At 63.6% G+C, this 82,891-nt stretch carries 79 protein-coding genes, 4 tRNA genes and 2 pseudogenes (1 of these 85 running past the window's edge); 40 read left to right on the forward strand and 45 right to left on the reverse strand.

All coding sequences use genetic code 11. From position 1 onward, the window contains the following. Positions 1 to 242, reverse strand: partial view of a bile acid:sodium symporter family protein gene (locus tag UB43_RS20640; RefSeq protein ID WP_045214681.1) — the beginning only. Its footprint begins 670 nt before the window's first position; the window shows 242 of its 912 coding nt (coding positions 1-242); the start codon lies at positions 240 to 242; the stop codon falls past the left edge of the window. Between the two features lie 190 nt (positions 243 to 432). Between UB43_RS20640 and UB43_RS20645 the strand changes: the two genes are divergently transcribed. Beyond that, positions 433 to 1,389: an AraC family transcriptional regulator gene (locus tag UB43_RS20645; protein ID WP_045214683.1), complete on the forward strand. Its 957-nt coding sequence runs from the start codon at positions 433 to 435 to the stop codon at positions 1,387 to 1,389. 5 nt (positions 1,390 to 1,394) lie between these two features. On the opposite strand, the gene UB43_RS20650 is transcribed toward UB43_RS20645, so the two are convergent. Further along, positions 1,395 to 1,634, reverse strand: coding sequence for a hypothetical protein (locus UB43_RS20650; RefSeq protein WP_045214685.1), 240 nt, complete (start codon positions 1,632 to 1,634; stop codon positions 1,395 to 1,397). Between the two features lie 139 nt (positions 1,635 to 1,773). After that, entirely contained in the window at positions 1,774 to 2,925 is a 1,152-nt protein-coding gene (locus UB43_RS20655; protein WP_045214687.1) for a murein transglycosylase A, read from the reverse strand. Between the two features lie 151 nt (positions 2,926 to 3,076). Between UB43_RS20655 and UB43_RS20660 the strand changes: the two genes are divergently transcribed. Beyond that, positions 3,077 to 5,437 carry a DNA polymerase II gene (locus UB43_RS20660; protein WP_045214689.1) on the forward strand — a complete coding sequence of 787 codons (2,361 nt, stop codon included), beginning with the start codon at positions 3,077 to 3,079 and terminating at the stop codon, positions 5,435 to 5,437. A gap of 61 nt (positions 5,438 to 5,498) precedes the next feature. On the opposite strand, the gene queD is transcribed toward UB43_RS20660, so the two are convergent. After that, on the reverse strand, positions 5,499 to 5,855 hold the full coding sequence (queD, locus tag UB43_RS20665) for a 6-carboxytetrahydropterin synthase QueD (RefSeq protein ID WP_017516521.1): 357 nt from the start codon (positions 5,853 to 5,855) through the stop codon (positions 5,499 to 5,501). A gap of 337 nt (positions 5,856 to 6,192) precedes the next feature. Here queD and UB43_RS20670 point away from each other — a divergent pair, with 337 nt between their 5' ends. The 4 genes from UB43_RS20670 to UB43_RS20685 all read left to right on the forward strand — a co-directional run bounded on the left by UB43_RS20670 (position 6,193) and on the right by UB43_RS20685 (position 13,189). Further along, positions 6,193 to 8,055 carry an Ig-like domain-containing protein gene (locus UB43_RS20670; RefSeq protein WP_045214692.1) on the forward strand — a complete coding sequence of 621 codons (1,863 nt, stop codon included), beginning with the start codon at positions 6,193 to 6,195 and terminating at the stop codon, positions 8,053 to 8,055. Continuing rightward, a complete protein-coding gene (locus UB43_RS20675) occupies positions 8,055 to 8,825 on the forward strand; it encodes an Ig-like domain-containing protein (protein WP_256205203.1) in 771 nt (256 codons plus the stop codon). The genes UB43_RS20670 and UB43_RS20675 overlap by 1 nt, the downstream gene beginning before the upstream one ends. A 2-nt stretch (positions 8,826 to 8,827) precedes the next feature. Then, on the forward strand, positions 8,828 to 12,178 hold the full coding sequence (locus UB43_RS20680) for an Ig-like domain-containing protein (RefSeq protein ID WP_045214697.1): 3,351 nt from the start codon (positions 8,828 to 8,830) through the stop codon (positions 12,176 to 12,178). A 117-nt stretch (positions 12,179 to 12,295) separates the two neighbouring features. Then, a complete protein-coding gene (locus tag UB43_RS20685) occupies positions 12,296 to 13,189 on the forward strand; it encodes an OmpA family protein (protein WP_052969586.1) in 894 nt (297 codons plus the stop codon). 104 nt (positions 13,190 to 13,293) lie between these two features. Here UB43_RS20685 and norR read toward each other — a convergent pair whose 3' ends face one another. Next, entirely contained in the window at positions 13,294 to 14,853 is a 1,560-nt protein-coding gene (gene norR, locus UB43_RS20690) for a nitric oxide reductase transcriptional regulator NorR (RefSeq protein WP_045214700.1), read from the reverse strand. A 171-nt stretch (positions 14,854 to 15,024) separates the two neighbouring features. Between norR and hmpA the strand changes: the two genes are divergently transcribed. Genes hmpA through UB43_RS20705 form a run of 3 tightly spaced genes read left to right on the forward strand, consistent with a single transcriptional unit; the run spans position 15,025 to position 17,691 of the window. Next, a complete protein-coding gene (gene hmpA / locus UB43_RS20695; protein ID WP_045214702.1) occupies positions 15,025 to 16,206 on the forward strand; it encodes an NO-inducible flavohemoprotein in 1,182 nt (393 codons plus the stop codon). 50 nt (positions 16,207 to 16,256) lie between these two features. Next, entirely contained in the window at positions 16,257 to 16,514 is a 258-nt protein-coding gene (locus UB43_RS20700; RefSeq protein WP_045214704.1) for a hypothetical protein, read from the forward strand. Continuing rightward, positions 16,501 to 17,691, forward strand: a complete 1,191-nt coding sequence (locus UB43_RS20705; RefSeq protein ID WP_045214707.1) for an NnrS family protein — start codon at positions 16,501 to 16,503, stop codon at positions 17,689 to 17,691. The genes UB43_RS20700 and UB43_RS20705 overlap by 14 nt, the downstream gene beginning before the upstream one ends. 129 nt (positions 17,692 to 17,820) lie before the next feature. Here the strand turns inward: UB43_RS20705 and UB43_RS20710 are convergent, their stop codons facing one another. Both UB43_RS20710 and UB43_RS20715 read right to left on the reverse strand, forming a co-directional pair. Then, positions 17,821 to 18,201 (reverse strand): DUF5329 domain-containing protein, encoded by a 381-nt coding sequence (locus UB43_RS20710; RefSeq protein WP_045214709.1) that lies wholly within the window; start codon positions 18,199 to 18,201, stop codon positions 17,821 to 17,823. 33 nt (positions 18,202 to 18,234) lie between these two features. Beyond that, positions 18,235 to 19,317, reverse strand: coding sequence for a patatin-like phospholipase family protein (locus UB43_RS20715; RefSeq protein WP_045214711.1), 1,083 nt, complete (start codon positions 19,315 to 19,317; stop codon positions 18,235 to 18,237). Positions 19,318 to 19,465: 148 nt separating this feature from the next. On the opposite strand from UB43_RS20715, the gene UB43_RS20720 reads away from it, so the two are divergent. Genes UB43_RS20720 through UB43_RS20735 form a run of 4 tightly spaced genes read left to right on the forward strand, consistent with a single transcriptional unit; the run spans position 19,466 to position 22,078 of the window. Continuing rightward, positions 19,466 to 19,774 (forward strand): PepSY domain-containing protein, encoded by a 309-nt coding sequence (locus UB43_RS20720; protein WP_045214714.1) that lies wholly within the window; start codon positions 19,466 to 19,468, stop codon positions 19,772 to 19,774. After that, complete coding sequence (locus tag UB43_RS20725; RefSeq protein WP_045214717.1) at positions 19,774 to 20,088, forward strand: PepSY domain-containing protein; 315 nt, start codon at positions 19,774 to 19,776, stop codon at positions 20,086 to 20,088. Before UB43_RS20720 ends, UB43_RS20725 begins: the two co-directional genes overlap by 1 nt. Next, entirely contained in the window at positions 20,088 to 20,762 is a 675-nt protein-coding gene (locus UB43_RS20730; protein ID WP_045214720.1) for a response regulator transcription factor, read from the forward strand. The genes UB43_RS20725 and UB43_RS20730 overlap by 1 nt, the downstream gene beginning before the upstream one ends. Further along, entirely contained in the window at positions 20,759 to 22,078 is a 1,320-nt protein-coding gene (locus tag UB43_RS20735) for a sensor histidine kinase (RefSeq protein ID WP_045214723.1), read from the forward strand. Before UB43_RS20730 ends, UB43_RS20735 begins: the two co-directional genes overlap by 4 nt. A 142-nt stretch (positions 22,079 to 22,220) precedes the next feature. Here UB43_RS20735 and UB43_RS30365 read toward each other — a convergent pair whose 3' ends face one another. Together UB43_RS30365 and UB43_RS30370 are read right to left on the reverse strand one after the other, a co-directional pair. After that, positions 22,221 to 22,976, reverse strand: a complete 756-nt coding sequence (locus tag UB43_RS30365) for a methyl-accepting chemotaxis protein (RefSeq protein ID WP_371318985.1) — start codon at positions 22,974 to 22,976, stop codon at positions 22,221 to 22,223. Positions 22,977 to 23,078: 102 nt separating this feature from the next. Continuing rightward, positions 23,079 to 24,365: pseudogene (locus UB43_RS30370) on the reverse strand (HAMP domain-containing protein); the annotation flags it as partial. Positions 24,366 to 24,658: 293 nt separating this feature from the next. On the opposite strand from UB43_RS30370, the gene UB43_RS20745 reads away from it, so the two are divergent. Then, positions 24,659 to 25,978: a Na+/H+ antiporter family protein gene (locus tag UB43_RS20745; protein ID WP_045214728.1), complete on the forward strand. Its 1,320-nt coding sequence runs from the start codon at positions 24,659 to 24,661 to the stop codon at positions 25,976 to 25,978. A 106-nt stretch (positions 25,979 to 26,084) separates the two neighbouring features. Continuing rightward, positions 26,085 to 27,152 carry an AI-2E family transporter gene (locus UB43_RS20750; protein WP_045214910.1) on the forward strand — a complete coding sequence of 356 codons (1,068 nt, stop codon included), beginning with the start codon at positions 26,085 to 26,087 and terminating at the stop codon, positions 27,150 to 27,152. A gap of 164 nt (positions 27,153 to 27,316) precedes the next feature. Here the strand turns inward: UB43_RS20750 and nuoN are convergent, their stop codons facing one another. The 24 genes from nuoN to UB43_RS20870 all read right to left on the reverse strand — a co-directional run bounded on the left by nuoN (position 27,317) and on the right by UB43_RS20870 (position 54,601). Then, a complete protein-coding gene (gene nuoN, locus UB43_RS20755; RefSeq protein ID WP_045214731.1) occupies positions 27,317 to 28,780 on the reverse strand; it encodes an NADH-quinone oxidoreductase subunit NuoN in 1,464 nt (487 codons plus the stop codon). 7 nt (positions 28,781 to 28,787) lie between these two features. Further along, a complete protein-coding gene (gene nuoM / locus UB43_RS20760) occupies positions 28,788 to 30,317 on the reverse strand; it encodes an NADH-quinone oxidoreductase subunit M (protein ID WP_045214733.1) in 1,530 nt (509 codons plus the stop codon). A 28-nt stretch (positions 30,318 to 30,345) separates the two neighbouring features. After that, positions 30,346 to 32,193 (reverse strand): NADH-quinone oxidoreductase subunit L, encoded by a 1,848-nt coding sequence (nuoL, locus tag UB43_RS20765; protein WP_045214735.1) that lies wholly within the window; start codon positions 32,191 to 32,193, stop codon positions 30,346 to 30,348. After that, positions 32,190 to 32,498, reverse strand: coding sequence for an NADH-quinone oxidoreductase subunit NuoK (gene nuoK / locus UB43_RS20770; RefSeq protein WP_017517116.1), 309 nt, complete (start codon positions 32,496 to 32,498; stop codon positions 32,190 to 32,192). The genes nuoL and nuoK overlap by 4 nt, the downstream gene beginning before the upstream one ends. 4 nt (positions 32,499 to 32,502) lie before the next feature. Further along, complete coding sequence (gene nuoJ / locus UB43_RS20775) at positions 32,503 to 33,003, reverse strand: NADH-quinone oxidoreductase subunit J (protein ID WP_045214740.1); 501 nt, start codon at positions 33,001 to 33,003, stop codon at positions 32,503 to 32,505. Positions 33,004 to 33,014: 11 nt separating this feature from the next. Next, entirely contained in the window at positions 33,015 to 33,563 is a 549-nt protein-coding gene (gene nuoI, locus UB43_RS20780) for an NADH-quinone oxidoreductase subunit NuoI (RefSeq protein ID WP_045214743.1), read from the reverse strand. Between the two features lie 11 nt (positions 33,564 to 33,574). After that, positions 33,575 to 34,564 (reverse strand): NADH-quinone oxidoreductase subunit NuoH, encoded by a 990-nt coding sequence (gene nuoH / locus UB43_RS20785; protein ID WP_045214912.1) that lies wholly within the window; start codon positions 34,562 to 34,564, stop codon positions 33,575 to 33,577. An 11-nt stretch (positions 34,565 to 34,575) separates the two neighbouring features. After that, positions 34,576 to 37,290 carry an NADH-quinone oxidoreductase subunit NuoG gene (gene nuoG, locus UB43_RS20790; protein WP_045214745.1) on the reverse strand — a complete coding sequence of 905 codons (2,715 nt, stop codon included), beginning with the start codon at positions 37,288 to 37,290 and terminating at the stop codon, positions 34,576 to 34,578. Between the two features lie 130 nt (positions 37,291 to 37,420). Then, positions 37,421 to 38,770 (reverse strand): NADH-quinone oxidoreductase subunit NuoF, encoded by a 1,350-nt coding sequence (gene nuoF / locus UB43_RS20795; RefSeq protein ID WP_045214748.1) that lies wholly within the window; start codon positions 38,768 to 38,770, stop codon positions 37,421 to 37,423. Beyond that, positions 38,767 to 39,267 (reverse strand): NADH-quinone oxidoreductase subunit NuoE, encoded by a 501-nt coding sequence (gene nuoE, locus UB43_RS20800; RefSeq protein WP_169887231.1) that lies wholly within the window; start codon positions 39,265 to 39,267, stop codon positions 38,767 to 38,769. Before nuoE ends, nuoF begins: the two co-directional genes overlap by 4 nt. Next, positions 39,264 to 41,045: an NADH-quinone oxidoreductase subunit C/D gene (gene nuoC / locus UB43_RS20805; RefSeq protein WP_045214752.1), complete on the reverse strand. Its 1,782-nt coding sequence runs from the start codon at positions 41,043 to 41,045 to the stop codon at positions 39,264 to 39,266. The genes nuoE and nuoC overlap by 4 nt, the downstream gene beginning before the upstream one ends. A gap of 59 nt (positions 41,046 to 41,104) precedes the next feature. Beyond that, positions 41,105 to 41,782: an NADH-quinone oxidoreductase subunit B family protein gene (locus UB43_RS20810; RefSeq protein ID WP_045214755.1), complete on the reverse strand. Its 678-nt coding sequence runs from the start codon at positions 41,780 to 41,782 to the stop codon at positions 41,105 to 41,107. Between the two features lie 10 nt (positions 41,783 to 41,792). After that, positions 41,793 to 42,206, reverse strand: coding sequence for an NADH-quinone oxidoreductase subunit A (locus tag UB43_RS20815; protein ID WP_017517108.1), 414 nt, complete (start codon positions 42,204 to 42,206; stop codon positions 41,793 to 41,795). A gap of 441 nt (positions 42,207 to 42,647) precedes the next feature. Beyond that, the gene (locus UB43_RS20820; protein ID WP_052969587.1) at positions 42,648 to 43,139 is read right to left on the reverse strand and encodes a DUF4442 domain-containing protein; all 492 of its coding nucleotides are present in this window, start codon (positions 43,137 to 43,139) and stop codon (positions 42,648 to 42,650) included. 172 nt (positions 43,140 to 43,311) lie between these two features. After that, complete coding sequence (locus tag UB43_RS20825; protein WP_045214761.1) at positions 43,312 to 44,907, reverse strand: isocitrate lyase; 1,596 nt, start codon at positions 44,905 to 44,907, stop codon at positions 43,312 to 43,314. Between the two features lie 509 nt (positions 44,908 to 45,416). Next, entirely contained in the window at positions 45,417 to 46,208 is a 792-nt protein-coding gene (locus UB43_RS20830) for a secretin N-terminal domain-containing protein (protein ID WP_045214765.1), read from the reverse strand. 20 nt (positions 46,209 to 46,228) lie between these two features. Next, positions 46,229 to 46,855 carry a hypothetical protein gene (locus UB43_RS20835; protein ID WP_045214767.1) on the reverse strand — a complete coding sequence of 209 codons (627 nt, stop codon included), beginning with the start codon at positions 46,853 to 46,855 and terminating at the stop codon, positions 46,229 to 46,231. A 36-nt stretch (positions 46,856 to 46,891) separates the two neighbouring features. Then, positions 46,892 to 47,320, reverse strand: a complete 429-nt coding sequence (locus UB43_RS20840; protein ID WP_017517103.1) for a GNAT family N-acetyltransferase — start codon at positions 47,318 to 47,320, stop codon at positions 46,892 to 46,894. Then, positions 47,313 to 48,488, reverse strand: coding sequence for a cupin domain-containing protein (locus UB43_RS20845; protein ID WP_045214771.1), 1,176 nt, complete (start codon positions 48,486 to 48,488; stop codon positions 47,313 to 47,315). The genes UB43_RS20840 and UB43_RS20845 overlap by 8 nt, the downstream gene beginning before the upstream one ends. Positions 48,489 to 48,548: 60 nt before the next feature. After that, entirely contained in the window at positions 48,549 to 49,919 is a 1,371-nt protein-coding gene (gene purB / locus UB43_RS20850; RefSeq protein WP_045214774.1) for an adenylosuccinate lyase, read from the reverse strand. A 95-nt stretch (positions 49,920 to 50,014) separates the two neighbouring features. Next, on the reverse strand, positions 50,015 to 50,635 hold the full coding sequence (gene hflD, locus UB43_RS20855) for a high frequency lysogenization protein HflD (protein ID WP_045214777.1): 621 nt from the start codon (positions 50,633 to 50,635) through the stop codon (positions 50,015 to 50,017). After that, complete coding sequence (gene mnmA, locus UB43_RS20860) at positions 50,632 to 51,759, reverse strand: tRNA 2-thiouridine(34) synthase MnmA (protein ID WP_177329813.1); 1,128 nt, start codon at positions 51,757 to 51,759, stop codon at positions 50,632 to 50,634. The genes hflD and mnmA overlap by 4 nt, the downstream gene beginning before the upstream one ends. 72 nt (positions 51,760 to 51,831) lie before the next feature. Beyond that, a complete protein-coding gene (locus UB43_RS20865; RefSeq protein WP_045214780.1) occupies positions 51,832 to 52,275 on the reverse strand; it encodes an NUDIX hydrolase in 444 nt (147 codons plus the stop codon). A 103-nt stretch (positions 52,276 to 52,378) separates the two neighbouring features. After that, complete coding sequence (locus UB43_RS20870; protein WP_045214783.1) at positions 52,379 to 54,601, reverse strand: NADP-dependent isocitrate dehydrogenase; 2,223 nt, start codon at positions 54,599 to 54,601, stop codon at positions 52,379 to 52,381. Positions 54,602 to 54,958: 357 nt separating this feature from the next. On the opposite strand from UB43_RS20870, the gene icd reads away from it, so the two are divergent. Beyond that, entirely contained in the window at positions 54,959 to 56,212 is a 1,254-nt protein-coding gene (gene icd, locus UB43_RS20875) for an NADP-dependent isocitrate dehydrogenase (RefSeq protein WP_045214917.1), read from the forward strand. 73 nt (positions 56,213 to 56,285) lie between these two features. Here the strand turns inward: icd and cspD are convergent, their stop codons facing one another. Next, positions 56,286 to 56,561 carry a cold shock domain-containing protein CspD gene (cspD, locus tag UB43_RS20880; protein WP_045214920.1) on the reverse strand — a complete coding sequence of 92 codons (276 nt, stop codon included), beginning with the start codon at positions 56,559 to 56,561 and terminating at the stop codon, positions 56,286 to 56,288. A 228-nt stretch (positions 56,562 to 56,789) separates the two neighbouring features. On the opposite strand from cspD, the gene clpS reads away from it, so the two are divergent. Both clpS and clpA read left to right on the forward strand, forming a co-directional pair. Then, complete coding sequence (clpS, locus tag UB43_RS20885) at positions 56,790 to 57,152, forward strand: ATP-dependent Clp protease adapter ClpS (protein ID WP_045214785.1); 363 nt, start codon at positions 56,790 to 56,792, stop codon at positions 57,150 to 57,152. A gap of 28 nt (positions 57,153 to 57,180) precedes the next feature. After that, positions 57,181 to 59,454, forward strand: coding sequence for an ATP-dependent Clp protease ATP-binding subunit ClpA (gene clpA, locus UB43_RS20890; protein ID WP_045214788.1), 2,274 nt, complete (start codon positions 57,181 to 57,183; stop codon positions 59,452 to 59,454). A 95-nt stretch (positions 59,455 to 59,549) separates the two neighbouring features. On the opposite strand, the gene infA is transcribed toward clpA, so the two are convergent. The 4 genes from infA to trxB all read right to left on the reverse strand — a co-directional run bounded on the left by infA (position 59,550) and on the right by trxB (position 62,305). Continuing rightward, complete coding sequence (infA, locus tag UB43_RS20895) at positions 59,550 to 59,768, reverse strand: translation initiation factor IF-1 (RefSeq protein ID WP_002553999.1); 219 nt, start codon at positions 59,766 to 59,768, stop codon at positions 59,550 to 59,552. 106 nt (positions 59,769 to 59,874) lie between these two features. Next, positions 59,875 to 60,582 carry an arginyltransferase gene (locus tag UB43_RS20900; protein ID WP_045214791.1) on the reverse strand — a complete coding sequence of 236 codons (708 nt, stop codon included), beginning with the start codon at positions 60,580 to 60,582 and terminating at the stop codon, positions 59,875 to 59,877. Positions 60,583 to 60,613: 31 nt separating this feature from the next. Beyond that, on the reverse strand, positions 60,614 to 61,318 hold the full coding sequence (gene aat, locus UB43_RS20905) for a leucyl/phenylalanyl-tRNA--protein transferase (RefSeq protein WP_045214794.1): 705 nt from the start codon (positions 61,316 to 61,318) through the stop codon (positions 60,614 to 60,616). Positions 61,319 to 61,354: 36 nt separating this feature from the next. Further along, positions 61,355 to 62,305: a thioredoxin-disulfide reductase gene (gene trxB / locus UB43_RS20910; RefSeq protein WP_045214797.1), complete on the reverse strand. Its 951-nt coding sequence runs from the start codon at positions 62,303 to 62,305 to the stop codon at positions 61,355 to 61,357. Between the two features lie 221 nt (positions 62,306 to 62,526). On the opposite strand from trxB, the gene ftsK reads away from it, so the two are divergent. From ftsK to UB43_RS20940, 6 genes are read left to right on the forward strand one after another with little or no spacing between them, the layout of a single operon-like run. Beyond that, positions 62,527 to 64,938, forward strand: coding sequence for a DNA translocase FtsK (gene ftsK / locus UB43_RS20915; protein ID WP_052969588.1), 2,412 nt, complete (start codon positions 62,527 to 62,529; stop codon positions 64,936 to 64,938). Between the two features lie 19 nt (positions 64,939 to 64,957). Then, complete coding sequence (gene lolA, locus UB43_RS20920; protein WP_045214800.1) at positions 64,958 to 65,581, forward strand: outer membrane lipoprotein chaperone LolA; 624 nt, start codon at positions 64,958 to 64,960, stop codon at positions 65,579 to 65,581. A 38-nt stretch (positions 65,582 to 65,619) separates the two neighbouring features. Continuing rightward, positions 65,620 to 66,945, forward strand: a complete 1,326-nt coding sequence (locus UB43_RS20925) for a replication-associated recombination protein A (protein WP_045214802.1) — start codon at positions 65,620 to 65,622, stop codon at positions 66,943 to 66,945. Between the two features lie 46 nt (positions 66,946 to 66,991). Beyond that, positions 66,992 to 68,272, forward strand: coding sequence for a serine--tRNA ligase (gene serS, locus UB43_RS20930; RefSeq protein WP_045214805.1), 1,281 nt, complete (start codon positions 66,992 to 66,994; stop codon positions 68,270 to 68,272). A 1-nt stretch (position 68,273) separates the two neighbouring features. Beyond that, positions 68,274 to 69,659 carry a siroheme synthase CysG gene (cysG, locus tag UB43_RS20935; protein ID WP_045214808.1) on the forward strand — a complete coding sequence of 462 codons (1,386 nt, stop codon included), beginning with the start codon at positions 68,274 to 68,276 and terminating at the stop codon, positions 69,657 to 69,659. Continuing rightward, entirely contained in the window at positions 69,656 to 70,003 is a 348-nt protein-coding gene (locus UB43_RS20940; protein WP_082085885.1) for a lysozyme inhibitor LprI family protein, read from the forward strand. Before cysG ends, UB43_RS20940 begins: the two co-directional genes overlap by 4 nt. A 188-nt stretch (positions 70,004 to 70,191) precedes the next feature. On the opposite strand, the gene UB43_RS20945 is transcribed toward UB43_RS20940, so the two are convergent. The 7 genes from UB43_RS20945 to UB43_RS20975 form a co-directional block, all read right to left on the reverse strand. Further along, on the reverse strand, positions 70,192 to 71,193 hold the full coding sequence (locus UB43_RS20945; protein WP_045214810.1) for a glutathione S-transferase family protein: 1,002 nt from the start codon (positions 71,191 to 71,193) through the stop codon (positions 70,192 to 70,194). Positions 71,194 to 71,281: 88 nt separating this feature from the next. After that, entirely contained in the window at positions 71,282 to 72,280 is a 999-nt protein-coding gene (locus tag UB43_RS20950; RefSeq protein ID WP_045214813.1) for a glycosyl transferase family protein, read from the reverse strand. Then, complete coding sequence (locus tag UB43_RS20955; RefSeq protein ID WP_045214816.1) at positions 72,277 to 72,612, reverse strand: TusE/DsrC/DsvC family sulfur relay protein; 336 nt, start codon at positions 72,610 to 72,612, stop codon at positions 72,277 to 72,279. Before UB43_RS20955 ends, UB43_RS20950 begins: the two co-directional genes overlap by 4 nt. Beyond that, positions 72,609 to 72,911 (reverse strand): sulfurtransferase complex subunit TusB, encoded by a 303-nt coding sequence (gene tusB, locus UB43_RS20960; protein ID WP_045214818.1) that lies wholly within the window; start codon positions 72,909 to 72,911, stop codon positions 72,609 to 72,611. Before tusB ends, UB43_RS20955 begins: the two co-directional genes overlap by 4 nt. Next, a complete protein-coding gene (gene tusC / locus UB43_RS20965) occupies positions 72,911 to 73,270 on the reverse strand; it encodes a sulfurtransferase complex subunit TusC (protein ID WP_045214821.1) in 360 nt (119 codons plus the stop codon). Before tusC ends, tusB begins: the two co-directional genes overlap by 1 nt. Next, entirely contained in the window at positions 73,270 to 73,662 is a 393-nt protein-coding gene (gene tusD, locus UB43_RS20970) for a sulfurtransferase complex subunit TusD (protein ID WP_045214824.1), read from the reverse strand. The genes tusC and tusD overlap by 1 nt, the downstream gene beginning before the upstream one ends. Positions 73,663 to 73,777: 115 nt before the next feature. Continuing rightward, the gene (locus UB43_RS20975) at positions 73,778 to 74,443 is read right to left on the reverse strand and encodes a Bax inhibitor-1/YccA family protein (RefSeq protein WP_045214826.1); all 666 of its coding nucleotides are present in this window, start codon (positions 74,441 to 74,443) and stop codon (positions 73,778 to 73,780) included. Positions 74,444 to 74,577: 134 nt separating this feature from the next. Between UB43_RS20975 and UB43_RS20980 the strand changes: the two genes are divergently transcribed. The 16 genes and pseudogenes from UB43_RS20980 to UB43_RS21045 form a co-directional block, all read left to right on the forward strand. Next, positions 74,578 to 74,665 (forward strand) — tRNA-Ser (locus UB43_RS20980). A 201-nt stretch (positions 74,666 to 74,866) separates the two neighbouring features. Beyond that, the gene (locus UB43_RS20985) at positions 74,867 to 75,130 is read left to right on the forward strand and encodes a hypothetical protein (protein WP_256205199.1); all 264 of its coding nucleotides are present in this window, start codon (positions 74,867 to 74,869) and stop codon (positions 75,128 to 75,130) included. A 526-nt stretch (positions 75,131 to 75,656) separates the two neighbouring features. Then, positions 75,657 to 76,301, forward strand: coding sequence for a UvrY/SirA/GacA family response regulator transcription factor (gene uvrY / locus UB43_RS20990; RefSeq protein ID WP_017517075.1), 645 nt, complete (start codon positions 75,657 to 75,659; stop codon positions 76,299 to 76,301). A 2-nt stretch (positions 76,302 to 76,303) separates the two neighbouring features. Then, positions 76,304 to 78,130, forward strand: a complete 1,827-nt coding sequence (gene uvrC, locus UB43_RS20995; RefSeq protein WP_045214829.1) for an excinuclease ABC subunit UvrC — start codon at positions 76,304 to 76,306, stop codon at positions 78,128 to 78,130. Between the two features lie 33 nt (positions 78,131 to 78,163). Then, a complete protein-coding gene (gene pgsA / locus UB43_RS21000; RefSeq protein WP_045214832.1) occupies positions 78,164 to 78,724 on the forward strand; it encodes a CDP-diacylglycerol--glycerol-3-phosphate 3-phosphatidyltransferase in 561 nt (186 codons plus the stop codon). Positions 78,725 to 78,792: 68 nt separating this feature from the next. Further along, a tRNA-Gly gene (locus UB43_RS21005) sits at positions 78,793 to 78,868 on the forward strand. A 35-nt stretch (positions 78,869 to 78,903) separates the two neighbouring features. Further along, a tRNA-Cys gene (locus UB43_RS21010) sits at positions 78,904 to 78,977 on the forward strand. Positions 78,978 to 79,132: 155 nt separating this feature from the next. Continuing rightward, positions 79,133 to 79,218 (forward strand) — tRNA-Leu (locus UB43_RS21015). A 207-nt stretch (positions 79,219 to 79,425) separates the two neighbouring features. Next, the gene (locus UB43_RS21020; protein ID WP_045214834.1) at positions 79,426 to 80,631 is read left to right on the forward strand and encodes an integrase arm-type DNA-binding domain-containing protein; all 1,206 of its coding nucleotides are present in this window, start codon (positions 79,426 to 79,428) and stop codon (positions 80,629 to 80,631) included. 1 nt (position 80,632) lies between these two features. After that, positions 80,633 to 81,139, forward strand: a complete 507-nt coding sequence (locus UB43_RS29635) for a hypothetical protein (protein ID WP_156160464.1) — start codon at positions 80,633 to 80,635, stop codon at positions 81,137 to 81,139. Positions 81,140 to 81,218: 79 nt separating this feature from the next. Next, the gene (locus UB43_RS21025) at positions 81,219 to 81,434 is read left to right on the forward strand and encodes an AlpA family transcriptional regulator (protein WP_045214837.1); all 216 of its coding nucleotides are present in this window, start codon (positions 81,219 to 81,221) and stop codon (positions 81,432 to 81,434) included. Further along, positions 81,434 to 81,781 carry a hypothetical protein gene (locus tag UB43_RS21030; protein WP_045214840.1) on the forward strand — a complete coding sequence of 116 codons (348 nt, stop codon included), beginning with the start codon at positions 81,434 to 81,436 and terminating at the stop codon, positions 81,779 to 81,781. The genes UB43_RS21025 and UB43_RS21030 overlap by 1 nt, the downstream gene beginning before the upstream one ends. Continuing rightward, positions 81,778 to 82,227, forward strand: a complete 450-nt coding sequence (locus UB43_RS29640; RefSeq protein ID WP_156160465.1) for a hypothetical protein — start codon at positions 81,778 to 81,780, stop codon at positions 82,225 to 82,227. The genes UB43_RS21030 and UB43_RS29640 overlap by 4 nt, the downstream gene beginning before the upstream one ends. Beyond that, positions 82,220 to 82,423 carry a hypothetical protein gene (locus UB43_RS21035; protein WP_045214842.1) on the forward strand — a complete coding sequence of 68 codons (204 nt, stop codon included), beginning with the start codon at positions 82,220 to 82,222 and terminating at the stop codon, positions 82,421 to 82,423. Before UB43_RS29640 ends, UB43_RS21035 begins: the two co-directional genes overlap by 8 nt. Continuing rightward, a complete protein-coding gene (locus tag UB43_RS21040; RefSeq protein ID WP_045214844.1) occupies positions 82,420 to 82,677 on the forward strand; it encodes a hypothetical protein in 258 nt (85 codons plus the stop codon). Before UB43_RS21035 ends, UB43_RS21040 begins: the two co-directional genes overlap by 4 nt. After that, positions 82,674 to 82,891 (forward strand): annotated as a pseudogene (locus UB43_RS21045) (hypothetical protein); the annotation flags it as partial. The gene UB43_RS21040 and the pseudogene UB43_RS21045, both read left to right, overlap by 4 nt.

The following is an 82,891-nucleotide window of genomic DNA, read 5'->3' on the forward strand; positions in this document are numbered from 1 at the left end:
ACCAGGATCATCCCCAGCGCCAGTTCCGGCTCTATCGGCAGCAGGATGGTCAGCAGGCAGGTGGCGGCCGGCAGCAGCAGGAACTGCACCAGCATGCCGATCACCGGCGCCTTGGGCTGGCGCAGGATGCGGGCGAAGTCGTCGCGGCGCAGTTCCAGCGACACGCCGAACATCATCAGGGCGATGATGGCATTCAGCGCGATCATCGAACCGCCGGAGAACTCGAGATGGACTTCAGGCATCGCCGTTCTCCCGCAACCGGACAGTGGGGGATGGCGAACGAGCTGCAGCCGGCGGCACGGGCGCGGCTCCGGTGTGATTGGGCATGCAAGGCGACTCTTGTTTGTATTTATCGTTGTAATTGGCAAGCATAGGGGAGCGTTACCGCCCGGTAACGGCTCAATCGGGACCTTCACCGGTTAATTCGGGACCATGTCGCACACCATTACCGTCCATTACGCCCAGGGCATCCTGCAGGCCGCCCAGCGCCTGGGGCTGCCGGTGCCTGCCGATCTGCAGGCAGCCAGCCTCGAACCGCGCATCCCGTTGCAGCGCCAGGACGCCTTCTGGGAAACCCTCTGCGCCGCCTCGGGCGATCCCCTGCTGGGCCTGCGCCTGGGCAGCGCGCTGCAAGTCGGGCACCTGGACATGGTTGGCGCACTGCTGATGAGCTGTGACCACTATGGCGAGGCGCTGGACGCCTTGCTGGAGTATTACCCGATCATCGCCGAGGGCAGCGAGTTCCAGCGCGAGCAGGACGCAACGCAGGTGCGCCTGGTCTATCGGCCGAGCTACGTCGTGCGCCGCGAGGAGCGTGTGGAGGCCGCGCTGGCCAGCCTGGTGCACCTGACCCGCTGGATCACCGGCGATCGCGTCAAGCCGCAGCGCCTGGCCTTGAGCCATGCCGCACGGGGCGAGCCTTCACGTTATGCCGAGTTGCTGGAGTGCCCGACCGACTTCGCCTGCGCCGAGAACGCGTTGAGCTTTGCCGTGGCCGATCTCGACGTGCCGCTGATCCAGGCCAATGCGCTGATGCGCGAGCACCTGCGTGCGCTGGCCGATGCGCAGTTGGAACGCCTGGGCACACAGAGCCTCGCCGCGCGCGTGCAGCAACTGCTGCGGCAGAACCCGCGCTGGGGCAAGGAGAAGGTCGCCGATCAGCTGGAACTCAGCGGGCGCCATCTCAACCGTAAGCTGGCCGACGAGGGCACCAGCTTCAAGCTGCTGCGCGAGCAGGTGTTGCACGCCATGGCCGAGCAGCTGCTGCGCGAATCCCCGCGATTGAGCGAGGTGGCCGAGCGCCTGGGCTTCTCCGACGAGAGCGCGTTCGCCAAGGCCTTCCGTCGCTGGAGCGGGATGACGCCGGGGCAGTTCCGCCAGGGAAACTGAGCCCCCTACTGGCGGTTGTGGTTCAGCGCTGCCAGCGCCTGGGCGGCGGGCAGGTCCAGGCGCTGGGGAACGCTGCGCTGGTGCTCGATGACGCCAGTGCCCGGCAGCTTCGACACGAAGAACTGATCGACGCCGAAGAACAGCAGGATCAGGGCGATGGCACCGATCCAGCAGAGCACGTCGTAGTCCAGCGGCCAGCCACGGTGCTGGCGCTGTGGGCGGAGGGGAGACTGGTTGTTCTTCATGGGGGCACCGCATTCGGGTTCAGGGTCGGTGAAGCCAGGGGGCTGGATTCGCCGACCATTGTCCGAATGGCAGTGGTGCCGGTGATTCAGGGAGCTCTGCAGGATGAGTAGGAATTGCCTCTACTTTCCTACGCGCAGGTCAGACGCCCGGCAGCGCCTTGTCCTTCGGCCACAGCAGCCACAGCTGGCCGTCCTGCTTCATGTGCCCGGCCAGCTCGCCGGCCGCGTCACCGGTGCCCCAGAACAGGTCCGCGCGCACTTCGCCGACGATGGCGCCACCGGTGTCCTGGGCGGCTACCGGGCGCACTACCGGTGCGCCGTCCGGGCGGGTGGTGGAAAGCCACATCAGGCTGCCCAGCGGGATCACCTTGCGGTCAATGGCCACGCTGTAGCCCGGCGTCAACGGCACGTTCAGCGAGCCGCGCGGGCCTTCGTTGCTGTCCGGGCGCTGGCTGAAGAACACGTAGCTGGGGTTGCTCGCCAGCAGCTCGTCGACGCGCTGCGGGTGGGCGCGGGCCCAGTCGCGGATGCGCGCCATGCTGACTTCCTCCTTGCTCAGTTCACCCTGTTCCACCAGCCAGCGGCCCACCGGCTTGTAGGGGCGGCCGTTCTGCTCGGCGTAGCCCAGGCGCAATTGGCGGCCGGAGGCGAGCTCCACGCGGCCGGAGCCCTGGATCTGCAGGAACTGCAGGTCCATCGGGTCGGGCAGCCAGGCCAGCACGGGAGCATTGACCCCATCACGGCGGATGCCGGCGGCGTCGGCATAGGGCACCAGGGTGTTGCCTTCGAGCTTGCCGCGCAGGCGCTTGCCCTTGAGTTCCGGGTAGACGCTGTCCAGCGCCACGGTGATCAGGTCCTTCGGCACGCCGTAGACCGGCACGGTGTGCTTGGCGTCGCGCTGCTGGCTGCCGCGGTAGACAGGCTCGTAGTAGCCGGTGATCAGGCCGTTCCGGCTGCCTTCGGCGGAACGAAGCTGGTAGGGCTGCAGGTGCGCCTGCATGAACTGGCGGATCGCCGGGGCGGAAGCCGGCACGCTGGCGGCGTCAGCGCAGGTCGCAGCCCAGACGTCATCCTTCTTCAGGCGTACCGCGCAGGCCGAGCGCCAGGCGCTGAAACCTTGCAGCACATCGGTGTCGGCGGTCTGGGGCAGGTCCGACCAGTCGGCCTTGGAATAGGTGGGCGCCTGGGCTTCTTCGGGCTTTTTGCCGAACAGGCCGCAGCCTGAAAGCAGGGTAGCGAAACACAGGGTGGCGAGGAGAGGGCGGGTCCAGTGGCGGGACGAATCGGTCACGGGCGAGTCCTGGCAGGCAAACGAAAGCCCGCTAGCTTGGGCAGACGCGGGGCGTGCGTCAAACGCATCGGTCGGATTTACACGCCTTGCAACGAATCCGCGGGCGGACCGGTAGAATGACGTTCTGATTCGACAGACGGGTGGTTAGAGCGTGGAGGCAAGGCAGGGTTTCGTCCTGACCCGACATTGGCGGGATACGCCCGAAGGCACCGAGGTGGGCTTCTGGCTGGCCACCGACGAAGGGCCCCGGCATGTGCTGCTTCCGCCGCAGACCTCGGTGGCCTTCGTGCCGGCCGAGCAGCGCGCCCGCGCCGAGAAGCTGCTGGCCGGCGAGCGCGGCGCCGAACTGCGCCCGCTGGGCCTGCGCGACTTCCAGCAACGCCCGGTGCTGGGCCTCTACTGCCAGCAGCATCGCCAGCTGATGAACCTGGAAAAGCGCCTGCGCGAGGCTGGCGTAGAAGTGTTCGAGGCGGACATCCGCCCACCCGAGCGTTACCTGATGGAGCGCTTCATCACCGCCCCGGTCACCTTCAGCGGCGATCCGGGCGAGGGCTGCAGCGTCGTCGCGGCGCAACTGCGACCGGCGCCGGAGTACCGGCCGAAGCTGAAGCTGGCCTCGCTGGACATCGAAACCAACATCCGTGGCGACCTCTATTCCATCGCCCTGGAGGGCTGCGGCCAGCGCCAGGTGTACATGCTCGGCCCTGCCAATGGTATCGACGGCGAGCGTGATTTCGAGCTGGAGTACTGCGACAGCCGCGCGCAACTGCTGGAGCGTCTGAACCAGTGGCTGGCCGAGCACGATCCCGACGCCATCATCGGCTGGAACCTGGTGCAGTTCGACCTGCGTGTGCTGCAGGAACACGCCAAGCGCCTGGAGATTCCCCTGCGCCTGGGCCGTGGCGGAGACGAGATGGGCTGGCGGCAGCATGCCTCAAGCAACCACTACTTCGCCGCGGCGGCGGGGCGGCTGATCATCGACGGCATCGAGGCACTGCGCTCGGCGTTCTGGAGTTTCCCCTCGTTCAGCCTGGAAAGCGTCTCGCAGACTCTGCTGGGCGAGGGCAAATCCATCGACAACCCCTACGACCGCATGGCCGAGATCGACCGCCGTTTCGCCGAGGACAAGCCGGCGCTGGCGAAATACAACCTCAAGGACTGCGAGCTGGTCACGCGCATCTTCGAGAAGACCCGCATCCTCGACTTCCTGCTCGAGCGCGCCAGTGTCACCGGGTTGCCGGCCGATCGCAGCGGCGGCTCGGTGGCGGCCTTCACGCATTTGTACCTGCCGCCGATGCACCGGCTGGGCTATGTCGCGCCGAACCTCGGCGGCAAGGCGCCGGAGGCGAGCCCCGGTGGCTTCGTCATGGACTCGCGGCCGGGTCTCTATGAGTCGGTGCTGGTGCTGGACTACAAGAGCTTGTATCCGTCGATCATTCGCACCTTCCTGATCGACCCGGTGGGGTTGGTGGAAGGCTTGAGCGACCCGTCGGATGAGGCCTCGATCCCCGGTTTCCGTGGCGGGCGCTTTTCGCGTACGCAGCATTGCCTGCCGGCCATCGTCGAGCGCGTCTGGCAGGGTCGCGACGCCGCCAAGCGCGAGGGCAACGCGCCACTGTCCCAGGCGCTGAAGATCATCATGAACGCCTTCTATGGCGTGCTGGGCTCCAGTGGCTGCCGCTTCTTCGATCCGCGCCTGGCCTCATCGATCACCCTGCGCGGCCACGAAATCATGCGTCGTACCCGAGAATTGATCGAAGGTCAGGGGCACCGGGTGATCTACGGCGACACCGACTCCACCTTTGTCTGGCTCGGCCGTGCCCATGGCGAAGAAGAGGCAGCTCGGATCGGGCACGAGCTGGTGCAGCACGTCAACCAGTGGTGGGTGCAGCACCTGCGCGAGGAACATGGCCTGGAGTGCGCCCTGGAAATCCAGTTCGAGCGACACTTCCGGCGCTTCCTGATGCCAACCATCCGTGGCGCGGAAGAGGGCAGCAAGAAGCGCTATGCCGGCCTGGTTCGGCGTGAGGACGGCAGCGACGAAATGGTCTTCAAAGGCCTGGAAACCGTGCGCACGGATTGGTCGCCGCTGGCCCAGCAGTTCCAGCAGGAGCTCTATCTGCGCATCTTCCAGCGTCAGCCGTATCGCGATTACGTGCGCGATTACGTGAACCGCACCCTCGCCGGCGAGCAGGACGAGCTGCTGATTTTCCGCAAGCGCCTGCGCCGCCAGCTCGGTGACTACGAACGCAACGTGCCGCCCCACGTGCGCGCGGCGCGCATCGCCGACGACTACAACGAGCGCCAGGGCCGCCCGCGCCAGTACCAGCGCGGTGGCTGGATCAGCTACGTGATCACGGTCAACGGCCCGGAACCGCTGGAAACGCTCGGCTCCCCCATCGATTACGACCACTATGTCAGCCGGCAGCTGCAGCCCATCGCGGACGCCATCCTGCCCTTCGTGGACGATGACTTCAGTGCGCTGATCGACCGGCAGATGGGGTTGTTCTGAATCCTGGCGCCTGCATGAAAAAGGCCGGCATTTGCCGGCCTTTTTCATGGCTTGGAATGCCTCAGTCGCCGCGATACTCGCAGCCGCTGGTGCAGGTCTCGTGCACTCGCACCTTGGACAGCTCCGGCAGCAGCGGCTTGAGCTGTTGCCAGATCCAGCGGCAGAGGTTCTCGCTGGTGGGGTTTTCCAGGCCGGGGATGTCGTTCAGGTAGTTATGGTCAAGCTGGTCGTAGATCGGCTTGAAGATCTGCTTGATCTCGGCAAAATCGCGAATCCAGCCGGTATGCGGATCGACCTCGCCCTCGATGTAGATGGCGGCCCGGAAGGAGTGGCCATGCAGGCGTCCGCACTGGTGCCCGGCGGGAACATGGGGCAGGCGGTGGGCGGATTCGAAGGTGAACTCTTTGAACAATTCCAAGGTGGCGCGCTCTGTGACGATCGCCGGCCCTGGATCGGGCCGGCGGGAAAATGGGCATACAGTTTACCACCATCGCGTCATGGGGATCGTTCGATCCAGCCAGCGGCGTAAGTGATTGCTAGGCCCCGCTCAAGGCTGGCGTCGGCAACTTTCGTTCATCAACTGACTAGCTTTCAGGTAAATCAGACAGCCAGTTTCACTTGTCTACTATCGTCCTGCGTAGTTCATCGCCCTAGCTAATGGGCGGCATCCCGATGATCCTTGGGCCTTTCCTACGCACCAATTGCATAAGCTCGCGGCCACAGATTTTTGTCCTGAACGGAGCGAGGAAGTGCAAATGGATACGGAAAGTGTTGGCCTGATTGCCGTGAGCGAAAGCGAAGCCAAGCGTGTTGGCTTCAAGGGAGGTGGCAAAGTCAAGGCGCACGCTGGCACCAAGTACCTGCTTCAGATCGATGACACTACCTTCGCTCCCGGAAACGTCACCGTCAAACGCGACGGCAAAGACTTGCAGGTCTTCTTCGAAGGCAGCGACAAGCCTGACCTGACCATCACGGACTTCTTCGCCGAAGGCATGGATGCGCAGCTGTACGGTGCATCTGAAGGCAACGAGCTGTATGCCTACGTGCGTACTGACGGCGAAGGCTTCCACGGCCTGCTGACGATGGCTGACGGCGAAATGGCCCCCATCGCCCTGGGTGGCAACCCGTTGGGCGCGGCGCCGCTGGTTAATGGTGAGATCACCGAGTCCAGCGGTTTCCTACTGTGGCCGCTGCTGGCTGCTGTCGGCGCAGGCGGTGCCTATGCCGCCACCAAGGACGATGACAAGAAGCACACCAAGACCAGTGCCAGCGTCACCAACACCAGGGTCACCGACCATGTCGGCCCGATCCAGGGCGACCTGGCCAATGACGGAATCACCGACGATAACCGGCCGAGCATTTCCGGCGATGGCGTGCCGGGCGCGATCGTTCACATTCTCGACAACGGTGTGGAAATCGGCAGCACCACCGTCGGTCAGGATGGCAAGTGGAACTTCGTCCCCGCCAGCGATTTGAGTAATGGCGGCCACAGTATCGACATCACCCAGAACGAGTCGGGCAAGAAGCCCGGCACGCCGGTGCACGTGATCGACTTCTCTGTCGACACCGCTCCGCCCACCGCGCCCTTCGCAGAAATCGAAGGCGCGGTCATTCACGACGGCGAGCAGTATTCGCCGAACAACAAGCCGATCATCGATGGCAAGGGTGCGCCGGGCGATACCATCATCATCACCTATCCCACCGGCGAGACAGTCACCGTCGAGGTCAGGGACGATGGTACCTGGGTGGCACCGCCGCCCACGCAGCCTCTGCCTGAAGATGGTGCCGAGATCAAGGTGAAGGAGCGTGATCCGGCCGGTAACGAAACCGAGATCACCCTCGCGGTGATTATCGACACCATTGCCCCTGATGCGCCGAAAGCCTGGCTGGACCCGGCCTCCGATACCGGCATCAAGGACGATGGCATTACCAGCAATACCACCCCGACAATTGACGGCAAGACCGAGCCGGGCGCGGACGTCACCGTCACCTTCCCGACGGGCGAACTGATCCACACCACTGCCGACCAGCACGGTGATTGGTCGGTCACCCCGACCAAGCCGTTGCCCGACGGCAACAACGCCATCAAGGTCGAGGCCACGGACGCTGCTGGCAATACCAGCAAGCCGACCGTCATCACCATCGATATCGACACGCACAAGCCCAATGCACTGCAACTGGACAGCGTGATCGACGACATCGCGCCCATTACCGGCGAGATTCACAAGGGCGACTACACCAACGACTCGAAGCCGACCTTCAATGGCTCGGGCGCCGAAGCCAACACCCAGGTCAAGGTTTACGACAATGGCGTGCTGATTGGTTCCACCACCGCCAATGCTGACGGCAAATGGAGCTATGAGCCGGCCATCAAGCTCGAGGAGGGCGATCATAACTTCCAGTTCTCCGGCGTGGACGTGGCCGGTAACGAAGGCGCGAAGTCCGCGCCATTCGATTTCATCGTTGACAGCATTGCGCCGGATGCCCCGCACATCGACCACGTCATTGACCGTGTCGGCGATATCACCGGCGAGATCAGCAACGCAGTGCCGACCGACGATCGTCAGCCGGAAGTCAGCGGTAGTTCGATGGCTACACCAACGACAACACCGCACTGATCGGCGGCACGGCCGAAGCGAACGTCCACGTCAAAGTGTTCAACGGCGACACCCTGCTGGGCACGGTCGATGCTGACGCGAACGGCCAGTGGCACATCAACCTGCCGGCCGGCAGCGCCGATGGCCAGTACAAGATCTACGCCGTTGCCGTGAACGACGCGGGTATGCAGAGCACCAAAGCTGGCCCGTTCATCTTCAACGTCGACACCATCCCGCCGGAGCCGCTCAAGCCCGAACAATGGGAAATCATCGACGACGTTGGCAGTCACACCGGGCCGATCCAGGGCGGCGAAGTGACCGACGATGACCTGCCGACCGTGAAGAATACCGAGGGTCAGACCCTGCCCCCAGGCTTCATCGTCACCGTCTACGACGACGGCAGAGCCATTGGCAGCACCACTGTGAACCCGGACGGCACCTGGACGCTCAACGTCTCGGCGCCGCAGGGGCCGCATGACATCTCGATCACCGTGACCGACTTCGCCAAGAACGAAGGCGCGAAGAGCAACCACATCACCTTCTCCACGGACATCGACCCGAACGCGCCGAGCATTACTGGCGTGTTCAACGACGAAGGCACGGGCCTGGTACTGATCGATCGCTTCGGTTACACCAACGACGCCACCCCGGAAGTGCATGGCAAGGCCAAGGCCAATAGCCAGATCGAGGTGTACAGCGACCAGGATGCCCTGGTCGGCAGCACCGTCGCCGATGGCAATGGCGACTGGACGCTGGACGTCACCCCCTGGCTGACGGCGCTCACACCCTGACTGTGCGGGCCAAGGATCCGGCGGGCAACTGGAGCGACAAGGTCTCGCCGTACGTCCTCAACATCGACATTACCGCGCCGGATGCCCCGCACATCGACCACGTCATCGACAACGTTGGCGACTGGACCGGTGAAGTAACCAATGGCATGAGCACCGACGACAACAAGCCAGTGATCTCCGGTACCTCCGGCGAGGCTGGGCTGACCATCGTGGTCTACAACGTTGTCGATGGTGGCAAAGTCGAAGTAGGCCGCACCACGGGTGACAAGGATGGCAACTGGACGCTGAGCGGCGAGCAATACAAGTCACCGCTGGCGAGCGACGTCAAATTGATGGCTGAGGCCTTCGACCGTGCCGGCAACGAAAGTGGGCGCAGCAACGAGCGTGACTTCTATGTCGGGCACGGTGGTAAGCCGGACGCACCGGTAATCACCGGCGTACTGGACGATTACGGCCCCGTCACCGGCAACGTTCTGCCGAATGGCGTGACCGATGACAAGAAGCCGACGATCCAGGGTACGGCGGGTCTTGCCGACTGCACCGTGCATGTCTACGTCGATGGTGTGGGCGTCGGCACCACCACGGTCAATAGCCTTGGCGAATGGCACTACAGACTGGAAGCTGAACTCAGTGATGGTAACCACCTATTCAAGGCAACCCTTGTCAACGGCGCGGGCAATATCAGTGCTTACTCGAGCGACTACCCAATCGAGGTCAAGACTACGCCGCCCGATGGCGTGACCTTGCTCATCGACAAGTTGACAGGCGACGACGTTATCGATGCCACGGAAGCGGCGGGTAATGTCGATATCACCGGTACTTCCACCGGTACACGCGAGGGGGACATCGTCACCCTGACCATCAATGGCAAGGACTACACGGGCACGGTGGATGCCGCCGGCAACTGGACCGTGACCGGCGTAGCCGGCAGCGATCTGGTGGACGACAGCGACCACGTGGTGGATGGCAAGCTGCACGCCACTGATGCGGCGGGTAACTTCACCGATGTCACCACCACGCACGGCTACGAGGTGCGATTGGTTCCGACGGCTATCGCACAGATTTCCGCCATGGATAAGGACAGTGGTGTTAGTGCGGCTGACTGGCTGACCAATAACGGTGCTGCCGGTCGCTTGATCAGCGGCACCCTCAACGGCACGTTGAACGCAGGCGAGAAAGTGCAGGTCTCCACTGATAGTGGCAGCACGTGGACCGACGCCTACGTCTCGGGCAACAAGTGGGATGTGATGGACCCGAACGCCCACAGCGGCAACTGGACCATCCAGACTCGCGTGGTCAACTCCAGCGGCATGGCTGGGACGGTCAGCAGCCAGGCGGTCATTCTGGATCAGGTGGCTCCGAGTCACGCCACGGACCTGACTTACGCCAACAACGTTGCCACGGTGGCGTTTAACGGGGCGGATAAGGAGGTGGGTGATCTGGTTGACGTGATCGTGGCTGGCAAGCACTTCAGCCACGCCTTGACGGCGGCGGAGATCGCTGCAGGCAGCGCCAGCGTGGCGGTGAGCGGGGCGACCTTGGTAGGCGACATCCAGGCGGCGCTGGTGGATCGCGCGGGTAACGTGTCGGACTATCTGTCAATGAAATCGAGGGTGCTCAGGGAGAACTTCGAGGAGCAAACACTCGATGGCAACGGCTCCATGGGGACGGGGGGCACGGGAATGGCCGTTGGTACCACCCATGACCTCGGTAACATGATCATTACCTACATGAAGGCGGGCCCAGTTAATCGGACCGGCGTGGCAGATGCCTCTACGTATCCCAACTCCCAGTGGGGGAACGTCTCGAAGGTGCTGGAAGTCGGGGGAGTACTCAGAGTCGATCTGAAGGATGGTAATTCCGCCTGGAAGATTTCAGCGGATTTTTACGATATCCAGTCTGGAAGCTTCAAAGGCCAGTGCATCCGCTTCTACGACGACAGTACGCTGGTCGATACCTGGGATCTCCATCAATACGCGAATACCACCCAAGCCGGGTACTTTAACGGGAATTACCTGTACACCGTCCAGGCCGGTGCCACGTTCAACCGTTTCGAGATTGACTCTGGCAATGACTGGATCGCACTGGATAACCTGATCCTAAATCCCGATACACCTGATTATCGGGTCTATACAGCCGCCTCCGCCGTCCAAACGCTGATCGCGGGTTCCGCCGACTACTACGGCGACAACAGCAACAACACCTTCAACGTCGCCGACGTGGCGGCACTGAACAGTACTGGCGTTCATGGCAATGGCGGCCTCGATACGCTGAAACTGACCGGTGCCGGTCAACTCCTGGATGTATCGGTGTTGATCAAGGCCGGCAAGCTGGATGGCGTTGAGGTACTGGACATCACCGGCAGCGGCAACAACACCGTGAGCCTGGAACTGGGCGATGTGCTGCATCTGGGTGAGAAGAACGCCTTCATCACCGACGATCACCTGCAACTGATGGTCAAGGGTGACCTGGGCGACCAGGTTAGCCTGGGCGATGCGCTGCCTGATGGCGTCAGCTCTGGCCACTGGCTCGAGGGAACCTCCGAAACCATTGATGGGCTGATCTATAACACCTACCGCTTCGTCACCACGACTGGCACAGCCTTCAACAAGGTTGAGCTACTGATACAGCAGGATGTGAGTGTCGAGTTGGTACAGCATGATGTAAGCATCAGCCTGGTCGAGGGAGTCTCTGGCGTTCGGATGGCCCTGGCCGCGACCGCTGACGACGCATTCGGCTCCGAGTATCTGGCGCAACAGCCCGATATCGGCACGACCAACTCCCAGGCTTCGGACGATACGACGCAGCAGTCGGAAACGGTCACAGCACTGAATCTGCCGACCCAGATCCACGAGATCCAGGGTCTCTCGGACACCTTCTTCGGCGCACCGAGCGAGAGCAAGGTGGTGAGCCTGTGGGCCTCTGCTTCGGACTACCTGGCCAGCGACGCCAACCAGGGCATCCACGGCGGCAACGGAGTGGACGTGCTCAAGGTGGAAGGCCACGACCAGGTCCTGGACCTGACCAGCGCCCACGGCAAGATCACCGGCATGGAGGTCATCGACCTCAGCGGTGATGGCGCCAACACCCTGAAGCTGTCGCTCCAGGACGTGCTGGATAACGGTCAGGCCGACCTGTTCCACAGCACCGACAAGCACAGCGTGCAGATGATGGTGCAAGGCAACAGCGACGACGTGGTCAACCTCGATCACCAGTCCGCTGCCGGCAAGGATGGCACCTGGTCCGACAAGGGCACGATGGCGGTGGGCGAAGTCTCCTACCACGTCTACCAGAACTCCACTGGCGATGCCGAACTGCTGATCCAGCAGGGCGTGCAGGTGCACCTGGTCTAAGCCGCCTGGCAGTTGGGCCCGGCGCTCCGGCGCCGGGCCCGGCTCCCAGCCTTACCTCGACGAATTTCGATATGAGACCCCGCTGCCTGGCGGCGGGGATTTCGGAGAACTACCCCAATGAACATTTCCCTTTATCAGCCGCTGCGCACAGTCGCCGGCCTGAGCGCCCTGGTTGCAGCCATCGGCTTCGCCTCGGCCGCCTTCGCACAAAACGACTCCATCTACGGCGAGTCCTACACCAAGGTCCAGTCGGTGATCGGCAGCCAAACCCAGATCGTCATGTACCGTGGCCTGGACAATGGCAAGGAAGCCGCCCACGTCTACATCGACGGCGAGCTGCAAAGCGCGCTGATGCCCGGCGGCTACACCGCCTTCTGCGTCCCGGCGGGCGAGCATTCGGTGGAGTCCTATATTGGCGACGCGCCGCTGTACACCGGCAAGCGCAACCCCCAGGCCTTCGCCAAGTTCAGCGGCGGCCAGACCTACGTGCTGGAAGCCCCGGTCGCCGCCGGCCAGAGCACCCCCATCGTGCACACCGGCAAGGACGCCGACCAGAGCCTGCAAGGCCTGCGCAAGCAGATCCACGTGATCAGCCGTGCGTCCTCTGTGACCCCGTGCCAGACCGTCACCAGGCTGAGCCTGCGCAGCGACGTGCTGTTCCACTTTGGCAAGAGCGGCTATTCGGATATCACCTCGGCGGGCCACGAGGAGTTGCGCAAGGTCGCTGAGTCGATCAAGTCGCAACACGTCGACAGCGTGGAAGTGGCCGGCCATGCCGATCCGATCGGCAACGCCGAGTCCAACCAGCGCCTGTCCGAAGCCCGTGCGCAAACCGTGAAGAACGTACTGCTGCAACTGGGCATCGGCACCGAGTCCATCCGTGCCGTGGGCCATGGCAGCAGCGAGCCGGTAGTGCAGTGCGACAGCGGCACTCGCAAGCAGCGCATCGACTGTAACGCGCCGAACCGTCGGGTGGACCTGGTGATTCGCGGCCAGCATTCGGCCGACTGAGAACGGCCCGGCGCGGGTAAGCCACGGTCTTACCGCGCCGGGAAAGAATACCCTCCGAGCCGACCAGGGATTTTACCCACCTTGCCTTGGCGGCTCAGGAGCCTTCACTTGATGGCGAGGCGTCTGGCGAGGCGGTTGAGGTTGGCGCGGTCCAGGCCCATCTCGCGAGCGACAGCTGCCCAGTTGCCTTCGTGGCGTTCCAGGCTCTGGCTGATCATGCGGCGCTGGAAGGCATCCACCGCCGGGCGCAGTTCTCCCGCCAGATCAGCTTCCGCGATGCCATCGTCCTGGCTGGCTCCCGTATCGGTGGCGTTGCTGTGATGGGCGGAGAGTGCCAGGTCGTCGACCCCAAGACTGAGAATGCGTGAGCGCTGCGAATGGTTGGCCAGGGCCTTGAGCGAGGCGCGGCCGATCAGGTGCTCCAGCTCGCGCACGTTACCTGGCCAGGCGTAATCGACCAGCGAGGCCTGGGCCTCGCGGGTCAAACGCAGGCTGCGCAGGCCCAGGCGCGGGCGGTTCTGTTCGAGGAAGTATCCAGCCAGGAGCAACACGTCGTTGCCGCGCTCACGCAGGGGCGGAACACGCAGTGGGTAGACGCTCAGGCGGTGGTAGAGATCGGCGCGGAAGCGGCCGGCGCGGACTTCCTCGGCGAGGTCGCGGTTGGTGGCGGCGATCAGGCGCACATCCACATGGTGCTCGCGGTCCGATCCCAGGCGCTGCAACTGGCCGCTCTGCAGCACGCGCAGCAGCTTGGCCTGGATCGCCAGCGGCAACTCGCCCACTTCATCGAGGAACAGGGTGCCGCCGTCGGCCAGCTCGAACTTGCCGCGCCGCTCGCCCACGGCACCGGAGAAGGCGCCACGGACGTGGCCGAACAGTTCGCTTTCCACCAGCGTTTCCGGCAGCGCCGCACAGTTCAGGCTGATCAGCGGCTGGGTGCGCCGCAGGGAATTGGCGTGGATGGACTGGGCGACCAGCTCCTTGCCGACGCCGGTTTCACCGGTGATCAGCACGCTCAGGTCGCTGCCGGCCACCACCTGGATTTCATTCATCAGTGCCTGATGCGTCTTGCTCTGGCCGATCAACTCCTTGGGTTGGTCGCCTGAGGCTCGCTGGTAGGCGTCGGCGCGTTGCTGCTCGAGCTCGGCACGCTGGGCCAGGTCGGTCATGCGCTGGTTGGCCTTTACCGTGGCCGAGGCGAGGCTGGCGAAGGCTTCGAGGTTGTCCAGGTCGCCGGTGGAGAAACGCTCGGGATCCAGTGCGTCAAGGGTCAGCAAGCCCCAGGGCTGCTCGTCCACCAGCAGCGGGCAGCCCAGGCAATCGTGGACCTCCAGGTGGCCGTGCAAACCCTCCACCAGCCCGTCGTAGGGGTCTGGCAGGCCGCAATCGGCGGCGAAATGCGTCGGGCCGGGATGCTCGATGAGGGCGCGCAGGCGCGGATGCTCGCTGATCTTGAAACGGCGGCCGAGGGTGTCCTGGCTCAGGCCATCGACGGCCAGTGGCACCAGTTGATCGCCCTCCAGGCGCAGCAAGGCGGTGGCGTCGCACGGCAGCAGGCCGCGAAGGGCTTCCAGCAGGCGGCGATAGCGTTCGCTTTCCGGCAGTTCGCGGGACAGGTCGGCAACCAGTGGCAACAGCGTGGCAAGCAGGGGGTTTCGGGTCATTTTGACCTCTATGCAGTCATTATGACTTGGGGCGATTCAGGTCATTATGACTCAGTTTCTGGCGAGAGTCCCGTGAATACTGGGCTGCAGGGTTGGCACGCTTCCTGAAATACCTCTGGCAGAAAGCACAGGCGGCCCCACTCACTGCCTGGCCAACCCGAGGAGATCCCCATGCTGTCCAACGAACACCGTACCCTGGTCAAGGCCACTGTCCCGCTGCTGGAGACCGGCGGAGAGACCCTGACCCAGCACTTCTACAAGATGATGCTCAGCGAGTACCCGGAGGTTCGTCCGCTGTTCAACCAGGCGCATCAGGCTTCCGGCGACCAGCCTCGCGCGCTGGCCAACGGTGTGCTGATGTACGCCCGCCACATCGATGAGCTGGAGCAACTCGGCCCGCTGGTGGCGAAGATCGTCAACAAGCACGTTGCCCTGCAGATTCAGCCGGAACACTACCCGATCGTTGGCAGCTGCCTGCTGCGGGCGATCCGCGAGGTGCTGGGCGAGGAGATCGCCACTCAAGCGGTGATCGACGCCTGGGCCGCCGCCTATGGCCAACTGGCCGACATCCTGATCGGCGCCGAGGAGTCGGTGTATCAGCAGAATGCCGAGCAACGCGGCGGCTGGCGTGGTGCACGGCGCTTCCGTATCGCCCGCAAGGACATCGAGAGCGAGGAAATCACTTCGTTCTACTTCCAACCGCTGGATGGCGAACCGCTGCTGGACTTCCAGCCCGGCCAGTACATCGGCCTGTCCCTCGACATCGGTGGTGAGGAAGTGCGCCGCACCTACTCGCTGTCCGACGCGCCCAACGGCCGTGAGTACCGCATCAGCGTGAAACGCGAGCCCGAAGGCAAGGTTTCCAACTACCTGCACGATTGCCTGAATGTTGGCGATGAGCTGGACCTGTTCCCGCCGGCGGGCGATTTCGTCCTGCGCGGTGGCGACAAGCCCCTGGCCCTGATCACCGCCGGTGTGGGCATCACCCCGGCACTGGCCATGCTGAAGCCGGCGCTGGAATCCGGTCGCGAAGTGCACTTCATCCACTGCGCCCGCCACGGTGGCGTGCACGCGTTCCGCGAATGGGTCGAGGCGCAGTCCGATGCGCATCCGCAACTCAAGCATTACTTCTGCTACAGCGAACCGCGCGCGCAGGAGGCGTCCCACGTCGAAGGCTTCCTCAGCCGCGAGCTGCTGGCGGACTGGCTGCCGGAAGACCGTGACCTGGACGCCTATTTCCTCGGTCCCAAGCCGTTCATGGTCCAGGTGAAGCGCCACCTGCGCGAGATCGGCGTGCCCGAGCAGCAGTCCCACTACGAGTTCTTCGGCCCGGCCAGCGCGCTGGAGGCCTGAACCTGAGCGCCGGCCCGACGGCGGGCCGGCGCAACCCGAGGAGGTGTGTGATGGAAAGTCTTTTCGCCTGCCCGCAACGCAACCTGTCGATGTCCTGGTCACTGCTGACCGGCGGGCTCGTATTACTGCTGCTGGGCGTCGCGGGAGCCTATTTCGTCGATGGCCATCTGAACCTGCAAAGCATTGTCGCAGCGCATGCCTTCACTATCCTCGGCCCGACACTATTGAAGCTGGGCTACGTGCTGCGGTTGGTGGCCCAACATCAGATGCGCAAGGAAGGCTGGGAGGCTTGCTGTGTTACTGGTTGATCGAAAGGCTCTGCTGACCATACCCCCCCTGTGGCGCCTGGGATTCCGCCCGTTCTTTCTCGGTGGCGCAGTGTTCGCGCTGATCGCCATCGCGGCCTGGGCGGCGGTGCTGCTCGGCGTGCTGCCGGCCTGGCAACCGCTCGGCGGCTGGCTGGCCTGGCACCGCCATGAAATGCTCTTCGGCTTCGCGGCGGCGATCATCGCCGGCTTCCTGCTGACCGCCGTGCAGACCTGGACCGGTCGCCCCGGTGTCAGCGGCAAGCCGCTGATGGTGTTGTCGCTGGTCTGGCTGGCGGCGCGGGTGGGCTGGCTCGTGGGCGCGCCGCTGTGGCTGGTCACCGTGCTGGAGCTGGCGTTCATGCCGGCGCTGGCCTTCTTCATCGGTCGCAGCCTGTGGCTGGTCCGGCAGAAGCGCAACTACCCGATCATCGTGGTGCTGAGCCTGCTGACAGTCGCCGACGCGCTGGTGATGGTCGGTGTCTGGACCGGCAACGATGCCTGGCAACGCAGTGGCGCCCTGGGTGCGCTGTGGCTGGTGGCGGCGCTGATGGGCTTGATCGGCGGCCGCGTGATCCCCTTCTTCACCCAGCGCGGGCTGGGCCGCACCGCCCAGGTGCCGGCCTGGAACTGGCTGGACAATTCGCTGCTGGGCGGCACCCTGCTGGTGGCGGTGCTGAGCGCAGCCGGTATCGGCCTGACGCCGCACCCGTGGGTGGGCCTGCTGTTCGCTGCGCTGGCAGTGGGGCACTTGATCCGCCTGTGGCGCTGGTACGACAAGGACTACTGGGGCGTGCCGCTGCTCTGGTCGCTGCACCTGGCCTATCTGTGGATGCTGCTGGCCCCGGCGGGCATGGCGCTGTGGAACTTCTCGCCGACCTTCAACGTCAGCCTGGCGATCCACGCGCTCACCGTGGGCGGCGTTGGCGGGCTGATCCTGGCGATGATTGCGCGGGTGAGCCTCGGCCACACCGGCCGGCCGCTGCAACCGCCGAAGGTGATGTCCTGGGCCTTCGCGCTGCTCAACCTGGGTGTGGTCGCGCGGGTGCTGCTGGTGATCTGGTGGCCGCTGGAGGGGCTGAGCATCGCCGCAGTGTGCTGGGTGGTGGCCTTCCTGATGTTCGCCTGGCACTACGGCCCGATGTTCTGGAAACCGCGGCTGGATGGGCAGCCGGGCTGATCGGAGTATTGCGGTAACGCTCTCTTCGACGGCGGTTCGCGGGCATGGCCCGCTCCTACAGAGTCGCCCACCTGTAGGAGCGGGCCATGCCCGCGACCTTGTCGGTGCGCCGAACCATCACGGACGTGCTCAGTTGCCTTGCGGTGCCTGGCGCAGCCGCTTGAGTTCGTCGTTCAGCCAGGCGCTGGAGTCCTGCTTGCCGGCCGGGCAATCCACCTGGTAACGCTGGCCGCTCATGCTGCTCTTGGTCGCGGCGCGCTCGATGAAGTCTTCCGCGCTGCTCACCATGTCCTTGTTTTCCAGGTAGTCCAGCTTCTTCTGCAGGTGCGCACGCGCCTCGGCAGCGGGGTACTCGCTGCCGTTACGGATGAACTGGCAGCCGCTGTGTTCGACGAAGTCGAGCAATTGGGTGATTTCCTGCTGCGCCTTGGCATCGACGGCGGCCTGCGCGCCCGCGCAGACGAACAGCAGGGGTAGCAGGAGCGAGCGGGGCTTTCGAGAGTGAGACATAGCAATTCCTTGCCGTATGCGTGAAGCCGCCGATTATGTCAGCGGCAACAGGCGCTCGCCGAGGCGGCCGCTGTCTACCAGTTCAAGGAACTCGTCGCCCATCCGCCGGCTCTCGTCCATTGCCTTGCGCCAGTAACGCTCGCGTCCGGCGTCGTCGCCGAGGTAGCGGTGGAAGTCCTTGCGGTCCGGCAGCTTGTTGTGCGGCAGGAGTGCCAGGTAGTCCTTCGACGGAGCCAGCAGCAGCACGTCCTGCAGGCGGCCGGCGTCGCCACGGCGCCAGGGCAGGCCCTTGTCGAACCAGCCGGGGATGACCTTGTCGGTGAAGTGCGGGTAGAGCACCACGCCCTCGGGCTGGTAGGGCAGGTCGAGGTGGTAGTCCAGCAGGCCGCCGTCGCGGTAGGTGCCGGGGCCGGCGCCGGGAATATCGCGCACGCCTTCCATGACCATGGGGATGGAGCCGGAGGCGAGCAGGGCGTGGCGCAGGTTGGCCAGGTCCAGGTGCAGGTAGCGCGAGGGGAAGTCCGACAACGGCTCAAGCGGCGGTGCGCGGCGGGCGTCATGGATGATCAGCCGTTCGAAGTGCCGGTGCAGATGGCGGCGGCCGACCAGGTTGTCGCGGATCACCGCGCCCAGGCCCAGTCCGAGATTGGCCTTGCCGTCCTGCGCGAGGCGGCCGTGGCTCTTCACCACCACCACGTTGAGGCGGTACCAGGGGTTGTCCAGCACGCTGGCGTCGTGGCCATCGAGGAGGTCGTCGAGCATCTTCGCGCAGCTTTTCGACACGTCGCTGATGCTTGCGTTTCGGGCGAAGCGCTGCTGGGTGTAGAGCTCGCCCAGGCGGCGGATACCTTCGGCCGGGTCGGGCAGGCAAGCGCTGGCGAAGCGCCAGGAGCCGATGGACGCCCCGATCAGCGAGCGCTCACGTGGCGCTCGCGGCAACCATTCGCCGAACAGCGCGAGGTCCAGGCCCTGGATGCCCAGTGCCTTCGGACCGCCGGCGGCGCCGGGGAGGATGCCTACATCGGCAGGGGCCAGCCCCTGTTCGCGGATGCGCTGGAGCGCGCGGCTTCCGGCCTTGAGGGTGAGGGCGGGGGTCTTGATCTGGATGGCGGTCATGCGGGCCTCGCTGTGGCAGGCCGCGATTATAGAGCCTGCACGGGGAGAGCAAGGATACTTCACGGGGTGAATGTCCGTTGCCGATTCAGCTTGAATTAAGTCCATCGCCTTAGCCTGTCAGCAGTGAAACTCCCACGGAGGTATGCATATGAAATGGCTGCTGACCCTGACCACGCTCTGCGCATTGCTGCTGGGCGCCGGCGTCGCCACGGCCCACGACATCGGCCCCGATGAGGCGCTGCGCCTGCGCGATGCCGGCACCATCCGCAACTTCGAGGAGCTCAACCGCACCGCGCTGGCCAAGCATGCGGGCGGTTCGGTGTACGATAGCGAGCTCGAGCTGGAACATGGCCGCTATCTGTACAAGGTCGACATCAAGGACGCCCAGGGCGTGAAGTGGGATGTCGAACTGGATGCGGTCACCGGCGAAGTCCTCACCGATCACCAGGATGACTGATGAAGACCGTTCTGCCACGCGTGGCTTTGCTTGGCCTGGCGCTCGTTGCCCTGGTTGGCGTCGCGCAAGCCCATGACCTCAGCCAGGACGAAGCCTTGCGCCTGAGCAAGGAAGGAGTGATCCGCCCCTTCGAGGAAATCCTTCCCGCCGCGCTGAGTCGCTATCCCGGCTCGCGCCTGCTCGAAGCAGAGCTGGAGAGGGAGCACGGCAACTACATTTATGAAGTGGAACTGCTCACTGTCGACGGCGTGGTACGCGAACTGGAATTGGATGCCCGCGACGGCCGCATCCTCAAGGATAAGGAAGACGACTGATGCGCCTGCTGCTGGTGGAAGACCACGTACCCCTGGCCGATGAACTGCTGGCGACCTTGACCCGCCAGGGCTACGCGGTGGACTGGCTGGCCGACGGCCGCGACGCTGCCGTGCAGGGCGCCAGTGAGCCTTACGACCTGGTGATTCTCGATCTTGGCTTGCCGGGCCGCCCTGGTCTGGACGTGCTGCAGGAGTGGCGCGGCATGGGCCTGGCGACGCCGGTGCTGATTCTCACCGCGCGGGGCTCCTGGGCCGAACGTATCGATGGCCTGAAGGCCGGCGCCGACGACTACCTGACCAAGCCGTTTCATCCCGAGGAACTGCTGCTGCGCATCCAGGCGTTGCTGCGGCGTGCCCGCGGGCTGGCCAACCAGAGCCAGCTGGAAGTGGCAGGGCTGAGCCTGGACGAGTCGCGCCAGTGCGTGCAGCAGGGCGGCAAGGAGGTCGACCTGACGTCCGCCGAGTTCCGTCTGCTGCGTTACTTCATGCTGCACCCCGGCCAGCTGCTGTCGAAATCGCACCTGGCCGAGCACCTGTATGACGGCGAGACCGAGCGCGACTCCAACGTCATCGAGGTCCATATCAACCACCTGCGCCGCAAGCTCGGCCGCGAGATCATCGAGACCCGCCGCGGCCAGGGCTATCGCTTCACCGGCAACGGAGTTGGCCGTTGATGTCGATCCAGCGCCGGCTCGGCCTTGGGCTTGGCGTGGTGTTGGTGGTGATTGGTCTGGCACTGGCGCAGGCCGGCCTCTGGCTGTTCGACCAGGGCTTGCGCCGCTATCTGGTGAACGGCCTGCAGGACGAGGCGGAAAGCCTGCTGGTGGGCATCACTCGTGGCCCCGCGGGGTTGCAGCTTGACGGCCAGCGGGTCGATGCCGCCTATGAGCGGTTGTTCTCCGGGCGCTACTTCGTCATCCGCTTCGACGAGCAGACCTGGCGTTCGCGCTCTCTGTGGGACAACGAGCTGAGGCTGCCCTCGCACAAGGGGTTGGCCAAGGCGCTGGAGAAAGGTCCGGAAGGCCAACGCCTGCTGGTGTATCGCGGCGACTACAAGCGCTACGGCAAGAAGCTCAATATCGTCGTCGCGCAGGATTACACGCCCGTTCTCAAGAGCTTCAACCGCCTGCGCAACATCGGTCTGGGCGCTGGTGCACTGGCGTTGCTGCTGATCCTGGTGTTCCAGGGCTTCACCGTACGCCGCGCCCTGCGCCCGCTGGAGCGCGTTCGCCAGCAGATCGCGCAGTTGCAGGAAGGCCAGCGCAGCCAGCTGGACCGCCAGGTGCCGCGCGAACTGGAGCCATTGGTGGAGCAAACCAACCACCTGTTGCAGCACACCGAGGACACGCTTCGCCGCTCGCGCAATGCGCTGGGCAATCTCGGCCATGCGCTGAAGACGCCGCTGGCCGTGCTCATCAGCCTTGCCGACCGTGAGGAGTTGCGCGAGCACCCCGAACTACGGCGCGTACTGCAGGAACAGCTGGAGCAGGTCGAGCAGCGTCTGGCCCGCGAACTGGGGCGCGCGCGCCTGGTGGGCGAGGCATTGCCCGGGGCGCACTTCGATTGCGATGCGGAGCTGCCGAGCCTGTGCGACATGCTGGGGCTCATCCATGGCGACCACCTCGCCATCGACTGGCAGGCGCCGCCCGCCACACGCTTGCCGTATGACCGGGAAGACCTGCTGGAGATGCTCGGCAACCTCCTGGACAACGCCTGCAAATGGGCTGATGCCCAGGTGCGGTTGACGGTGGAGAAGGGCGCTGATGCCTACCGGCTGAGTGTGGACGACGATGGACCCGGCATCGCCGAGGACCAGCGTGACAGTGTGCTGGAGCGTGGTACACGGCTGGATGAACAGGTGGCCGGGCATGGTCTGGGGCTGGGCATCGCGCGGGATATCGCGGCGGCTTGCGGCGGCAGCCTGAAGCTGGAAAGCAGCGAGCTGGGTGGGTTGCGCGTGGTGGTGGCGTTGCCACGCCGGGCGGGGTGACCGGGACTGCCTGGAGCGCTTCGTGCCGTGCTGTTCGCGGGCATGGCCCGCTCCTACAAGAGCCGCATAGATACGGTGCTTACCTGTAGGAGCGGGCCATGCCCGCGATCTGGCCACCAGGCCGGCCAATGAGGGTGCCGGATCAGACGCGGAACTGATCCATCAACCCCTGCTGATGATTCGCCAGCTTGTTCAGCGACTGGCTGACCTGCGCCGACTCCTGCGCCTGGCTCGACAGCGATTCGGTCACGTCACGGATGCCGGCGACGTTGCGGTTGATCTCCTCGGCCACCGCACTCTGTTCCTCGGCGGCGCTGGCGATCTGCAGGTTCATGTCGGTGATCACGCCCACCGCATCGCCGATGCGCTTCAGCGCAGCCACGGCCTGTTCGACCTGGCTCACGCTGTCCTGCGCCTGGCGATGGCTGTTGCTCATCGCGCCGACCACGTCGCGGGTGCCGTTTTGCAGGCCTTCGATGACCTGGCGGATTTCCTCCACCGAATCCTGGGTGCGCTTGGCGAGGTTGCGCACCTCGTCGGCGACCACCGCGAAGCCGCGCCCGGCTTCACCGGCACGGGCCGCTTCGATAGCGGCGTTGAGCGCCAGCAGGTTGGTCTGCTCGGCGATGCCGCGGATCACTTCCAGCACCGAGCCGATCTGCTCGCTGCTCGCCGCCAAACCTTCCACCTGGCTCATGGCGCTGCTCATATCGCTGGCCAGTTCGTCGATCAGGCGGGTGGTGTTGTCGATGACGCTCAAGCCGTCGCGGGTCGCACCGTCGGCACCACGGGCGGCATCGGCGGCCATGGCGGCGCTGTTGGCGACGTCATGGGCAGTAGCGCTCATCTCCTGGGAGGCGGTGGCCACCTGGTCGACTTCGCGGAACTGCTGCTGCATGCCGGCACTGGTCTGGCTGGCGATTTCCGAGGACTGGTCGGCGGTGGCACGGGCGTCGTGCACCGAGGATTTCACGTCGCGGATGATCGGCTGCAGCTTGTCGAGGAAGCGGTTGAACCAGCCGGCCAGTTCGCCCAGTTCGTCCTTGCCGGCGTAGTCCAGGCGCTTGGTCAGGTCGCCTTCGCCGCTGGCGATGTTGCGCAGCATGGCGGCGACACCGAGGATCGGCCGGGTCACGCCGCGGGCGGTGAGCCACATGGCGAACAGGCCGATCAGGATGGCGATCAGGCCGAAGCCGAGTTGCGAGACGGTGCCTTGCACGCGCTGGTCGTCCAGCTCGTTCTGCAGCTCGATGGCCGGGCCGAGCAGGACGTTCTGCGGGACTTCCAGCAGCACGCCCCAGGGTTTGGAGCCGGGGATCGGCTGCAGCGGTTCGACTACGCGCAACTGGTCGTCCTGGCGGAACACCTGCTCATGGTTGGCGGCGATGGCCTGCAGCAGGTCGGCGCCCTGGTTGGGGTAGACCTCCTTGAGGTTCTTGCTCAGCTTGGAGGCATCCGCGCTGTGCCCGGCAAGCAGGCCGGCGGCGCTGACGATGCTGACGCGGCCCTGGCCGTCGTACAGTTCCTGGCTGCCCTCGACGCTGATTTCCTGCAGCTTCTCCATGCTGATGTCCAGGCCCATGACGCCGATGACCTTGCCGTCCAGTTCCAGCGGGAAGGCAATGCTGGTCATCAGCATCTTCTTGTTGCCCACATCGTCGAAATACGGGTCCAGCACGCAGGGCTGGCCGGTGGTCTTGGGGCAGGTGAACCAGGCGTTGTAGGCGCTGCCGCTCGGGCCTGGGCTGGTGTCCTGCAGCAGCGACTCGGCCATGGCTTCGGATTCCAGGTGGCCGGGAGTGGCCTGGGACCAGTAGATGGAGAAGCGACCGGCGTCGTTGCTGCCCAGCTCGCCCTGGCCAGCGAAGAGCTTGTCCTTGCCATCCAGTGCGTCGGGTTCGAAGGCGACGTAGAGGCCCAGCAGTTCCGGGTTGCCTTCCAGCGCAGTCTTCACCTGGCGGGTCAGGTCCTCGCGCAGGTCATAGGCGTCGAGGAAACGCTTCTGCGCCTGGTCGCGCAGGAACAGCACCTGCCGCGAGAAGCCCTTGCCGTACTGGTAGGCATCCATGATGTAGCGCTGGATGCGCATGGCCTGGACTTCGCCGCGTGATTGCAGGCGGGCCTTGGCCGCTTCATCGAGCATGGCGGTGCTCGATTGCTTGACCAGCGCGGTGCTGGTTTGCGTGCGGTAGACGGACAGGCCGGAAAGCAGAGAGACGACGCCGAGCAGACACAGCCCGGCAAGCAACGTGATCTTCCACTGGATGGAGAGACGGCGCAGCAGCATGGAGGGGAATCCTTGTTTGAACTAAGCGCTGGGATGCCCGATATATCGGCCTTTCCCGCATCTTCTTGACCCGTGACGGGACGAAACGCCAGAAAACAGGCGATTCTGGCGTGCCGTCGCGACGGGCGGCAGAAAGCCGGGCAAAAAGCGTGCGCAGCGTGGTGAAAATCCCGTTGACCGAATTCGGAAACGTCTTGATTCGACGCAGGTTTTGACACCCCGCCAGGGGTTTGGCAGAGTGCGCGCCTTTTGCCCGCGCCTCGGTGCGGCGATTCGTGAAAGGAGTGGTGAGGATGAATGCGGTGCTGATCGCCATTGGCCTGATGCTGGTGCTGAGCCTGTGTCGCGTGCATGTGGTGGTCGCACTGATCGCCGGCGCGGTTGCCGGTGGTCTGCTGGGCGGCCTGGGCATGGACGGCACGCTCAAGGCGTTCAACGAAGGCCTGGGTGCCGGTGCGACGGTGGCGCTGTCCTACGCGATGCTGGGTGCCTTCGCCGTGGCCATTGCGCGCTCCGGAATGGCGCACGCCCTGGCTGATCGCGCCCTGGCGATGCTCGGCCGCCACGAGGTGAACGGCTCCAACGGCTTCAAGTGGGTGATGGTCGGCCTGCTGCTGGTGGTGGCGATCTCCTCGCAGAACATCCTGCCGATCCACATCGCCTTCATCCCGCTGCTGGTGCCGCCGCTGCTCTATGTGCTCACGCGCCTGCAGATCGACCGCCGGCTCATCGCCTGCGTCATCACCTTCGGCCTGATTACGCCCTACATGTTCCTGCCGGTGGGCTTCGGCAACATCTTCCTGAACCAGATCCTGCTGGCCAACGTGCAACGCGCGGGCGTGGACGTCAGCGGCATCAATGTCACCCACGCCATGCTGATCCCGGCGCTGGGCATGGTCTGCGGGCTGCTGATCGCGGTGTGCTTCAGCTACCGGCGCAAGCGCGACTACGACCTGCAGCGCATCGAGCAGGCTGAGAGGGTCGACACGCCCTACAGCAAGATGAGCCTCGCCGTGGCCGGCGTCGCAGTGGCGGCGGCCTTCGCCGTGCAACTGCTGCTGGACTCGATGATCCTCGGTGCGCTGGCGGGCTTCCTGGTGTTCTCGCTGTCCGGCGTGGTGCGCTGGAAGGAGGCGGACGACCTGTTCACCGAGGGCATGAAGATGATGGCGATGATCGGCTTCATCATGATCGCCGCCCAGGGCTTTGCTGCCGTGATGACCGCCACCGGGCAGGTCGCCAGCCTGGTGGACAGCGCCGCCGGCTGGATTGGCAGCAGCAAGGCGCTGGGCGCCTTCATGATGCTTCTGGTGGGCCTGCTGGTGACCATGGGCATCGGCTCGTCGTTCTCTACGGTGCCGATCATTGCGGCGATCTTCGTGCCGCTGGCGGTGCACCTGGGCTTCAGTCCGCTGGCCATCGTCAGCATCGTGGGTACCGCAGGGGCGCTGGGCGATGCCGGCTCGCCGGCATCGGACTCCACCCTCGGCCCGACTTCCGGCCTGAACGTGGATGGCCAGCACAACCACATCTGGGACACCGTGGTGCCGACCTTCCTGCACTACAACCTGCCGCTGCTGGCGTTCGGCTGGGTGGCCGCCATGGTGCTCTGAAAGACGTACAGCAAGGCCCTGGCGCGCGGTAATCGCGCGCTGAAAGTTGCACTTGGCGGGTCAACTGCTGACTAATGAGCAGGTTTCTCCATCCATGGACCCGCTCATGTTCGAATCGAAACTGGAATACCGGACGTTCCTCGCCCTGCTGCTGGTGGTGACACTCGCCTTTGGCTGGATCCTGCTGCCGTTCTACGGGGCAGTCTTCTGGGGCACCATCCTGGCGATCATCTTCGCCCCGTTGCAGCGCCGCCTGCGGGTGAAACTCAACGGGCGCAACAACCTCGCCGCGCTGATTTCCCTCGCCGTCTGCTTCCTGATCGTGATCCTGCCGGTGACCTTCATTGCCGGCGCGCTGGTGCAGGAGGGCGCGACGGTTTACCAGCGACTGAAGTCGGGTGAACTGAACTTCATCGCCTATTACCAGCAGGCGGTCGCCGCGCTGCCGGGCTGGGCGCACCAGTTGCTGGAGCGCTTCGACCTCGCCGATCTGTCCAGCCTGCAGGAAAAACTCTCGGCGGGTGCGATGCAGGCCAGCCAGCTGGTGGCCACCAAGGCCTTCAGCATCGGCCAGAACACCTTCGAGTTCGTCATCAGCTTCGGCATCATGCTGTACCTGCTGTTCTTCCTCCTGCGCGATGGCCCGACGCTGGGCAAGCGGATCAAGCAGGCGGTGCCGTTGAGCGGCGAGCACAAGCAGCACCTGTTCACCAAGTTCACCACGGTGATCCGCGCCACGGTAAAGGGCAACATCGCCGTGGCCGCGACCCAGGGCGCGCTGGGCGGGCTGATCTTCTGGTTCCTCGGCATCCAGGGCTCGCTGCTCTGGGGCACGCTGATGGCCTTCCTCTCGCTGCTGCCGGCGATTGGCGCGGGGCTGATCTGGGTGCCGGTGGCGGCTTACTTCCTGCTCACCGGGGCGATCTGGCAGGGTGTGGTGCTGACGCTGTTCTGCGTGGTGGTGATCGGTCTGGTGGACAACATCCTGCGCCCGATCCTGGTGGGCAAGGACACCAAGATGCCCGACTACGTGGTGCTGATCTCCACCCTCGGCGGCATGTCGCTGTTCGGCCTCAATGGCTTCGTCATCGGTCCGCTGATCGCGGCGCTGTTCATGGCGTCGTGGGACCTGTTCACCGGGCGTGAAGGTGAAGTGACCAAGTCGGCGGAGTAGGGCGCCAGAACTGTAGGAGCGAGCTTGCTCGCGAACAGTGTCCTGCTCAGCACAGGGCGTCAGGCGGTTCGCGAGCAAGCTCGCTCCTACAAAAAAAGTACCGCGCATGAATTGCATCCAATAAAAAACCCCGCCGAAGCGGGGTTTTTTGTTGCCTGTCGACCTTAGCCGGCGATGGCTACCAGGCCGCTGTGCTGGAGGAGGTCCAGCAGCGGTTGCGGGTAGACGCCGAGGAAGAAGGCGAGCAGGGCGATGGCCACCAGCATGATGCCGCCGGCGCGCTGGGCCCAGTCCAGGGGCGCGTCGTGGCGCTTCATGTTCGGCTCGACCAGGAACATGGTCACCATCACACGCAGGTAGTAGAACAGGCCGATGGCGCTGCCCAGTACCAGGGCGCCGACCAGCCACCAGTGCTGCGACTCGACGCCGGTGGCGACGATGTAGAACTTGCCGATGAAGCCGGCGGTCAGCGGGATGCCGGCCAGGGACAGCATCATCACGGTCATCACCGCGGTCAGCACCGGACGGCGCCAGAACAGGCCGCGGTACTCGAACAGCGCGTCGGCGTCGCGGCCGCTGTACGGGGTGGACATCAGGGTGACCACGCCGAAGGCGCCCAGGGTGGTGACGACGTAGGTGGTCAGGTAGACGCCGACCGCTTCCACGGCCAGACCCTTGCTCGCCACCAGGGCGATCAGCAGGTAGCCGAAGTGGGCGATGGACGAGTAGCCGAGCAGGCGCTTGATGTTGCTCTGGGTCAGCGCCAGCAGGTTGCCGATCAGGATCGAGGCGATGGCAATGACCGCGATGGCGTCATGCAGCAGGCCGTTGTTCAGGGCTGCCGGAGCGATCTGGAACAGGCGCAGCAGCACGGCGAACACGGCGACCTTGGCGGTGGTGGCCAGGAAGGTGGCAACCGGGGCCGGAGCGCCTTCGTAGACGTCCGGGGTCCACAGGTGGAACGGCGCCAGGGACAGCTTGAAGCCCAGGCCGACGACCATCATGCCGACGCCGATGGCCAGCAGCGGGCCATGGCTGGTGCCTTCGGCCAGCGATGCCCCGATAGCCGAGAAGCCGAGGCTACCGGACTCGGCGTAGAGCAGGGCCATGCCGAACAGCAGGAAGGCGGAACCGGCAGCGGACAGTACGGTGTACTTGATGCCCGCTTCCAGGGTGCGCTTGTTGAAGAAGGCGTAGGCCACCATGCCGTAGACCGGCACCGACAGCAGTTCCAGGCCGATGAACAGGCCGGCCAGGTTCTGTGCGCTGACCAGCACCAGGCCGCCCGCGGTGGACAGCAGCAGGAGCAGGTACAGCTCCTCGCGGTTGCCCGGGAAGCTTTCCATGTAGGCATGGGCGAGGGTGGTGCAGGCCAGGGCGCCGATCAGGATCAGAGCCATGTAGAAGCAGGCGAAGTTGTCGATCACCAGCAGCGGGGTGACTTCGATCGGGGTGACTTTCAGCACCGGGATGATCGACAGCAGGGCCAGGTTCAGACCGATCACCGAGAGGGTGGCGGCCATCGAGTGGTTACGCTTCCAGGCTACCGCGAGCATCACCACCACCAGGGTGGCGCTGGTGATGAGCAGTGGCAGGAGCGCGATGAAGTGTTGAATCGTGAAGGTCATTTCGCGCTTACCGTGCTGCCAGAGTGGAGAGGGCGGAACCCAGCCATTGCTGGACGCCGTGCATGGTTGCCGCGGAGGTGTCGAGGACCGGCTGCGGGAAGACGCCGAGCACGATCAGCAGCACCGCCAGGCCGAGCACCATGGAGAGCTCGCGGAAGTTCAGGCCGGCGATGGCGGTGTCGGACTTGGCCGGGCCGAAGTACGCGCGGTGGATCATGATCAGCGAGTAGACCGAGCCGAACACCAGGCCGAAGGTGGCGATCACGGTGATCACCGGAACGACCTTGAAGCTGCCCAGCAGGATCAGGAATTCGCCGACGAAGTTGCCGGTGCCCGGCAGACCCAGCGAGGCGGTGGCGAAGAACAGCGCCACGGCCGGCAGGTACGGGATGCGCGACCACAGGCCGCCCATCTTGCGCATGTCACGGGTGTGCAGGCGCTCGTACAGCTGGCCACACAGGATGAACAGCGCGGCAGCGGAGAGGCCGTGGGCAATCATCTGCACCACTACACCCTGCAGCGCCTGGGGGCTGCCGGAGTAGATGCCGATCATCACGAAGCCCATGTGCGACACGGAGGAGTAGGCCACCAGGCGCTTGATGTCGGTCTGTGCGAACGACAGGAAGGCGCCGTAGAAGATGCCGATCAGGCCCAGGGTCATGGCGATCGGGGCGAACTCGGCCGAGGCGTTGGGGAACAGCGGCAGGGCGAAGCGGATCAGGCCGTAGGCGGCGGTCTTCAGCAGGATACCGGCCAGGTCGACGGAACCTGCGGTCGGCGCCTGGGCGTGGGCGTCCGGCAGCCAGGAGTGCACCGGTACCACCGGCATCTTCACCGCGAAGGCGACGAAGAAGCCGAGCATCAGGATCCACTCGGTGTGCGGCGGCAGCTGGGTCTTCAGCAGGTCGGCGTAGTTGAAGGTCAGCACGCCGGTGCTGTTGTAGTGCACGAACACCAGGCCGAGGATCGCCACCAGCATCACCAGGCCGCTGGCCTGGGTGAAGATGAAGAACTTGGTGGCGGCGTAGATGCGGGTCTTCTTGCCGTCGTCGGAGCTATGACCCCAGAGCGCGATGAGGAAGTACATCGGCACCAGCATCATTTCCCAGAAGAAGAAGAACAGGAACAGGTCGACGGCGAGGAACACGCCGATGACGCCGCCCAGGATCCACAGCAGGTTCAGGTGGAAGAAGCCGATGCGGCGCTGGATCTCGTTCCAGGAGCAGAGGACGGACAGCACGCCGAGCAGGCCGGTCAGCGCGACCATCAGCAGGGACAGGCCGTCCATTGCCAGGTGCACGCTGATGCCGAAGCGCTCGATCCAGGGTACCTGGAACTGCAGGGTCCACTGCGGCTCGCCACCCGGCGCCGGGGCCAGCTGGAAGTCGCCGGTGTGCCACACCCACAGGCTCAGGGCCAGGGTGAGGACCATCGATCCCAGGGCGACCCAGCGGGGCAGGGTCTTGCTGGTGTACTCGGCGATCCAGCAAAGGAAGCCGCCGATGAAGGGGATCAGGATTAGCCAGGGCAGAATCATGTCGGGCTCAATCTCTTTCGTGAATTCATTAAGCCAGCAGCAGCGCGCCGAGGAGCAGCGCGGCGCCACCCACCAGGGAAGCGGCGTACCAACGCAGGCGGCCGTTCTCGGTGAGGCTGAGGAGTTTGTTGCCACCACGGGCGGTGAGCGGGACCAGGACCAGGGTCTTGTCGATCGGGTCCGCGGCCAGCAGGCGGCAGATCAGCAGGTAGGGTTTCACGAACAGCTTGTCGTACAGCCAGTCGAAGCCCCAGGCGTGGTACCACCAGGTGCCGAAGAAGCGGCCCGGTGCGCTCTGGGCGACGGCGCTGACGAAGCGGCGCTTGCCGAGGAACAGCAGGCCCGCCAGCAGGATACCGGCGATGGCGATGGCGCCCGAGGCGATTTCAAGGCTGTGCTTGGCTTCACCACCGGCGTGACCGGCGCTTTCCGGCAGGACGCCGGCCAGCGGCGGAGTGATCAGCGCGCCGATGAAGGTGGAGAGCACGATCAGGACGCCCAGCGGCAGCCAGTGGCTGACGCCATGGCCGGCGTGCGCTTCGGTCTTCGCTTCGCCGTGGAAGGCGATGAAGATCAGGCGGAAGGTGTACAGCGAAGTCATGAACGCACCGACCAGACCGGCGATCAGCAGGTTCTGGTGACCGCTGGCGAAGGCTTCCCAGAGGATCTCGTCCTTGGAGTAGAAGCCGGCGGTCAGGAAGGGCAGGGCGGACAGCGCCGCGCCACCGACCACGAAGCTCGCGTAGGCCAGCGGCAGCTTCTTCCACAGGCCACCCATCTTGAAGATGTTCTGCTCGTGGTGGCAGGCGACGATCACCGCACCGGAAGCGAGGAACAGCAGGGCCTTGAAGAAGGCGTGGGTCATCAGGTGGAAGATCGCGCCACCCCAGGCGCCAACGCCCAGGGCCAGGAACATGTAGCCGATCTGGCTCATGGTCGAGTAGGCGAGGATGCGCTTGATGTCGGTCTGTACCAGCGCGGCGAAGCCGGCCAGGACCAGGGTCACGGCACCGATGATGCCGACCAGTTCCAGTACGTTCGGAGCCAGCTCGAACAGGCCGTGGCAGCGGGCGATCAGGTAGACGCCCGCGGTCACCATGGTGGCGGCGTGGATCAGTGCGGAGACCGGAGTCGGGCCGGCCATCGCGTCGGCCAGCCAGGTCTGCAGCGGCAGCTGGGCGGACTTGCCGACGGCACCGCCGAGCAGCATCAGGGTCGCCAGGTTGATCCACAGGTCGCCCTTGGCGAAGTGCTGCGGAGCCAGGACCAGCAGCTCCTGGATGTTCAGCGTGCCCAGGTGCTGGAACAGGATGAACATGCCGATGGCGAAGAACACGTCACCCACGCGGGTCACGATGAAGGCCTTCAGCGCCGCGTTGCCGTTCGGTACGTGGTTGTAATAGAAACCGATCAGCAGGTAGGAGCAGAGGCCTACGCCTTCCCAGCCGAAGTACATGAACAGCAGGTTATCGCCCAGCACCAGGAACAGCATGCTGGCGATGAACAGGTTGGTGTACGCGAAGAACCGGGAATAGCCGGTTTCACCGCGCATGTACCAGGAGGCGAACAGGTGGATCAGGAAGCCGACACCGGTGACCACGCCGAGCATGGTGACCGACAGGCCGTCCAGGTACAGGGTGAAGTTGGTCTTGAAGTCGCCAACGCTCATCCATTGCCACAGCACCAGGCTGTAGGCGCCACCTTCTGGCGGGTTGCTGTGGAAGCTCCAGATCGCCCAGAAGGCGGAGAGGGCCGCGAGGCCCACGGAGCCGACACCCACCAGTGCCGAGAGATTTTCCGACCACTTGCCACGGGAGAACGAGAGCAGCAGGAAGCCGACCAGGGGGAACAGGAAAGTAAGGGGCAGCAGGTTCATCCGCGCATCTCGCTGGCAGCGTCGATATCGAGGGTATGGAAGCGGCGATACAGCTGGAGCAGGATCGCCAGGCCGATGCTGGCCTCGGCGGCAGCCAGGCTGAGCACCAGGATGAACATCACCTGGCCGTCAGGCTGGCCCCAGCGGGCGCCACCGACCACGAAGGCCAGAGCGGCGGCGTTCATCATCACTTCCAGGCTCATCAGTACGAACAGGATGTTGCGTCGTACCATCAGGCCCACCAGGCCGAAGCAGAACAGCACACCGGCGAGCGCCAGTCCGTGTTCGAGAGGGATTGCATTCATGGTGTTAGTCCTTCGCTTCGTGGCGGCCGAGGTGGTAGGCGGCGACCAGTGCCGCCAGCAGCAGCATCGAGGCCAGTTCGACGACCAGCAGGTACGGGCCGAACAGGCTGATGCCCACGGCCTTGGCGTCCACGGTGGTGTGGCCGATGCCGATACCGCTCGGGGTGCGCGAGAGCATCCACAGCAGTTCGACCAGCAGCACGGCAGCCAGGGCGCCGGGGCCGATCCAGACGCCGGGCTTGAGCCACTTGCGCTCCTGTTCGGTGATTGCCGGACCGAGGTTCAGCATCATTACCACGAAGACGAACAGCACCATGATCGCGCCGGCGTAGACGATGATTTCCAGGGCACCGGCGAACGGAGCGCCGAGGCTGAAGAAGGTCATCGAGACAGCGAGCAGCGAGATGACGAGGTAGAGCAGGGCATGCACCGGATTGCTGTTGGTGATGACCCGGAAGGTTGCCAGCACGGCGACGCCGGCGGCGAAGTAGAAAGCGAATTCCACGCGACGTCTCCTTACGGCAGCAGGCTCTTGACGTTGATCGGTTCGGCCTCGTTCTGCGCGGCGCCTTTCGGCTTGCCGGCGATGGCCATGCCGGCAACGCGGTAGAAGTTGTAGTCCGGGTTCTTGCCGGGGCCGGAGATCAGCAGGTCTTCCTTCTCGTAGACCAGGTCCTGGCGCTTGAACTCGCCCATCTCGAAATCCGGGGTCAGCTGGATCGCGGTGGTCGGGCAGGCTTCTTCGCACAGGCCGCAGAAGATGCAGCGGGAGAAGTTGATGCGGAAGAACTCGGGGTACCAGCGACCGTCTTCGGCCTCGGCCTTCTGCAGGGCGATGCAGCCGACCGGGCAGGCTACTGCGCACAGGTTGCACGCTACGCAGCGCTCTTCGCCGTCGGGGTCGCGGGTGAGGACGATACGACCGCGGTAACGCGGCGGCAGGTACACGGCCTCTTCCGGGTATTGCAGGGTGTCACGCTTGCGGAAGGCGTGACCGAAGATCATCACCAGGCTGCGCAGCTGGGTGTAGGTGCCGTGCACCACGTCGAAAATGTATTTGATCATGGTCCTACTCCTTACTGGCTGGCCAGCACGACGGCGCCGGTCACCAGCAGGTTGATCAGGGTCAGCGGGAGGCAGAACTTCCAGCTGAAGGCCATCACCTGGTCATAGCGCGGGCGTGGGATGGAGGCCCGCAGCAAAATGAACATCATGATGAAGAAGCCGGTTTTCAGGGCGAACCAGATGAACGGGATCTGCGGCAGGATGTCGAAGGGACCGTGCCAGCCACCGAAGAACAGGGTCGCCAGCAGCGCGGACACCAGCACGATGCCGATGTACTCGCCGACGAAGAACATGCCCCATTTCATGCCGGCGTACTCGATGTGGTAACCGTCGGCCAGTTCCTGCTCGGCTTCGGGCTGGTCGAACGGGTGACGGTGGGTCACGGCGACGCCGGCGACGAAGAAGGTCATGAAGCCGAAGAACTGCGGAATGATGAACCACACGTGCTGGGCCTGGTATTCGACGATGTCGCGCAGGCTGAACGAGCCGACCTGAGCCACGATACCCATCAGCGACAGGGCCAGGAACACCTCGTAGGAGATGGTCTGTGCCGAGGCGCGCAAGGCACCGAGCAGGGCGAACTTGTTGTTGCTCGACCAGCCGGCGAACAGCACCGCGTACACGGTCAGGCCGGCCATGGCGAAGAAGAACAGGATGCCGATGTTCAGGTCCGCCACGCCCCAGGTCGGGGTGATCGGGATGACAGCGAAGGCCACCAGCAGCGCACCCATGGCGATCATGGGCGCGAGGGTGAAGATCATCTTGTCGGCGAACGGCGGGGTCCAGTCTTCCTTGAAGAACATCTTCAGCATGTCGGCGCCGAGCTGGAAGGCCCCGAAGGGGCCGACCCGGTTCGGACCGTAGCGGTCCTGCCAGAGGCCGAGCAGACGACGCTCGACCCAGCTGAGCAGCGCGCCGCAGACGACCACGGCGAGCAGGATGACGATGGCCTTGATGACTTCGATGATGATGTCGACGACGGTGGGTGTCAGCCAGCTCATGCTCATCAAACTCATTGCGCAGCCTCCTGCAGACCTTCAGCGACGGCGCCGATGACACCGGCGGGAATGCCTTGCAGACCGATCGGCAGGGCGACCAGGCCGGCGCCGAGCTCTTCGCTCACACGCAGCGGCAGGCGCAGCTCCTGGCCCTTGACGGTCAGGCGAATGATCGCGCCTTCGTTGACGCCCAGACGATCAGCCTCGGCCTTGGCCAGGGTGACGTAGGTCTGCGGGATGCGCTCCTGCACCGGAGCGGCTTTCGCGGAGTTCTCCTCGCTGCCGAACAGGTGATAGAAGGGCACCACCTTGAACTGGCTGGCGGCGGTGTGGAACGGCGCGGGGATCTCGCTGAACCACAGGGTTTCGCCCTTGGCCTCGATCAGGCGTACGCCCGGATCGCCGGCGCGCAGGTGGCCGCCGACTTCGTCCTGGAACTTGTTCCAGGCCTGCGGAGAGTTCCAGCCCGGAGACCAGGCGAACGGAATCTGCTGACGCGGTTCGGTGCTGCCGGCGTAGCCTTCCATGGAGAAGGCAAACGCGGAGTCGATATCCTGCGGCTGACGCGGCTCGCTGACATTGATGTTGGCGCGCATCGAGGTACGCCCGGAGTAGCGGTGCGGTTCACGCGCCAGCTTCAGGCCCTTGATGCGGAACGCAGCGTTCGGCGCGGCTTCGCGGATGCCGGCCAGTTGCGGCTTGGCGGCGACGACGGCGTCGATCACGTGGTCCAGTTGGGTCCAGTCGACACGCTTGCCCTCGAGGGTGCTGTGCAGGGCGTGCAGCCAGCGCCAGCCTTCGCGGACCAGGTTGTCGGCGTTGTAGTAGGTCGGATCGTAGACCTGGAAGAAGCGCTGGGCGCGACCTTCCTGGCTGACCAGGGTGCCATCGCCTTCGGCGAAGCTGGCGGCCGGCAGCAGGACGGTGGCCTTGGCGCTGGTGGCGGTCTGCTGATGGTCGGCGACCACGACGATCTTGGCGGCGGCCAGGGCGGCGTCGACCACGGCGGCGTCGGCGCGGCGGTACAGGTCGTTCTCCAGGATCACCACGGCATCGGCGGCGCCGGAGGTCAGCTGCTGGAGGGCGGCTTCGACGGATTCACCACCGAAGAGGGCCAGCCCCAGGCTGTTGGCTTCCGGGACGACCAGGCTCAGGGAGCCGTTTTTCTCGCGATTCTTCAGCGCGCTGGCGATGTTGGCCGCGGCTTCGATCAGGGCGTTGCTGCCCAGCGAGGTGCCGGAGATGACCAGCGGACGCTTGGCGGCCACCAGAGCATCGGCGATGCGCTGGGCGAGGGCGGCGGCTTCGGCGTCGAGGCCGGCCACGGCCGGGGCGCTCGGGTCGATGGCGTGGGCCACGGCGAAGCCCAGGCGAGCCAGGTCTTCGGTAGCGGCGTGCACGCACTCGGCAGCGACGTCGTCCAGGCGGGTTTCATCCAGGCTGGCAATGAACAGCGGGTTCATCTCGTGCTGGGCGATGGTCTTCACCGCGGCGTCGAGCCACGGCTGGATCTTCATCGCGGCGGCCATGTCCTCGCCCTTGCCTTTCACCGACTGGCGCAGGGCCAGGGCGATACGGGCAGCGGTCTGGGTCAGGTCTTCGCCGAGCACGAATACCGCGTCGTGGTCTTCGATGTCACGGATGGTCGGCACCGGCAGCGGGCCGTCCTGCATGACTTTCAGTACGAGTTGCAGGCGCTGCAGTTCGTCGGCGGAGATGCCGCTGTAGTAGTTCTGCGCGCCGACCAGTTCGGCCAGGGCGTAGTTGCTTTCCAGGCTGGCGCGCGGCGAACCGATACCGATGACCTTGCGACCCTTGAGCAGGGCGGCGGTCTGGTCGAGGGCGCCGTCCAGCGAGAGCTTCTGCTTGCTCAGCATCAGCTGCGGCTGGCGCGGGCGGTCTTCGCGGTTGACGTAGCCGTAGCCGAAGCGGCCGCGGTCGCACAGGAAGTAGTGGTTCACCGAGCCGTTGTAGCGGTTCTCGATGCGGCGGATTTCACCGTAACGCTCGCCGGGGCTGATGTTGCAGCCGCTGGAGCAGCCATGGCAGATGCTCGGGGCGAACTGCATGTCCCACTTGCGGTTGTAGCGCTCGGAGTGGGTCTTGTCGGTGAACACGCCGGTCGGGCAGACCTCGGTCAGGTTGCCGGAGAATTCGCTCTCCAGCACACCGTCCTCGATCCGGCCGAAGTAGACGTTGTCGTGCGCGCCGTAGACGCCCAGGTCGGTGCCGCCGGCGTAGTCCTTGTAGTAACGGACGCAGCGGTAGCAGGCGATGCAGCGGTTCATCTCGTGGGCGATGAACGGGCCGAGCTCCTGGTTCTGGTGGGTGCGCTTGGTGAAGCGGTACCGGCGCTGGTTGTGGCCGGTCATCACCGTCATGTCCTGCAGGTGGCAGTGACCGCCTTCCTCGCAGACCGGGCAGTCGTGCGGGTGGTTGGTCATCAGCCATTCGACGACGCTGGCGCGGAACTGCTTGGCCTCTTCGTCCTCGATGGAAATCCAGGTGTTGTCGGTGGCGGGAGTCATGCAGGACATGACGAGACGACCGCGTTTGTCGTTCTCGTCGGTGTACTGCTTGACCGCGCACTGGCGGCATGCGCCGACGCTTCCGAGCGCCGGGTGCCAGCAGAAGTAGGGGATGTCGAGACCGAGGGAGAGGCAGGCCTGCAACAGGTTGTCCGCTCCGTCGACTTCTAACGTCTTGCCGTCTACGTGGATCGTGGCCATGGGTCTAAGTCTTCGTTGGCCCGTTGTCAGCGGGCGTGGCTAATAGAAATCACGGTTTCATCGGGCCGGCGGCACGCCGCGGCGCAACAACGAAACAACGCCGGGCGGCTCGCGCCCGGCGATCAAAGCATCAAGCGCCGACGGTCTGCGGTGCTTGTACGGCCTGAGCCTGGCGGGAAATGCCCGCTTCGAACTCGGGACGGAAATACTTCAGTGCGCTGCCCAGCGGCTCGACGGCACCCGGTGCGTGGGCACAGAAGGTCTTGCCCGGGCCGAGGAAGTTGACGAGCTGCTCGAGGGTTTCCAGGTCGCCCTGGGCGCCTTCGCCTTTCTCCAGCGCGCGCAGGACCTTCACGCTCCACGGCAGGCCGTCGCGGCACGGAGTGCACCAGCCGCACGATTCGCGGGCGAAGAACTCTTCCATGTTGCGCAGCAGGGAAACCATGTTGACGCTGTCGTCCACCGCCATGGCCAGGCCGGTACCCATACGGGTGCCGACCTTGGCGACGCCGCCGGCGTAGAACAGGGCATCCAGGTGTTCCGGCAGCAGGAAGCCGGTACCGGCGCCGCCCGGCTGCCAGGCCTTGAGCTTGTAGCCGTCGCGCATGCCGCCGGCGTAGTCCTCGAACAGCTCGCGGGCCGGGAGGCCGAAGGGCAGTTCCCAGATACCGGGGTTCTTCACCTTGCCGGAGAAGCCCATGAGCTTGGTGCCCATGTCTTCGCTGCCCGGACGGGCGAGACCCTTGTACCAGTCGACGCCGTGCTCGACGATCGCCGGCACGTTGCACAGGGTCTCGACGTTGTTCACGCAGGTCGGTTTGCCCCAGACGCCAACGGCGGCGGGGAAGGGAGGCTTGGAGCGCGGGTTGGCGCGGCGACCTTCCAGCGAGTTGATCAGCGCGGTCTCTTCGCCACAGATGTAGCGGCCAGCGCCGGTGTGGACGAACAGCTCGAAATCGAAGCCGCTGCCGAGGATGTTCTTGCCCAGCAGGCCGGCGGCCTTGGCTTCCTCGATGGCGCGGTTCAGGTTGCGGGCGGCGTCGACGTACTCGCCGCGCAGGAAGATGTAGCCGCGGTAGGCCTTGAGGGCGCGCGCGGAGATCAGCATGCCTTCCACCAGCAGGTGCGGCAGCTGCTCCATGAGCATGCGGTCCTTCCAGGTGTTGGGCTCCATCTCGTCCGCGTTGCACAGCAGGTAGCGGATGTTGAGGGATTCGTCCTTGGGCATCAGGCCCCACTTCACGCCGGTGGGGAAGCCTGCACCGCCGCGGCCCTTGAGGCCGGAGTCCTTGACGGTCTGGACGATGTCGTCGGTGGCCATCTGCGCCAGCGCCTTGCGCGCGGCGGCGTAGCCATTCTTCGACTGGTACTCCTCCAGCCAGACCGGGGCGCCGTCGTCACGCAGGCGCCAGGTCAGCGGATGGGTTTCGGCCGCGCGCGCAGTGCGGTTGGGCGTGCCGTAGGAGGTGAGGCGACTCATGCGTAGGCCTCCAGCAGTTTGGCGACGCCGTCGGGACGCAGGTCGCCGAAGGTGTCGTCGTCGATCATCATCGCCGGGGCCTTGTCGCAGTTGCCCAGGCAGCACACCGGCAGCAGGGTGAAGCGGCCGTCTGCAGTGGTCTGGCCAAGGCCGATGCCCAGCTGCTTCTGGATCTCGCCGACCACGGACTCGTGGCCGCCGATGTAGCAGACCATGCTGTCGCAGACGCGGATGATGTGGCGGCCGACCGGCTGGCGGAAGATCTGGCTATAGAAGGTAGCCACGCCTTCGACGTCGCTGTCCGGGATGCCGAGGATATCGGCGATCGCCGGGATGGCGCCGTCCGGCACCCAGCCGCGCTGCTTCTGGACGATCTTCAGGGCTTCGATGGACGCCGCGCGGGAGTCCTCGTAGTGATGCATTTCGTGCTCGATGGCCGAGCGCTCGGTTTCGCTGAGTTCGAAACGATCAGTCTGGATAAGGGTACTCATGATCAGCGGTCCACGTCGGCCATAACGAAGTCGATACTGCCCAGATAGGCGATCAGGTCAGCGATCATGCTGCCGTTGATCACCGACGGAATCTGCTGCAGGTGCGGGAAGCTGGGCGTCCGGATGCGGGTCCGGTAGCTCATGGTGCTGCCATCGCTCGTCAGGTAGTAGCTGTTGATGCCCTTGGTCGCTTCCACCATCTGGAAGGCTTCGTTGGCCGGCATGACCGGGCCCCAGGAAACCTGCAGGAAGTGGGTGATCAGGGTTTCGATGTGCTGCAGCGTGCGCTCTTTGGGCGGCGGCGTGGTCAGCGGGTGATCCGCCTTGTACGGGCCTTCGGGCATGTTCTTCAGGCACTGTTCGATGATGCGCAGGCTCTGGCGCATCTCACCCATCTTGACCATGCAGCGGTCGTAGGCGTCGCCGTTGGCCGCCAGCGGTACTTCGAACTCGAAGTTCTCGTAGCCGGAGTAGGGGCGGGCTTTACGCAGGTCGAAATCACAGCCGGTGGCGCGCAGGCCGGCGCCGGTGGTGCCCCACTCCAGCGCTTCCTTGGTGTTGTACTGGGCAACGCCGATGGTACGGCCACGCAGGATGCTGTTTTTCAGGGCAGCGGTTTCGTACTCGTCCAGGCGCTTGGGCATCCAGTCGAGGAACTCGCGGACCAGCTTGTCCCAGCCACGCGGCAGGTCGTGGGCGACGCCGCCGATGCGGTACCAGGCCGGGTGCAGGCGGAAGCCGGTGATGGCTTCGACGACCTTGTAGGCACGCTGGCGGTCGGTGAAGGTGAAGAACACCGGGGTCATCGCACCCACGTCCTGGATGTAGGTACCCAGGTAGAGGAGGTGGTTCAGGATGCGGAAGAACTCCGACATCATGATACGGATGACGTCGACGCGCTGCGGCACCTTGATGCCGGCGAGCTTCTCGACCGAGAGCACGTACGGCAGGTTGTTCATCACGCCGCCGAGGTAGTCGATACGGTCGGTGTAGGGAATGAAGCTGTGCCAGGACTGACGCTCGGCCATCTTCTCGGCGCCACGGTGGTGGTAGCCGATCTCCGGAACGCAATCGAGGATTTCTTCACCGTCCAGCTGCAGGATGATGCGGAACGCACCGTGGGCGGACGGGTGGTTCGGGCCGAGGTTGAGGAACATGAAGTCCTCGTTCTCGCCGTGGCGCTTCATGCCCCAGTCTTCGGGCTTGAAGCGCAGGGCTTCCTGCTCGAGGTCCTGCTTGGCGGCGGACAGCGCGTAGGGATCGAACTCGGTGGCGCGCGCCGGGTAGTCCTTGCGCAGCGGGTGACCTTCCCAGGTCGGCGGCATCAGCATGCGGGTCAGGTGCGGGTGACCATTGAAGGTGATCCCGTACATGTCCCAGACCTCACGCTCGTACCAGTTGGCGTTCGGCCAGATACGGGTGGCGGTGGGCACGTTGAGGTCGCCTTCGGACAAGGCCACCTTGATCATCACGTCACTGTTACGCTCGAGCGACATCAGGTGGTAGAACACGCTGAAATCGGCGCCCGGCAGGCCGCGACGGTGGGTGCGCAGGCGTTCGTCCACGCCGTGAAGGTCGTAGAGCATGACGTACGGCTTGGGCACATTGCGCAGGAAGGTGAGGACGTCGATCAGGCGCTCACGGGCAACCCAGAGCACCGGCATGCCGGTGCGGGTGGCCTGGACGGTGAAGGTCTCGGCGCCAAAGCGGGAATTCAGTTCGACGACGATATCTTGGTCGTCTGCCTTGTAAGGCGGGATGTACAGAGCGGAGTCTGCATTCATAGTCTTTAAGTCACTCGGTCAACGGTGGAGTGAAAGCGGGCCTCTCGTGGAGGGCCGGATCACACTTCGTCGGGGCTGCGCAGGTTGGTGACCGCAATGCGCTGTTCGCGCTTGAGATCCTTCTGGGCAGGCATGTCGGCGCGATAGACGCCTTGATCGCCTACAACCCAGGACAACGGACGACGCTCCTGGCCGATGGATTCCTGCAGCAGCATCAAACCTTGCAGGAACGCCTCCGGGCGGGGCGGGCAGCCGGGGATGTACACGTCCACGGGGAGGAACTTGTCGACCCCCTGAACGACCGAGTAGATGTCGTACATGCCGCCGGAGTTGGCGCACGACCCCATCGAGATCACCCACTTGGGTTCCAGCATCTGCTCGTACAGGCGCTGGATGACCGGAGCCATCTTGATGAAGCAGGTGCCAGCGATGACCATGAAGTCAGCCTGGCGCGGCGATGCACGGATCACTTCGGCGCCGAAACGGGCGATGTCGTGCGGCGCGGTGAACGCCGTGGTCATCTCCACGTAGCAGCAGGACAGCCCGAAGTTGTACGGCCACAGGGAGTTCTTGCGACCCCAGTTCACCGCACCGTTGAGAACATCCTCGAGCTTGCCCATGAAGATGTTCTTGTGGACCTGCCCTTCGATGAGCGGGTCTTCTACCGTTTCGCGTTCGCCGATCGGGTACTGATCATTGGGCGCATCCGGATCGATCCGGGTAAGTTTGTATTGCATCGCCAAAGCCTCATTGTTTTAGCTTCGCCTGCCGTGCGCGACGTGCCGCCGGCGCCCAATCGAGCGCGCCGATACGCCACAGGTAGACAAGACCTGCCAACAGAATTGCTATGAAAATGGTTGCCTCGATCAGACCTGCCCAACCGCTTTCACGGACGGACACGGACCAGGCGAAGAGGAAGAGGGCTTCGACGTCGAAGATCACGAAGAGCATCGCGACCAGATAGAATTTTGCCGACAGGCGCAGGCGGGCGCTGCCGGTAGGAACGATCCCCGATTCGAACGGTTCGTTCTTGCTGCGACCAAATGCCTTACTGCCAAGAAGGCTGGAAACCCCTAGCATGAAGGCGAGCAGGCCCAGCACTCCTAAAAGGAAGGCGGCGAGTCCCCAGTGTTGAGCTGCAAGTTCAGCTGGATTGGGCATGCCGATACTCCTTCCTACAAATAACGATTGTCTTGGGTTTCGGGCGCAACGCCCGACTACTGCGAACCCGACAACTCAAGGATAGTGAGCTAAGGGTTCAGGTCATCTTTCCAATTTTATGCCCAAAGCCTTCAGCAAGTAAATTTTTCCAACACAAACAGATGCTTCTATTTCGGGCAAAAGGCTTTTGCATTTCCTGTAGCGCCCTGTTTGTGCGGCTCTGGATGCCTAGTGTGACGGCACTTCGGCTTTGGTCGAATAGTACTTTCGAGGTATTTGTCCGCAATAAATCGGCAGCTTTCAGATGATAAATATTATCATTTGCAGTGTCGTATATCCGTAACTTTACTACATATAAGCGGCGCGTCTTTTATTTCGCCTGGTATCCGACTTCGAATTATCCCTCTGTGAACTCGTTGGTCGCCCCCGCTTCCGGGTGGTTCAATTTCCCTTGAGAATCCACGCCCAGTGCATCTCGCAGCGCACCGGTTCGGATCCGGAATCGTCCAGAAGGGTCACCTGGATCAGTGCTTCGCCTCGATCTTCTTCCCGCAAGGTGCGGCGCTGTTCCGGCGTCAGCGTGGCGATGGCCCGCAGGCTGCCGCTGGCCCGGCGCAGGTAGTCCACCTTGAGGGTCTTGATCAGCGGCAGCTTGTGATCCGGCAGGTTCATGCCAACCATGCAGCCGCTGGCTGATTCGGCCAGCAGCGCCATGGCAGCGGCGTGGACGCCGCCGATGTGATTGCGGGTACGGCGGTGGTTGGCCAGGCTCATGCGCACCTCGCTGTCGGTGAGCTTCTGGATGCGCACGCCAGCCGTGCCGGCGAAGCGCACCTGGGAGCAGAACAGGCGGCTGAGCAGCGGTTCGTGCAGGCGACGCGGCAGGCGCTGGATGAGGTGGGCGGCGAGGGCGAGGCGGGTGCGCTTGGGCATGGACGTTTCCATTCATATAAAGGAAACGCGAGGCTGGCATGTCGAGGCGAGCCTGCCCTTGGCGGGCGGGGTGAGGGTGTCTGGCGGTTCGGCCAAGCGTAAAAAGCAAAACCCCGGCCGAGGCCGGGGTCTTGTGGAGCCTGCCAGCCCCGAGGGGCCGGTGAGCCAGTTCTTAGTGGAACTGGTTCATGGTGTTGTCTTTACCCGAGGCTTTCAGAGCGGCTTCGCCAGCGAAGTACTCTTTGTGGTTGTCGCCGATGTCCGAGCCGGCCATGTTCTGGTGCTTGACGCAGGCGATGCCCTGGCGCAGTTCCTGGCGCTGAACGCCTTTCACGTAGGCCAGCATGCCCTGGTCGGCGAAGTAGCCTTTGGCCAGGTTGTCGGTCGACAGAGCGGCGGTGTGGTAGGTCGGCAGGGTGATCAGGTGGTGGAAGATGCCGGCGTGGGCGGAACCATCGCGCTGGAAGGTACGGATCTTCTCGTCAGCAACCTGGGCCAGCTCGGTCTCGTCGTACTCGACGCTCATCAGCTTGGCGCGGTCGTAGGCGGAGACGTCCTTGCCTTCGGCAACGAACGCGTCGAAGACCTGCTGGCGGAAGTTCAGGGTCCAGTTGAACGACGGGCTGTTGTTGTACACCAGCTTGGCGTTCGGGATGACCTGACGGATGCGGTCAACCATGCCCTTGATCTGGCCAACGTGCGGCTTCTCGGTTTCGATCCACAGCAGGTCGGCGCCGTTCTGCAGCGAGGTGATGCAGTCCAGGACGCAGCGGTCTTCGCCGGTGCCCTTGCGGAACTGGAACAGGTTGGAAGCCAGGCGCTTCGGACGCAGCAGTTTGCCGCCGCGGTTGATCACCACGTCGCCGTTCTGCAGTTCGGCAGCGGACACTTCTTCGCAATCCAGGAAGGAGTTGTACTGGTCGCCCAGGTCGCCCGGCTCTTTGGTCACGGCAATCTGCTTGGTCAGGCCGGCGCCCAGGGAGTCGGTACGAGCGACGATCACGCCGTCGTCGACGCCCAGTTCGAGGAACGCGTAGCGAACGGCGTTGATCTTGGCGAGGAAGTCTTCGTGCGGGACGGTCACTTTGCCGTCCTGGTGGCCGCACTGCTTCTCGTCGGAAACCTGGTTCTCGATCTGGATGCAGCAGGCACCGGCTTCGATCATTTTCTTGGCCAGCAGGTAGGTGGCTTCCGGGTTGCCGAAGCCGGCGTCGATGTCGGCGATGATCGGTACTACGTGGGTTTCGTAGCCGTCGATCTGAGCCTGGATTTCGTCCTGCTTGACTTTGTCGCCGGCGGCGCGGGCGCTGTCCAGGGCGGTGAAGAGCAGATCCAGTTCGCGGGCGTCAGCCTGGCGCAGGAAGGTGTACAGCTCTTCGATCAGGCCGGAAACGGCAGTCTTCTCGTGCATGGACTGGTCGGGCAGCGGGCCGAAGTCGGAACGCAGCGCGGCAACCATCCAGCCGGACAGGTAGAGGTAGCGCTTGTTGGTGGTCTTCAGGTGCTTCTTGATCGAGATCAGCTTCTGCTGACCGATGAAGCCGTGCCAGCAACCCAGGGACTGGGTGTAGACGGAGGTGTCGGCGTCATACTCGGCCATGTCCTTGCGCATGATGGCCGCAGTGTACTTGGCGATGTCCAGACCAGTCTTGAAGCGGTTCTGAGCGCGCATACGGGCAACCGACTCGGGGTTGATAGCGCTCCAGCTGTTACCGGTTTTCTCTTTCAGAGCGGCAACGGCTTTGATGTCGTTTTGATATGCGGACATGGTCAATCCTTCAAAGTATGTGTTTGGTTGAGCACCGACTTACCCACTCAAAACCTGTATCGAAAAGGAATTGGCTGCGGGTTGCTCGCCGCGGGATGGCGAAGGGGCGACCGAAAGAAGGAATGACGCTGGAGGAGTGGGGTGGCGCGGCGTACAGACTGGTGACTGCAGCGGTACATCCAGAATCGCTTGCCGGCTCGTGGCAGCCGTTGGGCGATGGTGGACGGCTGAATCCGTCACTTCGTGCTGTTGCTTAGGCTTGCTTCCCCGTCCCTCAGGACAACCTCTTGCCAGTCGCAACCTCGTCGATCCGCCTTGTGGGCTTAACAACACGGACCTGCATGGCGGGTGGGCCACTGGCTTGGTCCGAAGGGCTTTGAGGCCCTCTGGTTAGCGGGAGCGAGGCCATCATGCACTTTCAAACGAGCGTTCGTCAAACGTTTTGTAGTGTTTTTTTTTGACTACTACACGAAGGTCTAACGAGGACTGCCAAGTCACCTCCGGAAGGATTAGTCGAGCACTTCGACCTTCACTCGCAGGCTGCTGTCGCTGCGCCCCTGGGTGCTGTATTGGCGGGTGTAGCCACTTTGGGTGCTCTGGTTGCTCTGGCTGACGCCGCCGACCTCGATCCACTGGCCGATAGGGCCGCTGACGCTGGTGTTCGCCGAGCTGGTGTTCATCGAGCCCTGGTAATTGCCGTTGAAGCGGTCGTTGCGGGTGCTCAGGGTGATGTGCACCAGGTTACCGGTGAGGCTGGCGGTCACGTACATGCCCTGGTTCGCGTCGCGGTATTCGGTCTGGCTGTAGACCTGGCCGTAGGGGCCGATGCCGGCGTTGGTCACCGGCTGGCTCTGGCCGATCTGGATGAAGGCGGGCGAGCCCTCGGTGGTGCGGACCTGCTGGGTGCCTCCTCCGCGACTGTTGGTGGACCGATTGATGATGCGCACCTGGTCGCGGCCGTTGACTTCCCCGCGGCCGGCCTGGATGTCCACATTGCCGGCGCTGACCGAGCCGTTCACTGAGTAGCCGCTCTGGCTGCCCTGGCTGCCGTCGAGCGTATCGACGCTGATCAGTAGCTGATGCGGGCGCGTATCCAGCTGTTCGAGTACCTGCTGCAGCTCGCGGATCTTCGGCAGCTCGGCATTTACCACCAGTTGGTTGCCATAGGCGGTGACTCGCCCTTCGTTGCCAAGCACCTGCTGCGCCACCGGCAGCACGTCTTCGGCGGTGCGGTAGTTGAGCGGGATGATCTCGGTGCGCGGCGCCGCTGTGGCGGTGAGGCTGATCGCGCAGGCGAGCATCAGGGCGAAAGGCTGTCGGCTCAAAGCAGGAAACTCCGCAGGTTCGGGTCGAGGACGCCGGTGTTCCAGGTCTGTTCGAATTGCGCAATCAGCTGGCGAACGCGGCCGGCGTTGTTGTAGTGCGCGTAGCCGGCGTATTCGCCAGGTTCTGGGCGCAGCAGCAGGCCGCAGTCGTCGGCGAGGAGGAAGGCGTGCTCGTCGCTCGGGTAGTCAGGGTTGATCCGGCGAATCTGGCAGTAGCTGGAGAGGCGCCGGCTGAGGTTGAGCAGGCGATGGCCTTCCTTCACGGCGCGGGTGCTGTCGCGCACCAGGATCATCATGCGATTGCGCGGATTGCCCAGCAGCAGCTGAGTGCAGGCGTCCTGGATGCTGCTGTGGTGATACAGCCAGGGTTCCAGGTCGGGGGTGTAGAGGTAGAGCGTGCGGCGCGCCTGCTGGATCAGTGCCAGGGCGTGGGCGCGCGCGTCATCCGGCTTGCTGAAGCGGTGCAGTTGGTCGCCCTCGCCGAGGTGGAAGGGTGCCGGCTCCAGTGCTTCGGGCGGCAGCGCTTCGCTGGGCGGGTTGTGGACGGCAAAACGCCCCGGTGACTGAAACTCGATGTCCGGTAGTTCTACCGGGAGGTCGTCTTGATCCGGGACGTTTTCCATGGCGCTCCTTCCAATCGGGGCTTGGGTGGCCGGTGCTCAGGCGCTCTCGCGCACCATGTCCACGTGGGGGAGGCCGGCGTCGAGGAATTCGCCGCTGGCCACCTGGAAGCCTAGCCGTTCGTAGAAGGGAATGGCGTAGACCTGCGCCGTCAGCAACTGACGCTGCAGCCCCTGGCTTTCGGCCTGCTCGATGGCGGCGCGCATCAGCAGGTCGCCGACCTTCAGGCCGCGCCAGTCCTTGAGGACCGACACCCGGCCGATGTGTCCGTCCGGTAGGAGGCGGGCGGTACCGATGGCGTAGTCGCCTTCGAAGGCCAGGAAGTGCACGGCTTCGACATCCTCGGCGTCCCATTCGAGTTCCGGCGGGACCGATTGCTCGGCGATGAATACCGCCTCGCGAATGCGCCGCAGATCGGCATTATCCTTTTGCCAGTCCGCGACGCGAACCCTGATCTTGCTACTCATCGGCAAACTCCAGACTGCCCTGTTTGATCAGTTCTCCGATGAGCTTACGCCCATCGTCGTCGGCCAGCCATTGGCCGAGATTCCCTTCGTGCAGCGCCTGGGCCGAGCACACCAGCTTGAGCAGATCGCGCAGTTTTTCCGGCAGGACCACGGTCTGGCCGCTGGCGAACAGCAGCAGGCCCACGTCCACTTCGCTCCAGGCCATGCGGGCGCTGGGGTTGCGGATCAGTACTTCGCCGTCTTTGATGGCGGTGGTCAGGTCGTCTTCCTCGATCTCCTCGCCGGCCACCAGTTCCGGGTAGCGCGGCTCGGTCATGAACTGGCCGAACCAGGTGAGCAGCAGGCGCTCGTCGCTCATGTGCTCCTGCAGCAGGTTCTTCAGGCGGTCGAGGGCGTCGCGCTGGATCTGGTGCTGGTCGAAGTCGCCTTTCATCGCGGCCATTCCGGCGTCGCTGTAGCGCTCCTCGTCGGAGAGGAACTGGGCGAGGAAGTCGGTGAAGTGGGTCAGCACTTCGGCGGCGCTGGGGGCGCGGAAGCCGACCGAGTAGGTCATGCAGTCGTCTTCGGCGATGCCGTAGTGGGCGACGCGCGGCGGCAGGTAGAGCATGTCGCCGGGTTCCAGTACCCAGTCGGCGCTTTCTTCGAATTCGGCGAGGATGCGCAGGTCGGCGTGCGGCAGCATCGGGCTGCTGGCGTCGCAGGTCTGGCCGACTTTCCAGCGGCGGCGGCCGTGGCCCTGCAGCAGGAATACGTCGTAGTTGTCGAAGTGCGGGCCGACGCCGCCGCCAGGGGCGGCGTAGCTGATCATCACGTCGTCGATGCGCCAGCTGGGCAGGAACTTGAAGTGTTCCAGGAGCTCGGCGACTTCCGGGATGAACTGGTCGACGGCCTGTACCAGCAGGGTCCAGTCGCGCTCGGGCATCTGGCTAAAGGTGTCTTCCTGGAACGGACCACGGCGCAGCTCCCACGGGCTGTCGCCGTGTTCGAGGACGATACGCGATTCGATCATCTCTTCCAGGGCGAGACCGGCCAGTTCGTCAGGGTCCAGCGGGCTCTTGAAGTCAGGGATGGCCTGGCGCACCAGCAGGGGCTTTTTCTGCCAGTAGTCGCGGAGGAATTCTTCGGCGCTGATGCCGCCCAAAAGCTGAAGAGGAATAGCAGGATTCATGTCTAAGTCCTTGAAACAAAAACGCCCGGCACAGCCGGGCGTGCAAAGTCAGGGCGAATCTCAGATGCGCTTGGCCTGGGCGGCGGCGTTACCGATGTAGTTCGCGGGGGTCAGTTTCTTCAGCTCGGCCTTGGCTTCTGCCGGCATGTCGAGGCCTTCGATGAACACCTGCAGGGCTTTGGCGCTGATGCCTTTGCCGCGGGTCAGTTCCTTGAGCTTCTCGTAGGGGTTCTCGATGCCATAGCGGCGCATGACGGTCTGTACCGGCTCGGCCAGGACTTCCCAGCAGGCGTCCAGGTCTTCGGCGATGCGCGCGGCGTTCAGTTCCAGCTTGCCGATGCCCTTGAGGCTGGCTTCGTAGGCGATGACGCTGTGGGCGAAGCCCACGCCCAGGTTGCGCAGCACGGTGGAGTCGGTCAAATCGCGCTGCCAGCGGGAGATCGGTAGCTTGCTGGCCAGGTGCTGGAGCAGTGCGTTGGCGATGCCCAGGTTGCCTTCGGAGTTCTCGAAGTCGATCGGGTTGACCTTGTGCGGCATGGTCGAGGAGCCGATCTCGCCAGCGACGGTCTTCTGCTTGAAGTAGCCCAGGGAGATGTAGCCCCAGACGTCACGGTCGAAGTCGATGAGGATGGTGTTGAAGCGCGCGACGGCGTCGAACAGCTCGGCGATGTAGTCGTGCGGCTCGATCTGGGTGGTGTAGGGGTTCCAGTTTAGGCCGAGATCGCCTTCGATGAATTCGCGGGCGTTGGCTTCCCAGTCGATCTGCGGGTAGGCCGACAGGTGGGCATTGTAGTTGCCCACGGCGCCGTTGATCTTGCCGAGCAGTTCGACCGAGGCGACCTGCTTGATCTGGCGCTCCAGGCGGTAGACGACGTTGGCCAGTTCCTTGCCCAGGGTGGTCGGGGAGGCCGGCTGGCCGTGGGTGCGCGAGAGCATGGGGACGTCGGCGAACTTCACCGCGAGTTCGCGGATGGAGTCGGCGATCTGGCGCATCAGCGGCAGCAGCACGGTGTCACGGCCTTCGCGCAGCATCAGGGCGTGGGACAGGTTGTTGATGTCCTCGGAGGTGCAGGCGAAGTGGATGAACTCGCTGACCTTGGCCAGTTCCGGCAGCTTGGCGGCTTGTTCCTTGAGCAGGTATTCCACGGCCTTGACGTCGTGGTTGGTGGTGCGCTCGATGTCCTTGATGCGCTGCGCGTGCTCCAGCTGGAAGTCGTCGGCGAGAGCGTTCAGCAGGGCGTTGGCTTCGGCGGAGAAGGGCGCGACTTCAGGAACGCCGGCGTGGGCGGCGAGACGCTGGAGCCAGCGAACCTCCACCAGGACGCGGAAACGGATCAGGCCGTATTCGCTGAAAATCGGACGCAGGGCGCTGGTCTTGCTGCCGTAACGGCCGTCAACGGGGGATACCGCGGTAAGGGAGGAAAGCTGCATGGGGCGTTCTCGTAGCTGTCGGTCAACGAAAAGGGCGCACATCATACACGAATGGCGCGAACCGGTCGCCCTTGCGGCGACCGCAAGGAAGTGTTTCAGCCGCGCAGCAGCGGGCGCAGTTCGTTGAGCATTTTCTTCCGGCTGAACAGCATCTGCCAGCGGTTGCCGCCGAGCTGTCGCCACAGGCGCGCGGAGCGGATGCCGGCCAGCAGCAGGGCGCGGATGCGCGCGGCGTTGGCGTTGATCTGCAGGTGGCGCATGTCGCCGTGCACCTGGATGCGCTGGCGGAAGGTGCTCAGGGTGTCCTGGTAGAGGCCGGCGCAGGAGGCGATGACGTTCTCGTGGACCAGCCCGAAGTGCTGCACCTGCTGCTGGATCTGGTCCAGGCGGGTGCCCATGATGTCGAGCATGTCGTCGCGCTTGTTCAGCTGGCGTTCCAGGCCGATCAGCGACAGGGCGTAGCGCAGCGGTTCGCGCTGCAGGCTGTTGGGGTCGCGCTCGAGGGCGCTGACCAGGGCGCGGAAGCCCTCGCGCAGGTTGGCGGTGTCGCCGCCGTAGACGTCGAGGGTGGTCTTCGGGTCGCGCACCAGCAGGCTGCCGAGCATGCAGCCCAGCGGCGCCTCGGGGACCTGGCCGGTGCGGGCGAGGCGGTCTACCAGGGCGGCGGCTTCGAAGACGCCGGAGAGTGCGATGATCTGGTCGTGCAGATCGCTCATGTACGGTCCTTAGCGAACGCGGGTTCAGCAGATTCGATGACGCCGCCGCCGAGGCAGATTTCGCCGTCATAGAAGACGACGGACTGGCCCGGCGTGACGGCGCGCTGCGGCTCGTCGAAGACGGCGCGGTAGCCGTTTTCGGTGCGTTCCAGTACGCAGTCCTGGTCTGACTGGCGGTAGCGCACCTTGGCGCGCAGCGCTTTGGGCTGGTCCAGGTCGATGGGGTTGACCCAATAGATGTACGAGGCGTGCAGGGCGCGGGAGAACAGCCAGGGATGGTCGTTGCCCTGGCCAACGACCAGGACGTTGCGCACCAGGTCCTTCTCCAGCACGTACCAGGGGCTTTCGTCGGTATTCTTCAGACCGCCGATGCCCAGGCCCTGGCGCTGGCCGATGGTGTGGTACATCAGGCCGACGTGCTTGCCGATGACCTGGCCGTCGGTGGTCTCGATGTTGCCCGGCTGGGCTGGCAGGTACTGCTTGAGGAAGTCGCTGAAGCGGCGCTCGCCAATGAAGCAGATGCCGGTGGAGTCCTTCTTCTTCGCGGTGGCCAGGCCGTACTTCTCGGCGATGGCGCGGACCTCGGGCTTCTCCAGTTCGCCAACCGGGAACAGGGTCTTGCCGATCTGCTCGCCGCCGACGGCGTGGAGGAAGTAACTCTGGTCCTTGTTCGGGTCCAGGCCCTTGAGCAGTTCGCTGCGGCCATCGATGTCGCGGCGGCGCACGTAGTGGCCGGTGGCGATCAGGTCGGCGCCCAGGGCGACGGCGTAGTCGAGGAAGGCTTTGAACTTGATCTCGCGGTTGCAGAGGATGTCCGGGTTCGGCGTGCGGCCGGCCTTGTATTCCTCGAGGAAGTGCTCGAAGACGTTGTCCCAGTACTCCGCGGCGAAGTTGGCGGTGTGCAGCTTGATGCCGATGCGGTCGCAGACGGCCTGGGCGTCGGCCAGGTCGGTCATGGCGGTGCAGTACTCGGTGCCGTCGTCCTCTTCCCAGTTCTTCATGAACAGGCCTTCCACCTGGTAGCCCTGTTCCTTGAGGAGGAGGGCGGAGACGGAGGAGTCCACGCCGCCGGACATGCCGACGATGACGCGGGTGTTCTGAGGGGCTTTCAGGGAATCAGGCATGGCGGCGCATCACGGGTGCAGGTAAAGGCGGGGATTCTACCAGAGCCGAGCGGCAGAGGCTCGGCTGACGGCTCAGGCGCGGATCAGGCTCAGCGGGAAGCGCTCGCCTTCCAGGTAGTCGTCGATGCAGCGCAGTACCAGGTGGCTGCGCCAGCGATCGGGCTGCGCGGCCAGCTCTTCGCGGGTCATCCAGCGGGCGCCGAGGATGCCGTCGTCCAGCGCGCGCTCGGGGTGATGGCGCAAGGGGTGGGCGGCGAAGCAGACGCGCTGATAGGTCACGCCGTTGCTGGGCGCGGTATAGAGGTAGATGCCGGTGACGGCGGTCAGCTCCACGTCCCAGCCGGTTTCCTCGAGGGTTTCGCGCACGGCGGCCTCGATCAGCGTTTCGTTAGCCTCCAGGTGGCCGGCCGGCTGGTTGAAGACCTGTTTTTTGTCAGCGGACATTTCTTCCACCAGCAGGAAGCGGCCCTGGTCTTCGACGATGGTGGCGACGGTGACGTGTGCTAGCCAGCGCATGAATCTGTCCTCGTGGTTCGAAAAGGCGCGAGTTTAACGTGGCGGGGCGCAGAAAGCAGAACCCCCGGGAAGGCCCGGGGGTTCTGGTGTCGCGCGAAGCGGCTTACGCCAGTGCGTCGATCGCGGCGTTGAAGGTCGCGCTCGGGCGCATGACCTGGCTGGTCAGCTCCGGGTTGGAACGGTAGTAGCCGCCAATTTCCGCCGGCTTGCCCTGGACGCCGTTCAGTTCGGCGACGATGGCCGCTTCCTTCTCGGTCAGGGTCTTGGCCAGGGTGGTGAAGTGAGCCTTCAGCTCGGCGTCGTCATTCTGCTCGGCCAGGGCCTGGGCCCAGTACATGGCCAGGTAGAAGTGGCTGCCGCGGTTGTCGATCTCACCGATCTTGCGCGACGGCGACTTGTTGTTGTCGAGCAGCTTGCCGGTGGCGATGTCCAGGGTCTTGCCCAGTACCTTGGCCTTGGCGTTGTCGGTCTTGATGCCTTCTTCCTCGAAGGAGACGGCCAGGGCCAGGAACTCGCCCAGGGAATCCCAGCGCAGGTAGTTCTCTTCCACCAGCTGCTGTACGTGTTTCGGAGCCGAGCCGCCGGCGCCGGTTTCGTACATGCCGCCACCCGCCATCAGCGGAACGATGGACAGCATCTTGGCCGAGGTGCCCAGTTCCATGATCGGGAACAGGTCGGTCAGGTAGTCGCGCAGGACGTTGCCGGTCACCGAGATGGTGTCCAGGCCGCGCAGCTGGCGCTCCATGCTGGTGCGGATGGCTTCGTTGTAGCCCTTGATGCTGATGTCCAGGCCGGTCAGGTCGTGGTCTTTCAGGTACAGCTCGACCTTCTTGCGCAGTTCGTTGTCGTGGGCGCGTTCCGGGTCCAGCCAGAAGATGGCCGGGGTGTTGGAGGCGCGGGCACGGGTAACGGCCAGCTTGACCCAGTCACGGATCGGGGCGTCCTTGGTCTGGCAGGCACGCCAGATGTCGCCAGCTTGTACTTCGTGCTGCATCAGGACCTTGCCGTCGGCGTCGACAACGCGCATCACGCCGTCCGCTTCCAGTTCGAAGGTCTTGTCGTGGGAGCCGTATTCCTCGGCCTTCTGCGCCATCAGGCCGACGTTCGGTACGCTGCCCATGGTGGTCGGGTCGAACGCGCCGTTGGTTTTGCAGAAGTTGATCATTTCCTGGTAGATGCGGGCGTAGGTGCTTTCCGGCATTACCGCTTTGGTGTCTTTCTGCTTGCCGTCCTTGCCCCACATCTGACCCGAGTTGCGGATCATGGCCGGCATCGAGGCGTCGACGATCACGTCGCTGGGGATGTGCAGGTTGGTGATGCCCTTGACCGAGTCGACCATCGCCATTTCCGGGCGGTGGCTGTACACCTCATGGATGTCGTGCAGGATTTCTTCCTGCTGCGAGGCCGGTAGCGACTTGATCTTGTCGTAGACGCTGGAGATGCCGTTGTTCGGGTTCACGCCCAGCTCTTCGAACAGCTGGCCGTACTTCTCGAACACGTCCTTGTAGTAGACGGTGACGGCGTGGCCGAAGACGATCGGGTGGGAGATCTTCATCATGGTGGCCTTGACGTGCAGGGACCACATGACGCCGGTTTCCTTGCAGTCCTGCAGGGTCTTCTCGAAGAAGGCGCGCAGTTTGCTGCAGCTCATGAACATGCTGTCGAGGACTTCGCCGTCCTGCATCTTCAGGGTCTTCTTGGTCTCGACCTTGCCGTCCTTGCCGACGAACTCGATGCGGACTTCACCGGCTTTCGGAATGGTGACCGACTGTTCGCTGGAGAAGAAGTCGCCGCCACGCATGTAGTCGGCGTGGGAGCGCGAAGCCATGCTCCACTTGCCCATGCTGTGCGGGTGCTTGCGGGCGTAGGCTTTTACGGCGGCCGGGGCGCGGCGGTCGGAGTTGCCTTCGCGCAGGACCGGGTTCACGGCGCTGCCCAGGACCTTGGCGTAGCGGGCGCGGGTTTCTTTCTCTGCGTCGGTCTGCGGGTCTTCCGGGAAGTCCGGAACGGCATAGCCCAGCTTCTGCAGCTCGGCGATGGCGCCCTTGAGCTGCGGTACCGAAGCGGAGATGTTCGGCAGCTTGATGATGTTGGCTTTTGCGTCGGTGGCCAGTTGGGCCAGGTAGGCGAGATCGTCTTCGATCGCCTTGTCGCCGAGCTTGTCAGCGAAGGAGGCCAGGATACGGCCCGAAAGAGAGATGTCGCGGGTCTCGACGTCGATGCCGGCGGAAGCGGCAAAGGCTTTTACGATAGGAAGAAGCGAATAGGTGGCAAGGGCGGGTGCTTCGTCGGTGAAGGTGTAGGTGATCTTCGAGCGGATGGACATCTCGTTCTAACTCTCTTCTTTGCTGGGCGCGCACAGAGTCTCGAATCGCGTTGGTACACGCTTGCGGTCAGCGAAGTGGTTGACCGACCTTCGAGATTTGCCGCGGGGATATTGGGGCGCCAGTAGAGCGTTGTACGGCGGGATCCTGGTGAGGACGTGCGCCGCTGCGAGGAGAGAGTCTGGTCCCAGACTGCTCGGACCTCGATGACCATTAAGTCATGCCGGCCAGTATACCACCCTAAAGGCAGGGTGAAGCGTGTCCCTTTTTTAGACTAAGGAATGATGTAGTTCGATTACCGACTTGTGAGCTACCCTCAGTGGCTGCAAGAGGGTTTCAATCAAAAAGCGGAGTTCAGCATGGGATACCAAAAGATCCAGGTGCCGGCCGGTGACAAAATCACCGTCAACGCCGATATGTCCTTGAATGTACCGAAGAACCCGATCATCCCCTTCATCGAGGGCGATGGCATTGGCGTCGATATCAGTCCGGTCATGATCAAGGTCGTCGACGCTGCCGTCGAGAAAGCCTACAAGGGCGACCGCAAGATCGCGTGGATGGAAGTCTACGCAGGCGAGAAGGCCACCCAGGTCTACGACCAGGACACCTGGCTGCCCCAGGAAACCCTGGATGCCGTCCGTGACTACGTCGTGTCGATCAAGGGCCCTCTGACCACGCCGGTGGGCGGCGGCATTCGCTCCCTGAACGTGGCCCTGCGTCAGCAGCTCGACCTTTATGTCTGCCTGCGCCCGGTGCGCTGGTTCGAAGGTGTGCCGAGCCCGGTGAAGAAGCCCGGCGACGTCGACATGGTGATCTTCCGCGAGAACTCCGAAGACATCTATGCCGGTGTCGAGTGGAAGGCTGGCACTCCCGAGGCTCAGAAGGTCATCAAGTTCCTCACCGAGGAAATGGGCGTCAAGAAAATCCGCTTCACCGACAACTGCGGCATCGGCATCAAGCCGGTTTCCCAGGAAGGCACCAAGCGCCTGGTGCGCAAGGCCCTGCAGTACGCCGTGGACAATGACCGTGACTCGGTCACCATTGTCCACAAGGGCAACATCATGAAATTCACCGAGGGCGCCTTCAAGGACTGGGGCTATGAGCTCGCCCGCGACGAGTTCGGTGCGCAGTTGCTCGACGGCGGGCCGTGGATGCAGTTCAAGAACCCGGCTACCGGCAAGAATATCGTGGTGAAGGACGTGATCGCCGACGCCATGCTGCAGCAGATCCTGCTGCGTCCGGCCGAGTACGACGTGATCGCCACGCTCAACCTGAACGGCGACTACCTGTCCGACGCCCTGGCGGCGGAAGTGGGGGGCATCGGTATCGCGCCGGGTGCCAACCTGTCTGATTCGGTGGCCATGTTCGAGGCAACCCACGGTACTGCGCCCAAGTACGCCGGCCTGGACAAGGTCAATCCGGGCTCGGTGATCCTCTCCGCCGAGATGATGCTGCGCCACATGGGCTGGCCTGAAGCGGCCGACCTGATCATCGACGGCGTGAACGGCGCCATCGCCGCGAAGACCGTAACCTATGACTTCGAGCGACTGATGGACGGTGCCAGGCTGCTGTCGTGCTCCGAGTTCGGTGACGCGATCATTGCGAAGATGTAACCGGGTGATGCTTCGCCCATGAAAAAGGCCGGCTTGCTGCCGGCCTTTTTCGTTTCGTCTGATCCTTGACGAATCAGGCTTCCGCCGTGAGGTTCTCTACCTCGCTGCTCGGGGCAGTCTGCGCGGATGGGGTGGATGCATTGGCGTTGACGGGCTGGATGTTCACCGCGTGCAACCCCTTCGGACCTTGCAGGATCTCGAAACTGACGGGTTGGCCGGCCTTGAGAGTCTTGTAGCCATCCATCTGGATTGCCGAGTAATGAGCAAACAGGTCCTCATCTCGGCCATCAGCCAGGATGAAACCGTAGCCCTTGGCGTTGTTGAACCACTTGACCTTACCGCTAAGCATGCTGATATCCCTCTGCAAAGGACTCCATCGCTGGAGTATCATCCACTACTATTCCGCTATGCCTTTTTCTGAAGACTGGCGTCCGGAACTCCTGATACCCTCCGGGGGGTATCCTTTGGTTGTAACACCCTTTTGCCGTTAGTCAAGGCGGCGTCGTCTGGGCCTGAGAGGCGATTCAAACTCCGGCCGGCCCACTCATTCACCCACTCGCAAAGCTTTTATTCCAGCATGCATGCAAGTAGCCAGATTCGACTAACATTCAATCAGGACCGCCCGGATCCATTGGAAGACGACGGGACGGGGCTGGCGGTTGAAGAAGCCAAACCTGCCCTGAAGGTGCCGTCCATGTATCGGGTCATCATGTTCAACGATGATTACACCCCGATGGATTTCGTGGTTGAGGTGCTCGAGCTGTACTTCAACATGAACCGCGAGCAGGCAACCAAGGTCATGTTGACTGTGCATACCCAGGGCAAGGCGCACTGCGGGACCTTTACCCGCGATGTCGCGGAAACCAAAGCCATGCAGGTCAATCAATATGCGAGGGAGAGCCAACATCCACTGTTGTGCGAAATTGAGATAGAAGGTTGATGCGGATGTTTGGGAGCGAGGTGAAGTCATGTTGAATCGAGAGCTCGAAGTCACCCTCAATCTCGCCTTCAAGGAGGCGCGGGCGAAGCGGCATGAGTTCATGACCGTTGAGCACTTGCTGTTGGCGCTTCTTGATAATGAGGCTGCCGCGACGGTTCTGAAGGCGTGCGGTGCGAATCTGGACAAGCTGCGGCGAGACCTGCAGGAATTCATCGATTCCACCACGCCGCTGATCCCCCAGCACGACGAGGATCGCGAAACCCAGCCGACCCTGGGCTTCCAGCGTGTCCTGCAGCGTGCCGTATTCCACGTGCAGAGTTCCGGCAAGCGTGAAGTCACTGGCGCCAACGTGCTGGTCGCCATCTTCAGCGAACAGGAAAGCCAGGCGGTGTTCCTGCTCAAGCAGCAGAGCGTCGCGCGGATCGACGTGGTCAACTACATCGCCCATGGCATCTCCAAGGTGCCGGGCCATGCCGAGCATCAGGACAGCGAACAGGAAATGCAGGACGAGGAGGGCGGTGAGTCTTCCACGTCCAGCCATCCGCTGGATGCCTATGCCAGCAACCTGAACGACCTGGCGCGCCAGGGGCGCATTGACCCGCTGGTCGGTCGTGAGTTGGAAGTCGAGCGCGTTGCGCAAATCCTGGCTCGTCGCCGCAAGAACAACCCGCTGCTGGTGGGAGAGGCTGGTGTCGGCAAGACCGCCATCGCCGAAGGCCTGGCCAAGCGCATCGTCGACGGCCAGGTGCCGGACCTGCTGTCCGACAGCGTCGTCTACTCCCTGGACCTGGGCGCGCTGCTGGCGGGCACCAAGTACCGCGGTGACTTCGAGAAGCGCTTCAAGGCGCTGCTCAACGAACTGCGCAAGCGCCCGCATGCGGTGCTGTTCATCGACGAAATCCACACCATCATCGGTGCGGGCGCGGCATCGGGCGGGGTGATGGATGCGTCCAACCTGCTGAAACCGCTGCTGTCGTCCGGTGAGATCCGCTGCATCGGTTCGACCACCTTCCAGGAATTCCGCGGTATCTTCGAGAAGGACCGTGCGCTGGCGCGTCGCTTCCAGAAGGTCGATGTCACCGAGCCGTCCGTCGAGGACACCTTCGGCATCCTGAAAGGCCTGAAGCCGCGCTTCGAGCAGCACCACCACATCGAGTACAGCGATGAGGCGCTGCGTGCCGCTGCCGAGTTGGCTGCCCGCTACATCAATGACCGGCACATGCCGGACAAGGCTATCGACGTGATCGACGAAGCTGGTGCCTACCAGCGCCTGCAGCCTGAAGAGAAGCGCGTGAAGCGCATCGAAGTGCCGCAGGTCGAGGATATCGTCGCGAAGATTGCGCGGATTCCGCCCAAGCACGTGTCCAGCTCCGACAAGGAGCTGCTGCGCAATCTCGAGCGTGACCTGAAGCTGACCGTGTTCGGCCAGGCCGCGGCCATCGAGTCGCTGTCGACTGCCATCAAGCTGTCACGCGCCGGCCTCAAATCGCCTGACAAACCCGTCGGTTCCTTCCTTTTCTCCGGTCCGACCGGGGTGGGCAAGACCGAGGTGGCTCGTCAGCTGGCCAAGGCATTGGGTGTAGAGCTGGTGCGCTTCGACATGTCCGAGTACATGGAGCGGCATACCGTGTCCCGCCTGATCGGCGCGCCTCCGGGCTACGTCGGTTTCGATCAGGGCGGCCTGCTCACCGAGGCGATCACCAAGACGCCGCACTGCGTGCTGCTGCTGGATGAAATCGAGAAGGCGCACCCGGAAGTCTTCAACCTGCTGCTGCAGGTGATGGATCACGGCACCCTGACCGACAACAACGGGCGCAAGGCGGACTTCCGCAACGTCATCCTGATCATGACCACCAACGCTGGCGCGGAAACCGCGGCGCGGGCCTCTATCGGCTTCACGCAGCAGGACCACTCCACCGATGCCATGGAAGTGATCAAGAAGAGCTTCACGCCGGAGTTCCGCAACCGCCTGGATACCATCATCCAGTTCGGTCGCCTGAGTCACGAGACCATCAAGAGCATCGTCGACAAGTTCCTCACCGAGCTGCAGGCGCAGCTGGAGGACAAGCACGTGCAGATCGAAGTCAGTGATGCCGCACGCGTCTGGCTGGCGGACAAGGGCTACGACCCGCAGATGGGCGCTCGCCCGATGGCGCGGCTTATCCAGGACAAGATCAAGCGGCCATTGGCCGAGGAGATCCTGTTCGGCGAGCTGGCCGAGCACGGTGGCGTGGCCCATGTGGACCTGAAGGATGGCGAGCTGGCCTTCGAGTTCGAGGTGACCGCTGCAGAACCGGCCTGACGATGCTCAGGTTTGAAAAGTAAGGCCCAAACAAAAACGCCCGGCAATGCCGGGCGTTTTTCTGTGTGCCGGTTTGTACCGGCACCTACCGTCTATCAGCGAGCGCGGTAGGTGATGCGACCCTTGGAGAGGTCGTAGGGCGTCAGTTCAACGCGAACTTTGTCGCCGGTCAGGATGCGGATGTAATTCTTGCGCATCTTCCCGGAGATGTGCGCGGTAACGACGTGCCCGTTTTCCAACTCCACGCGGAACATGGTGTTGGGCAGGGTGTCGACGACAGTGCCTTCCATTTCGAAGCTGTCTTCTTTCGACATGCAGTAGAACCCTCGGTATCTAAGATTGCCTGAAGTGTTTCAGGCCATTAAAAAAGGCACATAGTGTGCCTGAAATCGCCCCACAACGCCAATGGGTGTTTTCGGGTCAGTTCAATGCGACCCAGCGCTGATTCACGAAAAGTTCGATCGGTCGGTACTGGGTCTTGTAGTTCATCTTGCGGCAGTTCTTGATCCAGTACCCGAGATAGACGGCGTACAGGCCCAGTCGCTCGGTCTCGCCGACCTGCCAGAGGATGGCGAAGCGTCCCAGGCTGCGGCGTTCTTCGTCCGGGTCGTAGAAGGTGTAGACGGCGGAAAGACCGTTGGGCAGCACGTCGGTCACGGCGACGGCGAGCAGGCGGCCTTGCAGGCGGAACTCGAAGAAACAGCTGAATGGCAGGTCGCGCACCAGGAAGGTGGCGAACTGGTCGCGGCTGGGTGGATACATGTCCCCGTCGGCATGGCGCTGCTCGATGTAGCGCATGTAGAGGGCGTAGTACTCCTCGGTGAAGGCGGGGCGCTTGCGGATGACTTCCAGGTCGGTATTGCGCTTGATGATGCGCTTCTGCTGGCGGCTGGGCTGGAATCCGGCCGCGGGAATGCGCGCGGGGATGCAGGCGGTGCAATGCTGGCAGTGAGGCCGGTAGAGGTGCTCGCCGCTACGCCGGAAGCCAACCTCTGACAGCGAGGCGTACAACTGCGCATCCATGGGCTGGCTGGGATCGAGGAACAGGGTGGTGGCCTGCTCCTCGGGCAGATAGCTGCATGGATGCGGTTGTGTGGCGTAAAACTTCAGGCGGGCGAGCTCGGTCATCTTCAACCCCTGCGAGGTCCCTCAGGCAAGTTTAAGACAGGCTGAGCGGGTCCGCCTGCGAAGTCCAGTCCTGCGACGGCGTTTCGTCGAGATGACGGCGCAGGTGGCTGGCGAATTCGCGGCGGGAAATGGCGCGGGCGCCGAAACTGTGCAGATGCTGGGTCGGCATCTGGCAATCGATCATCACGAATCCGACAGCTTTCAGGCGCTGCACCAGGGCGACGAAGGCGACCTTGGAGGCATTGTCGGCGCGGCTGAACATGGATTCGCCGAAGAACAGCCGGCCGATGGCCAGCCCGTAAAGTCCGCCGACCAGGTCATTGCCGTGCCAGGCTTCCGCCGAGTGGGCGACACCCAGGCGGTGCAGCTCACAATAGGCGTCCTGCATCGGCGTGGTGATCCAGGTGCCGTCCGCATAATCGCGCGGGCCGGCGCAACCGTGGATGACCTGCTCGAAGGCCCGGTCGATGGTGACCTGGTACTGCTGCTGGCGGATGAACTTGGCGAGGCTGCGGGAGACGTGCAGTTCTTCGGGAAACAGAACGGTGCGCGGGTCCGGTGACCACCAGAGAATTGGCTGGCCGTCCTGGTACCAGGGGAAGCAGCCGTGGCGGTAGGCCTGGATCAGTCGCTGAGGGTTGAGGTCTCCGCCGGCCGCAAGCAGGCCGTTGGGCTCGTGCAGGGCCTTGTCGAGGGGCGGAAAGTCGAAATTGCTGCGCGAAAGCCACTTGAGCATAGGGAGGAGGGGAGGGCGAGCCTCCCCTTGCGCCGATCAGTTATCGTCGAGGAACTTTTCGGCGTCCAGCGCGGCCATGCAGCCGGCGCCGGCGGAGGTGATCGCCTGGCGATAGACGTGATCGGCCACGTCGCCGGCAGCGAACACGCCGTCGATGCTGGTCAGGGTCGCGTTGCCTTCGGCGCCGCCCTGGATCTTCAGGTAGCCGTCATGCATTTCCAGCTGGCCCTTGAACAGGTCGGTGTTGGGCTTGTGGCCGATGGCGATGAATACGCCGGACAGGTCCAGCTGGCGGGTTTCGCCGCTTTCGGCATCTTTCAGGCGAACGCCGATCACACCCATGTTGTCGCCCAGGACTTCGTCCAGGGTGGTGTTCCAGTGCAGGCGCACGTTGCCGTTCCTGGCTTTCTCGAACAGCTTGTCCTGCAGGATCTTCTCCGAGCGCAGCTTGTCGCGGCGGTGGATCAGGTGGACTTCCTTGGCAATGTTGGACAGGTACAGCGCCTCTTCCACGGCGGTGTTGCCGCCGCCGACCACGCAGACGACCTGGTTGCGGTAGAAGAAGCCGTCACAGGTAGCGCAGGCGGATACGCCCTTGCCCATGAAGGCCTCTTCCGAGGACATGCCCAGGTACTGTGCCGAGGCGCCGGTGGCGATGATCAGTGCGTCGCAGGTGTAGGTGCCGCTGTCGCCCCGGAGGGTGAAGGGCTTCTGCTGCAACTCGGCGGTGTGGATGTGGTCGTAGACGATCTCGGTCTCGAAACGCTTGGCGTGCTGCTCCATGCGCTGCATCAGGGCCGGTCCGGTCAGACCCTCGACGTCGCCGGGCCAGTTGTCGACCTCGGTGGTGGTGGTGAGCTGGCCGCCGGGCTGGATGCCAGTGATGACAACAGGCTTGAGGTTGGCGCGCGCGGCATACACGGCCGCGGTGTAGCCCGCGGGGCCGGAGCCCAGGATGATCAGGCGCGAATGCTTGACTTCACTCATAAAAAGACTCCATAAGCCTTTGTCACGTAAGAGAATGCGTGCTCCAATTGAGCAGCCGAAAAGCGGTGTTGGGCTATGCTACACCGAACCCCGGAAAGCCGGCAAAAGCGCAATCGGACACGCCCGGGTTCGCTGGCATCGGCCGGCCAAAGCCGTACAATAGGCCCGTTTCGCGGCCCAACGACTCTCGGACGCGCGTATAGCGCAGGAATAGAAGCGTTTTGAAGGACACCACAGCAAGCCATGCCGCCGCCTGGCGCCAGCAACTGCATTACCGTCTGAAGGAAGGGGCTCTGATCGCGCTGGGCGCGCTCTGCCTTTACCTCTGGATGGCGCTGCTCACCTACGATTCCTCCGATCCGGGCTGGAGCCACTCCAGTCACGTCGAGCAGGTGCAGAACGCGGCCGGCCGCCTGGGTGCGCTGAGCGCTGACATCCTGTTCATGGTGCTGGGCTATTTCGCCTACCTGTTCCCGCTGCTGCTGGCGGTGAAGACCTACCAGGTCTTCCGCAAGCGCCACATGCCCTGGGAGTGGAGTGGCTGGCTGTTCTCCTGGCGGCTGATTGGCCTGGTGTTCCTGGTCCTGTCCGGCTCCGCGCTGGCTTACATCCATTTCCATACCAGCGGTGCCCACATGCCGGCCACTGCCGGTGGCGCCCTGGGTGAGAGCCTGGGCCAGCTGGGCATCAATGCGCTGAACGTGCAGGGCAGCACGCTGCTGTTCCTGGCGCTGTTCCTGTTCGGCATGACGGTGTTCGCCGACCTGTCCTGGTTCAAGGTGATGGACGTCACCGGCAAGATCACCCTCGATCTGTTCGAGCTGATCCATAACGCCACCAACCGCTGGTGGAGTGCCCGCAGCGAGCACAAGCAGCTCGTCGCGCAATTGCGTGAAGTCGACGAACGCGTGGCCGAGGTCGCTGCGCCCATCGTTGCCGACCGCCGCGAGCAGGCCAAGGTCAAGGAGCGCCTGATCGAGCGCGAGGAAGCGCTGGTCAAGAGCGTGCAGGAGCGTGAGAAGCGCGTGGCGCCGAAGATCGACGTCCCGCCGCCGCCCACCAAGCCGGCCGAGCCGAGCAAGCGCGTGCTGAAAGAGAAGCAGGCGCCACTGTTCGTCGATACCGCCGTGGAAGGGACGCTGCCGCCGCTGTCGATCCTCGACCCGGCCTCGGAAAAGAAGCAGAGCTATTCGCCCGAATCCCTGGAGGCCATGTCGCGCCTGCTGGAGATCAAGCTCAAGGAATTCGGCGTCGAGGTCATCGTCGAGTCCGTGCATCCGGGCCCGGTGATTACCCGTTTCGAAATCCAGCCGGCCGCCGGCGTGAAGGTCAGCCGTATCTCCAACCTGGCCAAGGACCTGGCGCGTTCGCTGGCGGTGATCAGCGTGCGCGTGGTGGAAGTCATCCCCGGCAAGACCACCGTGGGCATCGAGATTCCCAACGAAGACCGGCAGATGGTGCGTTTCTCCGAAGTCTTGATGACCCCGGAGTACGACGAGCACAAGTCCACCGTGCCGCTGGCCCTGGGCCATGATATCGGCGGTCATCCGATCATCACCGACCTGGCGAAGATGCCGCACCTGCTGGTGGCCGGTACTACCGGCTCCGGTAAGTCGGTGGGCGTGAACGCCATGCTGTTGTCGATCCTGTTCAAGTCCACGCCGGAAGAGGCGCGCCTGATCATGATCGACCCGAAGATGCTGGAACTGTCGATCTACGAAGGCATTCCGCACCTGCTCTGCCCGGTCGTCACCGACATGAAGGAGGCCGCCAACGCACTGCGCTGGAGCGTCGCCGAGATGGAGCGCCGCTACAAGCTGATGGCGGCCATGGGCGTGCGTAACCTGGCCGGCTTCAACCGCAAGGTGAAGGACGCGGAGGAGGCCGGCACCCCGCTGACCGACCCGCTGTACCGCCGCGAGAGCATGGAAGACGAGGCGCCGCTGCTGCAGACCCTGCCGACCATTGTGGTGGTGGTCGACGAATTCGCCGACATGATGATGATCGTCGGCAAGAAGGTGGAAGAGCTGATCGCCCGTATCGCCCAGAAGGCGCGTGCGGCGGGCATCCACCTGATCCTGGCGACCCAGCGTCCGTCGGTCGACGTGATCACCGGCCTGATCAAGGCGAACATCCCCACCCGTATCGCTTTCCAGGTTTCCAGCAAGATCGACTCGCGTACCATCCTCGATCAGGGTGGCGCCGAGCAACTGCTGGGCCACGGCGACATGCTCTACCTGCCGCCGGGCACCGGCCTGCCGATTCGTGTCCATGGCGCCTTCGTTTCCGACGACGAAGTGCACCGCGTCGTTGAGGCGTGGAAGCTGCGTGGCGCGCCGAACTACATCGAGGACATCCTCGCTGGCGCCGATGAAGGCGGTGGCGGCTCGTTCGAAGGTGGCGGCGGTGGCGAGGGCAGCGAGGGCAGCGAGGACGATCCGCTCTATGACGAAGCTGTGCGCTTCGTGACCGAAAGCCGCCGGGCTTCGATCTCCGCCGTGCAGCGCAAGCTGAAGATCGGCTATAACCGCGCCGCGCGGATGATCGAGGCAATGGAGATGGCCGGCGTGGTCACTCCGATGAATACCAATGGCTCGCGCGAAGTCATCGCGCCGGCCCCGATCCGTGATTGATTCGACTTCGAGGGTTTCGATGCGTCTGATCCGCCTGTTGTTCGTTGCTGCGCTGGCTGTTGCCGGCGTCCAGGCCCATGCCGACGAGGCCGCTGCGCAGCGCCTGAGCGGGATGCTCACCAAGGCCCAGACAATGACCGCGCGCTTTTCCCAGCTGACCCTGGATGGCAGCGGCACTCGCCTGCAGGAAACCGCCGGTACCCTGGGCCTGAAACGCCCGGGCCTGTTCCGCTGGCATACCGATGCGCCGAACGAGCAGTTGCTGATCTCCAATGGCGAGAAAATCTGGCTGTACGACCCGGACCTCGAGCAGGTGACCATCCAGAAGCTCGACCAGCGCCTGACCCAGACCCCCGCGCTGCTGCTCTCCGGCGACGTGTCGAAGATTGGCCAGAGCTTCGATATCACCGCGAAGGATGGCGGCAACGTGGTCGACTTCACCCTCAAGCCCAAGTCCAAGGACACCCTGTTCGACAGCCTGCGTATTTCCTTCCGCAGTGGTGTGGTGAACGACATGCAGCTGATCGACAGCGTTGGCCAGCGCACCAATATCCTGTTCTTCGACGTGAAGATGAACGAGGCGATGGACGCCAAGCAGTTCGTCTTCGAGGTGCCCAAGGGCGTCGACGTCATCCAGGAATGATCGGCGCCCGGCGCCGGCTTTAAGTAATAGGTAAGACCTTGGATCTGTTCCGCTCCGCCCCCGTTTCCCAGCCCCTGGCCGCGCGTCTGCGCGCGACCAGCCTGGACGAGTACGTCGGCCAGGAGCATCTGCTCGCCCGCGGCAAGCCGCTGCGCGAGGCGCTGGAGCAGGGCGCGCTGCACTCGATGATCTTCTGGGGCCCGCCAGGAGTGGGCAAGACCACGCTGGCGAAGCTGCTGGCGCAGGTCACCGACGCGCACTTCGAGACCATTTCGGCGGTGCTCTCGGGCGTGAAGGAAATCCGTCAGTCGGTGGAAGTGGCCAAGCAGCACGCCGCGCAGTACGGCCGCCGCACCATCCTCTTCGTCGACGAAGTGCACCGCTTCAACAAGAGTCAGCAGGATGCCTTCCTGCCTTATGTGGAAGACGGCACGCTGATCTTCATCGGCGCGACCACCGAGAACCCGTCCTTCGAGTTGAACAATGCGCTGCTCTCCCGCGCCCGCGTCTACGTGCTGAAAAGCCTGGACGAAGCGGCCCTGCGGCGGTTGGTAGAGCGCGCGTTGACCGAGGAAAAGGGCCTGGGCAAGCGCAACCTGAGCCTGCCCGACGACAGTTTCGCGATCCTCATGGCCGCCGCTGACGGCGATGGCCGGCGCCTGCTCAATCTGCTGGAGAACGCTTCCGACCTCGCCGAAGACAACAGCGAGATCAGTGCCGAGTTGCTGCAGAACCTGCTGGGCGACTCGCGCCGGCGCTTCGACAAGGGCGGCGAGGCCTTCTACGACCAGATCAGCGCGCTGCACAAGTCAGTGCGTGGCTCCAGCCCCGATGGCGCGCTGTACTGGTATTCGCGCATGCTCGATGGTGGCTGCGATCCGCTGTACATAGCCCGGCGCGTGGTGCGCATGGCCAGCGAGGATATCGGCAACGCCGATCCGCGCGCGCTGACCCTGTGCCTTCATGCCTGGGACGTGCAGGAACGCCTCGGCAGCCCGGAAGGCGAGCTGGCGATTGCGCAGGCTATCGTTTACCTGGCCTGTGCGCCGAAGAGCAATGCCGTCTACAACGCTTACAACACGGCGCGCCGTGACGTGGCGGAGAGCGGTTCGCTGGAGGTGCCGCTGCATTTGCGCAACGCACCGACCAAGCTGATGAAGAACCTGGGCTATGGCGACGAGTATCGCTATGCCCATGATGAGCCGGATGCCTATGCGGCCGGAGAAGACTACTTCCCCGAGTCCATGGAGCCGCGCCAGTATTACCAACCCGTGCCGCGCGGGCTCGAACTGAAGATCGGCGAAAAGCTGCGCCACCTGGCCAGCCTCGACAAGGCCAGTTCCCGCCGTCGCAGAAAATCCTGAAGTGGCGCCTGCGAGCGTCGCCTGACACTAGACACGAGAAGACACCATGCTCGATTCCAAACTGGTTCGTACCCAGCCGCAGGAAGTGGCGGAACGCCTGGCCACCCGTGGCTTCACCCTGGACGTGGCGCGCATCGAGGCGCTGGAGAGCCAGCGCAAGGCCGTGCAGACCCGCACCGAGACCCTGCAGGCCGAGCGCAATTCGCGCTCCAAGGCCATCGGCCTGGCCATGAAGAAGGGTGAAGATGTCGCGCCGCTGAAGGCCGAGGTCAACCGTATGGCCGAGGAGCTGGATGCTGGCAAGCGCGAACTGGATGTCATCCAGGCCGAACTGGACAACCTGCTGCTGAACATTCCGAACCTGCCGCACGAATCCGTTCCGGTCGGTGCCGATGAAGAAGAGAACGTCGAAGTTCGCCGCTGGGGCACCCCGCGCACCTTCGACTTCGAGATCAAGGACCACGTCGCCCTGGGCGAGCAGCACGGCTGGCTGGACTTCGAGACCGCCGCGCGCCTGTCCGGCGCCCGCTTCGCCCTGATGCGCGGCCCGATCGCCCGCCTGCACCGCGCACTGGCGCAGTTCATGCTCGACCTGCACACCCGCGAACACGGCTACGAAGAGGCCTATACCCCGTACCTGGTACAGGCTCCGGCGCTGCAGGGCACCGGCCAGCTGCCGAAGTTCGAAGAAGACCTGTTCAAGATCCAGCGTGAAGACGAAGCCGATCTGTACCTGATCCCGACTGCCGAAGTCTCGCTGACCAACATCGTGGCTGGCCAGATCCTCGACGCGAAGGAGCTGCCGCTGAAGTTCGTCGCCCACACCCCGTGCTTCCGCAGCGAAGCTGGCGCGTCGGGCCGTGATACCCGCGGCATGATCCGCCAACACCAGTTCGACAAGGTCGAGATGGTGCAGATCGTCGAGCCGTCCAAGTCCTGGGAAGCCCTGGAAAGCCTGGTCGGCAACGCCGAGAGGGTCCTCCAGGCGCTGGAGCTGCCGTACCGCGCCCTGGCGCTGTGCACCGGCGACATGGGCTTCGGCGCCGCCAAGACCTATGACCTGGAAGTCTGGGTGCCGAGCCAGGACAAGTACCGCGAGATTTCCTCCTGCTCCAACTGCGGCGACTTCCAGGCCCGCCGCATGCAGGCGCGCTACCGCAACCCAGAAACCGGCAAGCCGGAGCTGGTCCACACCCTCAACGGCTCGGGCCTGGCCGTTGGCCGTACCCTGGTCGCCGTGCTGGAAAACTACCAGCAGGCCGACGGCTCGATTCGCGTGCCGGAAGTGCTCAAGCCGTACATGGCGGGCATCGAGGTCATCGGCTGAGATGGACTTCCTGCCGCTGTTCCACATCCTGCGCGGACGTCGCGCCCTACTGGTCGGCGGCGGTGATGTCGCACTGCGCAAGGCGCGCCTGCTGAGCGATGCCGGCGCAGTGCTGCGAGTCGTGGCTCCGGAAGTGCATTCGGAGCTGCGTGAGCTGGTCGAGGAGGGCGCGGGCGAATTGCTCCTGCGCCCCTACGCCCAGGGCGACCTGCAGGACTGCGTGCTGGTCATCGCCGCCACCGACGATGAGCCGCTCAACGCCCAGGTGTCCCGCGACGCCAACGAGCGCGGCGTGCCGGTCAATGTGGTGGATGCGCCGGCGTTGTGCAGCGTGATTTTCCCGGCCATCGTCGATCGCTCACCGCTGGTGGTGGCCGTGTCCAGCGGTGGTGACGCGCCAGTGCTGGCGCGGCTGCTGCGCGCCAAGCTGGAAACCTGGATCCCCGCGACCTACGGCCAGCTGGCCGGCCTGGCCAGCCGCTTCCGCGAGCGCGTGAAGCAACGCCTGCCGGACTTGCAGCAGCGCCGCAAGTTCTGGGAAGACGTGTTCCAGGGACCTGTCGCCGAGCGCATGCTCGCCGGCCAGCCGAACGAAGCCGAGCGCCTGCTGGCGGACAAGCTGGAAGCGCCACAGCCTGAATCCCGTGGCGAGGTCTATCTGGTCGGCGCCGGCCCCGGCGATCCGGACCTGCTGACCTTCCGCGCCCTGCGCCTGATGCAGCAGGCCGACGTGGTGCTCTACGACCGCCTCGTTGCGCCGGCCATCCTCGAACTGTGCCGCCGCGATGCGGACCGCCTGTATGTCGGCAAGCGCCGCGCGGACCACGCCGTGCCTCAGGATGAGATCAACCGCCAACTGGTCGAGCTGGCCCAGCAGGGCAAGCGCGTGCTGCGCCTGAAAGGCGGCGACCCGTTCATCTTCGGTCGCGGTGGCGAGGAAATCGACGAACTGGCGGCCAACGGCATTCCGTTCCAGGTGGTGCCGGGCATTACCGCAGCAAGCGGCTGCGCGGCTTATGCCGGTATTCCGCTGACGCACCGCGATTACGCGCAGTCCGTGCGCTTCGTGACCGGGCACTTGAAGGACGGTACCACCGACCTGCCCTGGGACGATTTGGTCGCTCCGGGCCAGACCCTGGTGTTCTACATGGGCCTGGTCGGCTTGCCGGTGATCTGCGAGCAACTGGTGCGCCACGGCCGCTCTGGCGACACGCCGGCCGCTCTTGTTCAACAGGGCACCACCGTGCATCAGCGCGTATTCACCGGCACCCTGGCGAACCTGCCGGAGCTGGTGGCCGAGCACGAAGTGCATGCGCCGACCCTGGTGATAGTCGGGGAAGTGGTGCAACTGCGAGAGAAGCTTGCCTGGTTCGAGGGGCAGCAGTGAGAGCCTCGCGCGTAGCGGTCCTGGGTGCTGTGTGCGCCCTAGGCTTCGCTGCGTTACCGGCATCCGCCGCCAGTTTCGATTGCAAGAAGGCCAGGCAGGCCGACGAGAAAGCCATCTGCGCGGATCGCCAGCTATCCGAGATGGATGTGCAGGTGGCGACGACCTACCGTTTATTGCGCGGCCTGTTCGCCATGGGCATGCGCGGCAACCTGGGCGACTCCCAGCTCGCCTGGCTGGAACAGCGCCGCGCCTGCGGCGCCAACAAGGCCTGCCTGAAGCAGCGTTACCAGGAGCGCCTGGACGCGCTGCAGAAGGTCTACGACGGCATCGAAAAGCCCATCTGACCTGCCTTTCCCCCTGTTGGAGCGAGCTTGCTCGCGAACAGCTTCCCCGCAGACTTGGGCGTCAAGCGATTCGCGAGCAAGCTCGCTCCTACAAATCTGGTGTTGCGCAGCTTTTGTAGGAGCGGATTCATCCGCGATGTTCGCAGCCGCTGATGAAGATCGCGGACGGAGCCCGCTCCTGCGGTGTCTCAGCCTCTACGGAAAATACCCTTGCCCGGCAGAAGTTCGCGTCCGTGCGGACTGGTGAAGTCCTGCTGCGGCCCCAGCGGCACGATGCCAGTCGGGTTGATGGTGCGGTGGCTGGCGTAGTAGTGGTTCTTGATGTGCTGGAAATCCACCGTTCCGGCAACACCTTCCAGTTGATACAGCTCGCGCAGCCAGCCGGACAGGTTCGGATAGTCCGCCAGGCGCCGCAGGTTGCACTTGAAGTGGCCGTGGTAGACCGCATCGAAGCGGATCAGCGTGGTGAACAGGTGCACATCGGCTTCGGTCAGGTATTCACCGGCCAGGTAGCGCTGCTTGCCCAGGCGCTCTTCCAGCCACTCCAACTCGTTGAACAGAGTCTTGAAGGCTTCTTCGTAGGCTTCCTGCGTCGTCGCGAAGCCTGCGCGGTACACGCCATTGTTCACGGCCGGATAGATGCGCTCGTTCAGCTCGTCAATCTGTGCGCGCAGCGGCTCCGGGCAGAGGTCCAGCGGGTTGCCGGTGATCTCGTCGAAGGCGCTGTTGAACATGCGGATGATCTCCGCCGATTCGTTGCTGACGATGCGTTGCTCGTGCTTGTCCCACAGTACCGGCACGGTCACCCGGCCAGTGTAGTGAACATCATCCTTGGTGTAGCGCTGGTGGAGGAAGTCCAGGCCGTCGAGCTTGTCGCCGGTGGAGCCGAGCGCCTTGTCGAAGGTCCAGCCGTTTTCCAGCATCAGCCAACTGACAACCGAAACGTCGATCAGCGATTCGAGACCCTTGAGCTGGCGGTATATCAGCGTGCGGTGGGCCCAGGGGCAGGCCAGGGAAACGTAGAGGTGATAGCGGCCGGCCTCGGCGCGGAAGCCGCCTTCGCCTGTGGGGCCGGGCTGGCCGTCGGCCGTGACCCAATGGCGGCGCTGCGCGTTTTCGCGCTGGAAGCGGCCGTCCTTGCTGGTGTCATACCACTGATCTTGCCAGCGGCCATCAATCAACTGTCCCATCTTGAGTGCTCCAGAAAGCGGGAAGATGGGACCAGTCTATCGGCTCTGGCTCGATTGTTTAGCGCAAAAACAGGATTCCAGCTATCGACTAAATCGATCTGTTTCGCTCAGTCCAGCGTTTATCGGCCTCTGCGGAGGCTTCGTCTCGCTGTAGCCCGAGCGCGCGCAAGGCCAGGGCCATGGTCGCGCGGACGGCCAGTTCGCCATAGACGTCCTCTGCGTCGCCGCGCCAGACCGCGGCCAGATGCTGCGGGTCGAGACTTTCCGGCTTGACGTGGCGCAGCGGTGAAAGCGCTGGCCATTCTTCGTCCCAGTCGCTGCCATTACGGCAGCCGTACAGGTGCGAAGCGGCGTCCGGGTTCACTTCGATCTCGCCGCCTTCGCCCTTGATGACGATGGCGTAGTCGCCCAGCAGGCGGCTGCCTTCGCGGTGCACGGCCTGGTAGCCGGGATGGAAGATGCTTTGCAGCACGCAGGTGGCGCCCAGTGGGTTGATCAGGCGCACCGAGGAATGAATGGGTGAGCGCAGGCCGAGGGTGTTGCGCAAGTCGATCATTCGCTGCAGTCGCGGCATCCAGTCCACCAGCGGGGCGAAGGCGACACCCTGAGTATCCAGTGCCTGGCTGACCGCGCTCCAGTCGCGGCACAGCGGCAGGCCCAGCAGCTCGAGCAATTGCTCGGTGTAGAGACGGCCCGCGGTGTGGGCGCCCGCGCCATGCAGAAGTATGCGGGTGCCGCTGCCGCCCAGGCATTTCGCCGCCAGCAGGTACCAGGGCAGATGACGTTTCTTGCCGGCGTAGCTCGGCCAGTCCAGGTCCACGGCGATCTTCGGCGTTTGCAGGCGCTCGCGGACGGCCTCGGTGAAGCCGGCCAGCTCTTCGGCGCTTTCCTCCTTGTGCCGCAGCAGCATCAGGAAGGCGCCCAGCTGCGCCTCTTCGACCTTGTCGTCGAGGATCAGGCCCAGCGCTTCGCGGGCTTCCTCACGGGTCAAGCCGCGCGCGCCGCGCTTGCCTTTGCCGAGGATGCGGACGAACTGGGCGAAGGGGTGTTCGGCGGGTGTCTGCAGGACGAGCGGGGCGGCGGTCATAGGCAATTGGTCGGCTTCGGCAGGCCGGCGAGCTTGGCGGCAAGCTTGGCCGGGGTGCCCTTGAACAGGAGGTTGAGGTGCAGGCTGCTGCCCTTTTCCGCGCCCAGCTTCTGGGCTACGTACTTGATCAGTGGGCGGTTGGCCGGCGAGAGCTGGAACTCGCCGTAGAACTCGCGCAGCAGCAGGAGGATTTCCCAGTGTTCGGGAGTCAGGTGGATCCCTTCGTTGTGCGCCAGGGCTTCGGCGGCGGCATCGCTCCAGTCGTTGAGATCGACGAGATAGCCGTCCTTGTCCAGCGGCAGGGAGTGGCCGTTGACCAGTAGGGTGCTCATAGCCAGGCATTCACCTTGTCGAAGCGGGTGCAGAGTTCGACAAAACCGGGGTAGTCCACGCGGTCGACTCGGGAGGCGATGGCGTCGAGCCCGCGCGCTTGCAGGTCTTCCTGCAGCGCAAACAGGGTGTTGCTCGCCGGCAGTTGCTCCAGCGCCTTTGCCGGCTGCGAGCCGGTACGGAGCGCGTATACCGCATCACCGGTCAGCATGATGCCGTCATCGGCGCCCAGCAGGCGCAGGCAGCTGTCGAGCCGACTGTCATTGAAGGGGGAGTGCGAGAGCAGGTGGAGGGTAGCCATCAGATCGTGATCACCTGGTCGTGGGTTTGCAGCAGGCCGCGAAGGGCGTTGTCATCCAGTACCTGCGTGGTCAGTGTGAGGTTGCTGGCGTCCAGGCCGCGCTCGGTCAGGCTGCGCGCGCTGGCATAGAGTTCCTCGACGCCAAAAAGCGGCAAAGCCTGCAGGTTGGCTTGCAGGTCTTTCTGCTCGATGCCGGCAGGATGCTGATCGGGTGCCAGCTGGAACACTCCGTCATCAAGGAAGAGCATCGAAATCGGCAGGTCGAACGCGCCGCCGGCCAAGGCGATGTCCAGCGCCTCGCGGGCAGCTGGGCCGGCCCAGGGTGCCTGGCGGCTGATGATCAGCAGGGACTTGGCCATCAGTTGCCTCCGAAGCAGACCAGGCGGTCCGCCAGTTGCGTTGCTTCATGCAGCTGGCCGAGGCCGGAAAGGTCCCAAGGTGCCTGCAGGTTGGCGGCAGGGCGGGAGTAGCGGCTGGCCTCCTCGCTATTGAGTACGCCGCGGCGCAGGGCTGCGGCGATGCAGACAACGCCGTCAAGCTGGTTGTCGGCAACGAAGCGCGTCCAGGCCGCCGCAACATCCAGTTCATCCTGGCTGGCCACGGTGTTGGCCGCGGCGCTGTGCACTCCGTCCTGATAGAAGAACAGCCGGGTGATTTCATGACCGCCGGCCAATGCAGCCTCGGCGAAGCGCAGGGCGCGCCGGGCGGCTGGCGAGTGCGGCGGGGAGAAGAGGGCGATGACGAACTTCATGGAGCAGGCCTTGGCGGCGAATTTTCGCAGGATGATACGGCGCTGCGCCTTTTTTTGCCGCGCCTGAAATGAAAAAAGCCCGTCGAAACGGGCTTTTTCCGTGGCGCTGTGTTGATCAGTCGTCGCTGCCCATGATGCCGAAGATCTGCAACAGGCTGATGAACAGGTTGTAGATCGACACGTACAGGCTGATGGTGGCCATGATGTAGTTGCGCTCGCCACCCTGGATGATCGCGCTGGTCTGGAACAGGATCATCGCCGAGGAGAACAGCACGAAGCCGGCGCTGATGGCCAGTTGCAGGCCGCTGATCTGGAAGAAGAACGAGACCAGTACGGCGCCCAGCAGCACGAAGAAGCCCGCGGTGATGAAGCCGGACAGGAAGCTCATGTCCTTGCGGGTGGTCAGTACGTAGGCGGACAGGCCGAAGAACACCAGGGCGGTCATGAAGAAGGCCGAGGAGATGATGCTCGCGCCGTTGGCCATGCCCAGGTACATGTTCAGGATCGGGCCGAGGGTGTAGCCCATGAAGCCGGTGAGGGCGAAGGTACTGACCAGGCCCCAGGCGCTGTTGCGCAGCTTCACGGTGAGGAAGAACAGGCCGTAGAAGCCCAGCAGCACCACGAAGAAGCTGGGGTAGGGCAGACGCATCTGCTGCGACGCGAAGGCCACCAGGCCGCTGAAGGCCAGGGTCAGGGCGAGCAGGCCATAGGTATTGCGCAGGACGCCGCTGACCTCTTTCTGCTCCACGGCTGTGGAGTCGAGATATTGCCGTTCTTGCATGTCGAGACACTCCTGTTAAGCGGGATACGGATCCATGACCGTAGTGGTGCTCATCATAACAGAGGGTAAAGCGCGCTGAATCATCAGAGTTTGACAGTGTGTTGCGATCCGGTAATATTGCCGCCCGCTCATGTGGAAGCGTGGCCGAGTGGTTTAAGGCAACGGTCTTGAAAACCGTCGACGGGCAACTGTCCTAGAGTTCGAATCTCTACGCTTCCGCCACTATTACAACGTTGAAAGCCCCGCTACGCGGGGCTTTCGCGTTTCTGGCGATGAATTGCCTTCCAGTTACGCATCGCGCTCATGGCAATGGCATTGCACAAGTTGAACAGCGTCAGAAAAGACAGTCATCCCGATAGATGATTCTGTAGGACGTTGATCCGCTCAGTTAAACTTCACGCACCACTCTCCGGAAAATCCTGAATGAACCAAGTCGAAGATCTCGAGCGGCAGATGCGCGAAGCGTTGGGCGTTGCTCCGAAGAAAGTGAAAACCACTCGGGAAGCCAGCAATCCCATGCGGGGCTATCTGATTGTTCTCAGTGTGCGCGCAGAGAGTGGGCCCGCCTTTCGCTTCGAGCATCGTTCGCGTTCTCTGAGTCGCACCGAGGCGATCCTGGAAGCGGAAAAGGCAGCGCGTACTGCAGGCTACAAGCCGTGGGCCCTGCTGGATGCCGTCGAAGCCTGAAGTTTATCGTCAAGGAGCAATCGGTGGCGGGGGCTTTGGTTGTCTGTGGCGTTCTGCTGGTTACCGGTATGGCGTGGCTGGCTTTACGCAAGGCGCGCCGCGCCGATGGCGTCAATCAGGCTGACAACTCCTACTACGGTTCGGCCGGCTCCTTTGGTGCAGTCGATAGCAGCGACGCACTCCGAGGGAGTGAGTACGCCAGCGATTGTGGCAGTGCCGATACTGATTCAGGCGGTGGATGTGGCTCAGGCAGCGGAGGTGGAGACTGAGCGCGCGGGGTCCATCGATCAGCTGCCACACGATTGTCGCCGAGACTTCCGGGCAGCGAATTCCCGGTACGGCCGTCCTAGACGGTGTGGCAGGCATCTGTCAGCATTTATCCCACCTGCGCTGCATTTCTCTGGCGCTTGCATTTTGGCGAACCGCTTCCAAGCTAGGTCGTAGAGCCGCTTTCTGTTAAGGTTCGGCAATTGTTCGTAGTCTCTTTATCGGGGCTCGCCATTCCATTCTGCTCAAGGGGTGCTGCGTGATTAAGGTGCTGGTGGTCGATGATCACGATCTGGTGCGCACCGGAATTACCCGCATGCTGGCTGATATCGACGGCCTGCAGGTCGTCGGGCAAGCCGACTCCGGCGAACGTGGGCTGCAATTGGCCCGCGAGCTCAAGCCTGACGTTGTGCTGATGGACGTGAAGATGCCCGGCATCGGCGGCCTGGAAGCCACCCGAAAACTGCTGCGCAGCCAGCCCGATGTGCGCGTCGTGGTGGTGACGGTGTGCGAAGAGGATCCGTTTCCGACTCGCCTGATGCAGGCGGGCGCCGCCGGTTATCTCACCAAGGGCGCTGCCCTGGACGAGATGGTCCAGGCAATTCGCCAGGTTTTCGCCGGTCAGCGCTATATCAGCCCGCAGATTGCCCAGAATCTTGCGCTGAAATCCTTCGAGCCGGAAAGAAACGCATCTCCGTTCGACACATTGTCCGAGCGCGAGATCCAGATCGCGCTGATGATTGCCAACTGCCACAAGGTGCAGAGCATCTCGGACAAGCTGTGCCTCTCGCCCAAGACCGTGAACACCTACCGCTACCGCATCTTCGAGAAGCTCTCGATCACCAGTGACGTCGAGCTGGCGCTGCTGGCTGTCCGGCACGGCATGGTCGACGCCAGCAACTGATCATGGCGCAACTGTTCGATTCGGCGGCTTTCCTGGCCACCTGCAGCGGGCGGCCGGGTGTTTATCGGATGTTCGACGCCGAGGCGAAGCTGCTGTACGTCGGCAAGGCGAAGGACCTCAAGAAGCGTCTCTCCAGTTATTTCCGCAAGTCCGGCCTCGCGCCGAAGACGGCCGCCCTGGTGGCGAAGATCGCCCAGGTCGAGACGACCATTACCGCCAACGAGACCGAGGCGCTGCTGCTCGAGCAGACGCTGATCAAAGAGTGGCGGCCGCCTTACAACATTCTGCTGCGCGACGATAAATCGTATCCGTACGTCTTCCTGTCAAGTGAGGACCCATTTCCGCGCCTGACCATCCACCGTGGTGCCAAGAAGACCAAAGGACGTTACTTCGGCCCTTACCCGAGCGCTGGTGCTATTCGCGAAAGCCTTGCGCTGCTGCAGAAGGCCTTCTTCGTGCGCCAGTGCGAGGACAGCTACTACCGCAACCGCACGCGCCCATGCCTGCAGTACCAGATCAAGCGCTGCAAGGCCCCCTGTGTCGGGCTGGTGAGCGAGGAGGAGTACGCCGAAGACGTGCGCCACTCGATCATGTTCCTCGAAGGGCGCAGCAATGTGCTGGCCGAAGAACTGTCCACCAGCATGGAGCAGGCGGCGATGCGCCTGGACTTCGAGAAGGCGGCGGAACTCCGCGACCAGGTGCAGATCCTGCGCCGCGTGCAGGACCAGCAGAGCATGGAATTCGGCACGGGCAACGTCGATGTGGTGGCGGCTATCGTCACTCCGGGCGGCGCCTGCGTGCACCTGATCAGCGTGCGTGGCGGGCGGGTGCTGGGCAGCAAGAATTTCTTCCCGCAGGTAGCGATCGAGGAGGAGGTGGGTGATGTCCTGCTGGCCTTCCTCGGGCAGTACTACCTCAGTCATCACGAGCGCGATCTGCCGAACGAGTTGATCGTCAACGCCGTGCATGAAGACTTCCCGATCCTTGCTTCGGCCATCGAGGAGTCCCGTGGTCGACTGCTGGAAATCACCCCCCGAGTCCGCGGCACCCGTGCGCGCTGGCAACAGTTGGCGGTGACCAACGCCGAGCAGGCATTGGCCGCCCGCCTCGCGAACCGCCAGCACATGGCTGCGCGCTTCGATGCGCTGGGCGAGGCGCTGGATCTGCCCGAGCCGCCGCAGCGGCTCGAATGCTTCGACATCAGTCACTCCAGTGGCGAGGCGACTGTGGCTTCCTGCGTGGTCTTCGGCCCGGAAGGTGCGCTGAAGTCGGACTACCGTCGCTTCAACATCGAAGGCATCACCGGCGGAGACGATTACGCCGCCATGCACCAGGCGCTGACCCGCCGCTTCAGCCGCTTGAAGGAAGGCGAGGGCAAGATGCCCGATATTCTTCTGGTCGACGGCGGCAAGGGCCAGTTGGCGATGGCCCAGGAAGTGCTTCAGGAGCTGGCGGTGGTTGGCTTGACGCTGCTTGGTGTCGCCAAGGGCGTCACTCGCAAGCCCGGTCTGGAAACCCTTTACCTCAACGACGCCGAACATGAATTCGCCTTGCCCGCCGACTCGCCCGCGCTACACCTGATCCAGCAGATCCGCGATGAGGCACACCGCTTTGCCATCACCGGCCACCGTGCTCGGCGCGGCAAGGCACGCCGCACCTCGACCTTAGAAGATGTCGCTGGAGTCGGGCCCAAGCGCCGCCGTGACCTGCTCAAGCATTTCGGCGGGTTGCAGGAACTGGGCAGAGCCAGTATCGATGAAATTGCCAAAGCCCCCGGTATCAGCAAAAAGCTGGCAGAGCAGATTTATGCTGCACTGCACAGCGAGTAGAATGCCGGCTCAACTCGCAGACCTTCCGACCCGATGAATATCCCGAACCTGCTCACACTGCTCCGCGTTCTGCTCATTCCGATCTTCATCCTGCTGTTCTATCTCCCGTTCCCGGCCAGTCACCTGGCTGCCAGCGCCGTATTCGCCCTTGCCGCCGCCACGGACTGGCTCGATGGTTACCTGGCGCGCCGACTGGGGCAGAGCACGCCCTTCGGTGCCTTCCTTGACCCGGTGGCGGACAAGCTGATGGTTGCCACCGCGCTGGTGTTGCTGGTGGAAGAGCACGCGAACCTGTGGCTGACGCTGCCTGCCGCCATCATCATTGGTCGCGAGATCGTCGTCTCGGCGCTGCGCGAGTGGATGGCGGAGATCGGGGCGAGGGCGCATGTCGCTGTTTCCAGCCTGGGCAAGTGGAAGACCGCGGCGCAGATGCTGGCGCTGGTGATTCTCCTGGCCAATGCGCCGCTGATGACCTTCTGGGTGCTGGTTGGCTATGCGCTGCTGATCGTTGCCGCCATCCTTACCCTCTGGTCGATGCTGCACTATCTGCTGGCGGCCTGGCCGCACCTGAACACGACCCCGAAAGAGAAATAAGTATTTTTGAATCAAGGAGTTGACAGGCATTTCCAAATCGTTAGAATGGCGCCCGTCAACACGACAACGCGGGAATAGCTCAGTTGGTAGAGCACGACCTTGCCAAGGTCGGGGTCGCGAGTTCGAGTCTCGTTTCCCGCTCCAGATTTTGATGATTCACCTTGAGTCATCCGTGTTATGGCTGAGTAGCAGAGTGGTTATGCACCGGATTGCAAATCCGTGAACGCCGGTTCGATTCCGACCTCAGCCTCCAATAGAAAAGCCCTGTAAATCGAAGATTTACAGGGCTTTTTCTTTCATGACCCGCTGCAGGGATTGCGAGTTTCAGCAACTTGCGCAGGGGGAGTAGGGCTGTATATAGTCCAGCCCCTTCCGGGCTTGCACCTGGAAACACCGCAACGCGCTACCGCCCGGATGGCGAAATCGGTAGACGCAGGAGACTTAAAATCTCTCGCCCTTTGGGCGTGCCGGTTCGAGTCCGGCTCCGGGCACCACTTACCTTTCTCGAGCGTTCCTCACGATTCGAGAAAACCCAGAAAAGCCGGGCTATAGCCCGGCTTTTTTGTGTCCAGCGTTCTCTACCGTTCCGTTGCAAGCTCAAATTTATGTGAGTAGATTTGTGAGTAAGGACATCTCTTACCCAGGAATCTACTCACGTTCGGCCGTAGATATGGCGCCGGGCGTGGCATCCGGAGACAGCTGTGCCTCTCACCGATACCGCTGCCCGAACCGCAAAGCCGAAAGCGAAGCTATATCGTGTGTCGGACACGCTTGGCTTGAGCCTCGAGATCACGCCCAACGGAAGCAAGCTTTGGCGCTTTCGTTATCGCTTTGCCGGCAGGCCCAAGATGATCAGTCTTGGCACCTATCCGTCGATAACCTTGGCCAGGGCGCGAGAGCTGCGCGACGCGGCGCGCTCGCAGGTAGCTTCAGGGGTTGATCCGTCTCAGCACAAACAAGCTCAGAAGCGTGCGCTAGAGGCCACCACCTATACCTTTGAAATGCTCGCCGACGAGTGGCACGCTTACAGCGCGCCTCGCTGGGCGGATGCCACAGTGCAGAAAGCCCGGGCGTACCTCGATAAGGACATCATCCCCGCAATTGGCAAGCGCCCCGTCACAGAGATCAGCAGGCCTGATTTGGTCGATCTGGTGAGGAGGGTGGAGGGGCGCGGGGCAATGAACGTCGCCGGCAAGGTGCGCCAGTGGTTAAACCAGATTTTCAGGTTCGGCCTGGCCCGCGGAGTTGTCGAAACGAATCCTGCAACTGATCTTGATGTGGTGGCGGCGCATACGCCTCCGGCGAGGCATCACCCGCACATCCCGCTCGCTGAAATCCCAGAGCTACTGGATTTACTCTCCAGTGCTTCTTGCGACGTTTCGACCAAGATTGCCATTCGCCTGCTGCTGCTCACCGGCGCACGCCCGGGGGAGTTACGCCAAGCGCCCTGGAGTGAGTTCGATTTGGATGCTGCGGTTTGGACGGTGCCGGCTGCTCGTATGAAGGCCCGCCGTCCTCACATTATTCCGCTGCCCACCCAGGCGGTAGAGCTTCTGCGCGCTCAGCATGCGATCACGGGACGTTATGTCCTGGCGTTTGCGGGCAAGGCCAACACTAGCCGCCCACTGAGTGAGAACACAGTGAACAAGGCTCTCAGCACGATCGGCTACGGGGGAAGGCAGACAGGTCATGGGTTCCGCCACTTGCTCAGCACTGAGCTGAACAGCCGGGGCTTCAATCGCGATTGGATTGAGCGTCAGCTGGCGCACAGCGACAAGGATGAAATCCGCGACACCTATAACCACGCTCAGTACCTCGAGCAGCGCCGAGGAATGATGCAAGCCTGGGCGAACGAGATCGACGCGCTATGTGCTGGTGCGAATGTCTTGGCACTTAGGAGTGCCTGAAATGGATTTCTCAGACTTCGATCCGACTTGGAGCTTTGAGCAAGCAAAGGCCGCTGGGGACGATGGCCCGCTAAGCCCTTTCCAGCGCTGGCAAGCATGGTCGCTGATGCTTGAAGCCTATCGATCTAGCTTTGAGGAAGGAGCTCGGAACAGTGTCCTTGAAGCACTTCGCCTGTGCGCGATCCATGAGTTGCCTATGCCTGAATGGCTTTCGGCTGGGTACCAGCAATGTTTCCGGGAGTGGAGACATTTACACGTAAAGACGTTGGATGAGGCATTCGGAGTAACGCTACCCAAAGGTTCGCATTTTGTTGCTATGAGGAAAGCCCGGCGTCTTGCTTTCGCAGTTCCTGTCTTGGTTATGAGATTGAAAAGAAAAGGCATTCCGGTAGACGAGGGGCTTTTCCATGAAATTGGCAAAGCCCTGAATGTTAGCGCCGGAACGGCAAAAAGCGCGTACTACAAGTCGGGCTATCACCGATCTCGAAAACTTCCAAAGAAAAGCTAAATCTCTTGGAAATACTTGATCGTTAGTCACCCATAGCATTTGCCCATCGCTCCCAACAAGCCCCAAGGAGGCTAAAGCGATGGCAAGCACACCAAGCGTTCCAGCGCGCTTCATTCGAGTTAAGGAAGTCCTTTCCTTAACGGCTCTTAGCCAGTCTGATCTTTACCGCAGGATTGCGGCAGGTACGTTCCCTAAGCAAATCAATCTCGGTCCCATGACCGTGGTCTGGCTCGAAGATGAGGTTAGGGCCTGGATGGATTCCCGCGTCGCTGACGCTCGCGGGGTGGCCGCCTAATGGACAAAAAAAAGGCCGACCAACAGGCCAGCCCACAATGTTCTGAACGTAATACTATCACAGTCGCTAACGCTCCAACCAAGGTCAGCCGCATTCTTGCTTATCTGGTCGCCGGCGGCTCTCTCAACCGTTTCGAAGCCGAGCGCTTGGGCGATCACTGCCTGAACTCGACCATCAGCGCCCTGAAGCATGACTGGGGCATCCACTTCCAGGCTCTGCCTGAGCGCGTACCCACCCGCTGGGGCAAGTCCTGCGACGTCAAGCGTTACAGCATCCCCGAGCCGCAGCGCGCTCGTGCCCAGCGTGCCCTGTCGATGATGACCCTCAATCGGAGGGTTGCAGCATGACTCTTGCGAAGCTGACCACCTGGCCCTATAGTCATCTCGCTGCCGCAAAATCGGCAGCCAGGATTGGCGTCCTGAATTCGAAGGCGGACACACCGCCACTGAGCGGTTTTTTTGTGTCCGCAGCATGGCAAACCCTTTGTGGGTGGGCCGTGCGTGGGCATCGCAAGATGCGCCGGCTCTTCGACCGGTACGCCAACCCGCACGGTTCCGCCCTCCCTGATTGGCGTCAGGGAAGCGGAAAAACAAACCGCTTCGAAGGACACTCGACCATGCTCAAGCGTCGCACCCTCACCCTCAATCCGTCCAAAGCACGGGCCGCTTACCATCGAGCCTGCGCCCTGGCCGCACTTCACGCTGATTCCTCCCTGTCCGTCCGCCTGGCTCGCTACAACGAAGCCATGGACCGTGCTCGCGCCCTGGATGCTCAGGAGGTGCGCCATGCATAACCTCCCCTCGGTAGCGAATGACTCGCCCAATGCCGTAGTCCAGAACCTTCTCAGGTATGCCGACGAACTGGAGCACATCCTGCGCTATCAGGCTGAGCCTGCCTTGCGCGCCATCGATCGCGATTTGGCTGCCCGCATTTGCAGCCTTCGCCAAGAGATCAAGCTGTGTGGCGTCATGCTTGGGGGTGGGAAATGACCATTCATCCCCTCGGCTATGAGTCCGCGAAACTCATGGGTGATGCCGGCTATGCCGTCGACACCATCGGCAAATTGATCTTGGAGGACATCTGCAGAAAGTCCGACGACGCCAATCAGGAGTTCCTTCGCGAGTACGAACTCGGTGGCCTGCTCTCTGCTCTGCAGGTCATTGCCGCTGCCCTTTGTGATACCGGAGAACGGCTCGAAAACCATCTGAAAAAGGCGGAGCAGTACGAGGAGGGCGCCAAATGAAGACCGATACCACCCTCCGACTTGGCCGTCGTCAGTACCGCAATTATGCGGAATCAGCCAAGGCGCTTGGCTGCTACCTGGATGTTTCTACCGTTCACGAGATGCGGGGGAACTGGGGGATGTTCAACAGGATGGCGCGGTGTGTATTTCTCGACGCCTCCTCTGACAGTATCCAGTTGGACGAAGCCGCCGGTGAATCGCCCCGGCTTTCCTA

Source organism: Pseudomonas sp. 21, assembly GCF_000955805.1.
GTDB lineage: Bacteria > Pseudomonadota > Gammaproteobacteria > Pseudomonadales > Pseudomonadaceae > Pseudomonas.

Excerpts from the sequence above, each read along its gene's own strand:
- UB43_RS20645 (WP_045214683.1), top strand. The coding sequence starts at position 433 with ATGTCGCACACCATTACCGTCCATTACGCCCAGGGCATCCTGCAGGCC.
- UB43_RS20650 (WP_045214685.1), bottom strand. The coding sequence starts at position 1,634 with ATGAAGAACAACCAGTCTCCCCTCCGCCCACAGCGCCAGCACCGTGGC.
- UB43_RS20670 (WP_045214692.1), top strand. The coding sequence starts at position 6,193 with ATGGATACGGAAAGTGTTGGCCTGATTGCCGTGAGCGAAAGCGAAGCC.
- UB43_RS20685 (WP_052969586.1), top strand. The coding sequence starts at position 12,296 with ATGAACATTTCCCTTTATCAGCCGCTGCGCACAGTCGCCGGCCTGAGC.
- norR (WP_045214700.1), bottom strand. The coding sequence starts at position 14,853 with ATGACCCGAAACCCCCTGCTTGCCACGCTGTTGCCACTGGTTGCCGAC.
- hmpA (WP_045214702.1), top strand. The coding sequence starts at position 15,025 with ATGCTGTCCAACGAACACCGTACCCTGGTCAAGGCCACTGTCCCGCTG.
- UB43_RS20700 (WP_045214704.1), top strand. The coding sequence starts at position 16,257 with ATGGAAAGTCTTTTCGCCTGCCCGCAACGCAACCTGTCGATGTCCTGG.
- UB43_RS20710 (WP_045214709.1), bottom strand. The coding sequence starts at position 18,201 with ATGTCTCACTCTCGAAAGCCCCGCTCGCTCCTGCTACCCCTGCTGTTC.
- UB43_RS20715 (WP_045214711.1), bottom strand. The coding sequence starts at position 19,317 with ATGACCGCCATCCAGATCAAGACCCCCGCCCTCACCCTCAAGGCCGGA.
- UB43_RS20720 (WP_045214714.1), top strand. The coding sequence starts at position 19,466 with ATGAAATGGCTGCTGACCCTGACCACGCTCTGCGCATTGCTGCTGGGC.
- UB43_RS20725 (WP_045214717.1), top strand. The coding sequence starts at position 19,774 with ATGAAGACCGTTCTGCCACGCGTGGCTTTGCTTGGCCTGGCGCTCGTT.
- UB43_RS20730 (WP_045214720.1), top strand. The coding sequence starts at position 20,088 with ATGCGCCTGCTGCTGGTGGAAGACCACGTACCCCTGGCCGATGAACTG.
- UB43_RS30365 (WP_371318985.1), bottom strand. The coding sequence starts at position 22,976 with ATGCAGCAGCAGTTCCGCGAAGTCGACCAGGTGGCCACCGCCTCCCAG.
- UB43_RS20745 (WP_045214728.1), top strand. The coding sequence starts at position 24,659 with ATGAATGCGGTGCTGATCGCCATTGGCCTGATGCTGGTGCTGAGCCTG.
- UB43_RS20750 (WP_045214910.1), top strand. The coding sequence starts at position 26,085 with ATGTTCGAATCGAAACTGGAATACCGGACGTTCCTCGCCCTGCTGCTG.
- nuoN (WP_045214731.1), bottom strand. The coding sequence starts at position 28,780 with ATGACCTTCACGATTCAACACTTCATCGCGCTCCTGCCACTGCTCATC.
- nuoM (WP_045214733.1), bottom strand. The coding sequence starts at position 30,317 with ATGATTCTGCCCTGGCTAATCCTGATCCCCTTCATCGGCGGCTTCCTT.
- nuoL (WP_045214735.1), bottom strand. The coding sequence starts at position 32,193 with ATGAACCTGCTGCCCCTTACTTTCCTGTTCCCCCTGGTCGGCTTCCTG.
- nuoK (WP_017517116.1), bottom strand. The coding sequence starts at position 32,498 with ATGAATGCAATCCCTCTCGAACACGGACTGGCGCTCGCCGGTGTGCTG.
- nuoI (WP_045214743.1), bottom strand. The coding sequence starts at position 33,563 with ATGATCAAATACATTTTCGACGTGGTGCACGGCACCTACACCCAGCTG.
- nuoH (WP_045214912.1), bottom strand. The coding sequence starts at position 34,564 with ATGAGCTGGCTGACACCCACCGTCGTCGACATCATCATCGAAGTCATC.
- nuoG (WP_045214745.1), bottom strand. The coding sequence starts at position 37,290 with ATGGCCACGATCCACGTAGACGGCAAGACGTTAGAAGTCGACGGAGCG.
- nuoF (WP_045214748.1), bottom strand. The coding sequence starts at position 38,770 with ATGAGTCGCCTCACCTCCTACGGCACGCCCAACCGCACTGCGCGCGCG.
- nuoC (WP_045214752.1), bottom strand. The coding sequence starts at position 41,045 with ATGAATGCAGACTCCGCTCTGTACATCCCGCCTTACAAGGCAGACGAC.
- UB43_RS20810 (WP_045214755.1), bottom strand. The coding sequence starts at position 41,782 with ATGCAATACAAACTTACCCGGATCGATCCGGATGCGCCCAATGATCAG.
- UB43_RS20815 (WP_017517108.1), bottom strand. The coding sequence starts at position 42,206 with ATGCCCAATCCAGCTGAACTTGCAGCTCAACACTGGGGACTCGCCGCC.
- UB43_RS20820 (WP_052969587.1), bottom strand. The coding sequence starts at position 43,139 with ATGCCCAAGCGCACCCGCCTCGCCCTCGCCGCCCACCTCATCCAGCGC.
- UB43_RS20825 (WP_045214761.1), bottom strand. The coding sequence starts at position 44,907 with ATGTCCGCATATCAAAACGACATCAAAGCCGTTGCCGCTCTGAAAGAG.
- UB43_RS20830 (WP_045214765.1), bottom strand. The coding sequence starts at position 46,208 with ATGCTCGCCTGCGCGATCAGCCTCACCGCCACAGCGGCGCCGCGCACC.
- UB43_RS20835 (WP_045214767.1), bottom strand. The coding sequence starts at position 46,855 with ATGGAAAACGTCCCGGATCAAGACGACCTCCCGGTAGAACTACCGGAC.
- UB43_RS20840 (WP_017517103.1), bottom strand. The coding sequence starts at position 47,320 with ATGAGTAGCAAGATCAGGGTTCGCGTCGCGGACTGGCAAAAGGATAAT.
- UB43_RS20845 (WP_045214771.1), bottom strand. The coding sequence starts at position 48,488 with ATGAATCCTGCTATTCCTCTTCAGCTTTTGGGCGGCATCAGCGCCGAA.
- purB (WP_045214774.1), bottom strand. The coding sequence starts at position 49,919 with ATGCAGCTTTCCTCCCTTACCGCGGTATCCCCCGTTGACGGCCGTTAC.
- hflD (WP_045214777.1), bottom strand. The coding sequence starts at position 50,635 with ATGAGCGATCTGCACGACCAGATCATCGCACTCTCCGGCGTCTTCGAA.
- mnmA (WP_177329813.1), bottom strand. The coding sequence starts at position 51,759 with ATGCCTGATTCCCTGAAAGCCCCTCAGAACACCCGCGTCATCGTCGGC.
- UB43_RS20865 (WP_045214780.1), bottom strand. The coding sequence starts at position 52,275 with ATGCGCTGGCTAGCACACGTCACCGTCGCCACCATCGTCGAAGACCAG.
- UB43_RS20870 (WP_045214783.1), bottom strand. The coding sequence starts at position 54,601 with ATGTCCATCCGCTCGAAGATCACCTACACCTTCACCGACGAAGCACCC.
- icd (WP_045214917.1), top strand. The coding sequence starts at position 54,959 with ATGGGATACCAAAAGATCCAGGTGCCGGCCGGTGACAAAATCACCGTC.
- cspD (WP_045214920.1), bottom strand. The coding sequence starts at position 56,561 with ATGCTTAGCGGTAAGGTCAAGTGGTTCAACAACGCCAAGGGCTACGGT.
- clpS (WP_045214785.1), top strand. The coding sequence starts at position 56,790 with ATGCATGCAAGTAGCCAGATTCGACTAACATTCAATCAGGACCGCCCG.
- clpA (WP_045214788.1), top strand. The coding sequence starts at position 57,181 with ATGTTGAATCGAGAGCTCGAAGTCACCCTCAATCTCGCCTTCAAGGAG.
- infA (WP_002553999.1), bottom strand. The coding sequence starts at position 59,768 with ATGTCGAAAGAAGACAGCTTCGAAATGGAAGGCACTGTCGTCGACACC.
- UB43_RS20900 (WP_045214791.1), bottom strand. The coding sequence starts at position 60,582 with ATGACCGAGCTCGCCCGCCTGAAGTTTTACGCCACACAACCGCATCCA.
- aat (WP_045214794.1), bottom strand. The coding sequence starts at position 61,318 with ATGCTCAAGTGGCTTTCGCGCAGCAATTTCGACTTTCCGCCCCTCGAC.
- trxB (WP_045214797.1), bottom strand. The coding sequence starts at position 62,305 with ATGAGTGAAGTCAAGCATTCGCGCCTGATCATCCTGGGCTCCGGCCCC.
- lolA (WP_045214800.1), top strand. The coding sequence starts at position 64,958 with ATGCGTCTGATCCGCCTGTTGTTCGTTGCTGCGCTGGCTGTTGCCGGC.
- serS (WP_045214805.1), top strand. The coding sequence starts at position 66,992 with ATGCTCGATTCCAAACTGGTTCGTACCCAGCCGCAGGAAGTGGCGGAA.
- cysG (WP_045214808.1), top strand. The coding sequence starts at position 68,274 with ATGGACTTCCTGCCGCTGTTCCACATCCTGCGCGGACGTCGCGCCCTA.
- UB43_RS20945 (WP_045214810.1), bottom strand. The coding sequence starts at position 71,193 with ATGGGACAGTTGATTGATGGCCGCTGGCAAGATCAGTGGTATGACACC.
- UB43_RS20950 (WP_045214813.1), bottom strand. The coding sequence starts at position 72,280 with ATGACCGCCGCCCCGCTCGTCCTGCAGACACCCGCCGAACACCCCTTC.
- UB43_RS20955 (WP_045214816.1), bottom strand. The coding sequence starts at position 72,612 with ATGAGCACCCTACTGGTCAACGGCCACTCCCTGCCGCTGGACAAGGAC.
- tusB (WP_045214818.1), bottom strand. The coding sequence starts at position 72,911 with ATGGCTACCCTCCACCTGCTCTCGCACTCCCCCTTCAATGACAGTCGG.
- tusC (WP_045214821.1), bottom strand. The coding sequence starts at position 73,270 with ATGGCCAAGTCCCTGCTGATCATCAGCCGCCAGGCACCCTGGGCCGGC.
- tusD (WP_045214824.1), bottom strand. The coding sequence starts at position 73,662 with ATGAAGTTCGTCATCGCCCTCTTCTCCCCGCCGCACTCGCCAGCCGCC.
- UB43_RS20975 (WP_045214826.1), bottom strand. The coding sequence starts at position 74,443 with ATGCAAGAACGGCAATATCTCGACTCCACAGCCGTGGAGCAGAAAGAG.
- UB43_RS20985 (WP_256205199.1), top strand. The coding sequence starts at position 74,867 with ATGAACCAAGTCGAAGATCTCGAGCGGCAGATGCGCGAAGCGTTGGGC.
- uvrC (WP_045214829.1), top strand. The coding sequence starts at position 76,304 with ATGGCGCAACTGTTCGATTCGGCGGCTTTCCTGGCCACCTGCAGCGGG.
- pgsA (WP_045214832.1), top strand. The coding sequence starts at position 78,164 with ATGAATATCCCGAACCTGCTCACACTGCTCCGCGTTCTGCTCATTCCG.
- UB43_RS29635 (WP_156160464.1), top strand. The coding sequence starts at position 80,633 with ATGGATTTCTCAGACTTCGATCCGACTTGGAGCTTTGAGCAAGCAAAG.
- UB43_RS21025 (WP_045214837.1), top strand. The coding sequence starts at position 81,219 with ATGGCAAGCACACCAAGCGTTCCAGCGCGCTTCATTCGAGTTAAGGAA.
- UB43_RS21030 (WP_045214840.1), top strand. The coding sequence starts at position 81,434 with ATGGACAAAAAAAAGGCCGACCAACAGGCCAGCCCACAATGTTCTGAA.
- UB43_RS29640 (WP_156160465.1), top strand. The coding sequence starts at position 81,778 with ATGACTCTTGCGAAGCTGACCACCTGGCCCTATAGTCATCTCGCTGCC.
- UB43_RS21035 (WP_045214842.1), top strand. The coding sequence starts at position 82,220 with ATGCATAACCTCCCCTCGGTAGCGAATGACTCGCCCAATGCCGTAGTC.
- UB43_RS21040 (WP_045214844.1), top strand. The coding sequence starts at position 82,420 with ATGACCATTCATCCCCTCGGCTATGAGTCCGCGAAACTCATGGGTGAT.